We start from the raw sequence: 111,677 nt of genomic DNA, 5'->3' as shown, positions 1-111,677 counted from the left end.
CCGGCCTCGTCGCGCGCATCGCCCGACGCACGGGCCGGCTCTCCTACGGGAGCTGGGGCGCCCGCCGCCTCGCCCTGTTCCTGCGCCGGATCGGCATCGGCCTGCTGCGCGGAAAGCCCCTCGACGTCGAGCGCTACGGCGCCCGGATGCGGCTCTACCCGTACAACAACAATTGCGAGAAGAAGGTGCTCTTCACGCCGCAATTCTTCGATCCCGAGGAGCGTGCGCTTCTCAAAGCGCGCCTGGAACCCGGCTGCACCTTCCTCGACATCGGCGCGAACATCGGCGCGTACGCCCTGTTCGTGGCGGCCTTCGCCGGGCCGCGGGCCCGCATCCTCGCCGTCGAGCCGCAGCCCGACGTGTTCGACCGGCTGACCTACAACATCGGCCAGAACCCGTTCGGCACCGTCAAGGCCGTGGCCTGCGCGGTGGCCGACAAGGCGGGTGCCCTCACCCTGTTCGTCGATCCGCGCAACCGGGGCGAGTCGAGCCTGAAGATCGTCGGCACCAACGAGGGGGCGCAGATCCGCGTGCCGGCCGTCACCCTCCTCGACCTTGCGCAGGGCGAAGGCATCACCCGCATCGACGCGATCAAACTCGACGTCGAGGGCGCCGAGGATCTCATCCTCGAGCCGTTCTTCCGCACTGCCCCGGTCTCGCTCCATCCGCAGCTGCTCCTCGTGGAGAACGGCACCGACCAGTGGCAGATCGACCTGCCCGCCCTGCTGCAGGCCAACGGCTACCGCCTCCTGGCCCGGACCCGGCTGAACCTGATCTTCGAGCGGAGTGCCTGACACTGTTTTCCGGATGATCCATTCGGGGACAGTCTCGGGCAGCCCGCGCGGCGCCTGAGCGAAGCCCAAATCCGCATCGCGAGGCGATCGACCGGCATGAGGCGTCACCCGACCACGGGAATCGCGTCCGCGAGGGCGACGCCCTCGGGGTCGACCCGGCAGCGATGGGCGTGGACCGCGACGCCGGCCGCGCGGGCGGCCTGGAAGGCGGCGTCGAAGGCCGGATCGATGTCGCGGGCGACGTCGAAGCGGGTCGCCCACATCTGCACGACGACGATGAGCATGGCCCGGCCGCCGTTCGCCACCACGTTGGCGAGATCCGCCATGTGCCGGGCGCTGCGGGCGGCGACGCAATCGGGGAACTCGGCGAGGCCGGGCGTGCGCAGGAGGTGGCAGTTCTTGACCTCGACGTGGCAGGGCCCGAGCCCCTCCCCCTGCGCCAGAAAATCGACGCGGCTCGCCGCGGCGTAGCGGACCTCCGGCCTCAAGCCCGTATAGTCGGCGAGCTGCGGCAACGCCCCGGCGCGAAACGCTTCGGCCACGAGGGCGTTCGGGCGCTGGGTGTTGATGCCGACCCATTGCGGGCCGCCGGGGAGGTCGGCCTCCACGAGCTCCCACGAGAATCCGAGCTTCCGGGACGGCTTCGTCGATGCGGAGAGCAGGGTCCGGGCGCCGGGCGTCAGCAGGCCCAGCATCGCCCCGGGGTTGGCGCAGTGGGCCGTGACCAGGCTGCCGTCCGCGAGCTCCATATCGGCGAGGAAGCGTTTGTAGCGGCGCACGAGGCGCGCGGGGATGAGGGGCGCGGGAAACCGCATCGGGGCGCCTTGCTGAGGATGTTGGTGGCGAAAACGGGTGGCGCCGTATCGATTCAACGGGGAAACGCCGTCCGGAATCGGCATTCCGGGCCTCCCGCAGGGGGCATCGCCATCGGCGGGCTGGTAAGTCAACCGCCGATGCGACAGACTTGAACCCACGCACGCGAGTATACGACCCGGATCGGCGTCGCCCATCCGTTCACGAGGCCCAGTTCCATGTTCAACCTGTTCGATATCCTCCAGGCGCAGGCCGGTCCGGGCGCTCAGGGCTTCGGACAGCAGTTCGGCCTGTCGCAGGACCAGACCCGGCGGGCCATGGAGGCGCTGCTGCCCGCCCTCACCATGGGGCTCCAGCGCAACGCCGCCAACGACCCGACGGGCTTCGCCCACCTCTTCAGTCTGGCGGGTGCCGGTGCGACGGCGCCGCGCCCATCGGCTTCGCCGCAGATGGACATGCTGGTCCGCCAGCTCTTCGGCTCGCCGCATCTGAGCCAGGCGGTGCTGCAGCAGGCGGCGGGAACGAGCGGTATCGCCACGCCGGTGCTCAAGCAGATGCTGCCGGTGATGGCCGGGATGGTGGTGGCCGGCATCGTCCACGTGATGATCAACCAGACGCCGCAGGCGGCGCCCGCGCCGGCGCCGAACGCGTTCGGCATTCCGCCGAACCCCTACTGGACCGATATGGTGAACGCCTTCATGACGGCCGGGGGTGCCCTCGCGCCCGGAACGCCGGCGAAGGCGCCCCCGGTTCGCACGACTGCGAAGCCGACGCGGTTGGCGCCCCAGCCCGCCCCGGCGCGCGTCACGCCCGGGCAACCGGCCCCGGCCACCAACGACGCGGCGCCCTTCGAGCTGTTTCAGCAGATGTTCCAGTCCGGCCTCGACGTCCAGCAGGAGAACGCCAAGGCGATGCAGCGCCTGTTCGACACATTCTGGCAAGAGGGCCGTCAACAGGAGAGCGGTCGGAACGCGAACCCGCCGGGCGACGCCACCGCGCGCACCGGGTCGGGCAAGGCGGAGTCCGGCAAGTCGGGCGGGCGCTGACGTCGCGTTCCGCCGGTTCCCGGGGCGCCTTCAGGGTGTGGTGATCGCCGTGGCGAGGGTGTTGTAGACGATCACCATCTTGTCGGAATAGGCGCGCATCGCCCCGACCAGAGCAAGACCAATCAGGCCGACGAGGAGCGTGTATTCGACGGCCGTCGCGCCGCTCGCGTCGGCGGCGAACCGTGCCCGCCCGCGCTGGATGTCCTGTGCCGCATCGGGATCACCGCGATGCTCGAAACCGTTCGGAAACCCAGCCATCGTTCGAAAAAATCCCTGCCGGTTCCGAAGCAACGTAGCCGGTTCCGAAGCAACGTAACGGTAACCGGTCAGATACTTCCGGGGGCTTAACCCGAACGTAGAATTCGAGCCGGCCCCCGGTGTGGATCAGTTGCCCTTGGTCTCCTTGCGAAGGGCATCGATACGCTGCGAGGCCTCGGCCTTGTCGAGGTCGGGCGAGAAGGCTTCGGGGTCCTTAGCCTGTTCGGACAGGGTCTTGAGGTAGGAGGCCTGGGCGCCGGTCATCGGCTCGCCGCCGGTGGTCCACTCGCTCGGATCCTTGATCTGGTTCGACGTGTCCTTCGGGTCGATCTTCGGATTGGTCTCGTCGGCCGCGACGGCCTTCTCAGCAGCCTTGGTCATCATCGCCTCGCGTTCATGGAATGTTCCCTGTGAACGCATGGTCGGGCTCGCGGTTCCGCATCGCCCGGTCCAAGGTTACCGATCCAAGGCCTCCGGGGGGACCTTGGACCGGATGTCGCGGGCCTCAGGCCGCCTCGGCCTTGGGCTGCACCTCGGCGGTGTAGTCGTCCATAAGCGTCTTGGTCAGGCTGGCGGGCACGAACCGGTACGGACCGATCTCGGACACCGGCGTCACCTCGGCCGCCGAGCCGGTGATGAAGCACTCCGAGAAGCCTTCGAGCTCGGCCGGCAGGATGCGCCGCTCCACCACCTGGATGCCGCGGCGCTTGGCCAGCTCGATCACGGTCTGACGGGTGATGCCGTTGAGGAAGCGGTCGGCAAGCGGGGTGTGGATCACGCCGTCGGCCACGAAGAACACGTTGGCGCCGGTGCATTCGGCGACGTTGTCCTCCCAGTCGAGCATCAGGGCGTCGGCGTAGCCTTTGTTCTCGGCCCGATGCTTGGAGATCGTGCAGATCATGTACAGGCCCGCCGCCTTCGAGGTGGAGGGGGCGGTGCGGGGGTCCGGCCGGCGGTAATCGGCGATGTCGAGGCGGATGCCCTTCATCTTGGTCTCGGGATCGAAGTAGCTCGGCCATTCCCACGCGGCGATGGCGAGGTGGATGGTGTTGTTCTGGGCAGCCACGCCCATCATCTCGGAGCCGCGCCACGCCACCGGGCGCAGATACGCGTCGGCGAGGCCGCTGGTCCGCAGGACGAGCTCCTTGGCCGCCTCGATCTCGGCCGCGCTGTAGGGAATCTTGAAGTCGAGGAGTTCGGCCGAGCGGCGCAGGCGCTCCGCATGCTCGCGGCTCTTGAAGATGCGCCCGCCATAGGCCCGCTCGCCCTCGAACACCGACGACCCGTAATGCAGGCCGTGGGACAGCACGTGGATCTTGGCATCCTTCCACGGCACCATCGCGCCATCGTACCAGATGGTGCCCTCGCGCGCGTCGAACGGGATCAGGGACATGGTGGGCTTCCTCGGCACGCGGGCTTGCCCTCGAAGCCGGCGTCAGATGGGAGTCGGGGGTCGGGCGGCGGAACAGGCCAGAAGTTGAAACAGGCCACGGGGTCGTGACGCCCTACCGGAAGGCTTGACGGGTAGCAACGCACCTGAAATATGTCAATAACACTGACATAAAATCAGGCCGCCCCCGACGTGACCTTTCCCGCGACCCAGACGGCCGGCAGCGACGCACACGGTCCGGCGGAGACCGCCTCATCCCAAAGCCCCGGCGACGACCTCATCGAGCTGCTGTTCTTCGCCTATCGCGATTTCGTCGGTGACCCGGACCGCATCCTGGCGCAATACGGGTTCGGCCGGGCGCATCACCGGGTGCTGCACTTCGTCGATCGCTACCCGGGCCTCACCATCGCCGAACTCCTCGATATCCTGCGGATCACGAAGCAGAGTCTGAACCGGGTGCTCAAGGATCTCATCGAGCAGGACTACATCGTCCAGAAGACCGGAACGAGCGACCGGCGCCAGCGGCTGCTGTTCTGTACGGATCGCGGCACCGCGCTCGCGGGCGACCTCATCCGGGTCCAGACCCACCGGGTGACGCGGGCGCTCGCCGAGCCGGCGCAAGGCGCCGGGGAAGGCGGGGCGCTCTCGGCCCAGAACTTCCTGCTCGCCATGATCGAGCCCGAGGAGCGCGCCGCCGTGCGTCGCCTCATGGCCCGCCGGGCCCGGAGCGCCGCCTGATGTCCCTCCCCGGTCTGAAGGCCAGCGTCGAGCTGGCCGACAACGCGCCCCACATCCTCGTGGTGGACGACGACCGCCGCGTGCGCGAGCTCCTCACCCGCTTCCTCTACGAGCAGGGCTTCCGCGTCACCGCCGCCGCCAACGTCGCCGAGGCGCGCACCAAGGCGCAGTGCTTCGTGTTCGACGCCCTCGTCCTCGACGTGATGATGCCGGGCGAGAGCGGGTTCGACTACGCCCGCCACGTCCGAGAGACCTCGCGGGTGCCGATCCTCATGCTCACGGCCCGCTCCAACCCCAACGACCGGGTCATGGGCCTCGAGATCGGCGCCGACGATTATCTGCCGAAACCCTTCGAGCCGCGCGAACTGATCCTGCGTCTCAACAACATCATCAAGCGGCGCGCCGAGGGCGCCCCGGCGCGCGAGCCCGGCCTCGAGACCGTGACCTTCGGGCCGTTCTCCTACCGCATCGACCGGGGCGAGCTGCGCCGCGCCGACGAGACCATCCGCATCACCGAGCGCGAACGCGAGATCCTCACCGTGCTGGCCCAGGCCGGGGGCGCCAACGTGGAACGCGAGGCGCTCGCCGGGGCCGGCGGCCTCGCCGCCGAGCGCAGCATCGACGTGCAGATCAACCGCCTGCGCCGCAAGACCGAGGTCGACCCGGCGAACCCCCTGTTCCTGCAGACCGTCCGGGGCGTCGGTTACCGCCTCGCCGTCGATTGATCGCCGGGCCGTGCCGCGCACGCACGCGCCGAATCGGCTGCTGACGGCCCTCGCGCGGGTGCCGCCGCCGCGACGGATGTGGCGGCTCCTCAGCCGCGCCATCGGCGACCTCCTGCCGAAGGGCCTCTATGCACGGTCGCTGATCATCATCATCGCGCCCGTGGTGTTGCTGCAATCGGTGATCGCCTACACGTTCATGGAGAGGCACTGGCAGCTCGTGACCCGGCGCCTGTCGGCGGCGGTGACGGCGGATGTGGCCGCCCTCATCGACGTCTACGAGAGCTACCCCCAGGACAAGGACGCCGAGACCCTCACGCGCATCGCCGGCACCCGGCTCAACCTCGACCTCGACATCCTGAAGGGGGCGACGCTGCCCGTCGCCGGGCCGCGACCGTTCTTCTCGATCCTCGACGAAGTGCTGTCCGACGAGATCAAGCGCCAGATCCGCCGACCGTACTGGATCGACACGGTGGGCCGCTCCAGCCTCATCGAGATCCGCGTCGCCATTCCCGACGGGGTGCTGCGGGTCACGGCGCGGCGCAGCATGGCCTACGCCTCGAACTCGCACATCTTCCTCCTGTGGATGAGCGGATCGTCCCTGGTGCTCCTCGGCGTCGCGATCCTGTTCCTGCGCAACCAGATCAAGCCGATCCTGAGGCTCGCCGCCGTCGCCGAGAGTTTCGGCAAGGGCCGCGAGATCGAGTTCCGCCCACGCGGCGCCCGCGAGGTCCGCCAAGCCGGTCACGCCTTCATCGAGATGAAACGTCGCATTGAACGGGCGATGGAGCAGCGCACCACCATGCTCAACGGGGTGAGCCACGACCTGCGCACCATCATCACCCGGTTCAAGCTGACCCTGGCGCTCATCGACCAGACGGCCGACGTCGAGGACCTCCAGCGCGACGTCGACGAGATGAGCCGGATGCTGGAAGCCTACCTCGCCTTCGCGCGCGGGGATTCCGGCGAACTCGCCGTGCCCACCGACATGCGTGCGATGCTGGAGGACCTGCGCACGGACATGGAGCGCCTCGGCGCCCACGTGGAGGCCGTCGAGATCGAGGGCGAGGCCAGCGTCACCCTGCGGCCCGACGCCATCCGGCGCTGCCTGTTCAACCTCGCGGCCAATGCCGCCCGCTACGGCGACACCGTCGCGGTGGTCGGCCGGCGCGAGGTTCGCAGCTTTCTCGTCTCCATCGACGACGACGGACCGGGCATTCCCCTCGACCAGCGCGAGGAGGTGTTCAAGCCGTTCGTGCGCCTCGACGACGCACGCCAGGATGCCGGCGGTTCGGGACTCGGCCTCTCCATCGCCCGCGACATCGCCCGGTCGCATGGCGGCGACGTAAGCCTGCACGACTCGCCGCTCGGAGGCTTGCGCGCCACCGTGCGGATTCCGGCCTGACGCGACCCCTTGGCGCCGCGCGACCCTTGGCGCCGCATGGACCGGAGTGCTAAGGGGGTGAACGTAATCGCGATCATACGGGCCGGCACGTCGGGTCCGCGTCGAGGCTGAGTGACCCCATGAACCCGCTGACCCCGATCCTGGCCCTCCTGCTCCTGCCCATCGCCGCCATCGGCCTGCTGCTCTATACGGACGCGGGCATCGAGCCGGCTCTGTTCTATTCCACGGTGAAGACCTTCGTCGTTCTGTTCATCGTCGCCGGCGGCCTCTGCTACGGCGCCAGCCGCCTCGCCGAGCGCGCCTGAGCTTCTTTTCGGTTTTTTGCGACGCGATTTTGCGGCCCGGACCTCTCAGGTTCGGGCCGTTTTCGTTTGGGGGCGTCATTACCTGATCGGTTCGGGCATCGGCATGGACCGAGCGCGGGTCCCTCTCCTGGAAGGCAGCCGGATTTACACAACCTCGATCGAACCGCTTCCATGTGGAAACAGGGCACCGGACGGCATCCGGATGCGGGCGTAAGGCGCACCGGTGCTCACTCTCCTGTTTGGGAGAGGGTCGGGGTGAGGGTCGTGGATTTTTCCGGAGCGTTCGCACACCTCATCCTGTCCCTCTCCTTCCAGGAGAGGGGACCCGCGCTGTCCGCGAGATCCATGAATGTCGTCACCTGGAAGGAGAGCGAGCGCGTTACGGCTCACGCCGACCTTCCGTCCTTGCGAAAGGAACGCGAACCGAGAAGAAATCACTCCGCCGCGATGCGTGGCGGAAAGCCTTTCCGATCGTTGGCGGACGCGGCCGGCAGGGCGAAGGGGCCGTCCTCCGGTTCGTCCTTCTGGCCGATGAAGCGGGCGAACAGGCGCACGAACAGGCGCGAGAGGTCGTCAACCAGCACGAAGATCGCCGGCACGAAGATCAGCGACAGGCCCGTCGAGACGATGAGGCCGCCGATGACCGCGATGGCCATGGGCGCGCGGAACTCGCCGCCGATGCCGAGGGCCATGGCCGAGGGCACCATGCCGGCCGCCATCGCGATGGTGGTCATCACGATGGGCCGCGCGCGCTTGGCGCCGGCGTCGGTGATGGCGGTGGCCCGGTCGACGCCCTTGGCCATCTCCTCGAGGGCGAAATCCACCAGCATGATGGCGTTCTTCGTCACCACGCCCATGAGCATGAGGATGCCGATGACCACCGGCATGGAGATGGGCTTGTTGAAGATGAGCAGCCCGAGGATCGCCCCGCCGATGGAGAGCGGCAGGGAGAACAGGATGGTGAGCGGCTGCAGGAAGTTGCCGAACAGCAGCACGAGGACACCGAACACCATCATCAGGCCCGCACCCATGGCGAGCGCGAAGCCCTCGAACACCTCACCCATCACCTCGGCGTCGCCGGTCTGGCGGATGACCACGCCCGGCGGTAGGTTCTTGGCCGCCGGCAGGTCGAGGACCGCGGCGATGAGGGAGCCGAGTGCGTCCGAGCCCTCCATGTTGGCCTCGAGCGCCACCCGGATGGCGCGGTCGTAGCGGTCGATGGCCGTGGGCCCCCGCCCGAGGCTGAGATCGGCCACCGTCGAGAGCGGCACGGAGGCCCCGCCCTTCACCGGCACCTTCAGGGTCTCCAGCTGCGAGAGGTCGCCGCGCAGGCGCTCGGGCAGCATCACGCGGATCGGCACCTGCCGGTCGACGGCGTTGAACTTGGCGAGATTGGCGCCGATGTCCCCGATGGTGCCGACCCGCACGGTCTCGGCGATGAGGTCCGTGGAGACGCCGAGATCGGCCGCGACCCCGGCTTTCGGGCGGATGCGGATCTCGGTGCGGTCCAGCGGCGCGGTGGAGAGCACGTTGACGAGGTGGGGGACTTGCGCCGCCTCGCGCTGGAGTTGGGCCGCCACGTCGGCCACCACGGCCTTGTCCGGCCCCGAGACGATGAGGGTGAGGTCGCGCTGGCCGCTCTCGCGCAGGGCCCAGGAGCGGATGTCGGGCTCCTGGCGCAGGAGGGAGCCGATGGCGACATCGACTTCCTTCTGCGTGCGGTGCCGCGCGTTCTTCGGCGTCAGGTTGATGGTGAAGGTGGCGAGCCGCACCTCCTTCTTGCCCGGCAATTGGCGGCCGCCGTCGACGAAGACGCTGCGGACCTCCGGCAGGGTCTTGATCCGGTCGACGAGGCCGTCGCTGACCCGGGTGGTGTCGGCAAGCCGCGCCCCCGGGGGAAGCTCCACGACGAAGATCGTGCGCGCCGCGTCCTCGGCCGGCAGGAAGCCCGCCGGCAGGAGGCGGGTGGACATGATCGAGGCGGCAAAGCAGGCGAGCCCCACCACCAGGGTGATGAACTTGTGGCGTACGGACCAGGCCACTACGCGGGTGTAGGCCCGCATGACCGGACCCTCGCGCTCGTCCTCCGGCCCGTGATCGCGCAGGAAGTAGGCGGCGAGCAGGGGCGTGATCAGCCGCGCCACGAGCAGCGACATGAACACCGCCGCCGCGATGGTGAGGCCGAACTGCTTGAAGTACTGCCCGGCGATGCCGCTCATGAACGAGACGGGGGCGAAGATCGCCATGATGGTCGCCGTGATGGCGATGACGGCCAGCCCGATCTCGTCGGCCGCCTCGAGGGCCGCGCGGTAGGGCGATTTGCCCATGCGCATGTGCCGGACGATGTTCTCGATCTCCACGATGGCGTCGTCGACGAGGATGCCGGTCACCAGGGTGATGGCGAGGAGACTCACTGCGTTGAGCGAGAAGCCCAGCGTGTTCATGATCCAGAACGTCGGCAGCACCGACAGCGGCAGGGCGATGGAGGCGATGAGGGTCGCGCGCCAGTCCCGCAGGAACAGGAACACCACGATGACGGCCAGCGCCGCGCCCTCGACGAGGCTCAGCATCGCCGAGTGGTAGTTGCCCACCGTGTTGGTGACCGAGGTGTCGATGAGATCGAAGCGCACGCCCGGGTGCTTGCCCCGGAGTTCGTCGATCTTCCTCGCCACGGCGGTGGCGACCTCGGCGTCGCTCGCCCCCGTGGCGCGCGAGATGGCGAAGGCCACCACCGGCTCGCCGTTGAAGCGGGCGAAGGTGCGTGGCTCCTCCGCGCCGTCCACCAGGGTCGCGAGTTCGTCGAGGCGGACCTTGCGGTTGCCCGGGACGATGATGGAGGTCTGTGCCAGGGTGTCGAGGCTGGCCGCGCCCGCGAGCGTCCGGATCGACTGCTCCTGGCCGCCGAGTTCGCCGCGCCCGCCGGCCATGTCGGCGGAGGTCAGGCGCAGCTGCCGGTTCACGTCCGCCGCCGTGATGCCCAGCGCCAGCAGGCGGTCGGGCTTCAGGGTGACGCGAATCTCGCGGGCGACGCCGCCGAGGCGCTCGACGCCGCCCACCCCCTTCACGCCCTGGATCTGGCGGGCGATGACGTCGTCGATGAGCCAGGACAGGTCTTCGGGCGTCATCGCCGGGGCGGCGGCGCCGTAGATCATGATCGGCAGGCCGGCGATCTCGACGCGGTTGATGATCGGCTCGTCGATGGTGCGGGGCAGGTTCACCCGTACCTTCGAGATGGCGTCCTTGACGTCGTTGACCGCCCGGTCGGTGTTGGTCTCCAGGCGGAACTCGATGGTGGTGGTCGAGATGCCCTCGGTGATGGCCGAGATGGTATGCTTGACGCCCTTCACGCCGGCCACCGCGTCCTCCACCACCTTCGTCACCTGCGTCTGCAACTCGGAGGGGGCGGAACCCGCCTGCGTCACCGTGACGGCGACGATGGGGATGTCGATGTTGGGAAACCGGGTGATCGGCAGGGCGCGGAAGCTGACGAGGCCGAGCACCACCAGCACCAGGAACAGCACGATGGAGGGGATCGGCTTGCGGATGGCCCAGGCGGAGATGTTGAGGCGCATGGCGGCGGGTCCGATCTCAGCGCGCGGCGTCTTGCGGAGGCGTCGCGTCCGCGGCTTTCGCCCCTACGGCTTGCGCCCCTGCGGCCTGCCCGGCCGGCCGGACCGCCCGCACCAGGTCGCCGTGCCGCAGGAAGGAGCTGGCGCGTGCCACCACCGCCTCGCCGGCCTGGACGCCCGAACGGACCTCCATGATGCCGTCGGCGGCGAGCCCCGGGGCGATCCGGCGGGCCTCGACCCGGTCGTCCTTCACCACGAAGACCGAGGCGGCCCCATCGGTCGCGTAGAGCACCGCCGAGAGCGGCACGGCGACCCCGCGCCGGCGCGCGACCTCGACCTTGCCGCGTGCGAAGGCGCCGATGCGCAAGGAAGGGTCGGGTGCCAGGGCGATGCGGACGCGGCCGAGGCGGGTCATGCGGTCGACCTCCGGATCGATGCGGCGGACGCGTCCCGTGAGGATGCGGCCCTCCTCGCCCTCAAGGCTGACGGGATCGCCGAGCTTGAGCCGCGGCATCGACACCTCGGGAATCTCGCCTTCGAGTTCGATCTCGCCCCGGGCGATGAGGCGGAACATCGGCTCGCCGACGGCGCTCGCCGTGGCACCGACCCTTGCCGTGCGCCGGCTGACGATGCCGCCCTCGGGCGCGCGGATGTCCGTGCGGGCGCGCCGCAGGGCGATCTCGGAGCCTTGGGCGCGCGCGGTAGCGCGGTCGGCCTCCGCGAGCTGGAGCCCGCCGCGGGCGGCGGCGAGACGCCCCTCCCCGCCCTGCGCCGCCGAGACCCGCTGCTCCAGCACGGCCGCCGTGGCGTTGCCGGTCTTCACCAGGCTTCGCGCCCGCTCGAGGGCCAGGCTGGCCTCGACCTGCGCGGCTTCGGCCTGAACGATCTGGCTGCGGGCCTGGACGATCGCGGCGTCGGCCCGCGCCAGGGCGGCGGCGTTGGCGGCTTCCTGGGTGACGATCATCTCCAGGGACAGGCGGGCCAGCGGCTGGCCCTTCTCGACCCGCGCGCCCTCTTCCACCAGGAGTTCGGTGATGCGGGTGCCCTCGATCTCGGGGGCGACCAGGATCTCGTCGCGCGGCACCAGGGTGCCGGTGACCACCGCCCGCTCGACCACCTCGCGCTCTTCGGCCGGCACAACGGTGACGGCGGGCGCCAGAGCGGCGGCATCCGGGACGGCAGCGGTCTCGGCCGCCTTCGCTCCGCTCGTCCCCTCGGCGCCGATCGGGGTGAGGAGAAAGGCCGGCAGCAGGGCGAGGGCCGGAAGAAGGTCGCGCGCGCGCATGGGCTGTGGCATTCGCTCGAGGTGTGCCCACAGGGCCGAGGATGAGGCGCCGAGCCGTGACGCCCGACACCGGCCTTTTCAAGGCGTCGTTCCAGGCTTCGAGCATAGCCGAATCGTCGGCGGCGACGAAGGACCGAACCGCTCGACCTTGCCGCAACTGAGGCGCGCTTCGCGCGTTCTGACTTTCGAGATCCCTCGACAGCCTGGGCGAACGCATCATGAGCATCTTCCAGATCAAGCAGAAGACCAACGGCGCCGTGCTGTGGACCGGCAGCGCCGCCGATGCCGTGTCGGCCCTCGACGCCATGGCGCGCGAGGCCGGTTACGCCGATTTCGCCGCCCTGCCCGAAACCATCCGCGCGGCCTGTCCGGAGGCGTCTCAGCTCGACTGAGCCGCCTTCACCCGACGGTCGCAGCGGCGCCGGTGGCTTCGGGCCACCGGCGCCGTTCTCGTATCAGGGCGCCGTGAGGGCTTCCGTGAAGGGAAATTCGAGGACGATCTCCCCCGCCGCATCGGTCACGACAACGACGGCCTGCATCAGGCGCCGATCGCCGCTCGCTGCCCAGATCTCGCGCGCGAGCCGACCCGCCTCGCCCCAGGCCGCATCGGCGTCGCGCAGGTGCCGAAACACCGGCTCGTGCGGCACATCGCTGTCGATGGTGACGGTGAAACGGTAGGCGGGCATGAGGGAGCGTTCGGTCATTGACGGGAAACGGGTCGAAGCCGCTGCGTCCAGTTCCTAAGCCGGCCTTTGAACGTTGAAAAGCCCTGTCGCGTCGGGGCGTTGACAGGAAGTCTCCCGCGGCATTCCGTCTAGGATCGCCCGTTGGATACCGCCCCGCTGATCGGATTTCTACCCTCGGGCACCATCAAGCATGAGGATTTCCGGCCTTGTCGCGATCCAGCTGCATCATCAGCTCGGCAAGCCGTGGGTCGAGGGGCTCATCGATGACCGGTTCATACATCGCTTGAAGCTGACGCCCCAGGCGCAGGCGCGTCATTTCGCTGAGAACGATTCCGCCGGTCTCGCTGGATGCGACCGGCAGTTCCTCATGTTCGTCGCGCAGCATCACGGCTCCTGGGCAAGGACTGGAAACGACACGAGGCGGCGGAATGTTCATTCGTCGAGGCGCGATTGTTGGGTGCAACGCCCCCGCGCCGTGAACGCTCGCTCACCGGGCCACTCGCGTCCCGATGAAACGCCTTCCCGAACGCCTGCGTGTGATGCCCGACAAGCTAAGGTGTACGGGCCAGGTGAGTTATCAAATGAGTGATGACCGCTTGGAGGGTACGATAAGAAATCGTCGATGTGGATCGTGTCAAATATCGCGTAGTCTAGGTTTCGGAAAGCTGGGCTTGACGTACGGACTGCCTATGGGTGCCCCGAGATCGTGCTTTTCCAGGGCGCATCCCATGATGTCAGGATACCCCTGATGCATCGTCGTGGTTTCGCTCGCGCTCTGCTTGCGGCTACAGACACCTCTGGCCGTCACACGAACGGCGGTTGCCCAGCCGACGCCCGCAGGCGTGATTCCGACCCCGGCTTACCGCAACATGGCAACGAAGGGCAGGCTGTTCCTCGAGATCACGACGCGGGACGCCTTCGAGAAGACCTTGGATCCGCGTGAAGACGTTTATCCGGGCGGAGGTGGTCGAACAGATGAACCTTTCCGCAAACCGGGTCCCTATTCGGAGGGTCTGGCAGCGCCCGGTGGGGCCCTTGGCCCCGGCGGTTTGATCGGTGGCCTCGTCCCTGCGCCGCTCGCCGTTGCCGGCGGCATTCGGCCCACAGGCTCTCACGCTGAACGAGACCTTCGAACGGAACCGCCAACCCACCGAGGCGGGTCGGGACACGGACGTATACGCGACCCCGGCGACATCGCAGAATATCGGGACGGTGCACCGTTGGCTTCGCTCCCCACAGCCACGGTGACACAATAGTCTGCACGTGGGCCGGGATCGAGCGCTAAAATCCGTTGATCTGCGGTGGTTTAGTAGCAACTGGCGGAGGGAGCGGGATTCGAACCCGCGATACCGTTTCCGGTATACACACTTTCCAGGCGTGCGCCTTCAACCACTCGGCCACCCCTCCAGCCCCCTGCATCGCGACCGACGGCGTCCGGTTGGTAAATCCGGGGCCTGCAGGGTCGCCGCGACGCCGCGGGTGGCACGCTGTACAAGCCGTGTCGGCGGGGTGCAAGGCGCGATCATGTCGAACGTACCGCGAATGTGTCGATTTCCCGCGTCCCGGCGACACGGCCCCTGCCCCCGCTCCGTTGATACCCCGGACGGTGGTCCTCAGATTCGCCGCTTTCCCGGGCGAAACGCGGGACGCGCGGCCCGTTCTCCGGGCCCGAGCCTCCCGGAGCCACAAACCGACCGTGATCCGCTTCGACAATGTCACAAAGGTCTACCGGACGGATGGGCACCGCCGGACGATCCTCGAGCGCGTGTCGTTCACGCTCAAACCCAATGTCTCCTACGGCATCCTCGGCATCAACGGGGCCGGCAAGTCCACGATGATGCGCCTCATCGCCGGCACCGAGGCGCCGACGCGGGGGCGCGTCCAGCGCACCATGCGGGTGTCGTGGCCCCTCGGCTTCGGCGGCGGTTTCCATCCGCAGATGACGGGCCGGGACAACATCATCTTCGTGGCTCGCATCTATGGCGAGGATCCGAAGAAGGTGCTCGAATTCGTCGAGGATTTCTCCGAACTCGGCAGCTACCTCGACGTGCCGATCCGGACCTACTCGTCGGGCATGGGCTCGCGCCTGGCCTTCGGCATGAGCATGGCGATCCCGTTCGACTGCTACCTCATCGACGAGGTCACGGCGGTGGGCGATGCACGCTTCCAGAAGCGCTGCGAAGAGGCCTTCGCCGCCCGCCGCGTCAATTCCAACGTGATCATGGTCTCCCACGGCATGGAGGTGATCCGGACCTGGTGCCAGCAGGGCATCGTGCTCATCAACGGGCGCGCGATCCTGTACGAGGACGTCAACGACGCCATCGAGGTCTACCGCCGCCTGAACGCATGACCGCGGCACCGGCGAAGCGGGCGTTCGCCCGTGCCCTCATTCGAGCGTGCAGGGGCCCGGACATGCTTTCGCCGTCCCAATCGTGGAATAGGGTACGCGCGGCGAAGGATGGCCGCCCGAACGGAATGGATGGCTGAAGGCAGATGAGCGTCGAGATCCGCAACCCCACCGGGCAGCCCGTCACCACGGCCGACCGCTCGAATGCCGTGGCGGAGTCCCTGCGTCAGGTCGCCCGCGTCTCGCGCTTCGCCGACCGCAAGAAGGGTATCCGCTCCTACCAGAGCCACAACAAGTCCGACCCCGTCATCCCGATCCTGTTCGGGCTCTGCTTCGTGCTGCCGACGCTGCTGGGGGTGATCTATTTCGGGCTCATCGCCTCGGATCGCTACGTCACCGAGGCGCGCTTCGCCCTGCGGCCGGCGCTGGGCTCCGCCGACAAGGCCTCGTCCGACCAGGTCGGGACCACCAAGGGCGTCGTCTCCCAGATGGTGGCCCAGGACAGTCTCGTGGCCCTCAACTACATCCACAGCCGGCCGATGATCGAGGTCCTGGAGAAGGACCTGCCCCTGCGGGACATGTTCTCCCGGGATGGGATCGACTTCCTCTCGCGCTTCGACCGGGACAAGCCCATCGAGCGCTTCGTGCGATATTGGAGCGAGCGGGTCGCCACCAAGATCGAGAGCGGTTCGGGCATCATCAGCCTGACGGTCAGCGCCTTCGATCCCGCCGAATCCCTGGCCCTCACCCAGGCGATCCTGAAGGAGAGCGAGCGCATGGTGAACGCGCTCAGCGACCGCGCGCGCGCCGACGCCGTGGTCGAAAGCGCGCGCGAACTCAAGCTCGCCGAGGAGCGGATGACGAAGGTCCGCCTCGCCATGGCGACCCTGCGCAACCGCGAGGGCATTCTCGATGCCAAGAAGACCAACGACAGCAACCTCAAGGTGATCGGCGAGCTGCGCACCGCGCGCATCAACCTGGCCGTGCAGCTCAATCTCGGCCAGCGCGACCTCGGTCCGGAGTCGCGCCGCATCCAGGACATCAAGTCCCAGATCAAGGATCTCGACGACGCCATCACGCGCATCGAGAACCAGTCGGCGAGCGAGGACCCGGAACAGCGGCGCATCCTCGCCGACGCCCTCACCAAGTTCGAGGCCTTCGAGAACGACCGCGACGAGGCGGAGAAGTACTTTTCCAAGGTCCTGGCCGCCTACGAGCGCTCGCGCATCATCGCCAGCCGGCAGGTCGAGTTCTTCAGCATGATCGTCCAGCCGGTGCAGGCCGAATCCGCCCAGCAGCCCCGCCGGCTCCTGATGATCAGCCTCATCGCCGGGGGTGCGGCGCTCCTGTTCGCCGGGGCCGTGTTCGCCCGCAAGCAGACCAGCTGATCCGTCACGGGTCGCCGCGGGCCTGAAAACGCGTCATAAGCCGCGGACGCCGCCCGCCGAGGACCCCGTCTTGACCGTTACCCAGATCACCCATCACGACCTCGACGGCTACGGCGCCTCCACCATCGTGGGGCGCTTCGTTCCGGTCTCGCGGATCGTCCACGTGCCGCGCTACAGCGATGTCGGGCCCGTGGTCGAGGGCGAGCTGAAGCGCCTCGGGCGGACGCGGCAGCCCGAGACCCTGATCCTCACCGATCTCGGCCTCGAGCCCGTGGCGGTGACCTTCATCCGCAACTTCGCCGCGATGAACCGGGGCCGGGCCGAGGCCGAACGGCATCGGCTCATCGTCCTCGATCACCATGCCTCCTCCATCGACCGCTTGCGCGAGCAGACCCTCGAGCCTGTGCCGGAGGCAGACGATCCGGGCGTGATGCGGTTCGACCTCGACGATCCCGCCATCGTCGTGCTCATCGACGAGGGCCGCTGCGCCACGAAGCTCGCCTATCACCGCCGCACCCTGTACGCGCCCGACGCCATCGAGGGCGACGCCGACCTCCTCGCTCTCGTCGAGGCCGTGGATGCCGTCGACCTGTGGCGCAAGGACCGGCCCACCTTCGCGGGCGGCCATGCCCTCGACGAGGTGTTCTGGGACAACGTCTCCAACCTCGTGCCCATCGGGCATGCGTGGCACGACCGCTTCGTGAGCGACCTCCTCGTCGCCCTCGCCGGACGCCTGCGTGCCGGAGCCTCACCGGCCGAACTCGAAGCCGGGGTCGGCGCCATCCGCACGGGAATCGTCGACGGGTATCTGGCCGGCGACGCGACGGACGATCCCCGCCTCACCACCCGCATGCGGATCGCCCGCGTGCTCGCACGCTCCGACCTGTTCCAGCCGCTCTCGGACGGGACCTACCTGTCCTTCGGCCTCGATTCTGGCACCTTCCAGCGCGTCTCCGACCTGATCATGGATGCGGGCAAGGCCAAGCGCGTCCTCAACGTCCAGCGCACGGGCAACATGTCGTTCCGCTCCAACGACGAGACGGCGCTGGAGGGCGCGCGCCGGTTCCGCGGCGGCGGCCACAAGGATGCGGCCGGCGGCAAGTTGCCCACCGGCTCGGCCTTCTCGCTGGCCGACGCCGTCGCGCAAGTCGAGCCGATCCTGAATCCGCCCCCGCCCGACCCGTCGAGCAGCCCGTTTGCCGCCCTGAAGGGCTGGAAGGGGTAGTCTCTCGGCCCTGAGCTGCGTCCCGGACCCATCATCCGGGACGCTTCCATCAGGGGCGCGGCAGCATCCGGTCGCTGATGATCCGGCGCTGGATCTCGCTCGTACCCTCGAAGATCGTGGTGAGACGGGCGTCGCGCCAGTAGCGCTCCACCCGGCGTTCCGTGGTGTAGCCGTTGCCGCCGTGAAGCTGCATCGCCTGGTTGGTCACCCGCACGGCCATCTCGGTGGCGAGCAGCTTGACCATGGCGGATTCGCTCTCGGCCGCCTCTCCGGCATCGAGCAGATGCGCCACCTGCTGCCAGAACGCGCGGGCTTGTGCGACCTCCGCCGTCATGTCGGCCAGGGCGAAGCGCAGGGCCTGGAAATCGCCGATGGGGTGGCCGAACTGCTCGCGCTCCTGCAGGTAGAGCTGACAATCCTCCACCGCCGCCCGGGCGACGCCGACGGCGCGCGCCGCCGTGTGCACCCGTGCGATGTTGAGGCCGCGCTGCACGGACGCGAAACCGCCGGCATCGGCATCCGCCCCCTGGTCGCCGTAGAGGCCGGTGAGCCGGTCGCTCTCGGGCACGCGCACGCCGTCGAGGGCGAGCTCGAAGGTGAGGAAGCCGTGATAGCCGATCTTGTCGATCACCTGGCCGGTCATGCCGGCCGGGAAGGTGCCGGGCTCCTTGACCACCAGGAACGGCTCGAGGCCGGCCGAGCGCGACTCGCCGGGCTCCGGATCGCGGGTGCGGGCCAGAACCTCGACGAAATCGGCCGCCTGCGCGAAGCCGGCCCAGCGCTTGGTGCCGGTGAGCACCCAGGTGTCGCCCTCGCGCACCGCGCGGGTCTGCACCCCGGCCAGATCCGAGCCGGCGGTCGGCTCCGACAGGGCGATGCTGCCGATCCATTCGCCCCGGGCCGAGCGGGCCAGCAACTCGCCCCGGCGCCCCTCGTCGAGGACCTGGGTGCCGAGGCCCTGGCCCCGCGCGAGGATGCTGCCCACGGACAGCCAGGCCCGGGCGAGTTCTTCCGAGACGAGGCAATACTCGAACACCCCGAGGCCGAGGCCGCCATGCTCCGTCGGGATGGTGATGCCGAACCAGCCCTTCCGCGCCATGGCGTCGATGAGCGTGCGCGGCATCTCGGCTTTCTGCCGGTCGAGTTCGTCGGCGATGGGCATCACCACGTCGCGGGCGAAGGCTCGGGCCTCGGCCTGCAGGGCGGCGCGCGCCTCCGTGCGCCACGGCGTCACGAGTTCGGGCGGACGGGGCTCTTGTCTGCGACGGGGCTCTTGATCCGGCTTCGGCATGGGGTCTCCCGTGATGGTTCGGTGACGCCTTCGCGGCGCCTTGCCGTCCGTCCTAGCATGTCCGCGTTCCCGCCACCCACTGCCACCCGGACGGTCGCTTCCCCCAGGGAAACCGCCCGTTCGGTCCGCTACGGGCCTCGGATCGATTGACAGACGCCGTTCCGGCGGGCTGCAGTCCGACCCAGTCCCATGCTGTTCACCCGCCTGTCCGACGACCTGTTCCGGCCCCTCGCCTCCCCGAGCCGGGCCTTCAACGCCGCCCTGCTGCTGCACCTGCACGCGCGGGTGTTCGGCGACACGGCCGAGCCCCTGCGCAAGACCGAGCTGCTCGCCGCCATCGGCGACTTCTCCGCCGATTACGCCCAAGGCGAGATCGCCGACGACGAGACTACGCCCGTCGATCCCATCGAGCGGCGCTCGGCCGTCTACCGGCGCCTGCTGGACTCCGGCTGGCTGGTGGAGCGGCGCGAGCGCTACGTGCCGGTGGTGGATTTCGACCCCGAGGCCCGCATCCTCATCGAGGAACTCGCCCGCCTCGACCGGGGCGAGACCCGCTCCTACGGCGGCGCCGTGCTCGATGTGCTGGGCAGCCTGGAGAGCGCCATCGCCAACCCGGCCGAGCGTTCCGAGGCCCTGGTCAACGCCGCCAAGGCGTCGCGGGCCTTCCTCAGCCACCTGCGGACGCTCGCCGGCTCCATGCGCAAGATCGAGGCGCGCATCCTGGCGCAGGAGGACCAGCGCGCGGCCTTCCGGCTCTACTTCGACGAGTTCGTGGCCCGCCACATCGTCAGCGACTACCGCACCCTGCACACCCGCCTGAACCCGTTCCGCTTCCGCTCCGGTATCGTGCGCGAGGCGGGCCGCGCCTTGCGCGATCCCCTCACCCTGCGGGCCCTGGCGGAGGCCGGGATCCGCGAGGGCCGTGCGCCCGATGTCGAGGTGGCCGAGCGGGCCGTGCGGGCGGATCTCGCCGAGATCCTGGCGATCTTCGAGGGCCTCGACCGTCACCTCGACGCGGTGGCCGACATCGTCGCCCGCCTGGAGCGGCGAATCGCGGCGGCCCTGCGCTACATGGACCACCGGGATTCCGACCGCATCGAACGCACGGCCGCGGCGCTCCGCGCCGTGGCGGGCACCGATGCGCCGATGGAGGGCATGCCACCGGCCGGGATCTCGCTCCTGCGCCCGCCCATCGGCGCCGTCCACCTCTACGCGCCGCGCCTCAAGCGCCCGCCCATCGACTGCGAGCCCCTGCCGGAACTCTTCCTCGATCCGGCCGTGGAGGCCTTCATCGCGGCGAAGGACGCGTTCCGCCACCGCGTGGCGGTGACGCCCGACCGGATGGTGGACTTCCTCGAGGGCCGGCTCGGGCGCAAGGGCGCCGTGCGGGGTTCGCAGATGCCGATCGCCGACGTCGATGCCTTCGTGGTGTTCCAGCGCCTGCGCGAGATCGACGTGCTGTTCGACGGGAGCCTGAGCGGTCGCTACCGCCTCTCGCGGGTCGAGGGCCGGGTTGCCAACGGCTGGCTCGACTGCCCGGACTTCCTGCTGGAACGCACACGCTGAGTGCTGCGGCGCAATATTCGATCGCCGCGAGACTTCGGCGTCCCATACAACGACCACCCTTGGCATCTGCGAAGACAGGGTTCATCCTGGTCTCCGACGCGCAGCGCGGAAGAACGTCGCGTCTTCGGGAGATGGGCCATGGTATCCGGCAAATGCTTGATCAAATCCGCCTGGGTCGCCGTCGAGGTCGGGCGTGAGCGCTGCGAACGGGTGCTGGTGGTGGAGACGTACATCGCCGTGAGCCCCCTGGAGCAGAACTACGACGCGGCGCGCTACGACAGCATCGTCGCCGAGGTCCGCCGTGTGCTCGCCGCCAACCCGTCCCTCGACCGGGCCTCGATCCTCAGCATGCACCGGGACACCAAGTGCATTTCCCTGTTCCGGGCCGAAGCCGCCGCCGCCTGAGCGGATTGGCGCGACCGGCGGGAGGCGGATAGACACGCGGCCTCGCGAGTCCCATTCGCTCCCGGACCACCGCCATGCTCGAAGCCTTCCGCGCCATCGTCGACGGCGACGAGCCGCCGCCGCCCGGCGCCCGTGCGCCCTCCGACGAGGAGCTGACCCGCGCCCTGCAGGTGCTGCTCAAGAGCCAGTGCGTCTATTCCGGCACCCCCGGCATCGGGCGGACCTACGACCTCACCCGGCACTACGCGCCGTTCTTCCAGAGCTACTTCGCCTGCCTTGGGTACGGTTTCGAGGTCTCGCACCGGGACCAGATGGTGTTCCTGCGCGTGCCCCCGGAGGGCGTGCGCCACGACGGTCAGGCCGAGCGCCTGCGCAAGGACGAGACCCTGGTGCTGCTCGCCCTGCGGCTCGCCTACGAGGAAGGGCTTCGCGACCACCGCGTCACCACCGAGGGGGTGGTGGAATGCACCACCGACGACATCGCCGAATCGATCCGCACCGCCACCCGCAGCGACCCGCCGGAGGAGACCCGCTTGCTGGAGATCCTGCGGCTGTTCTCCCGGAAAGGCGCCCTGCGCCTGGGCGAGCGCGACAAGACCGAAAAGCTCACGCCCCTGATGGTGCTGCCCGGCATCGGCGTGCTCTCGCCCGACGCCTGGATGGAGCACGTCCGGGCCTGGGCTTCGGCCGGGGATGACGCCGCCTGATCGCCCCGGCCGGCTTGCCTCGCCGCCCCCGGCCATGCGAGCGAAGGCCCGACGATCCTTCGCAGCGTGCAAAAATCACCCGGCCTCAGTGTATCGCCTCACCGACATCGCCCTCTCGAACTGGTACCTGATCCGGCGCGAGCAGATTCGCATCCGCGGCGCGACGGCCCTCGTCGGACCGACGGGGGCCGGCAAGTCGACGATCTTCGACGCCGTCGGCACGGTGCTGGCCGGCAACAACGCCAGCCGTCTGGCGCTCAACGCCTCGGCGTCGGGCCGCTCGGCCCGCACGGTGCGCGACTATTGCCTCGGCTGGATCAGCGACCCGGCCGAGGGCGGCCGCCCGACCCGCGAGGCCTGCGAGACCCTCATCGTCCTCGTGTTCGAGAACCCGGTCTCGGGCCGCGTCGTCTCCGTTGGGCTGGCGCTGAGCGCCCGGGCCGAGGACAGCCGCGAGACCACCCTGTCGCGCTTCGTCTGCACAGGCCATCGCTTCGAGATCGCCGACTACGTCCGCGAGACGCCCGACGGCTCCTTCGTCGCGCCCTGGGCCGAGATCGCCAAGGATCTGCGCATCCGCTCCGAGACCTTCGAGGAGTTCCGCGCGTCCGGCGAGCGCTTCACCGCGGAGGTGCTCGGGCTCCTGCGCGAGGGCGCGCCGGTGCCCGAACCCCGCCACTTCCTGCGCACCTTCTCCAATGCGGTGGCCTTCAAGCCGATCTTCGATTCCTCCGCCTTCGTGCGCTCCTTCGTGCTGGAGCCCGAGCCCCTCGACGTCGCCCGCATCCGCCAGTCGGTGGAGAACTGGCGCCGTCTCCTCGAGACCATCGAGGAGTTGGAGCGGCGCCTGTCGCATCTCGGCCGCATCCTCGCCCGCTACGAGACCTGGGCGGAGGCGAGCCTGTCGGCGGCCCTCGACGACCTACGGGCCGCCGGCGCGGATCTGCGCCGCCGAGTCGTCGAATACACAACCGCCCGCACCGGCCTCGCCGATGTCGCCGAGCGCCTGCGCATCGCCCGCGAGAGCGTGACGACGAGCCAGGGCTTCGTGCGCGACATCGACGGCGAGATCGCGCAGAAGAAGGCCCTCATGGCCGGGACCCACGCGCAGGGGCGGCTCGCCGCCTCCGATGCGGGCCTCGCCGTGCTCACCCGCGACCGACGCGACCTCACCCTGCGGGTGACGGGCCTCGTCGGCCTGATCCAGGACGTCGCCCGCCTGACGGCGGTCATCGGCGAGGTCCGCCGCGTCGATCCGGGTGCAGCCCGCTTCGTCGAGGCCTGCGCCCGCGCGGGGCTCCGCCGCGAGGCCCCGCCGGAGGAAACGCTTCGCTCGGACGGGCCCCTGAATGCCCTGGTGACGGCGCTCGTCGACATGCCCGACATCGCCGGCCCCCTCGATACGGCGGCCGAGGACATGGCCCTGCGCGCCCGCGGCGCCGAGACGGAGGCGCAGGGCCTTTCGGCGCCCTTCGCCGGCGGCGGGGCGGCCAAGGGCGCGCGCCTGTCCTCGGACGTGGCGGCGTTCCGGGACGAACTCGCGCGGCTGGGCATCGACGCCGTGCCGGTCTGCGAACTCGCCGAGATCGTCGAGCCGAAATGGGGCATGGCCCTGGAGGGCCTTCTGGGGGGTGCTCGCGAAGCCCTGGTGGTGCAGCCCGACCGGCTGAACCAGGCGTTCGCCCATCTCGAAGCCCGGAAAGCACAGTTCTACCGCTGCCTTCTGGTCAAGACTACGGACACGGCCCGGCGCCGGGGCGGGCGCTACGACGACGGCCCCTTGGGCATGATCGAGACCCGCGATCCCCACGCCGAGGCGTTCCTCGCCGCGCGCCTCGGCGGCTACGACCTCGCCCCCGACGATGCGGCCCTCGCGCATATGAGCCGGGCCGTGGCGCCGAGCGGGCGCTCGACCTCCGGCATGGCCTATTCGGTGGTCCGTCCCGTGCAGCTCATGATGACGCGGGGCAGTCGCGGTCCGACCCAGGAGGGCCGCGAGGCCATGGAGCGGGCTGTGGCCGAGGCGCGGCGCCTGCGCGGCGAGGCCGGGGTGCTGCGCGAGGCCGCCCGCATCGCCGCGCAGCTCAAGGCACGTCTGGCCGAAGCGCCCATCGACCTGCCCGGCCTACGGGCCGAGTGCGACGCCATCGAGGGCCGCCGCCGCAGTCTCGCCACCGAGCGCGAGAGCGTCGAGAAGGCCGATACCGGCGCCCTCGAAGCCGAATTGAAGGAGCTCGCGAAGGAGCGTTCGGCCTACCTCACGGAACTCGTGCAGGTGCTCGAACCCAAGCGCGATGCCCTGCTGGGCGAGGAAGCGGGCCTGAAGGCCAAGGTCGCCTCCTCCCGCGAGGCGGCGCGCGCGGCGCTGGCCGCCCGGCGCTCGGCGCATGCGCGCTGGGTCGGCGGCGACACGGTCCGCATCCGCCTCGTGCGTCCGGAGGGCTTCGACCCGCGGGCCGTGGCCAAGGCCCGGGCGGACCTCGCCGGCCTCGACGCGAAGGAACTCGCCGCCGCCGCCGCCGCCGCCCGCAGCGCCGCCCGCGAGGCCCTCGAGACGGCCCGTACGCAGGGCCGCACCGCCGAGCGCGACTTGGCCGAGTATTGCGTGCAGTGGCGGATCGACAACCCTCTGGGGCGCGGCGACGCTCCGGCCTCGTTCGGCTACGGCTGGACCCGGCGCGCCTACGACGAGGTCGCGGGCCACGAGCTCAGGCGCTACCGCGATCAGGCCGTGCGGGCGGAAGGCGAGATGCGCCGCCTGATGACCGAGGACCTGCTGACGCGTCTCGCCGACAAGTTCGAGCGCGTCCGCGCCCGCCTCGACGCCCTCAACGAACGCCTGTCGAGCCAGACCTTCACCGGCCAGACCTACGCCTTCGAGGCCGCCGTCGACCGGCGCTACGCCGCCGTCCACGCGCTTGCCACCGAAGTCGCACGCTCGCCCGATGCGGCGCAGGCGGTCCTACCGGGCCAGGGCGAGACGCCGGCCGAAGGCCCGCTCTCGGCCGCCATCGAGGAGATCTCGGCCCTCATCGCCGGTGAGGAGAGCGCGGCGCGGCTGGCCGATTATCGCAACTATTTCGTCTACGAGATCGGCATGCGCGATGCCGCCGGCAACCGCACCACCATGTCGAACCGGGCTCTGCGCGGCTCCGGCGGCGAGGCGCAGGCGCCGTTCTACGTCGCCATCGCGGCCTCCCTGGCCTCGGCCTACTATCCCGGCGACCGACCGGGCGACGAGAATCCGGGGCTCGGCCTCTGCCTCCTCGACGAGGCGTTCTCGAAGCTCGACGTGCGCAACTCCCAAGCCCTCGTCGACCTCTACCAGGCGTGGGGCCTGCAGCTCCTCATCGCCGCGCCCGAGGACAAGCGCACCACGCTCACCGAGGTGATGGACACCATCGTCACCGTCTACAAGAGCCCGGACCTGAAGGGCGTCCGCATCGAATCCGAGCACCCCCTGGAAGCGGCCAAGCGTGCGCTCGCCGCCATCAACCCGGAACGCCAGGGGATCGAGGGGTTTCGCCTGCCCGGTGCGGCTGCGTGACATCGGTGCCGCGCGCCCAGGGCGCCGCCGAGAGCGTGCGGGCGAGGTAGTCGGCCAAGGCCGTGACCCGGGCCGGGCGCGGATCGCCCGGCGGCGTCATGAGGTGGAGCGCGATGGGCGGGGCCGACCACCCGGGCAGCACCCGCTCCAGCCGTCCGGCCGCGAGATCGTCCCACAGCATGAAGTCCGGCTGCACGGCGAGTCCGAGCCCGGCGCGCAGGGCCGGCGCCAGGGCGTCGGCGTTGTTCGCGCGCAGCGGCCCGCCAGGGATCACCACGGCCTCAATGCCGTCGGGCGCGAGGAAGCGCCAGCGGTCGGGGCTCGGCAGGTAGGCGTAACCGAGGCAGGCGTGACGGGCGAGGTCGCGCGGATGCTCCGGCCGCCCTTGCGCGGCGAGGTAGGCGGGGGCGGCCACGAGGGAGCGGTGGACCGTGCAGAGCCGGCGCGCCCGAAGGGACGAATCCGGCAGGGCCGCGATGCGCAGCGCGAGGTCGAACCCGCCGCCGACGAGGTCGACGAGGGCGTCGCCGAGATGCAGGTCGATGGTCAGGCCCGGATGAGCGGCGAGGAAGTCCGGCAGCAGGGGCGCGACGTGCATCACGCCGAACGACATCGGGGCCGCGAGCCGCACCCGCCCGCGCGGCGCGGCGGCTCCGTCGCGGGCCTGCGCCTCCGCCGCCTCGCCCTCGGCGAGCAGCCGGGCCGCCCCGTCCCGTGCCGCGAGGCCCGATTCGGTCAGCGCGAGCTTTCGCGAGGTGCGGTGGAACAGGCGCGCGCCGATGCGGGCCTCCAGGCGACCCACCGCCTTCGACACGGTGCCGGGCGCGACCCCGAGGTCGCGCGCCGCCTGCCCGAACGAGCCGGTCTCCGCCACCTTGGCGAAGACCGCCCAAGCTTCGAAATCGGGGAGTTTCATGCCTGCATTCCGGAAATGATGTGTTTCCATCGTTTCCGTTTTAGCGGGATGCGGCAAGGGCCATCTTGTCTCCAGCAGAAGGAGACAGCAGCATGACCCATCACGGACTCCACCACGTCACCGCGTTTTCCGGTTCGGCGTTGCGCAATCTCGATTTCTACACCGAGGTCCTCGGCCTGCGGCTGGTGAAGAAGACCGTCAACTTCGACGATCCGGGCACCTATCACCTCTATTACGGCGACGAGACCGGCCGGCCCGGCACGATCCTGACGTTCTTTCCCATCGCCGACGCGGCCCCCGGCCGGGTCGGCATCGGCGAGACCAGCGAGACTGCGTTCCGGGTGCCCCGCGCCTCCATCGGCTGGTGGCTGCAGCGCCTCGTCGAAGCCGGAATCGTCCACGACGTGCCGGTCGCGGTGATGGGCGAGCCGACCCTGCGCCTGCGCGATCCCGACGGGACGATGCTCGCCCTCGTGGGTGTCGCGGAGGCCGGTGAGGCGTCCGCCTGGACCGGTACCGTGCCGGCCGAGCATGCCATCCGGGGCCTGCACGGCGTCACCCTGCTGCTCGGCGAGGCCGGACCGACGGCGGCGATCCTGACCGACGTTCTCGGCTTCACCGAAGACACGCGGGAGGGGTCCTCGACCCGATACGCGAGCGGGGCCGCGGAGGGCGGCTTCGTCACCCTGCGGGCCGTGGGTGAATTCCTGCGGGGCCGCCAGGGGGCGGGCTCCGTCCACCACATCGCCTTCCGGGCGGCGGACGACGCCGCGCAGGCGGCGATGGTCGAGGCCCTCACCACCCGTCACGGGCTCGGGGTCACCGAGCAGCGCGACCGGGCCTACTTCCGCTCGGTCTACTTCCGCGAGCCCGGCGGAATCCTGTTCGAGATCGCTACCGATGTGCCCGGCTTCAGCGTGGACGAGCCCATTGCCGACCTCGGCACGGGGTTGAAGCTGCCCGCCGGCCTCGAGCCGCACCGCGCCCGGATCGAGGCGGCCCTGCCGCCCCTCGCCTGACCAGTCTTTCCCGGCCCGCATTCCCGCGGGCCGGGGCCGCTCGTGACACCCGGAGGTCCGCCATGACCGCGTCCACCCCGAAGACCCTCGCCTTCGTTCACCGCTTCGAGCCCGGTGCGAACCGTCCGCCCCTGCTCCTGCTGCACGGCACCGGCGGGGACGAATCCGATCTCCTGCCCCTCGGCCGCGCCGTGGCGCCGGGCGCGGCCCTGGTGTCGCCGCGCGGCCCTGTGCTGGAGAACGGGATGCCGCGCTTCTTCCGGCGCCTGTCCGAAGGCGTGTTCGACGAGGACGACGTGCGCCGCCGCGCGAAGGACCTGGCGGATTTCGTCGCCGACGCGCGGGCGGCCTACGGCCTCCCCGCCCCCGTCGCGCTCGGCTTCTCAAACGGCGCCAACATCGCCGCTGCCCTGCTCATGCTGCATCCGGGCGTCCTTGCCGGGGCCGTACTCCTGCGTCCGATGCTGCCGCTGGCCCAGCCGCCGGCGTTCGACCTCACGGGGGTGCCCCTGCTGATGCTCTCCGGCGCGCAGGACCCCATCGTTCCGGAGGCCAACGCGCGAGCGCTGGCCGAGCGCTTCCGCGGATCCGGCGCCCGGGTCGAGCACGGCGTACTCCCCGTCGGGCACGGACTGTCCCAGGCCGACGTGACGACGGCGGAGGCTTGGCTGGCGGGACTCGCGATCTGAAGGGGCGCCGGCCACGGGGCCGGCGCCCCTGCCCGGCTCAGAAGTTCGCCACCACCTGGAAGCGCACCAAGCGCGGTGCGCCGGGGGTGATGTTGTTGTTGCCGTCGGCGGTGGCGATGTAGCGCCGGTCGAACAGGTTCTCGATGTTCACCTGGGCCCGCACGAACTCGTTCACCCGGTAGAACAGTCCGAGGTCGAAGCGGGTGATCCCCGGCAGGCGGACGGTGTCGTCCGCCGAGGCGAAGGTGTGGCCGGTCTGGATGTAGCCGACGCCGAACGAGAATTGCGGCGTCACGTCGAACTTGTTCCACAGGGTGAAGGCGTTGAACGGCACGAGGCCGACCCGATTCCCCGGTCGCACACCCTGGGCGGCCGTGCCGAAGCCGCTGACGATGGTCGCGTCGGTGAAGGCGTAGCCGCCGGCCACCTGCCACCACTCGGTGACGTAGCCGTTGGCTCCGATCTCGGCGCCCTGCGTGTTGGTCTGGCCGGTGGCCAGGAAGAAGCCGGCCCGGTTCGGATCGGCGAGGCGCTGGTTGAACCGGTCGAGGTTGTACAGGGCTCCGGTGAGCTGGAGCACGGGCGAGACGTCGAGCTTCACGCCGATCTCCCCGTTCTCGAACCGCTCGGGCTGCGAAATCGCCAGCCCCGGGGCGAGGCTGCTGAACTGGTCGCCCGCGGAGGGCAGATAGGAGACGCTGTAGCTGCCGTAGAAGGCGAGGTTGTCCAACGGCTTCACCACGACGCCGGCCCGGGGGGAGAGCAGATTGTCGATGCGCGTGGTGCGGACGGGGGTCGAACCGGTCGCGTTGAGGTTGTCGGCCTTGAAGTCGAAGTGGTCGTAGCGCAGGCCGCCGATGAACTGCAGGTGCGGCCCGATCTCGATCTGGTCCTGCGCGTAGACGGCGGCCAACCCGAGGTCGTAGCGGGTGTTGGCGCCGGTCGTGTTCCGGAAGCTGACCGGCGCGCGGGTCGTCGGGAAGCGCGGGTTGACGGCCAGCGTCAGGCCGCCGTTGGCGAAGAACCCTTCCTCGCGGAAGGCACGGCCTTCCTGATAGCCGAGCTCGAACCCGGCGAGCAGGGTGTGCTTCAGGGGGCCGGTGTCGAACTTATAGGTGAAGTCGTTCTGCGAGAAGTAGTTCGTCCGGGGAGTGTCGTTGTTGTACGCGGTGATGTTCACGGACGTGCTGGCGGCGTTGACCGCCCCGCCCGGATAGACGTTCGAATAGAACTTCTGATAATCGGCGAAGCGCAGGGTGCTGTGCAGGTCGACACCGGAATCGAAGCGATGGTCCAGGGTCGCGGTGGCGATGTTGGCGTCTATGCGCGCGACGCTGAGATCCGGATTGCCGAAGTAGGTCGCGGTGTTGCGTCGGTAATTGTACGGTCGCCCGAATTGCGAGGGAATGCCCCGATCGGTGTTGCGCTCGTCGTGGAAGTATTCGTACGACAGCTTGAGCGTCGTCGCCGGGCCGAGCAGGAAGGTCATCGTCGGATTGAAGCCGTAGCGGCGGATGTCGACGAAATCGCGGTAGGTGCCGGTATCTTCGAACACGCCGTTCATCCGGAAGAACACGCTGTCGCTGACCCGGTCGCCGACATCGAGCGCCACGCGCTTGTTCCAGAACTGGCCGCCCTGGACCAGAACCTCGCGGATCGGGGTGCCGTCGGCTTCCTTCAGAACGCGATTGATGACGCCGCCGCCGCCGCCGCGACCGAAGACGAGGGCATTGGGGCCCTTGAGCACTTCGATGCGCTGGGTGTTGTACAGGTCACGGAAGTACTGAACGTCGTCGCGCACGCCGTTGACGTAGAAATCGGCGTTGGAGCGCTGACCGCGGATCACGAGATCGTCGCGGTTGCCCTCGCCCTGGTGCGGGATGATGCCGGGCACGTAGCGGATCGCCTCGTTGATGCTCTGGAAGCCCTGGTCGCGGATCTGCTGCTGGGTGACCACCGTCACGGATTGCGGCGTGTCGATGAGCGGCGTGTCGGTCTTCGTCGCCGAGCGGGTGCGCTTCGTGAGGTAGCCGACGGTGCCGCCCGCGCCCTCCACACTGAGCTGATCGAGGGTGACCGCGCTGCCGATCGCCGGCGTCGCGATCTGTGCCTGTGCCGTCCCGGCCGCGAACGTCCCCGCCAGCAGAAGCCCTACCGCCTGCCCATCCCGTCGCCGAAGCATGATCGTGAACTTTCGTCGTATCGCCCGAATCGAGGGCGCGTCGTCGCCGGCGCGAAACATTTCACGCGGCCGAAAGCTCCTGTATGTCCGGGCGTGAAAACGGCAAGCGATTTGAAGAGGTTAGGAGGGTTTCCAGTTTCGAGTGCTTCTAAGAGCCGGTCCAGTAAGGCGGTTAAGTTGCCCGCAATGGACAGGAAATCCGTCCTCCTTCGACATCGGAATGTTTCCAGATTGTAATCGAAACTCCAGCATCTTGATAAAAATATCACATTTGTTAGGGCCTCCCGGGCCGCCGGACTTCGGTTGAGGCAGCACCCCCGCCCATGCTAGGCGCCCCTCAGCACCCGTCTGCATCGCGAAAACCTCCGAGGCGCCCATGATCCCCCGTTACAGCCGCCCCGAGATGACCGCGATCTGGTCGCCCGAGACCCGCTTTAAGATCTGGTTCGAGATCGAGGCCCACGCCACGACGGCGCTGGCCGAGATCGGCGTGGTGCCGAAAGCCGCCGCCGACACGATCTGGGAGAAGGGCCGCGACGCCGTGTTCGATGTCGCGCGCATCGACGCCATCGAGGCGGTGACGAAGCACGACGTCATCGCCTTCCTCACGCATCTCGCCGAGATCGTCGGCCCCGAGGCCCGCTTCGTCCACCAGGGCATGACCTCGTCGGACGTTCTCGACACCTGCTTCAACGTGCAGCTCGTGCGCGCCGCCGATCTCCTCATCGCCGACGTCGACGCGTTGCTCGCCGCGATCAAGCGCCGGGCGTTCGAGCACAAGCTGACGCCGACCATCGGCCGCTCGCACGGCATCCACGCCGAACCCGTCACCTTCGGCCTCAAGCTCGCCCAGGCCTATGCCGAGTTCGAGCGCAATCGCGCCCGCCTCGTGGCGGCCCGCGAGGAAGTGGCGACCTGCGCCATCTCGGGGGCCGTCGGCACCTTCGCCAACATCGATCCGCGCGTGGAGGAGTACGTCGCGAAAGCCATGGGCCTGTCGCCGGAGCCGGTCTCGACCCAGGTGATCCCGCGCGACCGCCACGCCATGTTCTTCGCGACGCTGGGCGTGGTGGCGAGCTCGGTGGAGCGCCTCTCCATCGAGGTGCGCCACCTCCAGCGCACGGAAGTGCTGGAGGCCGAAGAGTTCTTCTCGGAAGGGCAGAAGGGCTCCTCGGCCATGCCGCACAAGCGCAACCCCGTGCTCACCGAGAACCTCACGGGCCTCGCCCGCATGGTGCGCTCCTACGCCCTCCCGGCCATGGAGAACGTCGCCCTCTGGCACGAGCGCGACATCTCGCATTCCTCCGTCGAGCGGATGATCGGCCCGGACAGCACCGTGACCCTGGATTTCGCCCTCGGCCGCCTCACCGGCGTCATCGACAAGCTGTTGATCTATCCCGAGCAGATGCAGCGCAACCTCGACAAGCTCGGCGGCCTCGTCCACTCGCAGCGCGTTCTCCTGGCCCTGACCCAGGCCGGCGTCTCGCGCGAGGATTCGTACCGCCTGGTCCAGCGCAACGCGATGCCGGTCTGGCGCGGCGAGGGCGACTTCCTCACCCTGCTCAAGGCCGACACCGACGTGACCGCCGCCCTGAGCCCGGCGGAGATCGAGGCCTGCTTCGACCTCGGCTACCACTTCAAGCACGTCGACACGATCTTTTCACGGGTGTTCGGGGCTTCCTGAGCCCCGTCGCACAAATCCTGCGTCGCGCCCTTCCCATCGGCGATTCAAAGGTCCCGCTCCGTGTCGAACCCCCGCATCGTCTACCTCAACGGCGACTTCCTCCCCTTCGAAGACGCGCGGGTGCCGATCATGGATCGCGGCTTCCTGTTCGCCGATGGGATCTACGAGGTCTCGGCGATCCTCGATCGCCGCCTCGTCGACAACGAAGCGCATCTCGCCCGCCTCGACCGGTCGCTCGGTGAGATCGACATCGCCAATCCGCACACGCTGGCCGAGTGGGTCGCCCTGCAGACGGAGCTCGTCGCCCGCAACCGGGTTACCGAGGGCCTCGTCTACATGCAGGTGACGCGCGGCGTGTACGAGCGTGACTTCGCCTATCCGCCGGCCGGCACCGCGCCGACCGTGATGATGTTCACCCAGGCGAAGACCGTGGCGGCCAACCCCCTGGCGGCCAAGGGCGCCCGGGTGATCACCGTGCCGGACCTCCGCTGGAAGCGCCGGGACATCAAGTCCATCGCGCTGCTGGCCCAGGTGCTCGCCAAGCAGCAGGCCGCCGCCGCGGGCGTCAGCGAGGCCTGGATGGTCGAGGACGATGCGGTGACGGAGGGCTCGTCGTCGACGGCCTTCATCGTCACGGGCGGCGGCACCCTGGTGACCCGTCCGCTCTCGACGGCGCTCCTGCCCGGCATCACCCGGCAGGCGGTGCTGCGTCTCGCCGCCGAATCCGGACTTGCCCTGGAGGAGCGCCTGTTCTCCGTGGCAGAGGCCCACGCGGCGGCGGAGGCGTTCTATACCAGCGCCTCGGCCTTTGTGATGCCGGTGGTGGAACTCGACGGGCAGCCCATCGGCACCGGCGCCCCCGGCCCCCACACCCTGCGCCTGCGCGAACTCTATCTCGAACTCGCCCGCGCGAGCGATTGAATCCCGCACGGCCGGAGGACATCCGTCTCACGCCAGGAACACACTCACGCCAGGAACACACTCACGCCAGGAACGCACTCACTCCAGGAACGCATCGGCCCCGGATCGGTTCTTCCGGCACGAACCCTGTCTTCCAGAAGGTGTCACGATGCGCATGATATGGCCCCTGGCCGCCGGCCTGAGCCTGCTGGCGACCGCCGCCTTCGCTCAGGTAACGGCGCCGAGCAGCCCGGTTCCCGACAAGATTCAGCCCGATGCCGGCCCGCCCGGCACCGGTGGCACCCTGAGCGACCGACTCGAGAAGAACGACGGCGTGATCAAGCCGCCGGGCAACACGGCCCCCGGCATGGTGGTGCGCCCGCCCGATCCGAACCCGGGCTCCATGCCGGTGATCAAGCCGGGCGACCTCCCCGGTCGCGAGCCGGGCACCGAGGCCAAGTAGCCGCCCTCGGGCGACCGCACGGTACGTATTCCCCCGGTGATTCGGAGCCGGATCGGCCAGTTGCTTGATTTCCGGCTACGGATCGCAGAAAGACCCGAGGAACGTGGGACGGTCCGGCCTCCATGGCCGGATCGTTTTCGCGCGGGTCCTCGGGACAGGTCTTGAGTGAATGGCAAACGTCGTCGTCGTAGGCGCCCAATGGGGTGACGAAGGCAAAGGCAAGATCGTCGACTGGCTCTCCGAGCAGGCCGACGTGGTGGTGCGCTTCCAGGGCGGCCACAATGCCGGCCACACCCTCGTGATCAACGGCGTGACCTATAAGCTGGCCCTGCTGCCCTCGGGCGTGGTGCGGGGCGGCAAGTTGTCGGTGATCGGCAACGGCGTCGTGGTCGATCCGTGGCACCTCGTCGACGAGATCGCCCGGCTTCAGGCCCAGGGCGTCGAGATCTCGCCGAAAACCCTGCGGATCGCCGATAACGCCACGCTGATCCTACCTCTGCACCGCGAGCTCGACCATTTTCGCGAGACCTCGAACGCGGGTCTCAAGATCGGTACGACGAAGCGCGGCATCGGACCGGCCTACGAGGACAAGGTCGGGCGCCGCGCCATCCGGGTCGTCGATCTCGCCGACGAGAGCACGCTGGCCGCCAAGATCGAGCGGGTCCTGACCCACCACAACGCCCTTCGGCGCGGCCTCGGAATCGAGGAGGTCGATGCCGACGCCCTGCTCGCCGAACTGAAGGCCATCGCGCCCACCATCCTGCCCTACGCCGACACCGTCTGGAAGCTCCTCGACGAGGAGCGCCGGGCCGGCAAGCGCATCCTGTTCGAGGGCGCGCAGGGCGCGCTCCTCGACGTCGACCACGGCACCTATCCGTTCGTGACCTCGTCCAACATCGTGGCGGCGCAGGCCGCGACGGGCTCCGGCATGGGGCCCTCGGCCATCGGCTACGTGTTGGGCATCGCGAAAGCGTACACCACCCGGGTCGGCGAAGGTCCGTTCCCCACGGAGCTGTTCGACGAGATCGGCGAGACCATCGGCGCGAAGGGCCGCGAGTTCGGCGTCAACACCGGGCGCAAGCGCCGCTGCGGCTGGTTCGACGCCGTTCTGGTGCGCCAGACCGTGAAGACCTCGGGCATCGACGGCATCGCGCTGACCAAGCTCGACATCCTCGACGGGTTCGAGACCATCCGGGTCTGTACCGGGTACCGCCTCGACGGACAGGTGATCGACCACCTGCCGGCGAACCAGGCGGCGCAGGCCAAGGTCGAACCCATCTACGAGGATATCGAGGGCTGGTCGGGCACGACGGCGGGGGCCCGCTCGTGGGCCGACCTCCCGGCTCAGGCGATCAAGTACGTGCGCCGCATCGAGGAACTCATCGGTGCGCCGGTGGCGCTGCTCTCGACTTCGCCGGAGCGCGACGACACCATTCTGATGCACAGCCCCTTCGAGGATTAACGCGTCTGAGAGGATGGGCGGCGCATCCGCTCTCGGGCGGGGTGCCGGCCCGCCCTGAGTTGAGCGGACCCCAGTCACGATGGCCGATTACTACCCCTTGCTGGCGCGCGCCCTCGAAGCGATGCCGGACCGTTCGCCGGCCCTTCGCAAGGCCGTGTACGAGCGCGCGCGCAGCGCCCTGATCGGCCAGCTTCGCTCCCTCGATCCCCCCCTGTCCGAGGCGGATATCGATATTGAGGCGCGGGCCCTCGAGACCGCCATCGATCGGCTCGAGACCGAGCACGGCCCTCCGGCCCCCGAGCCCTTGGCCGAGCCTCCGTCCGAGCCCGTGCCGGAACTCAAGCCCGAGCCCGAGCAGCCCGTCACAGCGGATGCGTTGCGGGATCTGCCGGAATCGCTGCCCGACGCCCCCGGGTCGGAGCCCCTGCGCCCCACCGCTCCGGCCCCGGAGCCGTTCCTGCCGCCGGCGCCCCCGCCGGACCTCGGCCGGACCCCGTTCATGCCGCCGGAGGAGCCGGCGAGCGCGCCGATCATCCCGATCCAGGCCCGCAAGGGTCGGTCGCCCGCCGCCGTGGCCGATCCCGCCGCCGAGGCGGTGTCGTCCTCGACGGACGCGTCCGCCCAGGAACCGGCGTCCGACGATTTCGTGGCCGATGCGGGCGGTGCCCGTCAGCGCCCGCGCATCGACGTGGTCGCGCCGCGGGCCGGACGGTCGCGCCTCCTGCGCAACGCCGTCGTGGGAGCCGTGCTGTTCACTGTCATCGGCCTGATCGCGGTGGCGGCGTTTCTGTTGCGCGACAAGCCGGCCGACCTTCAACCCCTGGCCGAGCAACAGGACACGGCGCAGGACAGCGCCGAGACCAAGTATGCCGACCGTATCGGTGGCGACCCCGTGGCGCCGCCGGCGCCGGCACGGCCTGCGCAGGCGCCTTCCTCGGCGGGCGCCGTGCAGCCGGACGTCTCCGTGGCGCAGCGCGCCGTCCTCTACGAGGAGAACACGTCCGCCACCAACGCCCAGCCGACCGTTGTGCAGGGGCGCGTCCTCTGGCGCCTCGAAACCGTGAACGGCGAGCGCGGTCAGGCCCTCGAAACGGCCGTTCGCGCGAACGTGGAGTTCCCCGAGGCGGGGATCACCCTGCAGATGACCATCAATCGCAATCTCGATGCGAGCTTGCCGGCATCGCACACCATCGAGCTCGCCTTCACCACGGACGGCACCAATGCCGCGCGCCGGACGGTGCAGGACATCGGGCTGCTTCAGGCCAAGGACGAGGAGAATGCCCGCGGGTCGCCGGTCTCGGGCCTGCCGGTACGGGTGCGGGAGAACCTGTTCCTCATCGGTCTGTCGTCCCTGCGCAACGACATCGACCGCAACACCGACCTGCTCCTTCACCGGAACTGGCTCGAACTCGCGGTGAAGTTCAACTCCGGTGCGCGCGCGATCATCAATTTCGAGAAGGGCGCGGCGGGCACGCAGGTGATGGAGAAAGCCTTCGCGCAGTGGCGCTGACGGGCCGGGACCGCTGACACGAAAAAGGCGGCCCGAGCGCTTCGGGCCGCCCTTGTCGTTTGAAGTCGTCGCTCCGCTCAGGCGTGGGCGGCTGCGCGCGGTGCCTCGCGGGACGCCAGGTTGCGCTTGACCGCCTCCTGGATCTTCTCGAAGGCACGCACCTCGATCTGCCGCACGCGCTCGCGCGAGACGCCGAACTCGCCCGACAGGTCCTCGAGGGTGATCGGATCGTCGGCCAGACGCCGCGCCTCGAAGATGCGGCGCTCGCGGGCATTGAGCACCGAGAGGGCATCGCGCAGGGCCGAGAGCCGGTTCTGGCCTTCTTCCTCACGGGCGAGCACCGTCTCCTGGCTCGGGCTGTTGTCGACCAGCCAATCCTGCCACTCGCCTTCGCCTTCCTCGCGCAACGGCGCATTGAGGGAGGTGTCGCCCGAGAGGCGACGGTTCATGTCGATCACCTCCTGCTCGGGCACGCCGAGCTTGACGGCGATCTGCGCCACCTGATCCGGCTTGAGGTCGCCCTCTTCCAGGGCCGAGATGCGGCCCTTGGCCTTGCGGAGGTTGAAGAACAGCTTCTTCTGGTTGGCGGTGGTTCCCATCTTCACGAGGGACCACGAGCGCAGGATGTATTCCTGGATCGCCGCCTTGATCCACCACATGGCGTAGGTGGCCAAGCGGAAGCCCTTGTCCGGCTCGAAGCGCTTGACCGCCTGCATCAGGCCGACATTGCCCTCGGACACGACTTCGCCGATGGGCAGGCCGTAGCCCCGATAGCCCATGGCGATCTTGGCCACGAGGCGCAGGTGCGAGGTGACGAGGCGATGGGCGGCGCCACGATCGCCCTTCTCCCGCCAATCCTTCGCGAGCGTGAACTCCTCGTTCGGCTCCAGCATCGGAAACTTGCGGATCTCATCGAGGTAGCGCGACAGGCCACCCTCGGTGGCGAGCACGGGCAATGCGCCGGCCATGGTCTTCCTCCTTGAATGGTCCCCGAATGGGCGGACCCGAACCGAACCGCCGCTCCCTTGAGCCGGCGTTTCGGCTCCCCATCTCTACCGGGAAACAGAAGACCCCGGAAGGCGGCTCGCCCAACGAACATCGCAGTCAACGCGCGATGTCGCCGATGGCTCAGGGGTGACACGAAACGCCGCGCCGGGCGGTGCCGTTCCGCACGCCCTTCGGGTCCGGGCTTGACCGTGACAGATGCGCCACGCGGGTACTGCGTTCCCTCAGGTCGTCGCCCCCTTCTTCCGCAGCGCCGACAGGAGCGCCTCCATCTCCGGCGGCAACGGCGACTCGAAGTGCAGGGTCTCGCCCGTGCGCGGATGGGCGAAGCCGAGCACGCTGGCGTGCAGGGCCTGACGCCCGAGGGCCAGGAGCGCGGCACGGGCCTCCTCGCCCAGCCGCGTGGCCTTGGTCTTGAACGCGCTGCCGTAGACGGCGTCGCCCAGGAGCGGGTGGCCGCGATGGCTCATGTGCACCCGGATCTGGTGCGTGCGTCCGGTCTCCAGCTCGCACCGGACCAGGGCGACCAGACCCATCGCGTCGAGGGCTTCCTCGACATGGTAGTGCGTGATGGCCTCCCGACCCGTCTCGGCCCGCACCACGGCGATCTTCTCACGATTTCGGATGCTGCGGGCGAGATAGGCGTCGATGGTGCCGACGCGCGGCTCGGGCACGCCCCAGACCAGGGCGCGGTAGACCCGCTCCAGGGGGCCGGTGCGGCCGTGATCGGCGAACTGCTCGGTCAGGCCTTTGTGCGCCCGGTCGTTCTTGGCCACTACGAGGAGCCCGCTCGTGTCCTTGTCGAGACGGTGGACGATTCCCGGCCGCCGCACGCCGCCGATCCCCGACAGGCTGTCGCCGCAATGGGCGATGAGGCCGTTGACCAGGGTGCCGGAATCATGTCCGGGCGCGGGGTGGACCACCAGACCCGCCGGCTTGTCGATGACGATCAGGTCGCTGTCCTCGTAGACCACGACGAGATCCTGGGTCTCGCCCTGCGGGGTCGCCGCCACGGCGGTCGGAATCGTCACGGCGAGTTCGGTGCCGGGCCCGACCTTCACCGACAGATCGAGCACCACCGCGCCGTTGCGTGTCACCTGGCCGGTCCGGATCAGATCCTGCAGGCGCGCCCGCGACACGTCCGGGAATGCCCGCGCCAGGGCGCGGTCGAGGCGCTCCGGCGTCACGTCGTCGGCGAGTGTCGCCCGACGGTCCTCTGGTTGCTGCAACGATCGTCCCTCCGCCCCGTTCACCGCGACCCGGACGGACCGCGCAAAATCACGCGCGGGGGCACTTGCTCCCTCGCCGGACCGTCGCTATACGATCGCCACACCGCCGGGAAGCTTCCTCCCGCCGGACGGTCCCACGGGATCGGAGTGAACGGGAAGCGGCGTCGGTGCCCCAAGGGTGCCGCGTTGGATTGAAGACCGCGCCCATCGTCTAGCGGTTAGGACAGGTCCCTCTCACGGATCAGACCGGGGTTCGATTCCCCGTGGGCGCGCCAATCCACTTTATCTCCAGTCTACTTGATTCGCTTCAAGTCGAGGCATTCGCCCGACGCGTTGTTTCCGCTGGTTGCAAAGATCGTCCAGGGCGTGACGCGCTGCGGAACTTGCGAAGCGCCGGTGGTCATTCCCCAAAATCCGTTCTGTCGACCTTATTCATGCCGCGGATGGTGCGTTGCCGCAACGAAAGTCTTGTGCGCGCGCCGGGCTCGGCCTTGCTGCGTCTTAAGTTTGGGTTACCATCTGCGACTTCACAGCGTTCGACGATTCCAGATCGAGACAAGGTGTTTGCCATGTCCCAGACCATTCGCGTCACGCCGACCCACGATGGCACCTATACTGTCTATCGTGGGACTGAAGTCCTGGTGAGCGGCCTCACTCGCACTCAGGCCGAGCGCTACGAGGCCGATCTCGGTCTCCTCGCCTCCCTCGGCCCGCCCAACCGCCCGACCGGCCTCTCCGCCTGACGAGCTATCCCGGCGTCGCCCGTCCGCGGGCGACGCACCTGCGCGCCGGTCAAGCTGGCGTCAATCGTAGCGGTCCGCGATCGTCGATGAGGCCGGTTTCCGTGAGTCCCCGCTCCCGCCCCGCGATGCCGTAGCCGGCGGGACCGCGCGTGATGGTGTACAGGTAGTAGCTCGCCCGCCGGTTCGGTCCGCCCTGGCGGGCCGAGGCCGAGGTGCATCCCACCACCGGCACCGGCCGTCCCCCAGGCCCCTTCGCGAAATGCACGCTGCCGACGTGGTTGTGGCCGTGCAGGATGAGGTCGGCTCCGGCCTGCGCGATCATCGCCATGAACGCTTCGGCATCCTTCAGTTCACGCCCCGACGAGGCACCGCCCGGATGGGGCGGATGGTGAATCATCACCACCCGGCACGGCGGTTCGGCCTCGGCGCCGAGGCGTTCCAAGATGCCGCGAGCCGCCACGATCTGCGGTGGGCCGAGGCGCCCGCTGGCCACGAACGGCTTCGTCGGGATCGCCGAAGACAGGCCGATGAGCGCCACGGGGCCGCGGCGGCGCAGGTAGGGGAACACGCCCGGCGTGCCGTCGTCGTCCGTGGTCCAGGCGCCGCAGGCGGCCAGCAGCCCGTCGAGGGAGCCGCGCACGTAGGCGTCGTGGTTGCCCGGCACGAAGCTCACCGCCTCGGGATCGCCCAAGGCCTCCAGGAACACCCGTGAGGTCGCCCACTCGCTCGGCAGGCCGATGTTGCAGAGGTCCCCCGTGCAGGCGATGTGGTCGTGCGGCTGCATCTGCAGGTCGGCCACCAGGGCGGCGAGCAGTTCCATGTCGTGGGCGTTCTTGCGCCCCCGCCGCCAGTTCACGTAGCCCGTGGCGCGCTTGCTTAAGAGCTGGCGCAGGCGCGGGCGCGGCAGCGGCCCGACATGCGGGTCGGTGATGTGGGCGAGGCGGAACATGCGTGTCCGTTGCGGATGGAAGTCACGCCCGGCATCGCCACTCGCGGCGGCGGGGTCAACCCGGTCGGCGCGCACCACACGCCACTCACGCGCTGCCGATGACGATGCCGGTCGCCAGCACGAGGGCGCCGCCCAGCACCACCTGAAGCGCGGCCCGCCAGAACGGTGTGGCCATGTAGCGCGTGCGGATGCCGGCAATGAGGAACAGCTCGACGACGACCACCAGGACGGCGAGACCCGTCGCCACGGCGAAGGCATTCGGCCACGCATCGGGGATCAGGTACGGCAGCGTATGCCCCAGGCCGCCCAGCGTCGTCATCACGCCGCAGACGAGACCGCGCATCCAGGGCGATCCACGTCCGGTGATCGACCCGTCATCCGACAGGGCCTCGGTGAAGCCCATGCTGATGCCGGCACCGAGGGAGGCGGCCAGCCCGACGAGGAAGGTCGCGCCGTTGCTGTGCGTCGCGAAGGCCGCGGCGAAGATCGGCGCCAGGGTCGAGACCGAGCCGTCGATGAGTCCGGCGAGCGCCGGCTGAACGTAGCGGAGGACGAAGGCCCGGTGCGCGTCGGCTGTTGCCGCACCCGGCGTCGGAGAAGGAATGCGCGTCTCGGCGCCCGCAGTCGCGATCATCGCCTGGTCTCCAGTTTTGATTCGTTCCAATCTATAATTTAGAACTGTTATGAACAAGCGAATTTGTCGGGTGTCGACGGGGATTTGCCGCGTTTCGCCGTGAGTCGGACCGGGGGTGCCCGGAGGCCGAGCGTTGCGCCCCAACGGGGAACGGCGCTAGACACCGCCCGGCGACGGCCAAGGCGGCCCTCCCCGGCCCTCGCGCCGGGTCGGTCCGCGTACCGCGCCGCGAAGGCGTTGCATCATGAGTGTCCTCAAGCGCATCGGCCGCGCCCCAGCGGTCCAGCAGGCCCTCGGCCGCGCCGCGGGCGGGTACCTGCGCCTCGTGCGCGCCACCAACCGCTTTTCCATGGAGCCGGCCGAGCCCGATCCCTGGCTCGACGGCCTCGGGCCGTTCATCGCCGGCATGTGGCACGGCCAGCACACGATGATCTCGTTCATGCGCCGGCCGCACGACCGCATCGCCACGATCATCTCGCGCTCGGCCGACGGCAACATCAACACCATCGCGTTGGAGCGCATGGGCGTGCGGGTGATCCGGGCGTCGGGTGCGCGCGGGCGGGCCGTGCGCGACGTGAAGGCCAAGGGCGGTGCCGAGGGCCTGCGCGCCATGCTGCGCGCCCTGAAGAACGGTGAATCCGTCGCCTTCAGCGCCGACGTGCCGAAGGTCTCGCGCCGCTGCGACGCAGGCATCCTCACCCTCAGCCGCTTTTCCGGTCGGCCCATCGTGCCCGTGGCCGTGGTCACCAGCCGGCACCTGCGGCTGAACAGCTGGGACCGGGCCTGCTTCGGCCTCCCGTTCGGGCGCGGCGCCATGGTGTTCGGCACGCCGATCCACGTACCCCGCGAGACCGAACCCGAGGCGTTCGAGGCGTTGCGCCTCGCGGTGGAGGCGGAGATGAACCGCGTTCACGACCGCGCCTATACCCTCGTCGGCCGCACCGACCGGGTGGGAAACCCCGCATGAGAGCGCCGGCTCAGCCCGCGTCGGTGAAGGCGATCCCCACCAAGGCCCCGCCCCTGACGGCGATCCTGAAGCTCTATCGCTACGGTCTGCTCGTCGGCGAGCCGGCGGTGGCCGGTCTGCTGGCGTGGCGCTCGCGCCAGGGCAAGGAGGACCCGGGGCGCCTGTCCGAGCGCCGCGGCCTGCCCGGCCGCGCCCGCCCCATCGGCCGCCTCGTCTGGATGCACGGCGCCAGCGTCGGCGAGATCCTCTCCCTCGTCGGCCTCGTCGACGGCATGATCGCGCGGGGGTTCTCCGTCCTCGTCACCACGGGCACCCGCAGCGCCGCCGATCTCATCGGCAGCCGCCTGCCGTCGGGAGCCGTGCACCAGTACATGCCCCTCGACGCACCGCGCTGGGTCGGGCGCTTCCTCGACCATTGGCGGCCGGACCTCGCCCTGGTGGCGGAATCCGAGATCTGGCCCAGCACCGTCGCCGGCCTCCACGCCCGCGCCATTCCCCTGATCCTCGTCAACGGCCGGATGTCCGAGCGCTCGTTCCGCGGCTGGGGCCGTACGCCCCGCACCGCCCGCGCGCTCCTGGCGCGCATCTCCGTCTGCCTCGCGCAGACGGAGGAGGATGCGGCGCGCTTCGCCAAGCTCGGCACACCCCGGGTCGTCGTCTCGGGCAACCTCAAATACGATTCGGACGTGCCGCCCGTGGACGAGCAGCAACTCGCGCACTTGCGCGACTGCATCGGCGACCGCCCCGTCTGGGTCGCGGCCAGCACCCATCCGGGCGAGGACGCCGTGGCGGCCCGCGTCCACGCGGTGCTGAAGCGCCGCTGGCCCGAAATCCTCACCATCGTGGTCCCGCGCCATCCCCATCGCGGCGGCGATGTCGCGGCCCGCGCCTCGGCCGAAGGATTGCGCAGCGCCCGGCGCTCCCAAGGCGGGCGCCCGCACGGGAGCATCGACCTGTACGTCGCCGACACGCTCGGCGAACTCGGCCTGTTCTATCGCCTGACGTCCCTGGTCTTTCTCGGTGGCTCCCTCGTGGAGCACGGCGGCCAGAACCCCATCGAGCCGACGCGCCTCGGCGCCGCGGTCCTGCACGGGCCGCACATCTTCAACTTCACGCAGGTCTACCGGGCCCTCGACGGTGCCGGTGGCGCCCGCTGCGTCGCCGACGCGGACGACCTTGCCGCGGCCCTCGCGGATTTTCTCGCCGAACCCGCCCGCATCGACGCCATCGCCCGCGCGGGAGCAGCGGCCCTCGCGCCGTTCGAGGGCGCCGTCGATCGCACCCTGGCGGTGCTCGATCCGTTCATCGCGCAGATGCGGCTCACCGCCATGACGGCGCAGTGAGCCGGGCCTGATGCGGCCCCCGGCCTTCTGGCATGCCGGGCCTGGGCACCCCGTCGCACGGGCTCTGGCGCCCCTCGCCGCCCTCTACGGCTGGCGCAGCGCCGCCAGGATGGACCGGCGGGGCACGCCCGGCCCCTGTCCCATCGTGTGCATCGGCAATTTCACCCTCGGCGGCGCCGGCAAGACGCCGACCGCCCTCGCGGTGGCCGGTCTCCTGCGCGACCTCGGCGCATCCCCGGCCTTCCTGACCCGTGGCTATGGCGGCCGCCTCGCCGGCCCGGTGCGCGTCGATCCCGACCGGCACGCCGCCGTGGACACCGGCGACGAACCCCTGCTGCTCGCCCGGTTCGCCCCCACCATCGTGGCGCGGGACCGGCTGGCGGGCGCGCCTCACTGCATCGAGGCGGGCGCCGACGTGATCGTCATGGACGACGGTCTGCAGAGCCCGGCGCTCGCCAAGGCTCTGTCCTTCGCGGTGGTGGATGCGGGGGTGGGCGTCGGCAACGGCCGCGTTTTCCCCGCCGGCCCCCTGCGGGTGCCCCTCGCCCGGCAATGGCGCCACATCCACGGCCTCGTTCTCATCGGCGCCGGCGCCCCCGGCGAGACCGTGGCCGAGGACGCCGCGCACCGTGGGTTGCCGGTGCACCGCGCCCGGCTCGTCCCGGAAGGCGACTGGGCCGGGCGCCGGGTCCTGGCGTTCGCCGGTATCGGCCGGCCCGACAAGATGTTCGCCACCCTGCGCGAAGCCGGCGCCGACGTGGTCGCGACCCGCGCCTTCGCCGACCACCATCCCTACGGACGGGCCGAACTCGGCGCCCTCGCGGCGGAGGCGGAGCGCCTCGGCGCCGACCTCGTCACCACCCGGAAGGACCACGTCCGGCTGCCGCCCGAATTCGCCACCCGCGTCACGGTCCTGCCCGTGACCCTCGCGTTCGTCGATGCCGGTGCCGTCGCGGCGCAACTGGCGGACATCCTGCCCCGCCCCTGAGTGTCCGGTCCGCCCTCGTTCAAGTGTCCTTGTGGTTGTGCGCGATGGGGGGTTAGCGTCGGATCATGCCCGAATCGACCAGCCTCCTCGCCTTCGCCCTCGTCTCCCTCGGCATGGTCCTGACGCCGGGGCCGAACATGATCTACCTCGTGTCGCGCTCCATCGCGCAGGGGCCGCGGGCCGGGCTGATCTCCCTCGGCGGCGTCGCGCTCGGGTTCGTCGTCTACATGCTGTGCGCGGCCTTCGGCATCACCGCCCTGCTGCTCGCCGTGCCGTTCGCCTATGATACCCTGCGCTGGGCGGGGGCCGCCTACCTGCTCTACCTCGCCTGGCAGGCCGTGCGGCCGGGCGGGCGCAGCCCGTTCGCGGCACGCGCCCTGCCCCATGACGGCCCGGGCCGGCTGTTCACCATGGGGTTCGTCACCAACCTGCTGAACCCGAAGATCGCGGTGATGTATCTGTCGCTGCTGCCGCAATTCATCGACCCGGCGCGGGGCAGCGTCCTCGTCCAGGCCCTGATCCTCGGCACGGTCCAGATCGTTGTGAGCGTCGGCGTGAACGCTTTCATCGCGGTGGGGGCCGGGTCGGTGTCCACCTTCCTCGGTGGCCGTCCGGCCTGGCAGGTGGCCCAGCGCTGGCTCATGGGCACGGTTCTGGCCGGCCTCGCCCTGCGCATGGCCGCCGAGTCGCGGCGCTGACGCGTCAGCGTGGGCCGAGCGCCCGCGCGAAGGCCGTCAGGTTGTTGCGCATCATCGCCACGTAGGTCGGTGCCGGGCCGTCGGGGCCCGACAGGGCATCGGAATAGACTTTGCCGCCGATGGCCGCACCGCTCTCGCGGGCGATCTGCTCCATGAGGCGCGGGTCGGCGATGGTTTCGAGGAACACCGCCGGGATCTTCTCCGCCCGGATCTGCCGGACGATCCGCGCCACGTCGCGCGGGCTCGCCTCGCTGTCCGTCGAGACCCCTTGCGGCGCGATGAAGGTCAGGCCGTAGGCGGCGGTGAAGTAGCCGAAGGCGTCGTGGGTGGTGATGATCCGCCGCTGTGCGGGGGGAATCTTCGCGATGGTGGCGCGGACCTCGCCTTCCAGGGCATCGAGTTCGCCGAGATAGGCCGTGGCCCGGGCCGCGTACGCCGCCGCATGGGCCGGATCGCGCTTGGCGAGCCCATCGCGGATGGTGGCGACGTAGACCTTGGCGTTGGCGATGCTCTGCCAGGCGTGCGGATCGGCGTGGTGGTCGTGGGCATGGCCGTGCCCATGGTCGTCGGCCTCCTCGATGGGCTTGATCCCCTTCGAGGCCACCACGACGGGTGCCTTGGCGCCGGACGCCTTGATGAGGCGGTCGATCCACCCCTCGAGTCCGAGACCGTTGACCACCACGAGGTCGGCCGCCGCGAGCGTGCGGGCGTCGCTCGGTGCCGGCGCGTAGCCGTGGGCATCGGCGTCGGGCTTGACCAGGGTGGTCACCGCCACCCGCTCGCCGCCGACCTGTGAGACGAGATCGCCGAGGATCGAGAACGTCGCCACCACACGGAGTCTTTCGGGGTCGGCCAGGGCCGGCGCCGCGCCGTAGAGAACGGCGAGCAGCAGGGCGAACGCCATCGGCAGTCCGGTCGGGAGGCGTCCACGCAACATCGGCAAAGGTCCTCGGTTCAGGCTTCCTCGGTTCAGTAGTGTAACATTATCACATTGCCAAGCCTGGATGCCTCGACTTGATCTCTCGTCCCCCCGGCCGCAAACACCGGCCGATCCGATTTCTCGGGGCGTTGAGAAAGTCATAAAAAACCATGGCGCGTCGGCCGCTCCTGAGGGGTGACACCCTCCCCCTCCTGGGCCGTGTCTGGCGCGAGTGGCTCAGCCCCCACCGGGCGACGCTGGCCGTGGTCCTCGTGCTCATCGCCATCGTGGGCGCGGCGACGGGGTTCTACCCGGCCCTCATCAAGGGCGCTTTCGACGCCTTCGACGCCAAGGACACGGCGGCCCTCGCCTACGGTCCCCTCATCGTCATCGCCATCACGTCGATCCGGGGCTTCGCCCTGTTCGGCCAGACGGTGCTGACCAACCGGGTGGTGACGCGGGTCGAGGCCGACATGCAGGCGGCCCTCTACGCCCACCTCATCGACTCGGATCTGGCCCAGCTCGGGCGCGAGAGCCCGGCCGCCTTCACCCAGCGCTTCACCACGGATTTCGCCTTCATCAAGGAGGCGCTCACCCGCATTTCCACGGTGCTCCTGCGCGACATCGCCATGCTCATCGCCCTGGTGGCGGCGCTGATCTGGATGGACCCGCTCCTGACCCTGGTGGCCGGCGTGACCGTGCCGTTCGTCGCCGGCCCCATCGGCCGGGTCGGCAAGAAGCTGCGCCGGGTCTCGACGACGACGCAGGAGCAGATGGGGCTCACCGCGAGCCTCATCTCCGAGAGCCTGCAGGGCGCGCGCATCGCCAAGACCTACGCGCTGGAAGGCTACCTCAAGGGCCGGGCGCAGGGGGCCTTCGACGAGGTACGCCGCCTCAAGATGAAGGCGGCCAACGCCCGCGGGCGCCTCGATCCGCTCCTCGAGATCGGCGGCGGCTTCGCCGTGGCCGCCGTGCTGGTGCTGGTCGGCCAGCGGGTGATGTCGGGCGAGCGCACGGTGGGGGATTTCACCGGCTACGTCGCAGCCCTGCTGCTCGCCGCTCAGCCGGCCCGGGCGCTCGGCACCCTCAACGCCATCCTGCAGGAGGCGGGCGCGGCCCTGCAGCGCTACTTCGCCCTCATGGACGAGGCCCCGCTGATCCGCGAGGCGGCGGACGCCAAGGAACTGCTGGTGGGCGGCGGCGCGATCCGCTTTTCCGACGTGCGCTTCCGCTACCGCGCCGACGCGCCGGCCCTGGAGGGGATCGACCTCGCCGTGCCGGCCGGCGCCACCGTGGCCCTCGTGGGGCGCTCGGGGTCGGGAAAATCCTCGCTGCTCAACCTCGTGCCGCGCCTCTACGACGTCGATGCCGGAGCCGTGTCCATCGACGGTCAGGACATCCGGCACGTGACCTTCGCGTCGCTCCGCCGGGCCGTTGCGGTGGTGTCCCAGGAGGTGGTGCTGTTCGACGACACGGTGGCAGCCAACATCGGCTTTGGCCGCCCCGGCGCCTCCCGAGCCGAGATCGAGGCGGCGGCGGAGGCGGCGGCCGCCCACGGCTTCGTTTCGCGCCTGCCCGAGGGTTACGAATTTCGCGTCGGCCCCGCCGGTGGGCGGCTGTCGGGGGGGGAGCGCCAGCGCATCTCGCTCGCCCGCGCCTTCCTGAAGGACGCGCCGATCCTGCTCCTCGACGAGGCGACGAGTGCGCTCGATTCCGAGTCCGAGCGCCTCGTCCAGGCCGCGCTCCTGCGCCTCATGCGCGGGCGCACCACCCTCGTCATCGCCCACCGCCTCTCGACGGTGCGCGACGCCGATCTCATCGTGGTGATGGAGGCCGGCCGCGTCGCCGAGACCGGCACCCACACCGACCTCATGGGCCGTGGCGGAGCCTATGCCCGCCTGCACCGGATGCAGCTCTCGGGCGACGCCCCCGACGAGACCCTGGCGCCTTGAGGCGACGGCGTGCCGCGCACGTCGACCGCCCGTGACCCCCGCGGAGATACGCCGCCGATGACACCCGAGCCCTACGGCCGCACCAAGAACGGGCAACCCGTCGCCCGCCACACCCTCGCGCGCGGGCGGCTTACCGTGCGGATCCTCGATTACGGCGGAATCGTCTCCGCCATCGAGACACCCGACCGGACGGGACGGAGAACCAACGTGGTCCTGGGCGCCATGGACCTCGCCGGCTACGAGGCCAGCGACGCGCATTTCGGCGCCCTCATCGGCCGCTACGCCAATCGCATCGCGCACGGCCGGTTCAGCCTCGACGGACAGGTCCATGATCTGCCCCGCAACGAGGGGGACAACACCATGCATGGCGGCCCGGCGGGGTTCGACCGCAAGGTCTGGCGGGTTGAATCGGCGACTGGTACCGACCTCACCCTCGCCCATCGCTCGCCCGACGGTGACCAGGGCTTCCCCGGCACCCTCGACGTGCGGGTGACCTACGCCCTTCCCGACGACGAGACCCTGTCCATCACCTACGCGGCCGAGACCGACCGGCCGACGGTTCTGAACCTGACCAACCACAGCTATTTCAACCTCGCCGGCGAGGGCGCGGGCGATGCGCTCGACCACGTGGTGGGAATCGCCGCCGACGCATACCTGGCGGTCGACGCGGATCAGATCCCCACCGGCGAGCGGTGCGCGGTCTCCGGCACGCCCTTCGATTTTCGCACCCCCACGGCCCTCGGCGCCCGCATCCGCGCGGCCGATCGCCAACTGATCCGGGGCCATGGCTACGACCACACCTTCGTGCTGCGCGGAGCCGGCGGCCTGCGTACGGTCGCCACCGCGCACGATCCCGCGAGCGGCCGGCACCTGACCGTGGCCACCACCCAACCCGGCCTGCAACTCTACACCGCCAACATGCTCGACGGCACGGCGACGGGCTCGGGTGGTGGGCTGTACCGCGCCGGGGATGCCGTGTGCTTCGAGGCGCAAGGGTTTCCCGACGCGCCGAACCATCCCGACTTCCCGAGCACCGTCCTGCGTCCGGGCGAATCGTTCTCGGCGGTCACCACGTACCGATTCACCGTCGTATGACCGTTGTCGTGTACGCCGCCGCCGCCCTGTTCGAGATCGGCGGGTGCTTCTCGGTCTGGGCCTGGCTGCGGCTCGGGCGCTCGGCCTGGTGGCTGGTGCCGGGCGCCGTGGCCCTGGGGCTGTTCGCCTGGCTGCTGACGCGCGTCGAGAGCGAGGCGGCCGGCCGCGCCTATGCGGCCTATGGCGGGCTCTACATCGGCGCGTCCCTCCTGTGGATGTGGGGCGCGGAAGGCCAGCGGCCGGACCGCTTCGATGTCACCGGCGCCGCCCTGTGCCTCGCCGGGGCGGGCCTCATCCTCTATGGTCCGCGCACCTGAAAGGTCCGCCGTGGGACTGGATGCGGCAAAGCTGCAGGCCGATTAATTGCACTGCAGCATGGCTGTTTTGCAGTGCGGCATCTTGCGTTTTCGAATGCGAATAGGTCAAAACCGTCGCCTGTCGTACCCGACGCGCGAGATTTATAGTTCACATGTCAAGCCACAACCAGCAGACCAACGGTCGAGAGACGACGCTCAATCGCAGGAAGCTGCTGGAATTCCTGTCCGCCAGCCCGATCCTCGCACCGGGCGCCATCAGCGCGGTCGCCGGAATGCTCGCTGCCGGCACTTCCGGGGCGATGGCTCAGAGCTACGACGTCCTCCGGCAGGCGCCCGTCATGGACGGCGACCTCATCGCCAATCCCGCCCAGGCCCTGAACGTCTTCGATTTCGAGGCGGTGGCGAAGAAGACCCTGCCCCCGGCCCATTACGGCTACCTCGCCAGCGGCGTCGACGGCGACGAGACCCTGAAGGCCAACCGCGAGGGCTTCGAGAAGATCGCCATCCGCGCCCGCCGCCTCATCGACGTGCGCAAGATCGACACCACGGTGAAGATCTTCGGCGAGACCTGGGGCAGCCCCATCGCACTGGCGCCCATCTCCAGCCAGGGTGCGTTCCACCCCGAGGCCGAGGGTGCCGTTGCTCGCGCCTGCAAGGCGAAGAACCATCAGATGATCCTGTCCACCGTGGGCAGCACCTCCATCGAGGACGTGATCAAGGAGCGCGGTTCCCCGGTCTGGTACATGCTGTACCCCACCGACGACTGGGCCGTGACCGAGGCCCTGGTGAAGCGCGCCGAGAAGGCCGGCGCCCCGGCCATCGTGCTCACCGTCGACCGGCAGGGCGGTCGCAACACCGAGACCCTGTTCCGTGAGCGCCGCAGCGATACCCGTACCTGCACCGATTGCCATACGCCCGGCTTCAAGAACGAGGTGAGCCGCAAGCCAATGTTCGACGACCTCGACGTGTCGAAGGTGACGAACCTCTACGGCACCGGCATGACCTGGGACTACGTCAAGCGCCTGCGCGGCATCGTGAAGGGCAAGCTCGTCCTCAAGGGCATCGTCACCCACGAGGACGCCAAGAAGGCCCTGGAATACGGCGTCGACGCCCTCATCGTGTCGAACCACGGCGGCCGCGCCGAGGAGAGCCTGCAATCGACCATCGGCGTCCTGCCGGAGATCGTGGGCGCCGTGAACGGCAAGGTGCCGATCCTCATCGACGGCGGGTTCCGGCGCGGCACCGACGTGATCAAGGCCCTGGCGCTCGGCGCCACCGCCGTCTGCGTCGGCCGCCCCTACGCCTGGGGGCTCGCCGCCTTCGGCCAGCCCGGCGTCGAGATGGTGCTCACCCTCATGCAGCGCGAGTTCGAGACGATCATGCGTCAGGTCGGTGCGACGAAGATCGCCGAGATCAACGCCGCGAGCGTCAGCCGGGCCTGATCCCGCCGGGAGAGCGGGATTTCGTTTCCGCTCTCCCGAGACACCGCGACGCGAAACAGAACCGCCCCGAGGGTTTCCCTTCGGGGCGGTTCTGTTTTCATCGAGAACGCTTTCGGATCAGCTCTTGCGGATCAGCTTACGTGAGCGTCCGCCTCGACCAGGATCTCGCGCTTCCCGGCGTGGTTGGCCGGTCCGACGATGCCCTCCATCTCCATCTTCTCCATGAGGGAGGCGGCGCGGTTGTAGCCGATCTGCAGGCGGCGCTGGATGTAGGACGTGGACGCTTTCTTGTCCCGAAGCACCACCTGCATGGCCTGGGCGTAGAGGTCGCCGCCGGTCTCGCCGAAGCTGCCCTGGTCGAACACCGCACCGTCCATCTCGACCTCGTCGGAGGCCGACCCCTTAGCCCCCTCGCCCTCGTCGGCGGTGACCGCCTCTAGGTAGGATGGCCGGCCCTGGCGCTTGAGATGAGCGACGACGCTCTCGACTTCCGAATCCGAGCAGAACGGCCCGTGCACGCGGGTGGTGCGCCCGCCGCCGGCCATGAACAGCATGTCGCCCTGGCCGAGCAGCTGCTCGGCGCCCATCTCGCCGAGGATCGTGCGGCTGTCGATCTTGCTCGTCCTTGATGGTGCCGGTGATGACGTCGACCGACGGGCGCTGCGTCGCCATGATGAGGTGGATGCCGGCTGCGCGTGCCATCTGGGCGAGGCGCTGGATCGCGCCCTCGATGTCTTTCCCCGCCACCATCATCAGGTCGGCCATCTCGTCGACGACGATGACGATGTAGGGCAGCGGGGTGAGGTCCATCTCCTCGTTCTCGTAGACGGCCTCGCCGGTCTCGCGGTCGAAACCGGTCTGCACGGTCCGGGTCAGGATCTCGCCGCGCCCCCGCGCCTCGGCGAGTCGGGCGTTGAATCCGTCGATGTTGCGCACACCGACCTTGGACATCTTCTTGTAGCGCTCCTCCATCTCGCGCACGGCCCACCTTCTTCGGGTCCGTGACCACGGGCGAGAGCAGGTGCGGGATGCCGTCGTAGACCGACAGTTCGAGCATCTTCGGATCGACCATGATCAGGCGGCACTGCTCCGGGGTCATCCGGTAGAGCAGGCTGAGGATCATGGTGTTGATGGCGACCGACTTGCCGGAGCCGGTGGTGCCGGCCACGAGTAGGTGCGGCATCCGGGCGAGATCGGCGATGATCGGCTCSCCGCCGATGTTCTTGCCGAGGCACAGGGCAAGGCTCTGTTTCGTCTCGGCGAAATCGACGGAGGCCAGGAGCTCGCGCAGGTACACGGTCTCGCGCCGCGCATTGGGTAGCTCGATGCCGATGGCGTTCCGGCCCGGGACCACGGCGACGCGGGCCGAGACGGCGGACATGGACCGGGCGATGTCGTCGGCCAGCGAGATCACGCGGCTCGACTTGGTGCCGGGGGCCGGCTCCAATTCGTAGAGGGTCACGACGGGGCCGGGGCGCACGGCCAGGATGTCACCACGCACGCCGAAATCGCTCAGGGTGGCTTCGAGCAGGGTCGCGTTCTGCTCGAGGGCTTCCGAGGACACCTGGGCTGAGGGTGAGACCAGGGGCGGCTCGGCCAGGAGACCCAGTGCCGGAACCGCGTAGGCACCCGGATTGTGCACAGGAGCCGGGGCCGGACGCCGCTGGGGCACGGGGGGCGACGGCGGCGCGGCGACGCGCGAGCGCGCATCCGGGGGCGCGGGCTGGGGATCTTGCGCGAAGACCGGCTCCTCGCCGCCATCGTCGGGCTCGTCGTCGTGCAGCACGGGAGCGGCCCGTCGCACGGGCGCGGGCGCAGCTTCGGTGTCGAACACCGGTTCGCGGCGCGGATCGCGCGGGCTGGGTGCCTCCCAGGGGGTGTCGTCGTCGGAGAAGGCGCGCCGTGCCGCCAGGGCCGGCGAGGCGCCGTCATGGGCGACAACCGCCTGTGCGGCGCGGCCCTCGCGCCAGGTCTCGACACGCGAGGCCAGGGCGGCGCGGCCACCCATGAGCATCTGCGCCAGGGCGCCGAGGGACACGACTCCGAGGCTCGGTTCGTCGTCCTCGTAGCGGTCGTCGTTGCGGGCGCGGGCGGGCGGCCGCACGGGATGCAGCGGCTCGTCCTCCTCCTCCGGGATCTCGCCCACCCGGCAGGCACCGGTCAGGCTCAGGATGGCGATGGCGGCGAAGAGGAAGCCCACCAACGCCGCGGCTGGCGAGGCGACGATGCCCACGATGGTGCGGGCCGCGTGGATCAGGGCATCGCCGGTGACGCCGCCGAGCCCCGTGGGCAGGGGCCAGCGCGCCGTGGACGGCAGGGCGCTGGCCACCGCGCTCGCGGAGAAGAAGCCGATGATCCACAGGGTGATGCGCAGGCCCCCGCGCGGCAGGGCACGGGAGCGCATGAGCTGCACCCCCCACAGGGCCGGCGGCAGGACGAAAGCAAGGGAGCCGAGGCCGAGGAGCTGCATGGCGAGGTCGGACATCACCGCCCCGCTGGTGCCGAGCACGTTGTGGGCGGCGTGGTCGGTGGCGTGGTTCAGGCTCGGGTCGTCGATGGACCACGTCGCCAGGGCGACGGTCAGGGCCGTCGCGCCGGCAAACAGGATGAGACCGCCCAACTCCGTCATCCGCTTGGCCAGGAACGGCCGAAAGCTGTCGACGAACGTGTCGTAGGGCGATGCGGAACGGCGAAGCGAGCGCATTCGGAACCAGACGCGATGGGGAAACGATCCGGTAACGCTAACGCCCGCGCGGTTAACGGGGGTTTAAGTGTGCTCCTGAGCTCCCGAATGCGACGGATGTCCAAGATGACGTGCAGACGAAAGAAGGCCCCGGATCGTGCGATCCGGGGCCTTCTTTCGTGTTGCCTCGGGCCGCCCCGGAAGTCGGCCCTGGGATCGATCCTAGTAGTTGTAGGCGCGCTCGCCGTGATCGGCGATGTCGAGGCCTTCGCGCTCCTCGTCCTGGGTGACGCGCAGGCCGATGGTGAGATCGACGAGCTTGTACAGGATGGCGGAGCCGATGCCGGACCACAGGATGGTGAAGCCGACGGCCTTGAGCTGGCTCATCAGGGCCGCCGCCGTCTCGTAGGTGCCCACCGCGAGTTCACCGGGCTTCGAGGCGTAGTCCGGCAGGCCGACGCCGCCGAAATCCGGGTTCACCAGGATGCCGGTCGCCACGGCGCCGAGGATGCCGCCGATGCAGTGCACGCCGAAGACGTCGAGGGAATCGTCGTAGCCGAGCGCGTTCTTCACCGTGGAGCACATGATGAAGCACACGGCGCCCGCGACGAGGCCCAGCACGATCGAACCCATGGGACCGGCGAAACCGGCGGCCGGGGTGACGGCGACGAGGCCCGCGATGGCACCCGACAGCATGCCCAGCAGGGAGGGCTTGCCCTTCAGCATCCACTCCACGAACAGCCAGGAGAGGGCGGCGGCGGCGGTGGCCACGAAGGTGTTGAGCATCGCCATGGCGGCGGTGCCGTTGGACTCGAGGTTCGAGCCGGCGTTGAAGCCGAACCAGCCGACCCAGAGCAGCGAGGCGCCGATGGCGGTCATGGTCAGGGAGTGCGGAGCGAGCAGGTCACGGCCGTAGCCGATGCGCTTGCCAAGCATGAGGCAGCCGACGAAGCCGGCGATGCCCGCGTTGATATGCACCACGGTGCCGCCTGCGAAGTCGAGGGCGCCCCATTTGAACAGCAGGCCGGCATCGGCGTTCACCGCGTCGAGGGCCGCCTGTGCGGTCGCCTTCGAGGCGTCGTCGGTGGCGGCGGCCAGCGCCTTGGCGGCGTTGCCGACGGCGTCCGGGCCGCCCCAATACCAGACCATGTGGGCCATCGGGAAGTAGATGAGGGTGGTCCAGAGGATCATGAACACGACGAGCGCCGAGAACTTCATCCGCTCGGCGAAGGCGCCGACGATGAGGGCCGGGGTGATCATCGCGAACGTCATCTGGAAGCAGATGTAGACGTACTCGGGGATCACGACGCCGTTCGAAAAGGTTGCGACGGTGGAGTTGGCGTCGATGCCCTTCAGGAAGGCCTTCGAGAACCCGCCGACGAAGTCGTTCAGGCCGCCGCCGTTGGTGAAGGCGAGGCTGTAGCCGAAGATCACGAACAGCAGCGAGGAAATGCACGCGATGGCGAAGACCTGCGTCAGCACCGAGAGCATGTTCTTCGTGCGCACGAGGCCGCCGTAGAACAGGGCCAGGCCCGGCACAACCATCAGCAGCACGAGGGCGCTGGAGATCAGCATCCAGGCGGTGTCGCCCTTGTTCGGGACGGGCGCGGCCACTGCGGCGGCCGGTGCGGCCTCCGTGGTCGGCGACTGCGCGAGGGATGGCTCGATGAACAGGAGCGCCAGGGCGGCGCCTCCCATTCCGAGCGCCAGGGCATTGCGAAGTTTCATGGAAACAGGACTCCCGGTCACTGTGCGATGCTGAAGGGGGACGATCGTGGGGCGGGGACCGGCGGGCGGCCCGACTCTCCCGGGGGCCGGCGCGCGGACCCGAAGTACGGCTGTGGACTGCGAGGGGCTGCCTCAGAGGGCGTCGACGTCGGTCTCGCCGGTGCGGATGCGGACGGCCTTCTCGAGGGGAAGAACGAAGATCTTGCCGTCGCCGATCTGGCCCGTGCGGGCGGCGGCCGCGATGGCGTCGATGACGCTGCCGGTGAGGTCGGAGGCCACCGCCACCTCGATCTTCAGCTTGGGCAGGAAGCTCACGGCGTACTCGGCGCCGCGGTAGATCTCGGTGTGGCCCTTCTGGCGGCCGTAACCCTTCACCTCGGTGACGGTGAGCCCGTGCACGCCGATGCCGGTCAGGGCGTCCCGGACCTCCTCCAGCTTGAACGGCTTGATGATAGCCATCACGATCTTCATGGGCGGCGCCCCCTTGTCCCGATTGGTTGCCCGGCCGGCGCGCTCTCGCGTCGCGACCCGACGGGTCCGGATGTTCGGCGTGGATCGGACTGACCCAGACGCTCGCCCTTCGTTATTCAAGGACTATGCCAACGGGAACTTTTCGCGTTCGGCCCTATCTGCTTAGAAACTGTCCGTGCCGTGCCCTGGATACGGGCGAAATTCCCGCCAAGTTTGCGCTGTTCGCAAGCATTATGGCGCATCGATAGGCAGATTGAGAGGTGTCCGGGCACCTCGCGAGATGCCTGGACATCGGCGCCGCGCCGCCGCTTAAAGTCAGCCTTCGGCGCGTCGCGGCCGAATCATGCCTTCCTGGGCGACGGACGCCACGAGGGTGCCGTCCCGCGAAAAGATCTGCCCCCGGGCGAAGCCGCGCGCTCCCCCGGCGCTCGGACTGTCCTGGGCATAGAGCAGCCACTCGTCGGCGCGGAACGGGCGATGCAGCCACAGGGCATGGTCGAGGCTCGCCGACTGGATCTCGCCGTCGAACACCGTCTGCCCGTGCGGGATCAGGGTGGCATCGAGCAGCGTCATGTCGGAGGCGTAGGCCAGCACCGCCCGGTGGATGGCGGGATCGTCGGGCAGCCGGTCGACGGCGCGCATCCAGACGTGGAAGCGCGGGTCGCGCGGCGCGCGTCTGAGGTAGCGCTCGATCTCTACGGGGCGCAGCTCGATGGGGCGGCGGCGCCCGAAATAGGACAGGATCGGCGCCGGAATCGCCGCGCCCTCGCGGGCTGCCTGCGCGGCGGCGGCCGGCGCCTCGGCCACCCCTTCGGGGGGCGGCACGTCGGGCATCGTCGCCTGGTGGACGGCGCCCTCCTCCGCGTCGTGATAGGAGACCGACATGGCGAAGATCGCCCGCTCGTGCTGGCTCGCCACCACCCGGCGGGTCGCGAAGCTGCGCCCGTCGCGGATGCGCTCGACGGCGTAGTCGATGGGCGCCTTCGGATCTCCGCCGAGCAGAAAATACGCGTGCAGGGAATGCGGCGGACGCGTCTCCGGCACCGTGCGCGAGGCCGCCACCAGGGCCTGGGCCACCACCTGCCCGCCGAACACCCGGAACCAGCCGGTCTGCAGACTCTCGCCCCGGAAGCGGTCCTGTCCCAGGGGGGCGAGATCGAGGATGTCGAGGAGTTCGGCGACGATGCCGGCCATGGGGACCCCCGGTGGTGGAACGGACGATGCCGCCGCCATAGCAAGCTTGGGGGGCGCGATCCATGCGGCCGGCGACGATGCCGCTGCCGCGGAGGCGGCCCGCGCGTTGCCCTCGACCCCGGGGAGTGGCACTCCGGGCGGATCGGGACGGGGACGCGAGATGACGGGATCGGGGCAGCGCAGGGTGGTGGTGGCCGGGGCCGGAATCCCGGGGCTGAGCCTCGCCCTGGCGTTGAAGCGGGCGCACGGCCCGGCGCTCGCCGTCACCGTCTGCGATCCGGCCCTGGCGTCCGGCGCGGCGCGCCACCGCGGCCGGGCCTTCGCCGTGGCGGCGGGGGGGCGACGGATGTTCGCCCAACTCGGGATCTGGGAGGCCGTGTCCGCGGCGGCCGAGCCGATCCGCGACATGGTGGTGAGCGACAGCCGCCTCACCGACCCGGTGCGACCGGTCTTCCTCACCTTCGCTCAGGAGCCTTCCCCCCAGGATGCGGTGGCGGGCGAGCCCTTCGCCCATATGGTCGAGGCCGAACCCCTGGTCGCCGCGCTGCTGGCGGCCTGCGCGGCGGCGGGGGTGGTCCTCGATCCCGTCGGGATCGCGTCCGCCGATCCGGGGCCCGAGGCCATCGAACTCCATCGCACCGATGGACGAGCCGAGACAGCGAGCCTCCTCGTGGCGGCGGACGGAGCGCGCTCGCGCCTGCGCGAAGGGGCCGGCATCGGCTGGGTCGGCTGGTCCTATCCGCAATCGGGCATCGTCGCGACCATCGGGCATGAGCGTCCCCATGGGGGCCGGGCCTACGAGCATTTCCTGCCGAGCGGCCCGTTCGCGATCCTGCCCCTCGTCGAGGGCGGCGCATTGGGGCACCGCTCGTCCATCGTCTGGACCGAGCGGGCGGCGGACGTGCCGGCTCTTCTCGGTGGCGGACCCGACGAGACTTTGGTGGAGATCGAACGCCGGTTCGGCCACGGCCTCGGCCGGATCGTGCTGGAGGCCGGCCCGAGCGCGCACCCCCTCGCCTTCGGGATCGCCCGCCGGTTCCGGGCCGACAGGATGGCGCTGCTCGGCGACGCGGCCCACGTCATCCACCCCATCGCGGGACAGGGGCTGAACCTCGGGCTCGCGGGCGCGGCCTCCCTGGCGCAGGCCGTCACCGACGCCCTGCGGCTCGGCCTCGATCCCGGCGCCCCCGACGTGCTGCAGACCTACGAGCGCGAACGCCGGTTCGAGACCCTCGCCATGGGGGCGATGACGGACGGGCTCAACCGCCTGTTCTCCACGGACGCCCTGCCGGTGCGCCTGGCGCGCGATCTCGGCCTCGGCCTCGTCGATCGCCTGCCGGGCCTCAAGCGCCTGTTCATTGGGCAAGCCGCCGCGGCACGCGGCACCCTGCCGAAACTTTTGCGCGGGCAGGCGCTCTAGGCCGCCCGCGCAACGGGTCCTACTTGTCCTTGTTGGCCTTCGCGCGCGCGATGCCTTCGTGGATGAGGCGGTGGGCCTCGGCCTTGTCGCCCCAGCGCACGATCTTGACCCACTTGCCGGGCTCCAGATCCTTGTAGTGCTCGAAGAAGTGCTGGATCTGATGGATCGTGATGTCGGGCAAGTCGGTGTAATTTTCCACGCGGTCGTACCGCATGGTGAGGTGACGCGACGGCACGGCGATGATCTTCTCGTCCTCGCCGGCATTGTCCTCCATCACCAGCACGCCGACGGGGCGCACGCTCATGACGGCGCCCGGCGCGATGGCGCGCGTGTTGGCGACGAGCACGTCGCACGGATCGCCGTCACCCGAGAGTGTGTGCGGGATGAAGCCGTAATTGCCCGGGTAATGCATCGCCGTGTAGAGGAAACGATCGACCACGAGGGCGCCCGATTCCTTGTCCATCTCGTACTTGATCGGGTCGCCGCCGATGGGAACCTCGATGATGACGTTCACATCATCGGGCGCGTTCTTCCCGATCGAGACATTGTCGATGATCATGGGCTGTTTCTCCCGTGCACTTCGGGCCGCAGAGGCCTCTCCGGGCGTCTCTTAAAGCCGTTGCCGCCTCAAGGAAATCTCCGGCCCGGTCGCCCGGCTACGTTTGGCGGGGATTATCACGTCTCCGCCCGGGCGCGCGGGCTTAGCGCCGGAAGGACGCCCTCACCCGCGCCCACGTCGCCACGATCCAGCGTGCGCTGCGCTCCAGGGGAACCTTGAGTCCGGGAATGTCTTCGCTGAGCAGCGCGAGGCCGACGGGCAGCATCCACAGGCCGAGTACCGGCAGGATCGAGAACACACCGCCGAGGATGAACAGAAGAGCGGCGATGATCCGGACGATGCGCCGCGACGGTTCGCGCAGCCAATCGAGGGCCTCCCCCAGGCGCGTGGGCAGCTTCTCCGTCAGGCGCGCGACCCGGTCGTCCCAGTCCTTCGCGGTGACGGTCTCGTGTCCGCTGGCGGTCATCGGCTCTCCCCTCGGCCGGTCGGCCACAGGGATGAGATGGGGAGGCCGTGACGATTCGGCGAGCCGGCCTCAGGCGAAGCGGTAGCCGACCTTGGGCAGCACCGAGCCGGCGATGCTGTCGCTGGCGTGCCCGACGATCGTGGCGCCGAGGCCGAGGTAGAACGCCTCCGCCCGGTCGTTGCCCGCAAGGGCCCAGACCCCGAGGGTGTGGAGGCCGTGATCCATCATGTCGTTGCGCACGGCCCGAAACAGCCGCCGGCCGAGGCCGAGCCCCTGATGCTCGGGCAGGATGTAGAGTTCGTCGATCTCGCCCGCGGTGCCGAGACCCCGGCCCCTGGCCTGCCCGTAGACCGCGTAGCCGACCACACCCTCGCGGGTCTCCACCACCACGAGGGGACGCCGGCGCTGGGCCGCGCCGAGCCACCATTGCGCGCTGCGCCGGGCGATCATGCGCTCGAGGGAAACACCCGGGATGATGCCCCGATAGGCCTCGCGCCAGGTTTCGTCGAACACGTCCGACAGGCGGTCGGCGTCGGTGGGGCGGGCGCGGCGAATGCTGGTGGTGCTCGTGCTCATGACGGGTCCCCGCGCTCGAAGTCGATCGATCAGGCATCGGTATCGGAGATGACGATCCGGGCGAACACAAGGCAAGGGCGATGCCGGGTCGCGCCGACCTCGTTTGTCCCGAGGGGCCCGCCGTTTGCCGGGCCAGGGCGCGCCTGTTAGATGCCGGGGCTCCTCCCCCGTAGAGCCGCGACGTTCCCCGCCCCGTGTTCAAGCGCTTCCTCAAGCCCGAGACCCGCTACGCGCGGCGCATGGCGCGCATCGCCCGGTTCGAGAAGCCCATCGCCGGGCCGGTCTCGCGGGCGAAGGCGTGGGCCAACATGCTCCTCGTCGATCACGGCGTGTTCCGGTTGGCCTACCTCAACCGGCACCGGGTGGGACAGGGCAAGCTGTGGCGCTCGGCCCAGCCGACGCCGCACCAGCTCGCCTGGTTCAAGCGCCAGGGCGTCCGCACGGTGATTTCCCTGCGCGGCGGGCGCGAGCACGGGTCCTGGCCGCTCCAGCGCGAGGCCTGTGCCCGCCAGGGCCTGACCCTCGTGGAGTTCGTCCTGCGCTCGCGCGAGGCGCCGTCCCGCGAGACGATCCTGGCCGCCAAGGATTTCTTCGCCGGCGTCGAATATCCGGCGATGATGCACTGCAAGTCGGGCGCCGACCGGGCCGGCATGGGGGCGGTGCTCTACCTCATCCTGCACGAGGGCCGGCCCGTCGCGGAGGCCATGGGCCAGCTCTCGGCCCGCTACGGCCATTTCCGCTTCGCCAAGACCGGCATCCTCGATGCATTCTTCGACCTCTACCTTCGCGAGGGCGAGGCCCGCGGCCTCGACTTCCTCACGTGGGTCGAGACGGTCTACGACCCGGAGGCCCTGAAGCGTGAGTTTCGGCCTGGGTTCTGGTCGGATTTCGTGGTCGACCGGCTGATCAAGCGGGAATAGCCGCCCGGCCCGGTAACCCCCCGTTAACCAAACCGGGCCGAACTGATGCTTCCGCACAGTGACGAGACCCGCGATGGCAGCCTCTCCCCTCCGGCCGACCACGCCGACCCTGGCGAAGTACCCGATCCCCGTCGAACTCATCACGACCCTGTATCGGGCGCGTGGGGCGGAGCTCGATGCGCTCATCGCCGGCATGCCCGAATATGCCCGCGCCCGGGTGGCGGCCTATTGCGTCGAGCGCGAACGCCTCCTCGACCTCGGTCAGCGCATGGCCGGCACCTGCGGCGAGGCCACCCTGATCAAGGCTGCCGGACCCAAGGCGGGGGCGGCTTTGTTCGCCCAATCGCGCCCGGCGCCCGTGCCTCAGTCCGAGATCGTGGCGGCTGAGACCGAGGCCGGCGAGATCGCGTCGAAGCCCGCGGTTTCGGCGGATGCGACCCCCGCCCCACTCCTGCGCGTCCTCGAATTCCCCGCCGTCCCCGCCCCCGTCGCGGTCGCGGGTGAGGCCGATACGGCACAGTCCCCGGCGATGGCGAACGCGGCCCGTCCGAAAGCTGCCTGAGTCCGGGTCCTGCCCGAAAAAGACCCGAATGGCGGCCAAGCCTGGCCGTCGCGGATCGTCAGGGGCCTGCGCCCCGGCGAAGGAAATCACGATGGAGCGAGACGGCATGCAGGGTTCGTGGGCGACGAAAACGGGTTCTCTCCTCGGCTTGATCCTGGTGATTCCCGCCCTCGCGGCCTGCAATTCCACCCTGATCCCGGGCCAGAACACGGGCAGCCTCGCCATGGCCCAGCCCGTCGCCGCCACGGACGAGGAGCGCGACTGCCTCGGGCGCGCCATGTACTTCGAATCGAACCGCAGCGACCGCGACGGCCTCCTGGCCGTCGGCACCGTGGTGATGAACCGGGTGCAGTCGGCGCCTCAGGGCAGCGGCATCTGCTCGGTGGTCGGTCAGCCCCGGCAATTCGCCCCGGGCGTGCTCACCAAGTCGATGGAGGCCAAGGATCTCCAGCGCGTCGCCGACGTGACCGACGCGGTGCTGGCCGGGCAGCGCCACCCCAAGGTCGGCCGGGCCATGCATTTCCACACGGCTGGCCTGCGCTTCCCCTACAACAACATGCATTACGTGGCGGTGGCCGGCGGCAACGCGTTCTACGAGAAGCGCAAGCCGGGCGCCCCGGCACCCACGGGCCCGAGCATGCCCACCACCGCCATGGCGTACGCCGCTGCGGCCCCCGCGGCCCCCGCGGCTTCGCCGATCCAGGCGCGCGTGGCCGATGCCGAGCGCGATGTGCCGGCGGCTCAGACCATCCTCAACGAACCCGCCAAGGACATCTGTCGGACCGCGGGGCTGAGCAGCGCGAGCCGGGGCGGCTAGGGCCTGACCCGACCCTGTCGGGTCGGATCAGTCGTTCGGTTCCCTTGTCTGCAGCACATCCATCCGACCCTGCTCCCGCGCCGCATGCACCAGGGCGACGATCTGCTGCGCGCTCGCGCGATAATCCGCGGTGCCGTCGACCGGCCGGAAGCCGTGGAACAGGGCGGCCTCGACCGTAAGGTTCTCGGCCTCGCTGCCGGGCGTCGGTGCCGTCGGGACCGTATGCCCGACGTCGCGGGATCGCCGCGCTTCGCGCAGGCCGTTGTAGATCCGCTCGATCAGAACGTGCCCGCTCCAATCGTCGGCGACCCGAAGCACGGTCGATCCATGATGGATTTCGAACAGGCAGGGGGTCGTGTCGTCAGTCTCGGGTATCCCGCTCACGATCCGGCTCGCTGCGTCGCGTTCGCTCAAGGCCCTATTCCGCCGCCAGGCGGCTGACCTCGCGATAGGGATCGGCCGGATAGGTGCCGATGATCCGCACTTCTCGCGAGAAGTAGGCAAGTTCTTCAAGGGCCCGGGCGAGGCCGGGCTCGTCGGGGTGGCCGTCGACCTCGGCGTAGAACTGGGTCGCCGAGAACTGGCCCTCGACCATGTAGCTCTCGAGCTTCGACATGTTGACGCCGTTGGTGGCGAAGCCCCCGAGTGCCTTGTAGAGGGCGGCCGGGATGTTGCGCACCCGGAAGATGAAGCTCGTCACCGCCGGACCGGCCTCCGCCGCGAGGGGCTCGGCCTCGGGGGCGAACACCACGAAGCGGGTGGTGTTGTGGCTCTCGTCCTCGACATCGCGGGCGACGATCTCGAGGCCGTAGACTTCGGCCGCCAGCGCCGGCGCCAGGGCACCCCGGCTCGCGTCGCGGGCCTCCGCCACCTCACGGGCGGCGCCCGCCGTGTCGCCCGCCACCACGGCGCGGAGCCCGAGGCGCCGGATGATCTTGCGGCACTGGCCGAGCGCATGGACGTGGCTGTGGACGGATTTGAGCGTCCCCACCTCGGTCCCCGGCAGCACCATCAGTTGGAAGTGGATCGGCAGGAAGTGCTCGGCGACGATGTGGAGGCGCGCCGTCGGGATGAGGTGGTGGATGTCGGCGACCCGGCCCGCGATGGAGTTCTCGATGGGGATCATCGCCCGGGCGGCCCGGCCCTCGTTCACCGCCGCGAAGGCGTCCTCGAAGGTCGGGCACGGCAGCGGCGTCCAGTCCGGGTAGGCCTGGGCGCAGAGGATGTGCGAGTTGGCGCCGGGCTCGCCCTGGTATGAGATGGTGCGGTGGGGCATCGGAATCTTTTCGCGTCCAACGGTTCAGTTCAGGCGCCGGGCCGAGAGGACGGCGCGCGCCCGCTCCAGGTCGGCGGGGGTATCGACGCCGAGAGGCAGGTCGTCGACGATCATGGCGTCGATGCGCAGGCCGGCTTCCAGGGCGCGCAGCTGCTCCAGCTTCTCGCGGGTTTCGAGGGTGCCGGGCGGCAGGGCCATGAAACGCGCCAGCGCCCGGCGGCGATACGCGTAGAGGCCGATGTGGTGGTAATGCGGCCCCTCCCCCCACGGCGCCCGCGCCCGGGTGAAATAGAGCGCGCGCAGGCGGTTCTCGCCGACGGGATGGCCGACGAGCTTGACCACGTTGGGATCGTCGCGCTCCGCCGCGTCGGTGATCACGGCGCACAGGGTGGCGATGTCGACGGCCTTGTCGGCGAGCGGCAGGATCGCGGCACCGATGATGGCGGGATCGATGGTCGGCAGGTCGCCCTGGACGTTGACGACGATGGTGTGGTTGCCCTGCGGATCGATGATCTCCAGGGCCTCGGCGAGGCGGTCCGAGCCCGTGGGGTGGTCGGCTCGGGTCATCACCGCGATGCCCCCCTCCGCCTCGATCACGTCGCGGATGGCCGTGGTATCGGTCGCCACCACCACGGGGCCGATTCCGGCCTCGACGGCCCGGCGCCAGACGTGGACGATCATCGGTGCGCCGCAGAGATCCAGGAGCGGTTTGTCCGGAAGGCGGGTCGCGGCGAGGCGGGCGGGGATGAGCACGAGGGGATCGGACATTCTTTTCGCCCATCGCTTCGGCTGGCTGCCGAGGATCTCTGACTTCGAAAACGTCCGTTCCCGGCGCGTTCGAAGCCCGTCGCTTATCAGCGGGGTGGGGTGTTGTCATGCACCGGGGGCGATCCCCGGGGGCCACACCGGTGACGGATCGGCCTCTGCGACTACGCGGCGTCGCCGCGCGCCATTGTCAAGATCGGGCTCCAGCGGCTAAGCACCCTCGACTGTTTCCAAAGTCCGACACATCCCCGTGTCCGGACCCGCCCGCAAGCGCGCCCAGCCGGACGCATCGGAGTTGTCGAGAATGGACTCTTTCGAGCTGAACAAGGTCGCGGGTGCTGCGCTCGGCGCACTCCTGTTCGCCGTAGGGTCCGGGTTCGTCGCCGAGCTGATCTACCACCCCAAGCCCGCCGGGGCCGCGGGTTACGCCCTGCCGGAGCCCCAGGCGAAGGCCGCCGGTGGCGCCCCCGAGGCGAAGGCCGAGCCCCTGCCGATCCGGCTCGCCAGCGCCAGCGCCGACAAGGGCCAGTCGGCGGCCAAGAAGTGCGCCTCGTGCCACAGCTTCGACAAGGGCGGCCCCAACAAGGTCGGCCCGCACCTCTGGGGCGTCGTCGAGCGCCAGAAGGCCCATGAGAGCGGGTTCGAGTATTCGGCCGCCCTCAAGGAGAAGGGCGGCACCTGGACCTACGACGACCTCGACCACTTCCTGACGAGCCCGAAGGGCTACGCCGCCGGCACCAAGATGGCGTTCGCCGGCATCACCTCGCCCGCCGAGCGCGCCGACGTCATCGCGTATCTGCGTACCCTCGCCGATACCCCGGCGCCCCTGCCGGCGGCGGAGAAGAAGGCCGAGGCCAAGCCGGCGGAAGCCAAGCCCGATGCGGCGAAGCCCGCCGAAGCCAAGCCTGACGCTGCCAAGCCTGACGCTGCCAAGCCGGCGGATAAGCCGGCGGAGGCCAAGCCGGCCCCGGCCGCAGCTCCGGCCGAGAAGCCGCCCGCCCCTCCTGCTCCCCCGGCCGAAGCGCCGCCTGCCCCCCCGGCGGCGCCCGAGAAGCCGCCCACTCCGCCCGCGCCTCCGGCTCCCGCCGAGAAGCCGGCCGAGTAGGTCGCGCCAGCATCGTCACGATCGTGAAGGCCGGGCTCAGTCCCGGCCTCTTTTTGTTTGAAGGCCCGCGACGACGCCCGCGCCAGGACGCGTCGGGCGTCCCGCGCGCATGCGGACCCTTCGTCCTGCGCGAATGGGGCCGCTTGGCGTGTCCCCTCCGTCCGTCCTAGAACGGCCCTTGCGGTCGTCGTGCGGACGGCCCGCGAGGATGCCGTCGAAATCGGAAAGAGCGCCCCATCGTGATGCGACAAGCCCTGATCGGACGTTGTTTCGCCGCCGCCGTGTCGGTCTGCGCCATGACCCTCTGCGCCATCACTTCGGCCTCTGCCGATCCCGTCGCCGGCATGCCGGTCGCCAATGCGCCGTCGGGCGACTGGCGCCACGCCGTTACCCTCATGGGTGAGCCGAAGTACCCGGCCGACTTCAAGCATTTCGACTACGCCGACCCGGCCGCGCCCAAGGGCGGCCTCGTGCGCCTTGGGGCGCAGGGCGGCTTCGACAACTTCAACATCGTCGTGGCGGGCCGCAAGGGCGACCTCGAGAACGGCATCGCCCAGCTCTACGATACCCTGACGACGGAATCGGCCGACGAGCCGTTCTCGTCCTACGGACTCCTCGCCGAGGGGCTCAGGCTGGCCGACGACCTCTCTGCCGTGACCTATCGCCTGCGCGAGGGCGCGCGCTGGCACGACGGCCGGCCGATCACCCCCGAGGACGTGTTGTGGTCCTTCACCGTGCAGAAGGAGAACAGCCCCTCGCTCGCGGCCTACTACCACAACGTCACCAAGGCCGAGGTCACGGGACCGCGCGAGGTGACGTTCAGCTTCGCCGAGGCCGGCAACCGCGAACTGCCCCAGGTGATCGGGCAGCTGCGCGTCCTGCCGAAGCACTGGTGGACGGGAACGGACACGCAGGGCAGAGCCCGCGACGTGACGCAGACGACCCTGGAGATACCGCTGGGGTCCGGCCCTTATCGGCTCGCGAAGTTCGAGCCGGGCCGCAGCGCCACCTACGAGCGCGTGGCCGATTACTGGGGCAAGGATCTGCCCGTGAACGCCGGGCGCAACAATTTCGGCACCATGCGGTTCGAGTACTTTCGCGATGCCACCGTGCAGATCGAAGCCCTGAAGGGCGACCTCTACGACTTCCGCGCCGAGAACATCGCCCGCAACTGGGCCACCGCCTATGACGATTTCCCGGCCGTGAAGGACGGCCGCCTCGTCAAGGAGGAGTTCCCGGATCGCGGCAACGGCAACATGCAGGCTTTCGCCTTCAACACGCGGCGCGCCAAGTTCGCCGATCCGCGGGTGCGCCGGGCCTTCAACCTCGCCATGAACTTCGAGGAGATGAACCGGTCGCTGTTCTTCGGCCTCTACAAGCGCATCGACTCGTATTTCTACGGCTCGGAACTGGCGTCCTCCGGCCTGCCGCAGGGCGAGGAACTGGCGATCCTGGAGAGCGTGCGCGACAAGGTCCCGGCCTCCGTCTTCACCACCCCCTACACCAACCCCGTGGCCGGCACGCCGGATTCCGTGCGCGCCAACCTTCGCGAGGCCGTGCGCCTCCTCAAGGAGGCCGGCTACGAACTGCGCGGCGGCCAGATGGTCGACGCCAAGACGGGCGAGCCGCTGACCGTCGAGTTCCTCGAGTTCCAGAGCGTGTTCGAGCGCGTGGTGCTGCCCTTCGCGGCCCAGCTCAAGCTCATCGGGATCCAGAGCAACCTGCGGGTCATCGACCAGGCGCAGTACCAGAACCGACTGCGCGCCTTCGACTTCGACATCACCACTTCGTCGTGGCCGGAATCCCTCTCGCCCGGCAACGAGCAACGCGAGTACTGGGGTTCCGCCGCCGCCGGCAAGGAAGGCTCGCGCAACCTCATCGGCATCAAGGATGCGGGCATCGACGCCCTCATCGACCGGGTGATCTACGCAAAGGACCGGCCGGGCGTGCTGGCCGCCACCCACGCCCTCGACCGGGTGCTGCTCGCCCACGATTACGTGGTGCCGCAATGGGCCTCCAACGTCTCACGGACGATCCGCTGGAACCGCTTCGCCCGGCCCAAGGTCCTGCCGACCTACGGCAGCTCGGGTTTTCCGACCACCTGGTGGTACGACGAGGCCCTGGCCGCCAAGACCGGGGCGCCGCGTTGAGGGGCCCGAGCCGGCGCACCCTCGTCCTTGGTGCCGGGGCGGTCGCGGGTGCTTGCGTCCTGCCCGGATCCGGCCGGGCGCAAGGGGCGGCGCGCCACGGTCTGTCGAGCTTCGGCGAACTGAAATACCCGGCCGCGTTCAAGAATTTCGATTACGTGAACCCGGAGGCGCCGCGCGGCGGCCGCTTCTCGGCCCAGCTCGCCTCGACCCTGGGCAACCAAGCGAGCGACACCTTCAACACCCTCAACATCTATGTCCTGCGCGGCGATGGCGCCGCCGGCATGAACCTCACCTTCGATTCCCTGATGGTGCGGGCGCTCGACGAACCCGATGCCCTCTACGGATTGCTGGCCCGGTCCGTCGAGGTCTCCGAGGACGGGCTGACCTACCGCTTCGCCCTGCGGCCGCAGGCGCGATTCCACGACGGCACTCGGCTCACCGCCCGCGACGTCGCTTTCTCCCTGATGATCCTCAAGGCCAAGGGTCATCCCGGTATCGCCCAGATGCTCCGGGACATGAGCGAGGCGACGGCCGACGGCGACGACACCGTGGTGGTGCGCTTCGTGCCCGGCCGCAGCCGCGACCTGCCCCTGTTCGTGGCGGGCCTGCCGGTGTTCTCGGCGGCCTATTACGAAAAGCGTGATTTCGAGGCCTCGTCCCTGGAAGCGCCGCTCGGCTCCGGCCCGTATCAGGTCGGGCGCCTGGAGCCGGGCCGCTTCATCGAACTGCAGCGGGTGGCCGATTACTGGGCGGCCGATCTGCCGGTGAATGTCGGCCAGAACAACTTCGAGGCCATCCGGTACGAGTATTTTCGCGATCGGCAGGTGGGCTTCGAGGCGTTCAAGAGCGGCGCCTTCACGTTTCGCGAGGAGTTCACGTCGCGGGTCTGGGCGACGCTCTACGACTTTCCCGCCGTGACGGAGGGCCGCGTGCGCAAGGAGATCGTGCCCGATGCGCGTCCCTCCGGGACGCAGGGCTGGTTCCTCAACACCCGCCGGGAGGCGTTTCGCGATGCCCGGGTGCGCGAAGCCATCGGCCTGTGCTTCGACTTCGCCTGGTCGAACAAGAACCTGTTCTACGGGGCCTACATCCGCACGGCCTCGTTCTTCGAGAATTCCGACCTGAAGGCCACGGGCACCCCCGATGCGGCCGAACTCGCCCTGCTCGATCCCCTGCGCGCCGATCTTCCGGCGGAGGTGTTCGGCGAAGCCTGGAGCCCGCCCGAATCCGACGGATCGGGCCAGGACCGGGCCAATCTCAGCCGCGCCGTGGCCCTGTTGCGCGAAGCCGGCTGCACCCGCGACGGCGGTGTCGTGCGCCTGCCCGGCGGCAAGCCCCTGGAACTCGAATTCCTCGACAGCGATCCGGTGTTCGAGCCGGTGACGCACCCGTTCATCCGCAACCTCGGCCTCATCGGCATCAAGGCGCGCATGCGGGTGGTCGATGCCTCGCAGTACCAGTCCCGCCTCAAGGATTTCGATTTCGACGTGACCTCCCGGCGCTACGCCAGCGGGATGACGCCCGGCGCCGAGCTGCGCGAGGCCTACGGCTCGGGGAGTGCGGCCACGCCCGGTTCCAACAACCCTGCGGGGATCGCCAGCCCGGCCGTCGACCGGCTCATCGACCGGGTCGCGATTGCGGCCACCCGGGCCGAACTCGTCACCGCCTGCCGCGCCCTCGACCGGACCCTGCGCGCCGGACGCTACTGGGTGCCGATGTGGTACAAGGCCGACCATCGCCTCGCCCTGTGGGACGTCTACGGCCGCCCGGCCAAGGGGCCGGCCTACGACCTCGGCGCGCCCGCCCTGTGGTGGTACGATGCGGCACAAGCCCGGCGCATCGGCCGGAATTGAGGACGCTTTCTTGCTCGGCTACATCCTGCGCCGCCTCGCCCTCATGGTGCCGACCATCCTCGGCATCATGCTCATCACCTTCGTCATCGTGCAGTTCGCCCCCGGTGGACCCGTCGAGCGGGTGCTGGCCCAGCTCCAGGGTCAGAACGAGGGCAGCCTGTCGCGGGTCACCGGTGGGGCCGGCGATCTCGGAGGGGCCGCTCGGTCGAGTGGCGGCGGGGGCGAAGCCAACGCGCGCTATCGCGGGGCGCAAGGGCTCGACCCGGCCTTCATCAAGAAGCTCGAACAGCAATTCGGCTTCGACAAGCCGGCCCCCGAACGATTCCTGAAGATGATCTGGGACTACGCCCGGTTCGATTTCGGCAACAGCTATTTTCGCGATGTGTCGGTGCTGCAGTTGATCCGCGAGCGCCTGCCGGTGTCGATCTCGCTCGGCCTATGGATGACGCTGATCTCCTACGCGATCTCGATTCCGTTGGGGATTCGCAAGGCCGTACACGACGGCTCGCGCTTCGACCTCTGGACTTCGGGCGTGGTCATCGTCGGCTACGCGATCCCGAGCTTCCTGTTCGGCATCGCCCTCATCATCCTGTTCGCCGGCGGCTCGTTCTTCCAGATCTTCCCCTTGCGCGGCCTCACGAGCGAGAACTTCGACACGTTGAGCCTGTGGGGCAAGGCGGTGGATTACGCCTGGCACATGGCCCTGCCGCTGGCCGCCCTGGTGCTCGGGGCCTTCGCCACCTCGACCCTGCTGACCAAGAACTCGTTCCTCGACGAGATCCGCAAGCAGTACGTGCTCACCGCGCGGATGAAGGGCCTGTCCGAGCGCCGGGTGCTGTATGGGCACGTGTTTCGCAACGCCATGCTGATCGTCATCGCGGGCTTCCCGGCGGCGTTCATCTCGGCCTTCTTCACCGGCTCGCTTCTCATCGAGACGATCTTCTCCCTCGACGGTCTCGGGCTCCTGTCCTTCACCTCCATCGTCGGGCGCGATTATCCGGTGGTGTTCGCGACTCTGTACATCTTCTCCCTCGTGGGGCTCGCGGTGAACCTCCTGTCGGACCTGATCTACACCTGGATCGACCCGCGCATCGACTTCTCGGCCCGGGCGACGTGACCTCCCTGCCCCTGGTCCTGCGGATGGAGCATCCCGGGGACGCCGAGGCTATCGAGCGCCTGCACGCCCGCGCCTTCGGGCCGGGACGCTTCGCCCGCACCGCCTACCGCCTGCGTGAGGGCACCGCGCCGCTGGCCGACCTGTGCTTCACGGCCCTGGTCGGCACCTACCTCGTCGGCTCCGTGCGCCTCGGGCCGGCGGAGGCGCAAGCACCGCTCCTGGTGCTGGGGCCGCTGACCGTCGATCCGAGCTTCGAGGGGCGCGGCATCGGCGGCGCCCTGATGCGGGCGAGCCTGGACGCGGCCCGCGGCGCCGGCCACGGCCTCGTCGTGCTGGTGGGCGACGCCCCCTTTTACCGGCGCTTCGGCTTCACCCAGGTGCCGTCCGGCCGGCTGATCCCGCCCGGCCCTGTCGATCCCACCCGCTTCCTGTGGTGCGAACTCGTGTCCGGTGCCGCCGGGACGGTTTCGGGGAACGTGAGCGCGGTGCGCCGGCGTTGATCCTCCGCGCGGCAACCGCGCGGGAGTGAACGATGACACCCATCCACCACGAGACCGTGCGGGCCAACAGCATCGCTCTCCACGTCGCCCGCGCCGGGCGCGGTAAGCCCCTGGTCCTGCTCCACGGGTGGCCGGAATTCTGGCTGACTTGGGAGCCGGTGATGGCCCGGCTCGCCGACCGGTTCGAGCTCATCGTCCCCGACCTGCGCGGCTTCGGTGCCAGCGAGAAGCCCGATCCCGGCCCCTCGGACAAGGCGGGCGCCGATGTCCACGCCACCGACATTCTGGGGCTCTTCGATGCCCTCGGGATCGAGCGCGCCGGCGTCGTCGGCCACGACGTCGGCGCTTATGTGGGCCAAGCGCTGGGCCGCGCTGCGCCCGACCGCCTCACCGGCCTGTTCTTCTTCGACTGTCCGTATCCGGGCATCGGCCCGCGTCTGGCCGCGCCCGGGATGCTGGCCGAGATCTGGTACCAGTCGTTTCACGTGAAGCCGTTCGCCGCGGACCTCGTGGGTTCGTCGCGCGAGGCCTGCCGGCTCTACATCGGCCATTTCCTGCGCCACTGGGCCGGTGGCAACCCGGCCGCCTTCGACGCGGTACTCGACGCCTTCACCGACAATTTCATGGCACCGGGCAACCTGCAGGGCGGCTTCAACTGGTACGTCAGCGCGCAGGCCGGCCGCCTCGCCATGATCGAGGGCACGGCCCCGCCGCAGGATCCCATCACCGTGCCGACCTGCATCCGCTGGGGCACCGCCGACCCGCTGTTCCCCTACGCCTGGACCGACCGCCTCGGCGAGACGTTTTCGGACCTCGACCTCGCGCCGCTCGACGGCGTCGGGCATTTTCCGCATCGGGAAGCCCCGGACCGGGCCGCGGCGGAGATCGCGCGGTTCTTTGCCGGCCGGGGGGCGTGAGTCGGTCCGGCCGGTACGGTCAAGCCGCGTTTGCGAGGGCGTCGAGCTTCGACAGCGCCCGCTCCAGGGCCGCGAAGCAGTTCGGGTCGAACGAGGCCCCGACCTCGGCCCGCATGATCCCCAGGGCCTTCGGAATCGGCATCGCCGCCCGATAGGGGCGATTGGCCGTGAGGGCATCGAACACGTCGGAGACGGAGACGATGCGGGTCTCGATGCAGATGGCCTCAGCCGCGAGGCCCCTGGGATAACCTTTGCCGTCGAGGCGCTCGTGGTGCCCGCCGCCGATGCGCGCCATGTCCCGGAAGGCGATGACCCGACCGAGAATGTTCTCGGAGAGCGCAGCGTGGTTGCGCATCGCCACCCATTCCACGTCGTCGAGCTTGCCGTTCTTGTCGAGGATCGCGTTGGAGACCCCGAGCTTGCCGATGTCGTGCAGGAGGGCGGCGCGCTTGAGCCAGCGACGGCGCTCGGCCTCGAAGCCGAGTTCCTCCGCGATGAGATCGGCATAGACCGCGACGCGCTCGGAGTGGCCGGAGGTGAACGGACTCTTCGAATCGATGATCTGCGCGAACGCCCGGGCGATGTCGTCGAGGTAATCCGCATCGACCACGATCTGGCGCTGGGCCGGTTCGAGGGCGAACACCGCATCCTCGACGTTGTCCGACGCCAGGACCGTCCAGAACGCGTCCGATCCGGCGACGCGCTCGAAGGCCGCCACCACCTGCGGATCGAACCACGTACCCGTGCGCGAGCGGATTTCCGCCATGGCCGCGTCGCGCCCGGCCGAACGGTGGAACACGTCCACGATCTGCGCCAATAGGGCGATGCGGGCGTAGAGCGGGATTGCAGGACCTTCGAGCTTGTTCGGCTTGCCCTGTCCGTTCCAGTGCTCGTCCAAGGCCAGGATGCCGCCGCAGACGGCCTCGGGAAAGCGCATCTGCCGGGCGATCTCGGCGCCGCGCTGGCAGCGCGTCTCGATGAGTTCCTGGGCGATCTCGCCGCCGTTCTGCAGGATGTTGAGGATGGCGCGGAAGCGGTCGGCCAAGCCCGCCTTGAGCCCCGTATGCGAGAACACGAAGCCGAGCACCTGGGGCAGGCGGTCGCTCACGGTCTTGAAGTCGTGCTTGAACGTGAGATCGTCGGCCAGATAGAGCTGGCAGATCCGGGCGGCGTTGGACGAGCAGCCGAGATCCTTCAGCAGGATCGCATAGTACAGCTCCCAGAGCTGCAGATCGGGCAGCCCCATGGTCCGGCCGACATGCACGCCGATCCAGCAGGCGCGCACGCAGTGGCCCACCGGCTGGCCCTCGGTGAGGTCGAGGGCATGGCTCAGGGCGCCCAGAAGCTCCGAAAGCCGCATGCTGCCCGGGTCGACCACGGGGGGAGCGGCGGGGTCGATGACGGTCAGGGGCATGGGTTCGGTTCGGGGCGTGTTGAGCGATGGTCTGCCGTATGCCACGCCCGCCCCTCTCCGGACCTTAACCGCAGTGCCCCGGGGCGGAACGTGGTTTCCCGTCCCTCACCACCGACGTCACGGCGTCCGGCCGCGTCGGCCCTCCACCAGCCACATGGCGAGCACCGCCGCCGCCAGCGCCGCCAGTGCCCACAGGCCGAGCGCCAGGGGATAGACCGCCACACCCCGGATGTTGGCGCTGTCGCTCGGGCGGAACCCGATCCAGTCGGCCCCGGCCAAGCGCCCGCCGCGCACCGCCTGCAGGCGCGGCACCACGGTGCCGCCGGCTTCGGCGACCCGGCGGATCGAGCCGCCCGTGGCTTCGGCGAGGGCCTTGAGACGCTCGGTGTCGCTGAACACGTCGGCGAGTTCACGCGGGTTCGGCGGGCCGACGCTGACGAAGGCGACCAGGCTCCCCGAGCGCAGGGTATGCAGCCCGAGCTGCTCCGCCTCGAAGGTGGATGAGAACAGGCCGGGCTCGGCCTGCGCCAGGGTCAGGGTGCGCTCGACGCCCGTGGGACCCGTGACGGTCACGGGCTCGACGGTGTCCGCCATGGTCTGGCGCTCGACGCGGACTTCGCGTCCGCGCCCCGTGGTCTGGGCGCGCAGGGCCTCCTCCTCGAGGGCGGGTTCCTTCATCAGCCAGTGACCGAGGCGGCGCAGCAGGTCGAGGTAGGGGCCGCCCTCCTGATAGCCACGCGCCCACAGCCAGGCGTGGTCCGAGAGCAGGAGCGCCACGCGACCCTTGTCCTCGCGCGACAGGGCCAGCAGCGGCAGGGCGTTCGGCCCCTGGAGGATCGGCTGGATGCCGGGCTTCACCTGGGCCGAGACGATGCGCAGCCAGTCGCCCCAGGCCGGCGGAGAGGCCTCGGATCCGGGCAGGGCCCGGGTGACGGGATGGCGCGTGCCGATGCCGGTGAGCCCGGCCTTGTAGGGCTGCTCGACCACGCGGCCGTTGGGCTCGCCCGGCAGGATCGCCGAGAGCCGGGTGCGCGACAGGCTCGCCTGGCCGGCGAATTCCGGTCCCGCCGCCACGAGGAGCGCTCCGCCCTCGCGGACGTAGCGGACGATGTTGTCGAAATACGCTGAGGGCAGCACGCTCTGGTTGGCGTAGCGGTCGAAGATGATCAGGTCGAAATCCTTGATCTTCTGGACGAACAGCTCACGCGTCGGGAAGGCGATGAGCGACAGCTCCGAGATCGGCGTACCGTCCTGCTTCTCCGGCGGCCGCAGGATGGTGAAGTGCACGAGATCGACGTTGGCGTCGGACTTGAGCAGGTTTCGCCACGTGCGCTCGCCCTGGTGCGGCTCGCCCGAGACCAGCAGCACCCGGAGCTTTTCGCGGATGCCCTCGATGGGGAGCACCGCGCGGTTGTTCACGACGGTGAGCTCGCCCGGCAGCGGCTCGACCTCGATCTCGACCACGTTGGGGCCGCCGTGCTCGATCCGCATGGTCAGCGAGAAGGGCCGTCCCGTCGGGAAGGCGCGCCGGCCCACCTCCTCGCCGTCCCGCCGCACGGTGACGACGGCGTTGCCGGTGCCGCCGCGTTCCATCACCTCGGCGCGGATCGTGAGGTCCCGCCCGACGATGCCGAAACGCGGCGCTTCGATGAGCTTGATCTGCCGGTCACGCTCGTCCGGATGCCCCGTGACGAGGACGTGCAGCGGCCCCTTGATGCCGAGCGCCGACGCCGAGGCCGGGATGTCGTGCACCACGCCGTCGGTGAGCATCACGACGCCGGCCAGCCGCTCGGGCGGCACATCGGCCAAAGCCTGAGACAGCGCGGTGAACAGCTTCGTGCCGTCGTCGCTCTCCTTGGCGTCCGGCACGTCGACGAAGCGCGGCTCGATCCCCGTCAGGGCCCCGAAGCGGCGCTGCAGTTCGGCCCGCACGGCGTCGGTCATGGCCGGACGGTCGCCGAGACCCTGGGACCCCGATCGGTCCACCACCACGGCGACGATATCCTTGACGGGCTCCCGGTCCTCCCGGACCAGGGCGGGGTTGGCGAGGGCGAGCAGCACCAGGGCGAGGGCCACGGCGCGCAGGATGGCCGTGCCGCCGCGCGCCAGGATCGCCAGCACGGCGAACAGCGCGACCAGGATCCCGAAACCGGCCAGCACCGGCCATGGGACGAGGGGGGTGAAGCTGAGGCTCAGCATCGGCGCATGGCCTCCCGCATTCCGGATCCGGCTCCGCTCACTGGCCCAACCGTTCGAGCAGGGCGGGCACGTGGACCTGATCCGCCTTGTAGTTGCCGGTCAGGGTGTAGATCACGAAGTTCACCCCGCCACGGAATGCCATTTCGCGCTGGCGCTCCTCACCGCCGACCACGGGGTAGAGCGGCTCGCCGCGCTTGCCCACGGCCCAGGCGGCGGCCAGATCGTTGCCCGTGATGACGATGGGCGACACCCCGTCCCCGGCCCGCGCCGGGCGGCGCTCGGTGCCGTCCGCCGCCGGCGGCAGGGCTTCGACCCAGGTCTGGCCCGTGGCGTACCGGCCGGGGAACGTGTCGACGAGGTAGAACGCCTTGGTCAGCACGTGGTCGGCCGGGATCGGTTCGAGTTCGGGCACTTCGAGAGTGGACAGCATGGTGCGCAGGTAGAGGGCTTCCGGCGTCGGCGGTCCACCCGGGCGGGCCGTCAGCGCATCGCGGGTGTCGAACAGGACGGTGCCGCCGTTGCGCATGAACGCGTCGATGCGCCGGATCGCGACGGCGCTCGGCTGGGGTCGGCCGGCGACGATGGGCCAGTAGATCAGGGGATAGAACGCGAGTTCGTCCTTGGCCGGATCGATGCCGATGGGATCGCCGGGCTCAAGGGCGGTGCGGTTGGACAGCACCTGCGTCAGGCCGGCGAGGCCCGCGCGGCTCGCCGTATCGGCCGCTTCGTCGCCGGTGACGACGAAGGCGAGACGGGTCGCGAGCGCCGAGTCGATGCCGTTCGGCCGACCGGTCGCTTGGGCCTGGGCCCAAGCCGGCGCCGGGGCGAAGTCGGGGGCCGCGAGGCAGAGGAGCACGAACGCGGCCGCTGCGGCCCGTCCGCCCGTCCGGCGAAGGAAGCCACCGAGCCAGAGCCCCGCAAGGGTGTCGAGGAGGAGGAGCATGAGGGCCAGGGTGAAGAGCGTGGCGCGCAGATCGAGGGTCTCGGCACCGGCGAGCGATCCCGTTCGGGCGCTGGCGAGGGGCGCGAAGTCGATGGGCTTGAGACGGTCGGCCACCGTCAGCGCATTGACGGCGACGCCGCCATCGGCGGGACCGTAGAAGCCGGGCGGATGCTCGAACGAGCCGCGCTCGGCGTAATCCGCCGGCACGGCGGTGGCGCCGGCCGGCGGCGCGCCGAGGGCCCCGAACCCATCGAGGGTCAGGCGTGGGGCGAGCACCGCCGCCGGGGGACGTGCGACGTCGCCGGCAGGTGCCGCTCCGGTGCCGGCCAGGGCCACGACCCGGCGCAGCATGTCGATGAACAAGCCCGACAGGGGCAGGTTCGACCATGTGGTGTCGGCGGTGACATGGAAGAGCACCACCAGCCCTTGGCCCCGCTTCTGCGCAGTCACGATGGGGGTGCCGTCCTGGAGCGACGCCCAGGTCCGTCCCGGGAGCTCGCCGTCGGGCTCGGCGAGGATCTGCCGGCGCACGCCGATATCCGCCGGTGGAACGAGTCCGGCGAACGGGCTCTCCGGCGCGAAGGTCGCGAAGGTCTTCGGGCTGTCCCACGATAGCGTCCCGCCGAGGGTCCGACCGCCCCGGCGCAGGCGCACGGGCACGAGGGGGTCGTTGCCCGCCGCCAGGCGCGGCCCGGCGAAGCGCAGGAGGAGGCCGCCGGCATCGACGAAGGCTTCGACCCGCTCCAGGGTGGCGGCGTCGAGGGCACCGACATCGGCCAGCACGAGCACAGAAACCTGCGCATCGAGCATCTGCGCAACGGATTCGGCGACGCCCTTGGCGCCGCGCGGCTCCTGCACGTCGGCGAAAGGCACCAGGGCGCGGGAAAGGTAGTGAGTCGGGGCCAACAGCGGCTGGGCTTGATCGCTGGTTCCGCCGAAGACGAGCCCGACGCGGCGGCGCTTGCCGCGCTCGTCCACCAGGGTCACGGCGCCGGCCGAGCGTTCGCCAAGGATCTCGAGGCGGCTGATGCCGTTGCGCAGTTCCACCGGCAGATCGAAGGCGACCGCCGCTTCGGTTGCACCGTCCGGGAAGGTGAAGTCGTGCTCGGCCAGCGGCAGGCCCTTCGCGTCGAGGGCACGCACGGTGCCGCCGTCGCGACCGTTGGGCGAGGCGCGCAGGGCACGGGCCGTGAGCGGGCCGCCGGATTCCGCGGCCGAAAGCGCAAGGGCCGGCGGCCGATCGGTGCGCAGGATGGTGAGACCGGTGCCGTGCTTGCCGACGAGGTCTGCGAGGCCCTTGGCGAACGTGTCCTCGCCCGGTCCCGCGACGCCGTCGCTGATCCACAGCGCAGCGGCGCCCGGTGTCCGCTCGAAGAAGGCGGCCAGGACGGACAGATGTGTCGCACGCTCCGCGAGGTGCGGCCGGGGCGCGATGGCGCGCAGGCGCTCTAGGGCATCGGCGGGCACGCGGGCCTCGATGGGCGCGGCCGGCTCGGCCAACGCCATCAGGGCCACGGGACGCCCGTCGCGGGCGGCGGTCTCCACGGCATCGGTGGCGACCCGCTGGCGCTCGCGCCAATCGTGGGCGGCGGAAAATCCGTTGTCGATCATCACCACGAGGGGCGTGCGTCCCGTCTCCCCGCCGAGGCCCGACGGGTTCCAGACCGGCCCGGACACCGCCAGGATCAGAAAGGCCGCCACGAGCAGGCGCAGGATCAGGAGCCATGGCGGCGTGCGGGCCGGCGTCTCGCGCCTGGGCAGCAGGTCGGCCATGATCCGCAGCGGCGGAAAGTCGATGCGGCGCGGACGCGGCGGCGTCACCCGCAGGAGGAACCACAGGGCCGGCAGCGCAACGAGCGCGGCGAGCGCCAGGGGGGCGGCAAAGGTCAGGGGCAATCCGAGCACGGTAACGATCCTCAGCCGGTCCCGCGCGCGGCGGCGACGAGGGTGAGCAGGCGAAGGGCGGCTTCGCTGGCCGGTCGGTCGGTGCGGTGGATGGTCAGGGTCCAGCCCTGAGCGCGGGCGATCTCGGAGAGGCCGGCCCGATGCTCGGCGATGCGGGCACGGTAGGCCTCACCCCAGGCTCCGGCGTCGCCGATGGCCAGAGTCCGGTCCGTTTCCGGATCGTGCAGGACGGCTTGGCCCGAGAACGGGAAGGTCTCCTCGACGGGATCGACGATCATCACGAGGTGGCCGTGGGTGCCGTGCGCCGCGATGGCCTCCACGGCTTGGCGCACCTCGGCGAGCGGCGACAGGAAATCGCTGATCAGGATCGCCTCGTCGAAGCGACCCGGCGAGGCGCGGGGCGGCATGTCGCGTGCGAGACCGGCTTGGTCGCCGACGAGCGCCTGCGCCAGGGTCTCGACGATGCGACGCGAAGTGACGGCGCGGGTCAGTCCCAGAAGTCCCGTACGCTCACCCCCGTCCACCAGGGTGTCGGCCAGCGCGAAGGCCAGGACCAGGGCGCGCTCGACCTTCGGCGCCTGGGCGAGGTGCGAGGCGAAGCCCATGGAGGCCGATCGGTCGATCCAGAACCAGATGTTGTGCGCGGCCTCCCACTCACGCTCGCGGACGTAGAGCCGGTCGTCGCGGGCGGAGCGGCGCCAGTCGATCCGTGCGGCGGCCTCTCCGGCGACGAAGGGCCGGAACTGCCAGAAGCTCTCCCCCGGTCCCGCCCGGCGGCGGCCGTGCAGGCCGTGGGCCAGGGTGGTCGAGACGCGTCGCGCTTCGAGGATCAGGCGCGGCATCCGCTCGGCGAGGCCGAGGGCGCTCTCGGTCTCGCGCCGCCCGGGAACGCGGGCCTCGGCGGGGAGGACCCGCGTGGGGGCCGTCCGCGTGGGGGCTATGGCCATGCGCTAGAGCTTGGCCGCGAGCTGGGCGATGAGACCCGGGACGGTCTCCCCGTCCGCACGCGCGGCGAAGCTCAGGGCCATGCGGTGCTTGAGCACCGGTTCGGCGAGGGCCTTCACGTCGGCGATGGACGGCGCGACGCGGCCTTCGATGAGGGCACGGGCGCGGACCGCCAGGGTCAGGGCCTGGCTGGCGCGGGGGCCGGGCCCCCACAGGAGCTTGCCCTTGAGGGACGGGGCGCCCCCCTCGGGCCGGGCGGAACGCACGAGGTCGAGGATCGCGTCGACCACGGCATCGCCCACGGGCAGGCGGCGCACCAGGCGCTGGGCCGTGAGAAGCTGCTCGGTGGACATCACCGCCTGAGGCTTGTGGTCGTCGACGCCCGTGGTCTCGATGAGGATGCGGCGCTCGGCGGCCCGATCCGGATAGCCGACGTCGATCTCGAGCAGGAAACGGTCGAGCTGGGCCTCGGGCAACGGGTAGGTGCCCTCCTGCTCGATGGGATTCTGGGTCGCCAGCACGTGGAAGGGCCGCGGCAGATCGTGTCGTTCGCCCGCCACGGAAACGAAATGCTCCTGCATCGCCTGCAGCAGGGCCGACTGGGTGCGCGGGCTGGCGCGGTTGATCTCGTCGGCCATCAGCAACTGGGTGAAGACCGGCCCCTTCACGAACCGGAACGAGCGGTGCCGGTTGGCATCCTCGTCGAGGATTTCCGTGCCGAGGATGTCCGAGGGCATCAGGTCCGGGGTGAACTGGACCCGGCGGCCGTCGAGGCCGAGGACGGTGCCGAGGGTCTCGACCAGCTTGGTCTTGGCGAGGCCGGGAAGACCGACCAACAGCCCATGGCCGCCCGCCAGGATGGTGATGAGCGTGAGATCGACCACCTGCTCCTGGCCGAAAATGACCTTGTGAACCGCTTCACGCGCCGCGCCGACGGCTCCGAGACACGCTTCCGCCGTGGCGACGATGCCGTCGTCGAGGGAGGTGGCCGACTGGGAGCCTTGCGTCATGCGGTGTCGGTCCTCGCGTTCCGCCTCGACTTCTGGGGGTCGATGGCAGCAGTCAGGGAACGGCCATGGGGTGGCCGTGCAGGTCGAGTGTGGCGCCGTTTGCGCCGCCCTGGCAAGGTCGGCGCGACGCCGCAGGCGTTCGCCTTCGGTTCGACAGTGCCTTTCCGGTCGCGAATCAGACGCATGCGGGCAACGAAACAGGCCTGCCTCCAGGCGTTCCAAAGGCGGCTTCGAGCGCTATCTTTCCGTCATGGCACCAAACGAATCCGACCCGACCATCGACCGCTTGAGCGCCGCCCTCGGTGATCTGCCCCGACGCGGTCCCCCGCCCGTCGACCAGTGGAACCCGCCCTATTGCGGCGCCATCGACATGCGCATCGCCGCCGACGGGACGTGGTTCCACGATGGTGCGCCGATCCGGCGCCCGGCCCTGGTGAAGCTGTTCGCTTCCATCCTCCGGTGCGAGCCGGACGGCAGCATCGTGCTGGTGACGCCGGTCGAAAGCGTTGGAATCACCGTCGAGGATGCCGCCTTCGTCGCCGTCGAGATGGCGGTGGAGGGCGACGGCGACGGTCGCCGCATCGCGCTGCGCACCAACGTCGACGACCTCGTGGCGGTGGGTTCCGACCATGCCCTGCGGTTCGAGGAGGACGAGGCCGGCGGCCTGCGCCCCTACGTGCACGTCCGGCGCGGCCTGTGGGCGCTTGTGACCCGGGCGCTGACCTACGATCTCGTGGCTTTGGCCGAGGAACGCGACGGCTGGCTCGGCATCGCCGCGGGCGGCACGTTCCACCGGATCGCACCCACCGCCACCGCATGAGACTCGACGCCGTCGCCGAGCTCATCGACCGCGCCGCCCGGTATCTCGACGCGGAACCACCCGGGCCGGGTGACCCGACGGCCAATCCGCGGGGCGACCACGATCTCGACGGCATCGACGTCGTGCCGCCCGGGCCACACCGGAATGCGGCGGTGCTGGTACCGGTGGTGCCGCGTCCCGACGGCCTCGGCGTGGTGTTCACCGTGCGCTCCGCGCACCTGCGCGATCATTCCGGCCAGATCGCCTTTCCGGGCGGCAAGATCGATCCCACCGACGCGACGCCCGCCGACGCGGCCCTGCGCGAGGCCCGCGAGGAGATCGGCCTCGAGGCCGGCGCCATCCGGACCCTCGGCTACCTCGACCCCTACCTCTCGGCCACGGGCTTCTTGGTGATGCCGGTGCTCGGACTCGTCGATCCGGCCGCCACCCTGCGCCTCAACCCCGACGAGGTCGCCGACACGTTCGAGGCGCCCCTATCCTACCTGCTCGATCCGGGTCGACGCCGAATCGAGACCGCGACTTGGCAAGGGCGCACCCGGCGCTACTACGTGATCGCCTACGGTAATCATCGGATCTGGGGCGTGACCGCCGGCATCGTGAACAACCTCCACGAACGCCTGTATCCCCCATCCGGCACGTCGCCGCGAATGAGAGTGTCATGATCCGCAAGCTCGTCGAGGAAGTGCTGATCTTCCTCCTGCCGTTCCTGCTGTTCGCGGGCTATCTCGCCCTCAGCGGCCGGCATCCGCGCCATCATGCCCATTGGGAGGGCAAGGTCTTTCGCCTGACCATGGCGGGAATCGTCCTGGTGATCCTCTCCCTCGTCGCCACCGGACTGTTCGGTGAGCGCCATCGCGGCGGCTACGTACCGCCGCACCTAGAGAACGGCGTGGTCGTGCCGGGTCGTTTCCAGTGACGGCGCACCGCCTCGACCCGGATGGGCCGGGCACCCTGCTGGCGACTCCCGGCCTCGCACGCGTCCTGGCCGCGCTGCGCGTTCCGGGGGAACACACCCGCCTCGTCGGAGGCTGCGTCCGCGACGCGCTCCTCGGGCATCCGTCCAACGACATCGATCTCGCCACCACGCTCCTGCCGGAGGCTGTGGTGGCGCGCGCCAGGACGGCGGGCCTGCGCAGCATCCCCACGGGTATCGAGCACGGAACCATGACGCTGATGGCCGGGACTGCGACGTTCGAGGTCACGACGTTGCGCGAGGACATCGAGACGGACGGACGTCACGCCGTGGTCCGGTTCGGCCGCGACTTCGGCCTCGATGCGCAGCGGCGAGATTTCACCATCAACGCCCTCTCGGTGGATGCCGAGGGTCACCTCCACGACACGACCGGCGGCCTCGCCGATCTTCGTGCCGGCCGTGTGCGCTTCATCGGCGAAGCCGCGACCCGCATCCGTGAGGATGCGTTGCGGATCCTCCGATTCTTCCGCTTCCACGCCCGCTACGGCGCCGAAGCACCCGATGCGGAAGGGCTTGCGGCCTGCATCGGCGCCCGGGCCGCCCTCGACGGCCTGTCGCGGGAGCGCGTGCGCGGTGAACTACTGAAACTTCTCCTCGCCCCTGGGGCGGTTCCGGCCGTGACCGTTCTGAGCGAGACCGGCCTCCTCGGCCGGCTCGTCGGCGGGATCGGTGACCTGCGACGGTTCGAACGGACGACCCGGCACCCCTGGGACGCGCCGGCGCGGCTGGCGGCCCTTTCGGTGTTCTCGGCGGACGATGCCGAACGCCTGACCGCTCGCCTGAGGCTGTCGAAGGCGGAACAGAATCGGCTCGGGCGCTATGCCCGTGCGCTGGTGGCTCTGCGGAGCAGAACCGTGATCGACGTGATGGAGATGCGCAGGCTGGCGGCCGCTCACGGCGCCGAGCCCATCGCCCTGGCCAGCGACGCCCTTGGGGCGTGTCCATCACAAATCACGGCGGAGGCCGGTGATCTACTCGGGCTGATGGTACGGGGCGAAGTGTCGGTTCCGGTCTTCCCCTTGACCGGGTCCGACCTCGTCGCACGGGGTATCCCGGCTGGACCGGAGATCGGGCGCCGCCTCGGACGGGCGCGGACGCAGTGGCTCGCGGCCGGCTGCCCGGCTGACGAAGCCGCACGCGCGGCCTTGCTCGAGCGCGCGGCTTCGTAGATTTCGGGCCGGTTCGACCTCAGAGCGCGAGGGCGACCTTTGCATCCTGAAGCTGGACGATCTGACCGTTGAGCTCGTCCTTCTTGGCGAAATCCGTGGTCGCGTCGCGCAGGAGTTCGACGGCGGCGATATCGCGGTCGAGGGATTCCGGTGTGATCTCCTCGAAAGGATTGGCCCGTTCGGCGATGACTGTGACGGAGGTCGGCCCGATATCGGCGAAACCGCCGCGTACGAGGACGCGCTTGCCGGAGTGGCCGGCCTCGTTGATCACGATGACGCCGACCTTCAGGGCGGTCAGCACCGGAGCATGGCCCGGCAGAACGGTCATCTCCCCCTCGATGCCGGGAAGCTGCACGGCCTCGATCGGGCCGGAATACACCGTCCGCTCGGGACCGACGAAATCGAACTGGAAGGTGGCCATGACGTCGCGAATCCCGGTTCGGGTGTGTCTGTCGTGCGGTACGGCGCGCGGCCCGGGGGCGTGCGCCGCAGAGGGTGTCAGGCCCGGCCGCGGCCGGCGACGAAGCCGACCCCGAGGCCGAGGGCCGCGCCGATCACCGCGAAGATGCCGATATGCTGCATCTGGCCGGTGGTCAGGGTGCCGCCGGACGTACCCGCTGGCTTGTCACCCTGAACTTCGAGGCTGAAATCCCCGATCTTGATTTCGGCGGCCTGGGGCCGGGTGAGGTACCCGGCCAGGGCGCCGACGACGAGACCGACGAGGAGAAGACCGATCTTGCTGTTCAAGATCAGGCCGCCGCCGCGATCTTCTTGGCCTTCTCCTTGGCGTCCTCGATGGTGCCGACCATGTAGAACGCCGCCTCCGGCAGATCGTCGTAGTCGCCGTTCACGAGGCCCTTGAAGCCCTTGATGGTGTCGGCCAGCGGGACCTGGATGCCGGGCGAGCCGGTGAAGATCTCGGCGACCGAGAAGGGTTGGGAGAAGAAGCGCTCGATCTTGCGGGCGCGGGCGACGGTGAGCTTGTCCTCTTCCGAGAGCTCGTCCATGCCCAGGATCGCGATGATGTCCTGCAGGGCCTTGTAGCGCTGCAGGGTCTGCTGGACCTGACGCGCTACCGCGTAATGCTCCTCGCCGAGAACGGCGGGGTTGAGCATGCGCGAGGTCGAGTCGAGCGGATCCACGGCCGGATAGATGCCCTTCTCGGCGATGGAGCGGGACAGCACGGTCGTCGCGTCCAGGTGGGCGAACGAGGCGGCGGGCGCCGGATCGGTCAGATCGTCGGCCGGCACGTAGATGGCCTGCACCGAGGTGATCGAGCCCTTGGTGGTGGTGGTGATGCGCTCCTGCAGGGCGCCCATGTCGGTGGCGAGCGTCGGCTGGTAGCCCACGGCGGACGGGATGCGGCCGAGAAGCGCAGACACTTCCGAGCCGGCCTGGGTGAAGCGGAAGATGTTGTCCACGAAGAACAGCACGTCCTGGCCCTGGTCGCGGAAGTCTTCGGCGATGGTCAGACCCGTGAGGGCGACGCGCGAGCGGGCGCCGGGGGACTCGTTCATCTGGCCGTACACGAGGGCGCACTTGGAGCCTTCGGCCGAGCCGTTGTTCTCCTTCGGGTCCATGTTGACCTTGGACTCGATCATCTCGTGGTAGAGATCGTTGCCCTCGCGAGTGCGCTCGCCGACGCCGGCGAACACCGAATAGCCCGAGTGCACCTTGGCGATGTTGTTGATCAGCTCCATGATCAGCACGGTCTTGCCGACGCCGGCGCCGCCGAACAGGCCGATCTTGCCGCCCTTGGCGTAGGGAGCAAGAAGATCGACCACCTTGATGCCGGTGACGAGGATCTGCGACTCGGTGGACTGCTCGGCGTAGGACGGCGCGGGCTGGTGGATGGCGCGCAGGGTCTCGGAGACGATCGGGCCGGCCTCGTCGATGGGCTCGCCGATGACGTTCATGATTCGGCCGAGGGTATTGAAGCCCACGGGCACCTTGATGGCCTCGCCGGTGTCGGTGACTTCCTGACCGCGCACGAGGCCTTCCGACGTGTCCATGGCGACGCAGCGCACGGTGCTCTCACCGAGCTGCATGGCGACTTCGAGGACGAGACGGTTGCCGTTGTTCTTGGTCTCGAGGGCGTTCAGGATCTCGGGCAGATGGCCGTCGAAATGCACGTCGACCACGGGGCCGATGACCTGGGTGATCTTGCCGACCTTGTTGGAGCCGGCGCCGGGGGTAGCGGTGTTCGCCATGATACGGGTCCTTCGACGATGTTGCGGTCAGGGTGCCGGAGCGGCCTAGAGGGCCTCGGCGCCCGAGATGATTTCGATGAGTTCCTTGGTGATCATGGCCTGACGCGTACGGTTGTAGATCTGCGTCTGCTTCTTGATCATCTCGCCGGCGTTGCGCGTGGCCGAATCCATGGCACCCGTGCGGGCTCCTTGCTCGGAGGCGGCGTTCTCGAGGAGCGCCCGGAACACCTGCACCGTGAGGTTGCGCGGCAGCAGGGTGTCCAGGATGGCCTCCTCGCTCGGCTCGAACTGCAGGGCGGCGTCCGGGGCCGTGGCACCGGTCTCGGGCAGTTCCGCCGGGATCAGCTTCTGGGCGGTCGGAACCTGGGCGATCACCGAGCGGAAGCGCGAGTAGAACAGCGTCGCGACATCGAACTCGCCGGCCTCGAAACGGGCGATGACGCTGTCGGCGATTTCGGCAGCGAATTCGTAATCCACCGGCTTGTTGCCGCGCAGATCGCGGTTCTCGATGATCTGGTCGCGGTACTGGCGGCGCAGGAGGTCGTAGCCCTTCTTGCCGACGGTGACGATCTTCACCGTTTTGCCCTCGGCGGTGAGCCGGCGGATATGCTCGCGGGCCAGACGCACGATCGACGAGTTGAAGCCGCCGCACAGGCCTCGATCGGCCGTGCAGACGATGAGGAGGTGGGTCTTCTCCGAGCCGGTGCCCGACAGCAGCTTCGGACCCTGGACGCCGCCGACGAGGTTGGCGGCCAAGTTGCCGAGCACCTGGGACATCTTCTCTGCGTAGGGACGCGCGCTCTCGGCGGCCATTTGGGCGCGCCGCAGCTTGGCGGCGGCGACCATCTGCATGGCCTTGGTGATCTTCTGCGTCCCCTTCACCGAAGCGATGCGGTTACGCAGATCCTTCAAACTCGCCATGGGGTGACTTCCAGATCCATCCGCTGCGGCTCAAGGCGAGGTATCCGGCCTTCCGGGGCCCTCGCGTACACTGACGTTCGGCCGATCCTTGGCGGATCGGCCGAGGGTCCTTCAGGCTAACGACTTGGCCACGGCCTCGACGACGCCCTTCAGCGTCTTGGCGCTGTCGTCGGACAGATCCTTCGAGTCGCGGATCTTGGCGAGTAGATCGGCGTGCTTGGTGCGCAGGGTCGAGAGCAAGGCGTCCTCGAACGGACGGACCTTCGAGACCGGCAGGGCGTCGAGGTAGCCGTTGACGCCGGCATAGATCACAGCGACCTGCTCTTCCATCTTCAGCGGGGAGAACTGCGGCTGCTTCAGGAGCTCGGTGAGGCGCGAGCCGCGATTCAGGAGCTTCTGGGTCGAGGCGTCCAGATCCGAGCCGAACTGCGCGAAGGCGGCCATCTCGCGGTACTGCGCGAGCTCGCCCTTGATCTTGCCGGCGACCTTCTTCATCGCCTTCGTCTGGGCCGAGGAGCCCACGCGCGAGACCGAGAGGCCGACGTTCACCGCCGGGCGGATGCCCTGGTAGAACAGGTCGGTCTCGAGGAAGATCTGGCCGTCGGTGATCGAGATGACGTTGGTGGGGATGTAGGCCGAGACGTCGTTGGCCTGGGTCTCGATGACTGGCAGCGCGGTCAGCGAACCGTTGCCGGCGGCGTCGCCCATCTTGGCGGCGCGCTCGAGAAGCCGCGAGTGCAGGTAGAACACGTCGCCGGGATAGGCCTCGCGGCCCGGCGGGCGGCGCAGCAGAAGGGACATCTGACGGTAGGCCACGGCCTGCTTGGAGAGATCGTCGTACACGATCACGGCGTGCATGCCGTTGTCGCGGAAGTACTCGCCCATGGCGCAGCCGGCGAAGGGCGCGATGAACTGCATCGGTGCCGCGTCCGACGCAGTTGCGGCGATGACGATGGAGTATTCGAGCGCGCCGTTGTCCTCGAGGGACTTCACGAACTGAGCGACGGTGGAGCGCTTCTGGCCGATGGCGACGTAGACGCAGTAGAGCTTGGCGTTCTCGTCGGTGCCCGCGTGGGCCGGCTTCTGGTTCAGGATGGTGTCGAGGGCGATGGCGGTCTTGCCGGTCTGGCGATCGCCGATGATCAGCTCGCGCTGGCCGCGGCCGACGGGGATCAGCGCGTCGATGGCCTTGAGGCCGGTGGCCATCGGCTCGTGCACGGATTTCCGCGGGATGATGCCCGGGGCCTTCACGTCGACGCGGCGACGCTCGGTGGTGGCGATGGGGCCCTTGCCGTCGATGGGGTTGCCCAGCGCGTCGACGACGCGGCCGAGCAGCGCCTTGCCGACGGGGACGTCCACGATGGCGCCCGTGCGCTTGACGGTCTGGCCTTCCTTGATGTCGCGATCGGACCCGAAGATCACGATGCCGACGTTGTCCTGCTCGAGGTTGAGGGCCATGCCGCGCACGCCCGACTCGAACTCGACCATCTCGCCGGCCTGGACGCTGTCGAGGCCGTAGGCGCGGGCGATGCCGTCACCCACGGACAGGACCTGACCCACCTCGGAAACTTCGGCTTCCTGGCCGAAATTCTTGATCTGATCCTTCAGGATCGCGGAGATCTCGGCGGCGCGGATATCCATCGTCGGGCCTCTTGTCGTTGATTGATTGAATGGGGTGGAGAACGGGAGCGGGGGAACCCTGACGGGTTCTTACCGGGCTTCCCGCATCGCGAGGCGAATACCGTTGAGCTTGGTCCGCAGGGAAGCGTCCACCATGCGGCTGCCGATCTTGACCACGAGGCCGCCGATCAGGCTGGGGTCGATCCTGAGGTCGAGGTCGATCTCGGCGCGGGCGACATCGCGCAAGCTGGCCTTGATCTCCTCGACGACGGCGTCGGAGGGGCGCTCGGCGACGGTGACCTCGGCGCGGACGATGCCCTTGGATTCACGGACCAGCACGCGGAACGCGCGAATCATGTCCGGCAGGGCGAACAGGCGGCGGTTGGCGGCGGCGAGGCGGATGAAGTTCGCACCGAGACCGGTGATGCCCGCCTTGTCGAGCACGGCGCCGATGGCGGCCTCCTGCTCGGCTCCGGAGAAAACCGGGCTGCGCACGAGACGGCGCAGATCCGCGCTCTCGTTGAGCAGGCCGCCGAAGCGCTCCAGGCTCTCCGCCACGCCATCGACATCGCGCTCGTCGCGCGCCAGCTCGAACAGGGCCGACGCATAGCGCGCCGCCACGCCTGCAACCGGGGAAGCCGCCTCGGAACCGTTCTGCGCCACGCGCCGCTCTCTCTTCAATCCGGCCCTAGGGTTTCGGCCACCGCGTGCCGTGTCCGGCGCAGGTTTGCGAAACCGTCAGGATTGGGAACGTGCCGGTCTGCGCGGGTCATGGAAAAACCCGCCCTTCCGGCGCGGCGAGGGCCTAGCATGCGGGTTCTAGGGGCGCAAGACGATCGGCCACGCCGACACGGGACAGCCCGTCGAGGGGGTTGCGCGCCCAATCGGGGCACGGCCGCTCGTGCGACGCAGCAGCGTCTCGAACACGCGGTCGCGCCGAACGGTGGCGAAGGTGAGGCGGGCGTCAGCAGGCGATCCGGTCGCAACGCCGCGTGGCCGCGATCATCCGGGCCAGGGACTTGGCGCCGGGATGCCCGAGGAGGCCCGTGTTGCCGAGCACGTAGGACGGTGTGGCGGCAAGTCCGAGATCGGCCGCCATCCGCATCTGGGCCTTCAGGGCGAGGCGGACTTCCTCGCTGTCGCCGATGGTCTCCAGCTCGGCGGACGGCACGCCGAGCTTGGCCGCGGCCCTGAGGGCGCCGGTACCGTCGATGGTGCCGCGTCCGGCGAGAAGGGTTCGGTACAGGCTCCATGCGGCGGCCGAGCCGAGCCGGCGTTGCACGGCCAGCACCACCTTGGCGGCCTGGGCCGATTGGGGCGCGAGGATCGGATTGTTGACGAGGCCGATGCGCAAGGTGGGATCGCTCTCCGCCAGCGAAACCATGTCGGAGGCGGCCTTTCGGCAGTACGGGCAATTGTAGTCGAAGAACTCGTACAGGGTCGTCTCGGCCTCGGCGGGCCCGATATAGGTCACCCCCTTCAGGCCCGGAATCTCGCCGACGATCTCGCCGGGCAGGCGCATGTTGGCGACGGGGCGGCCCTCGTCGCTGTCGACCTTGTAGGTCTGGCCGTAGCCCTGGGCGAACGCCCGGCCGGCGCCCGCGAGGCCGATGGCGGCGGTGGAGGCGAGAAAATGCCGACGGTCGAAGCGCATGGGGCGGCCCGGGATCGAGGAGAGGTCGGGCCCGGTTCTAATCCCGATCGGCTCGGGGCGAAACGCCTACTCCCGCATGGCCCCGGGCCGGTCGCCCGCCGCCCAGGCGAGCGCCTGCTCGAGGCGGTCGTTGCCCCAGAACAATTCGCCGTCGCCGGTGAGGAAGGTTGGTGCGCCGAAGATCCCGCGTGAGCGCGCCTCCTCGCCGTTGACGCGCAGGCGCCCCTTGTTCGTTTCCGACGCCGCCTGCTTGAGGATGATCGTCCCGTCGAGGCCGAGGCCGTTGAGCAGGGCGACCACGGCGGGTGGTTCGGCGATGGACTGTCCGCGCGCGAATTCGGCCTCGTAGACCGCCTTCGAGAACGGCACGAGCCAGTCGTGGTCCATGCCGTAGGTGGCGGCCCGCGTGGCGCTGAGGCTGTTCTGCGGGAACGGATCGGGACGCGTCACCGGCGGCAGGCCGATCCGGGCGGCCTCGCGCTCCACGTCGCGCCACATGTTCCGACCCTTGGCCGGGTAGAGGTTGAACGGTGATGAGTTCCAGCCCTGGGCGGCGAAGATCGGCCCGACGAGGAAGGGCCGCCAGCGCACCTCGACGCCGGCCGCGTCCGCGAGGGCGTCGATCCGCATGGCCGAGAGATAGGAATAGGTGGATGCGAACTCGTACCAGAATTCGAGGGTCGGCCGGCGCGGCATACGTCGAATCTCCGGATTCTCTGGAAGCGGCCAGATTGGCCCCTGGAAGCGACGGGGGCAAGGTCGCCAGGGCCACTGTCACGCTGACGAACGCGTCGGCGGCACGGCGGTTGCACCGTCCATCGCTCCGCTGATAAGCCGCGCCAGACGCCCGATGTCCGAACCCGAAGCGAGTCCGATGCCAGACGCGAACCCGAAGCCCGTCAACAAGGTCGTGCTAGCCTATTCGGGCGGTCTCGACACCTCGATCATCCTGAAGTGGCTGCAGACCACCTATGGCTGCGAGGTCATCACCTTCACGGCCGATCTCGGCCAGGGCGAGGAACTGGAGCCGGCGCGCAAGAAGGCCGAGCTCCTCGGCATCAAGCCCGAGAACATCTTCATCGAGGATCTGCGCGAGGAGTTCGTGCGGGACTACGTCTTCCCGATGTTTCGCGCCAACGCGGTCTACGAGGGGGTCTATCTCCTCGGCACCTCCATCGCCCGGCCGCTGATCGCGAAGAAGCAGATCGAGATCGCCGAGCGCCTCGGCGCGGATGCCGTCTGTCACGGCGCCACCGGAAAGGGCAACGATCAGGTGCGGTTCGAGCTCGGCTATTATGCGCTCAAGCCCGACGTGACCGTCATCGCCCCGTGGCGTGAGTGGGACCTGAAGAGCCGCGAGCAGCTCATCGCCTTCGCCGAACAGCACCAGATCCCGATCTCGAAGGACAAGCGCGGCGAGAGCCCGTTCTCGGTGGACGCCAACCTCCTGCACGCCTCCTCCGAGGGCAAGGTGCTCGAGGATCCCGCCGACGAGGTGCCAGACTACGTCTATTCCCGCACGCTGTCGCCGGAAGAGGCGCCCGATACCCCCACCATCGTCACCATCGGCTTCGAGAAGGGCGACGCCGTCTCCATCGACGGCGAGGCGCTGTCGCCAGCCTCGCTGCTCGCCAAGCTCAACCAGCTCGGCCACGACAACGGCATCGGCCGCCTCGATCTCGTGGAGAACCGCTTCGTCGGCATGAAGAGCCGCGGCATGTACGAGACGCCAGGCGGCACCATCCTGCTGCCGGCCCACCGCGCCATCGAGTCGATCACCCTCGACCGGGGTGCGGCGCACCTCAAGGACCAGATCATGCCGCAATATGCGGAGCTGATCTACAACGGCTTCTGGTTCTCACCGGAGCGGGAAATGCTCCAGGCCCTCATCGACAAGAGCCAGGAGATGGTCACCGGCGAGGTCCGGCTGAAGCTCTACAAGGGCGGCATCCACGTGATCGGCCGCACCAGCCCGAACTCCCTCTACGATCAGGACCTCGTCACCTTCGAGGAAGGGGCCGTGGCCTACGATCACCGCGACGCGGCGGGCTTCATCAAGCTCAATGCCCTGCGCCTGCGCACCCTCGCCCAGCGCAAGAAGAAGCTCGGCGCCTGATCCTCCGCACCCTCCCCCGTCCCGGGGGAGGGCTTTTCGGACCGATCGTCAGGCCGAGACCCAGCCGGTCGCGCCCCGCCGGAACATCCCCGGTCCGAGATCGGCGTACCGCAAAAAGATCTGCAGGGCCGGCTGCATCTCGTGGTGCAGGACCGGCGACTCCGACGCCGTACCGTACGGGTGGGTCACGTCGATGGCCGGCACGTCGCGGGTCGTGTCCCACACCACGTTCAGGGCCTGCACCAGGGCGATATGCTCGGCTGTGATGTCGAAGGTGACGTGCTCCGGCGTCTCGCCGGTGTTCTCGTCACGGAACACGTCGCCGACATCGGCCGAATCGAGCTTGGCCAGGGTGTTGTGATAGGCGTAGCGCCCCGGTTTGAGGACTGCGTTCGCGCAGAACACCGCCAGCCCGTCGCCGAGGGTCCGGTGCTCCTCGTCCGCGCCGTCGTCGTCGCCGGTGACATTGAAGATGTCGCCGTCCCGATCCGTGCTGCCGTAGGGCGCGTCCGGATGGACGATGGGGGCGCCGCTCCCCTCCCGGTTCCAGGCCACCACCATCCGGCGGATCAGCGCGATGCGCTCCAGGGTGAGTTCGAAGGTCGGCTCGGTCATCGCGTGTCTCTCTGGAAGCGTTCCGGCCTCCTCTAACGGATGCCGAGCGCCTCCGCATCCGGCGAGACGTAGAGCACCCTCAGATCGGCATCGGGTACGAAGTCGGTGGCGGTGAAGGCGAAGGTCGTGGGGCCGGTCTTGACGAGGCCGTTTCGGCACAGGCTCACCAGGGTCTTGGGATGCCCCTTGTCGACGGTGAGCGCGAAGGTCCCGATGGTGCCGGCCCAGTTGCGTGCCGTGGTGACGATGTAGGGAACCACCACGGCGCGGACGACGGCGTTCGGGCCTCCGCCCGCATCGACCGGCTTCGCCCCCGCGGCGGCGATGATCCGGCGCAGCCCCGCCGCCCCCGCATCGTCGAGGCAGTAGCGGGCGCGGAAAGCCTGGTCCTTGAGGTCGCTCTCGCCGATCAGCAGACTGCCGTTGACCGGCCGGTAGACGTGCTCGACGACGAGGTCGCGCCCGGGCGGAAACGTCTGGTCCCAATGGAATTTCGCTTCGCTGCGCCAGAGGCCCTCGCCCATCTCGGCTTCCTCCGGAATCAGCTTCGCGGCGACGAGTTCGGCCCGTGCGGGCAGCGACAGCTTGGCCAGCGCCTTGGCGAGGTCGTCGCGCCGCATGGGGTTGAGGGGAATGGCGTGCTTGCGCAGGAGATCGCCGACCTCGCGGTCCCCGAGGAAGGCGCGCTCCTCGAGTTGCGGGGTCAGGGGTATGCCGTCCACCGCCACCGTGAAGCCGACGAAGTTGGCGCTCGATTCGTCGGGCAGATCCTGGGCCGAAAAAGAAAGTTCGGCGCCATCGATGGGGGGCAGCGGGAAGGCCACCCGCACGGTGCGGGGGCTCGCCGAGCGATTGCGGAAGACGTAGCGCACGGTGATTCGTTCGAGGCCGATGCGCAGATCCTCGCGAACGAGACCGATGTCTCGGTCCTTCACCAGGACGAGACCGCCGGCGTCGAGTTCCGCCGCGCTGTCGTTCGCCCGGGCGGGCGAGACCGAGACCGATGTGAACAGGTTCGCCGACAGGAGGACGGCCGCAACGCGGAGGGATGGGCGTGGGAGCATGCGGAGCATGGCGTGCGATCGTCCGGAATCGAGGCCGGCGCCGAATCGCCGGGCGGATCGCGATATCACGTCGGCCGCATCGAGAAATCCTCAAACGCGGGTCACGAACCGCGACGGCGTTTCCCGCCGCCGCGTCCGCGCCCCGGGTGTCGAGGTGGGGCTATCGTTTGAGGCAGCCCATCAGCCCGCCCACCCCGTTCATTCGGGCCTGGATGCGAGCGGCCGCCGCGCGAACGCCGCGCGACGGCAGGGCCGGGTTTCGCAGGATCGGATTGGGCAGCACCGCCGCGAGCAGGGCCGCCTCCGCGCGCGTCAGGTCGCGCGCGGGTTTGCCGAACCAGCGCTGCGCCGCGGCTTCGGCTCCGAATACCCCCTCGCCCCACTCGGCGACGTTGAGGTAGACCTCGAGCATCCGGCGCTTGCCCCACAGGGCATCCGTCGCCAGGGCCAGGGGAATCTCGAGGCCCTTGCGCAGGACTGACCGCCCCGGCCACAGGAACACGTTCTTCACGGTCTGCATCGAGATCGTCGAGGCGCCGCGGCTCGGGCCTTCCTCGTCGTCGACCACGTCCCGAAGGGCGTTCCAATCGACGCCGCCATGCAGGCAGAACCGCTGGTCCTCCGAGGCGATCACCGCCTGGACGAGGTGGGGCGAGATCGCCGACAGGGCCACGGCCTGCCGGTTGACGGCCTTGAGGGCCGCCCATCGCCCGAGCATCAGGGTTGAGGGCGGGGTCACCGCGCTATAGACGAGCGCCATGACGAGCAGGAAACCCACCGCGAGGGCGGGCACCAGCAGCACGAGGCCGACGAGCCTGCGCAGGCCGCGGCCACGGGCCGGGCGTGCGGCTGCCTGGGGCGGCCTGCGACGCAGGGGCCGCTCGGCACTCTCGGCCTCGTCCTGAATTCGAACCTCCTCCGCTCGCGCCACGCTCACACTTCCGAAGGCCCGCCCGACCATGACGTCAACGCAAGGATCTCACGCTTCGGTCAAGGCGGATGCCCCGGTCGACGCGTTTTCCCACAGGCTCGCCACGGTGGCCGACACCGTCGAGGCCTGGCTCGCCGACCGCCTGACCGCCGAGACGCAAGCCGGCGAGATCACCCGCCCCGTGCGCCTGATGGAGGCCATGCGCCACGCCGTGCTCGGCGGCGGCAAGCGCCTGCGCCCGTTCCTCGCCGTCGAGACCGCCCGCATGCTCGGCGGCCCCGAGGCCGGGGCGCTCGCCGCCGGCTCGGCCATCGAACTCGTGCATTGCTACTCCCTCGTCCACGACGACATGCCGGCCATGGACGACGACGACCTGCGGCGCGGCAAGCCGACCGTGCACAAGGCCTACGACGAGGCCACCGCGATCCTGGTCGGCGACGCGCTTCAAACTCTGGCCTTCGAAGTCCTGGCCGATTCGGCCTGGCAGCCCGATCCTGCCATCCGGGCCGATCTCGTACTCGGCCTCGCCAAGGCCTCGGGGCTCGGCGGCATGGTCGGCGGCCAACTCCTCGATCTCGGGGCGGAAGGGCGCTTCGGAGCCGTCTCGCTCACCGTCGACGATACCTTGCAGCTCCAGGCCATGAAGACCGGCGCGATCCTGGCCTTCTCGGTGGAGGCCGGCGCCATCGTGGGTGGCGCGACGCCGGACCAGCGTCGCGCGCTCCTGCGCTACGGCCACGCCCTGGGTCAGGCCTTCCAGATCGCCGACGACATCCTCGACCGCGAAGCCTCGGCGGAAGCCATGGGCAAGGCGACGGGCAAGGACAAGGACGCCGGCAAGGCCACCCTCGTCGACCGCCTCGGCCTCGACGGCGCACGCGCGGAGTGCGACCGTCTCGTGGGCGTCTGCGAGGATGCGGTCTCGGCCTGGGGCGACAGGGCCCAGATCCTGCGGGACGCGGCGCGGTTCACCGTGGCGCGGAAGGTCTGAACACCCGCAACCCCAAATGCTGCGGCTCCGCCGCAGCCCATCGTACAGCGTCCGACGGGACGATGAACCCAGGCGAGTTGATCCCATGACCACCTACAAGCTCCTCCTCCTGCCCGGCGACGGCATCGGCCCCGAGGTGATGGCACAGGTCGAGACGGTGATCGGCTTCCTGGGGCAGGCCGGCATCGCGGCGTTCGAGACCGAGCACGACCTCGTCGGCGGCCGCGCCATCGACGCCCATGGCGTGGCGCTCACCGACGCGGCCCTCGCCCGGGCGGATGCGGCCGATGCGGTGCTGCTCGGCGCCGTCGGCGGTCCGAAATGGGCCGACGTCGCCTACGAGATCCGCCCCGAATCGGGCCTTCTCCGCCTGCGCAAGGATCTGGGCTTGTTCGCGAATCTGCGTCCGGCGATCTGCTACCCGGCGCTCGCCGACGCCTCCGCCCTCAAGCGCGAGCTCGTCGAGGGCCTCGACATCATGATCGTACGCGAGCTCACCGGCGGCGTGTACTTCGGGGAGCCGAAGGAGATCACCACCCTGCCCGACGGGTCGAAGCGCGCCGTCGACACCCAGGTCTACACCACGGGCGAGATCGAGCGCATCGCCCACGTCGCCTTCGATCTGGCGCGCAAGCGTTCGGGCCGGGTCGCCTCGGCCGAGAAGCACAACGTGATGAAGTCCGGCGTCCTGTGGAAGGAGGTCGTCACCCGGGTCCATGCCGAGTACACGGACGTGGCCCTGGAGCACGTGCTCGCCGACAATTGCGCCATGCAGCTCGTGCGCCGCCCGAAGCAGTACGACGTGCTCGTGACCGACAACCTGTTCGGCGACGTGCTCTCCGACGTGGCCGCCATGCTCACCGGGTCCCTGGGCATGCTGCCCTCGGCGTCGCTGGGCGCCGTCGATGACAAGGGCTCGCGAAAAGCCCTCTACGAGCCCGTGCACGGCTCGGCACCGGACATCGCCGGGCGCGACATCGCCAACCCCCTCGCGATGATCGGGTCGCTGGCCATGGCACTGCGCTACTCGTTCGGCCTCGGCGAGGCGGCGGATCTCCTCGACGGCGCGATCACGGACGCCCTCGCCAGTGGCGCCCGCACCCGGGACATCGCCGCCGAGGGCGCACAGGCGCTCGGCACCGCCGGGATGGGCGATGCCGTCGTGGCCGCCCTCAAGGCGCGCATCGGCTGAGGAAAACTCGGCTGCCACGGCTTCGCCACGAGCGGAGCCGTGTTGTCGCCACATCTGTCAAGTTAATCTCTCCCCGTAGTTACCAGCCGCGGGGACGAAGAGAGCACATGCAGGGTCGCACGGTCGGATCGTCACGGACTGCCCTCGCCAACGGTCCCGTCAAGGGTCCCCTCCGCGGTCGTTCCGCCGCGATCGTTTCGTCCCCCACTTCCGACGCCCTGACCCTCGGCGGCCGCGTCGGCCGCGAACACGGCAGCCGGGCGGCGCTGACGCGCTCCGTCCTCCTGGTGACGCTCCTGGTCGGTGGGCTCAGCGTGGCCCTCCTCAACGGGGTCGGTCCGGCCGGGTCCGGCCTCGGTGGCGTGGTTCAGTCGGCTCAGGCCATGACCACCGTGGCGATGCCCCGCCCGCGCGTTCAGATCGCCCCGCCCGCCATTCTCGGGACTCCTGCGAGCGTCCTCTCCGCGTCGGCCGCCTTCGCGCCGATCCACGACCTCGATACCGAACTCGGCTCCAACGCCGTCGACCGGGTCTCGTACGACTTCCTCATCACCGAAAGCGCGGTGGGCGATCCCAACGACGTCCTCGAATTCGGCCCGATGAAGATCCGCCGCCACCTCGTGCAGAAGATCGTCCGCGCGGCCCAGGCCGTGCAGACCGACCCGGTGCTGCTCATGGCGGTGGCCGATAAGGAATCGAGCTTCAAGACCGAGGTGCAGGCCCAGACCTCCTCGGCCACCGGCCTGTTCCAGTTCATCGAGCGGACCTGGCTCGGCGTGGTGCGTGATTTCGGACCCAAGCACGGGCTGACGCAGGACGCCGCCCTCGTGACGACGGGCGACAACGGCCGCCCCGCCGTCGCCGATCCGGCCGAGCGCACCCGCATCCTCGAACTGCGCCGCGACCCCTACCTCTCCGCCCTCATGGCCGGTGAGATGCTCAAGCGCGACGCCGCCCGCATCGCCCTGCGCATCGGCCGCGACCTGTCGCTGGGGGAGGTCTATCTCGCCCACTTCCTCGGACCGGACGACGCCGAGGAGTTCCTCGCCACCGTTGCCGACAAGCCCAAGGCCGCCGCCGCCCAGATGCTGCCGGGGCCCGCGCGCGCCAACAAGACGATCTTCTTCGCGGCTCAGCGCGGACGCCGCAAGGCGACGAGCCTGTCCGTGGCCCAGGTTCACGAGAAGTTCGAGGCGATGATGAGCGCGCGCGGCGCCCGTTACCGGGATGTCCGCTCCGTGGCCGGCGTCATGGCCTATGCGGACGCCTCCGCGGACTGATCCGCGCCCGCATCGCGAACGCACGATGGATTTTCGGCAACCCAGCGTGCCCTCCCGGCTTTAATGTAGGTGTGTCCGACACTCGGCCCACCACGAGACCGTAACGCTGGAGGCTCCGCTTGGCCGATTTCGAGGCCGATACGAACGGCACGCCGCACCGTCGCGTGCCAGAGGGAGGTGTGTTCGGTCCCGCCGACACCCTGAGCCCGAGCCTGTCCCTCGACCGAATCGGTCAGGCCCTGGCCTCGTTCTACGACGATCTCATCGCCGAAGGGGTGCCCGAGCACTTGGCCGCCCTCGTGCGCCAGGTTCGCCAACCCGAGCCCGCACCCGCCGTCGCCAGCCCCATCGCCGGCAAGCCCACCTCCAAATCGGGCAAACTCGCCCTCGTGGTCGAGGATGACGCGACCACCCGGGCCCTGGCGGAGGCCTTGCTCGAAGAGACCGAACTCGGTGTCGTGGGGTGCGACAGCGCCGAGGCGGCCATCGAGATCATGCGCACGCGTGGCGGCGACGTGTCCCTGGTGTTTGCCGACGTGCATCTGTCGGGCGTCATGGATGGGGTTCAGCTCGCGTCCGCGATCGCCCTGCTGTGGCCGATGACCCGGCTCGTCGTCACCTCGGGCCAGCGCACGCAGCGACCGGGCAGCCTCGCCCCTCAGGCTGTGTTCATCCCGAAGCCGTGGCGTCCGATGGACCTTCTTGGCGAGGCGGAGCGGGCCTGCTCCGAGCCGCAGCCGATCCTGCCCTGAGGGCAACCCCGCCTTTTGCATCGCACCATCTCGCTTGGGCGCACCTCTTGCATTAATCGAGGACGAGACCGCGTCGCCCGGCGCGGTGGAGCCGATTCGTGCCGATTCTGTCCGTCCGCCACATCACCACGTATCGCTATCGTCAGCCGGTGGCGTTCGGCGAGCACCGGATCATGTTCCGGCCGCGCGACAGTTACGATCAGCGGCTCCTCTCCGCCGCCCTGAAGATCACGCCCGAGCCGGTGTCGTTGCGCTGGCTGCACGACGTGTTCGGCAATTGCGTCGCCGTGGCGTCCTTCCAGGGGCGGGCCTCTACCCTGACCTTCGACTGCACCATCACCCTCGATCACACGCCCGAACTCGCGCCGATCTTCCCGCTCGCCCCGCACGCGGCCTTCTACCCGTTCGGCTACGGCGCCGATGACATCCCCGACCTCAGCCGCTCGATGGAGCGGCAGCATCCCGATCCGCGCAACGAGGTCGACGCCTGGGCCCGCGGCTTCGTCCCGCCCAACGGCCGGATCGCGACCCAGGATCTCCTCGCCGAGATGACCCGCAGCGTTCGGCGCAACTTCGCCTACCTCGCTCGCTCGGAGAAGGGCGTCCAGGACCCGGTCACCACCCTGCGCTTGAAGCGCGGGAGCTGTCGCGACTTCGCCGTGCTGATGATCGAGGCCGTGCGGGCGCTTGGCATGGCCGCACGGTTCGTCTCCGGCTACCTCTACAACCCGCGTGGCGACCGTGAACGCCATGTCGGCGGCGGCTCCACCCATGCCTGGGTGCAGGTCTACCTGCCGGGTGCCGGCTGGATCGAATTCGATCCGACCAACGGGATCGTGGGCAACCGCGACCTGATCCGCGTCGCCGTTGCCCGCGATCCGCGCCAAGCCGTGCCCCTGCACGGCTCCTTCTTCGGGTTTCCCGCGGACGACCTCGGCATGACCGTGAGCGTCGCCGTGGATGAAGTCGAGCCGGGTGCTGGCGATGCACGGGTTCCGGACCCTATGATCGCGCGTTGACGGTCCAATTACTGCATTGCCCGGATCTTCCCGCGGGACACGACATTTCAAATTCGAGAGATTGGGTAAGCGTCATGAAGATCAGGACTGGGTTCGACATCGCCTTCGAATCGGCTCAGCCGACCCCCATGATCCTGGCGCTGAGCGTCCATCCCTCCCGGATGCCCGACCTGCTCACGCCGCATATGATCACCTTCGATCCGCCGATCCCGTCGCAGGAATACCGTGACGTCTTCGACAACATCCTCACGCGCATCGTCACGCCGACGGGGCGGCTGACCATCTCGGCCGATTTCATCGTGCAGGATTCCGGGCAGCCCGACGTGTACGCCCCCTGGGCACAGCAGATCGAGGTCCAGAACCTCCCGTCGGACGTGCTCGTCTACCTCCTCGGCAGCCGCTACTGCGACACGGACAAGCTGTCCGAGACGGCCTGGTCCCTGTTCGGCGGCACGCCCATGGGCTGGGGCCGGGTTCAGGCCATCGTCGACTACGTCCACGAGCGGATCCGCTTCGACTACATGTGTGCGGACGCCACCCGCACGGCCTGGGATGGGTTCATGCAGCGCCAGGGCGTGTGCCGGGACTTCGCGCACCTTGCGGTCGCCTTCTGTCGCTGCATGAACATCCCGGCACGCTACTGCACCGGCTATCTCGGCGACATCGGGATTCCGCCCGTGCCCGATCCGATGGATTTCTCGGCCTGGTTCGAGGTCTATCTCGACGGAGGCTGGTACACCTTCGACGCCCGCCACAACACGCCGCGCATCGGCCGCATCGTCATGGCCCGGGGCCGGGATGCCACGGACGTGGCGATCACCACCAACTTCGGCTACGCGCACCTCGCCCGCTTCGACGTGCACACCGACGAGGTGTTCTGATCGCGCGCGATCGGCGGAGAAACGAAATCTTCAGGGCCTCGTGGAACCGGCACCCTACGCTTACGCTTGTATAGCAAAGGTTACGCTTCAGGTAAGGCATCAACGATGAAGACCTTGGCCTCCGCCCTCGCGGGCATTCTCAGCGTCTGTGTCCTGTCCAGCAGCCCGGTGCTGGCGAACCCCTACGATCCCTTCGGCGGCGATGCCGGCGAAGACTATTACGCCGACCCCGCTTACGGGCAGACCGGCGCGAGCCCCTATGGCTACCAGGGCACGGTCGGCCAGGGTGTCCAGGCCGCTCCCCAGGCGCAGGTGGCTCCGATCCCACGTGAACTCGTCGCCTTCCGGGGCGACTACAAGCCCGGGACCGTCGTGGTTTCTACCTCCGAGCGCCGGCTGTACTTCGTCCTGCCGGGTGGCGAGGCGATCCGCTACGGCGTCGGCGTCGGTCGCCCGGGCTTCACGTGGTCTGGCACGAAGACCGTGACGGCCAAGAAGGAATGGCCGTCGTGGACTCCGCCCGCCGCCATGATTGCCCGCCGTCCCGATCTGCCGCGTTACATGGCCGGCGGAGTCGAGAACCCCCTCGGCGCACGGGCCATGTACATCGGCAACACCGAGTACCGCATCCACGGCTCCAACGAGCCGGACACCATCGGGCAGGCGGTCTCCTCGGGCTGCATCCGTATGACCAACGAGGACGTCACCGACCTCTACGAGCGTGTCCGGGTCGGCGCCAAGGTCGTCGTTCTGAACTGATCCTTTCGGGCGCCGGCCAGAAACCGACGTAAATCGAAAGCGCCGCCCCTTCGTTCGAGGGGGCGGCGATTTCGTGTCCGTAGGCGGGGTGCAGGAGATGGGGGCCAGGCCGGTCCGTTACGGGACCACCCGGCCGACGGCGGTCTGCGGCGTGCTGAACGAGGCGATGGGCATGTCGCAGAAGCAGCGCACACCGAGGGGGCGCGGCCCCGGCAAGGGACAGGAATAGGGCTTGAAGCCCGTGAGACCGGACTGCACGGCATCGCAATTGAGGCCCGTCGCGACCCGGCGCGGCGGCGGACGCCCGTAGGGATCGTCATAGGCGCGGCGCGGCGGCGGCCCACGGTCGTCGTAGTAGCGGCGCGGCGGCGGACGGTCGTAGCCGTCGTCGTAGTATTGTGCGCTGGCGCCTTGGGACCCGAGCACGGCGGTCAGGGCCGCGACCATCACGCTGATTCGGTAGGCAGGTCGCATCGGGATACGCAGCTCCTCGATTCATCCGGTCCGCTCGTGGCGGGACGCCCGGCGGGGCGCAACCGTTAAGGCATCGCGGCGCGGAGGGGAATCGGGTTTTCGAGCATGGCGCCTAGGAATATGGCGACGACGAAAACGGCCCGCCCCGCTGGGATGCGGGACGAGCCGTCGGGCGTCGATCGGTGGCTTGACCGAACCGGGATCTCGGACGAGCCGGATCTCAGTTGTTGGTGGCGTTGCGCAGGGCCTGCTCGGTGTCGGCGCCGGCCTTACGCGCGGCTTCGGCACCCTGCTCCATGGCCTTGCGGGCCTGCTCGGCCGATTCCTGCATGACGCCCTTGGCCTTCTCTGCGCTCTGCTGCATCGCCGTCTGAGCGAGACCGCCGAACTCCTTGGCCTGCGCCTGGATCGCCGCGAACTGGCTGCGGACGAACTCGGCCTGATGCTGCATGGCCTCCTGGAGGTCGCGCGAGCGGACCAGCTTCTGGGCGAGGTCGAAGGCCGCCGTCACGTTCTGCTCGGCGAACTCGAAGCCGCGGGCGGACACGTCGTGCGCGCTGGTGCGGGCGGTCTCGGCCGAACCCTGGACCGTATCGGCTGTGCGACGGGCAGCGCTGATGAATGAATCGAACGCCTTGCGGGCCTGATCGACACTCTTCTCGGCGAAGTCGCGCATCTCGGCGGGGACTTCATAATTCGGGGTGCTGGTCATCATCCTCTCCTTCTTGGACTGCTTGTTGATTCGTTCGTTGTGCGCTGCACAATAACACACCGTCCGCCCTATGCCACCCTGTGCGGCTGCATTAAGATTGACAACAGGTAAACGTGTGGCGCCACCGATTGATGTCCACTCTCCGGCCCGGCTGGGGTTAAGAGAAAACATCCTCTCCATAAGCTCGCCACGTGAAACGGGTGCGAATGTTCGATAACGGGGTCGAAGGGCTTGTCCCGGACGATGCGGCGCTGGGAGCCCTGGTGCGGAGTCTCGGGGGCGAACCGCGCCTCGGGCCGCTCCTGAGCATGCCCGGCTGCGCCCTGCTGATCTTCGACGAGGCCGGTACCCGCCTCGTCCACGCATCCAGTGCGGCACGTCCTTTGGCGCATGCCATCGCGGACGCGAACGGGGTCGTCCTGCTGAGCCTTCGTCTCGCTGCGCAGATCCAGGCGACGCCCCGGCCCGCCCTGACCCGAATCCGGTTCGACCGGCGCGGCCTTGCCCCGCCGACGACCTGTCTCGTGGTTCTGGGGACGGTGTCCGACGGTCGCGTCGTGCGGGTTCTCGTCCTGACGGAGGCCGTTCCCCGACTGCGCCCCGTCGTGCCGGCTGCTCCGAGCGGGCGTCCCGAGACGGTCCCGCCCGCCGCGTCCTCCCTGCCTGCGGCGGAGGCGGATGTGCCCGCGGATGTGCCAGCCGAGCCGAGCGCCGTTCCGCGCTTCACCTGGACGACCGATGCGGCCGGCACCCTCGTGCGTGTGGACGGTCCGGCCGGCGCACTCCTTCGCGGCGCGATCGTCGGGCGATCCTGGACCGCGTTGTCGCAAGGCGGCATCGCCCGGGATGCCGAAGGTCTGCTCGCCGTCCTCGCCGCCAACCGCACGTTCCGGGCGATCCCCTTGGGCATCCACCTCGCCGGCCCGAGCCGTGTCGTCGAACTCGACCTGTCCGGGGCGCCGCTGGCGCGCACCGGACAGCCGCCACGCGGGTTCGCGGGCTTCGGCATCGTGCGCGGCGTCGAGGCCGCTGCTGTATCCGAACCCGAAGCGGTCGTCCCGACCCCCCCCACCCCGGTACCACTCTCCGAGGCCGCACCACAGGAGGACCCGACGCAACGACTCGAGACCGCGCCGGACGAGCTGATCTCGGAACCCTCGCCGTCGGAAGCCGCATCCGGCACGCCGGCCCCGGACGTCGATCTATCCCCGACGACCCAAGAAACACCGGTGACCCAAGAAACACCGGTGACCCAAGAAACACCGGTGACCCAAGAAACACCGGTGACCCAAGAAACACCGGTGACCCACGAGTCCCTGACGACTCACGAGCATGCGGCGTTCCGCGAGATCGCCCGCGCCCTGGGTGCGCGTTTCGCCGGCGACGATCTGGCGGAGGCTTCGCGCGACGAGGGACGTGCCAACCCGAGCGGCGCCGTGATGGCATTTCCCGGACCGCCGCCCCGGGCGCCTGAGCCGGAGGAGCCGGCGCCGGACGCGGCCGTGGTCGCCACGCTCGAACGCCTGCCCACGGGCGTACTCGTCTATCGGGGCGACGACGTCCTGTTCGCCAACCGCACGCTCCTCGATCTCGCCGGGTTTCCCGATTTCCCGGCCCTCGTGGCGGCCGGCGGCATTGCTCACCTGTTCCGCGGCCTGCCCCCGCACGAACGCCCGACGAGCGACGCGCCCGCGATCCTGACGGCGCGCGACGGCGCCCATCGCGGCGTCGAACTCCAGCGCTCGGCCATCGATTGGTGCGGCCGCCCGGCCGAAATTCTTCTCGCGCGCGACGCTGTGAAGGACGAACCGGCCCGCGCACGAACGGCTGAGCGGATCGCGCAGGATTTCGCCGCGCGCCGTGCCCAGGACGCCCTCGGCATCCTCGACGCCCTCGACGAGGGGGTCGTCACCCTGGACGACAGCGCCCGCATCCTCGCCCTCAACCGTGCGGCCGCCGCTCTGTTCGGTGCCGATCCCCGCGAGGTCGTGGGTGAGAGTTTCCTCAGTCTGTTCGCGCCTGAAAGCGCCGTCGACGTGCTGGCCGCCACGCATGGCGTTCCCGAACCGGGATCGTCCCCCGGCGAAGCGGCCTGCGAAGTGATCGCCCGCGGGCCGGACGGCCCCCTCCCCCTCCGGCTGACCATCCGCACGGTCCCGCGCGACGCCGAGACCCGGCTCTGCGCGATCCTTCGTCCGCAGCGCGGGCCGGATGTGCGGCTCACCCAGGATGCAGCGTCCTCCTCCTCGGAGGCCCTGCGTCTCGCCGAGACGGCGAACGTTCGGAAATCGGCGTTCCTGGCGCGCGTCAGCCACGCCATCCGGACGCCGATGAGCGGCATCCTCGGGTTCACGGATCTGATGCTCACCGAGCCCTTCGGTCCCCTGGGCAACGAGCGCTACCGCAACTACCTCGACGACATTCGCAAATCCGGTTCGGAGGTTCTGGGCCTCGTCGACGATCTCAACGACCTCGCCCGGATCGAGGCCGGGCATCTCGATCTCGACTTCACCGAGATTCCCCTGAACGATCTCGTCTCGCGCTGCGTCGCTCAGATGCAGCCGGAGGCCGCGCGCGAGCGCATCGTGGTGCGGACGAGTTTCTCCGCCGATCTCGCGCCGCTGCTCGCCGACGAACGCTCCCTGCGTCAGGCGGCCTTGACGGTCATCGCCAATGCGATCCGCTTCACCGAGGCCGGCGGTCAGGTCATCGTCTCCACCACCATGGCCGACCGGGGCGAGATCGCCCTCAGGGTCCGCGACACCGGCATCGGCCTCACGCCCGACGAGATCGAGACCCTGCTGGAGCCTTACCGCGCCGCGCCGGTGCAGGGCCCGCGCCCGGGTGGAGACACCGGCCTCGGCCTGCCGATCACCAAGGCCCTGGTGGAGGCCAACCGCGGCGAGTTCCGGATCACCAGCCGCAAGGACGAGGGCACCCTGGTGGAGATGCTGTTCCCCGCAGCCCAGGCGAGCCGGCGCGCGGAAGGCTAGAACCTCGCGCAGGCTCCGCGCGTTGTCTGAAAAAGCAGGAGGTTCCCATGCTCAGGATCGTATGGAGCCGTGTGTTCCTGGTCGCAGGTCTGATGGCCTTGGCCGCCACCCCCGCCCCGGCGCAGGGGACGGACGCGGCGCCCCTGAAGAACCTCGAATCCGCCGGCGAATTTCGCAACATCACCTCCACCGGGGTGACCAAGCCGCCGGGCCGGGCCCTCGACGGCGCGAGCCCCCGGGAATCCGCCGAGCCGACCCGACGGGAGCGCACCCTCGACCGCAAGATCGGGTCGGGAATCTGCACCGGCTGCAACTGACTGCGCCACCGCCCGATCTTCGGGCAACCTGTCCAGAAGTCTCGCCGGTAAGGTGCTTGCAGCGACTATCCCCCTAAGCATAAGAAGGTTTTGGGAAGCCCCGGCTGCGCGGATCATCGCGATACGATCGGGCACCGCTCAGGGAAAACGTCATGGACGAGAAGGTGGTGGCAGTCCGCACCGAGTGGGTCGAAGGTGCCCATGTGGACGATGCGAAGTATCAGGCCATGTACAGGGCCTCCGTCGACGACCCTGCCGCATTCTGGGGCGAGCACGGCAAGCGGATCGACTGGTCCACACCGTTCACCAAGGTGAAGCAGACGAGCTTCGAGCCGGGCAATATCGACATCAAGTGGTTCGAGGACGGACGCACCAACGTCGCCTACAACTGCATCGATCGCCACCTCGAGACACGCGGCGATCAGGTCGCGATCATCTGGGAGGGCGACGACCCGACGGAATCCAAGCACATCACCTACCGTCAGCTTCACGCCGAAGTCTGCCGGATGGCGAACGTGCTGCGCAATCGCGGCGTCTCGAAGGGTGACCGCGTCACCCTCTACCTGCCGATGATTCCCGAGGCCGCCTACGCCATGCTCGCCTGCGCGCGGCTCGGGGCGATCCATTCCATCGTGTTCGGCGGGTTCTCGCCGGATTCCCTCGCCGGCCGCATCGAGGGCTGCGCCTCCAAGCTCGTCATCACGGCCGACGAGGGCCTGCGCGGCGGCCGCAAGGTTCCGCTGAAGGCCAATGTCGATGCGGCCATCGCGCGTCTCGGCAAGGACGCCGTGGACCACGTGGTGGTGGTGCGCCGCACGGGCTCCGACGTCGCCATGGAGCCGGGCCGCGACGTCTATTACGACGAGGCCGCCGCTCAGGTCACCGACGAGTGCCCGGCCGAGGCCGTGGAGGCCGAGCACCCGCTCTTCATCCTCTACACCTCCGGCTCCACCGGCCAGCCTAAGGGCGTGGTCCACACCACCGGCGGCTACCTTGTCTACGCATCGATGACGCACCAATACGTCTTCGATTATCGCGAGGGCGAGGTCTACTGGTGCACCGCCGATGTCGGCTGGGTGACGGGGCACAGCTACATCGTCTACGGGCCGCTCGCCAACGGCGCCACGACGCTGATGTTCGAGGGCATCCCGACCTATCCGTCGAACTCCCGCTTCTGGGATGTCGTCGACAAGCACAAGGTCAACATCTTCTACACCGCGCCCACCGCCATCCGCTCCCTCATGGGCGGCGGCGAAGCCCCGGTGAAGCGGACCTCGCGGTCGTCCCTGCGGGTCCTCGGCTCCGTCGGCGAACCGATCAACCCCGAGGCCTGGGAGTGGTACTTCAAGGTGGTGGGCGATTCCCGGTGCCCCATCGTCGACACCTGGTGGCAGACCGAGACCGGCGGCATCCTCATCACCCCCCTGCCGGGCGCCACCAAGCTCAAGCCCGGCTCGGCCACCCGGCCGTTCTTCGGCGTGCAGCCGATCATCGTCGATGCCGAAGGCAAGGTCCTCGACGGTCCGTGCGAGGGCAATCTGTGTATCGCCGATTCCTGGCCCGGCCAGATGCGCACGGTCTACGGCGACCACGAGCGCTTCGAGCAGACCTACTTCGCGACCTATCCCGGCACCTACTTCACGGGTGACGGCTGCCGGCGCGACGCCGACGGCTATTACTGGATCACGGGGCGTGTCGACGACGTGATCAACGTCTCGGGGCACCGGATGGGAACGGCGGAGGTGGAATCCTCCCTCGTGGCCCACGCTAAGGTCTCCGAGGCGGCGGTGGTCGGGTATCCCCATGCCATGAAGGGACAGGGCATCTACGCCTACGTCACCCTGATGGAGGGCGAGGAGGGCTCGGATGACCTGCGCAAGCAGCTCGTGGCCTGGGTCCGCAAGGATATCGGCCCGATCGCGTCTCCGGACCTGATCCAGTTCGCGCCCGGTCTGCCGAAGACCCGCTCGGGCAAGATCATGCGTCGCATCCTGCGCAAGATCGCGGAGGACGAGTTCTCGTCCCTCGGCGATACCTCGACCCTCGCCGAGCCGGCGGTCGTCGACGACCTCATCGAGAATCGCCAGAACCGGACTCACTGAGCGACACCGGTCCGATCATCCGCGCGGGCATTCCGATGCCCGCGCACCTGCGTTCGCACACACGCTTCGTCACAACGGGATGCTGGTCCGTCAAGAGACAGCGCCCGGGGAGGATCATGTCATGTCGGATCTCAAGACTGCGCGCGTCGCGCAGAATCCGCGTTTCCAAGAGCTCGTCCACGAGCGCACGCGGTTCGGCTGGACGCTCACCGCCATCATGCTGTTGATCTACTTCGGCTTCATCGGCCTCATCGCGTTCGACAAGGCGCTGCTGGCCGTGAAGATCGGCGGCGGCACCGCCTCCCTCGGCCTCGTCCTAGGCGTCACCGTGATCGTGCTCGCCTTCATCCTCACGGGCATCTACGTCCAGCGCGCCAACGGCCGCTACGATGACCTGACCGCCGCGCTGAAGCGGGATCTCGGCCGATGATCCGCCTCCGGCACCCCATCGTCCTCGGCACCACCCTCGCGGGCCTCGCCGCCAGCGTCGCCTACGCGGCCGGCCCGGACCTCGGCAACGTCACGAAATCGGCGACGAACTGGCCGGCCATCGGCATGTTCGCGTTCTTCGTGATCTTCACCCTCGGCATCACCTACAAGGCCGCCAAGGGCACCAAGTCGGCCGCCGACTTCTACGCCGCCGGCGGCGGCATCTCGGCCGGGACCAACTCGCTCGCCATCGCGGGCGACTACATGTCGGCCGCCTCGTTCCTCGGAATCTCCGGCCTCGTCTACACCTCGGGCTTCGACGGGCTGATCTACTCCACCGGCTTCCTCGTCGGCTGGCCGATCGTGCTGTTCCTCATCGCCGAGCGCCTGCGCAATCTCGGGAAGTTCACGTTCGCGGACGTGGCGAGCTTCCGCCTCGACCAGACCTCGATCCGCATCATCTCGGCCACCGGCACGCTGGTGGTGGTGGCGTTCTATCTGATCGCCCAGATGGTCGGCGCGGGGAAACTGATCCAGCTCCTGTTCGGCCTGCCCTATCTCTACGCCGTCATCATCGTCGGCGTGCTGATGATCGTCTACGTCGCCTTCGGCGGCATGAAGGCGACCACCTGGGTGCAGGTGATCAAGGCCTGCCTGCTGCTGGGCGGGGCCACCTTCATGGCCGGCGCGGTGCTCTACCGCTACGGCTTCAACCCCGAGACCCTGTTCGCCGCCGCCGTCGCCACGCACCCGAAGGGTGACGCGATCATGGCGCCGGGCGGCCTCGTCAACAACCCGATCGAGGCGATCTCGCTCGGCGTCGGCCTGATGTTCGGCACCGCCGGCCTGCCGCATATCCTGATGCGCTTCTTCACGGTGTCGGACGCCCAGGCCGCCCGCAAGTCGGTGTTCTATGCGACCGGTCTGATCGGCTACTTCTATATCCTCACGTTCATCATCGGGTTCGGTGGCATCTCCCTGCTGATGTCCGATCCGGCCTACTTCAACCTCGATGCGGCCGGCGCCTTCGACAAGCTGAAAGGCATGATCGGCGGCACCAACATGGTGGCGGTGAACCTCGCCAACGCGGTGGGCGGTCCGTACTTCCTCGGCTTCATCTCGGCCGTGGCCTTCGCGACCATCCTGGCGGTGGTGGCGGGCCTGACCCTGGCGGGTGCCTCTGCGGTCAGCCACGACCTCTACGCCCAGGTGATCGCCCGCGGGCGCACCAACGAGGCGGCGGAAGTGCGTCTCTCGAAGATCGCCGCCGTCGTCATCGGCATCGTGGCGATCTACCTCGGGTACGTCTTCGAGAACCAGAACGTCGCCTTCATGGTGGGCCTCGCCTTCTCGGTGGCGGCGAGCTGCAACTTCCCGGTCCTGGCCATGTCCATCCTGTGGAAGGGCACGACGACCTGGGGGGCGCTCATCGGCGGTCTCGTCGGCCTCGTCGCAGCCGTCGGTATGGTGGTGCTGTCGAAGGCCGTCTGGGTGACCACATTCGGCAACCCGGTCGCCATCTTTCCCTACGACAACCCGGCCCTGTTCTCGATGCCGCTCGCCTTCCTGACGATCTTTGTCGTCTCGAAGCTCGACAACACCCGTCGGGCCCAGGCCGAACGGGCGTCGTTCGAGGCACAGTTCATCCGCTCGGAGACCGGAATCGGTGCCGACGGAGCGCACGCACACTGAGGCTGCGAGGACGGAAAAGCTCGAGATCTGAAGGGGCGCGGCGCAATCCGCGCCCCTTTACGCATGGGTGGACGCTTTAATCCTCGCCCAGAACAAAAAATAATTGTCATTTCACGGAATTCGTTTCGAATTCGGTACTCTCCGTTGCTGCGGCGCTATTGGGCGAAATCGAGGCGTCGCTTAGCATTCGGCCCGACGCATTCAGGAACGTCGCTCGCGGACCTGGGGCCGGTTCATGCCGCCCCGGGCCACGACAACTTGGATACGCACAAGGGTCCAACAGCTACGGGCGGACAACGTTCGGGCGATCGAAATACTGGAGAAACGTCGTTATGGTTGCGTCAAGCGCAATGCCCGTCAGCGATTCGGCCACGCGGCCGATGAGTGCTGGCGAGAAGAAGGTCATCCTGGCGTCCTCACTCGGCACCGTGTTCGAGTGGTATGATTTCTACCTCTATGGTTCGCTCGCAGCGATCATCGGGGCGCAGTTCTTCTCCGCCTACCCGGAAGCCACGCGCAACGTCTTCGCCCTGCTGGCCTTCGCCGCCGGCTTCCTCGTGCGTCCGTTCGGTGCCCTGGTGTTCGGCCGTCTCGGCGACATGGTCGGCCGCAAGTACACCTTCCTCATCACCATCCTGATCATGGGCATCTCGACCTTCGTCGTCGGCCTGCTGCCCTCCTACGCGACCATGAACGAGTACGGCGTCGGCTGGGTCGCCCCCGTCGCGCTGCTGGCTTTGCGGATGCTGCAGGGCCTGGCGCTCGGCGGCGAGTATGGCGGTGCGGCGGTCTACGTGGCCGAGCACGCCCCCCGCGGCCGGCGCGGCTTCTACACCGCCTTCATCCAGACCACGGCGACCCTGGGGCTGCTGCTGTCGCTGATGGTGATCCTGTTCACCCAGATCTACGTGAACGCCAACTACGCCCCCGTGGCCACCACCCTGGCCGACGGCACGGCCGGCACCATCACGCCGTTCGCCGCCTGGGGCTGGCGCATCCCGTTCCTGGTCTCCATCGTGCTGCTCGGCGTCTCCGTCTGGATCCGCCTGCAGATGCAGGAGAGCCCGGCCTTCAAGAAGATGAAGGAAGAAGGCACCGGCTCGAAGGCGCCGCTCTCCGAGGCGTTCGGCCAGTGGCGTAACGCCAAGTGGGCCCTCCTCGCCCTGCTCGGTCTCACCGCCGGCCAGGCCGTGGTCTGGTACACCGGTCAGTTCTACGCGCTGTTCTTCCTGCAGACGATCCTGAAGGTCGACCAGTTCACCGCCAACGTGCTCATCGCCTGGTCGCTCATCCTCGGCACCGGCGGGTTCCTGTTCTTCGGCGCGCTCTCCGACAAGATCGGCCGCAAGCCGATCATCCTCGGCGGTTGCGTGATCGCGGCACTGACCTTCTTCCCGCTGTTCAAGGCGCTGACCGCTGCGGCCAATCCGGCCCTGCACGCGGCCCAGCAGAACACCCAGGTGGTGGTGAAGGCCGATCCGGCGGATTGCTCGTTCCAGTTCAATCCCGTCGGCACCGCCAAGTTCACCAACTCCTGCGACATTGCCAAGGCGCTGCTCGCCCGGTCCGCGGTGAACTACACCACAGAGCCGGTCGCCGCCGGCACCAAGGCCACCGTCACCGTCGCCGGCAAGGAGTTCGCCGCCGCCGATCCGGCCTTCGCCAAGGATGTCGGCGCCGCCCTCACCGCCTCCGGCTACCCGACCGCCAACAACCCCAGCATCGTGAAGATCGTCATCGACCCGAAGGACGGCCTGTCGAACTTCGCCAAGATGATCGACATTTTCTCGGCCCAGAAGCTGACCATCATCGGCATCCTGACGATCCTCGTCCTCTACGTGACGATGGTCTACGGCCCGATCGCGGCTGCCCTGGTCGAGCTGTTCCCGACGCGTATCCGCTA

Annotated in this window: 100 protein-coding genes, 2 tRNA genes and 3 pseudogenes (2 of these 105 only partly in view); 60 read left to right on the top strand and 45 right to left on the bottom strand. The window is 69.4% G+C overall.

What is annotated here, in order from left to right; genetic code table 11:
- Positions 1-794, top strand: the 3' portion of a protein-coding gene (locus ASF27_RS17390) for an FkbM family methyltransferase (protein ID WP_056173858.1). Its footprint begins 37 nt before the window's first position; 794 of the gene's 831 nt are visible here — the last part of the coding sequence; its start codon lies off the left edge, out of view; the stop codon is at positions 792-794.
- A gap of 104 nt (positions 795-898) precedes the next feature.
- On the opposite strand, the gene sfsA is transcribed toward ASF27_RS17390, so the two are convergent.
- On the bottom strand, positions 899-1,609 hold the full coding sequence (gene sfsA, locus ASF27_RS17385; protein WP_056362034.1) for a DNA/RNA nuclease SfsA: 711 nt from the start codon (positions 1,607-1,609) through the stop codon (positions 899-901).
- Positions 1,610-1,825: 216 nt separating this feature from the next.
- Here sfsA and ASF27_RS17380 point away from each other — a divergent pair, with 216 nt between their 5' ends.
- The gene (locus ASF27_RS17380; protein WP_056362030.1) at positions 1,826-2,653 is read left to right on the top strand and encodes a DUF937 domain-containing protein; all 828 of its coding nucleotides are present in this window, start codon (positions 1,826-1,828) and stop codon (positions 2,651-2,653) included.
- A gap of 30 nt (positions 2,654-2,683) precedes the next feature.
- Here the strand turns inward: ASF27_RS17380 and ASF27_RS17375 are convergent, their stop codons facing one another.
- The 3 genes from ASF27_RS17375 to ASF27_RS17365 all read right to left on the bottom strand — a co-directional run bounded on the left by ASF27_RS17375 (position 2,684) and on the right by ASF27_RS17365 (position 4,304).
- Positions 2,684-2,911, bottom strand: coding sequence for a Flp family type IVb pilin (locus tag ASF27_RS17375; RefSeq protein WP_056173845.1), 228 nt, complete (start codon positions 2,909-2,911; stop codon positions 2,684-2,686).
- A 126-nt stretch (positions 2,912-3,037) separates the two neighbouring features.
- On the bottom strand, positions 3,038-3,292 hold the full coding sequence (locus ASF27_RS17370; protein ID WP_056303330.1) for a DUF3072 domain-containing protein: 255 nt from the start codon (positions 3,290-3,292) through the stop codon (positions 3,038-3,040).
- Between the two features lie 124 nt (positions 3,293-3,416).
- Positions 3,417-4,304: a branched-chain amino acid aminotransferase gene (locus tag ASF27_RS17365; RefSeq protein ID WP_056362027.1), complete on the bottom strand. Its 888-nt coding sequence runs from the start codon at positions 4,302-4,304 to the stop codon at positions 3,417-3,419.
- Positions 4,305-4,580: 276 nt separating this feature from the next.
- Between ASF27_RS17365 and ASF27_RS17360 the strand changes: the two genes are divergently transcribed.
- The 4 genes from ASF27_RS17360 to ASF27_RS17345 all read left to right on the top strand — a co-directional run bounded on the left by ASF27_RS17360 (position 4,581) and on the right by ASF27_RS17345 (position 7,471).
- On the top strand, positions 4,581-5,039 hold the full coding sequence (locus ASF27_RS17360) for a MarR family transcriptional regulator (protein WP_244476660.1): 459 nt from the start codon (positions 4,581-4,583) through the stop codon (positions 5,037-5,039).
- Positions 5,039-5,764 (top strand): response regulator, encoded by a 726-nt coding sequence (locus ASF27_RS17355; RefSeq protein WP_056173838.1) that lies wholly within the window; start codon positions 5,039-5,041, stop codon positions 5,762-5,764. The genes ASF27_RS17360 and ASF27_RS17355 overlap by 1 nt, the downstream gene beginning before the upstream one ends.
- Positions 5,765-5,840: 76 nt before the next feature.
- Positions 5,841-7,166 carry an ATP-binding protein gene (locus ASF27_RS17350; RefSeq protein ID WP_082479300.1) on the top strand — a complete coding sequence of 442 codons (1,326 nt, stop codon included), beginning with the start codon at positions 5,841-5,843 and terminating at the stop codon, positions 7,164-7,166.
- Positions 7,167-7,285: 119 nt separating this feature from the next.
- Positions 7,286-7,471, top strand: coding sequence for a hypothetical protein (locus ASF27_RS17345; protein ID WP_056173834.1), 186 nt, complete (start codon positions 7,286-7,288; stop codon positions 7,469-7,471).
- Between the two features lie 434 nt (positions 7,472-7,905).
- Here ASF27_RS17345 and ASF27_RS17340 read toward each other — a convergent pair whose 3' ends face one another.
- Complete coding sequence (locus ASF27_RS17340) at positions 7,906-11,043, bottom strand: efflux RND transporter permease subunit (protein WP_056362021.1); 3,138 nt, start codon at positions 11,041-11,043, stop codon at positions 7,906-7,908.
- Between the two features lie 16 nt (positions 11,044-11,059).
- Positions 11,060-12,325, bottom strand: coding sequence for an efflux RND transporter periplasmic adaptor subunit (locus tag ASF27_RS17335; protein WP_156368849.1), 1,266 nt, complete (start codon positions 12,323-12,325; stop codon positions 11,060-11,062).
- Positions 12,326-12,543: 218 nt separating this feature from the next.
- On the opposite strand from ASF27_RS17335, the gene ASF27_RS22760 reads away from it, so the two are divergent.
- A complete protein-coding gene (locus ASF27_RS22760; protein WP_200918877.1) occupies positions 12,544-12,717 on the top strand; it encodes a hypothetical protein in 174 nt (57 codons plus the stop codon).
- A 63-nt stretch (positions 12,718-12,780) separates the two neighbouring features.
- Here ASF27_RS22760 and ASF27_RS17330 read toward each other — a convergent pair whose 3' ends face one another.
- Together ASF27_RS17330 and ASF27_RS17325 are read right to left on the bottom strand one after the other, a co-directional pair.
- Positions 12,781-13,011 carry a hypothetical protein gene (locus ASF27_RS17330; RefSeq protein WP_056362211.1) on the bottom strand — a complete coding sequence of 77 codons (231 nt, stop codon included), beginning with the start codon at positions 13,009-13,011 and terminating at the stop codon, positions 12,781-12,783.
- 184 nt (positions 13,012-13,195) lie between these two features.
- The gene (locus ASF27_RS17325) at positions 13,196-13,396 is read right to left on the bottom strand and encodes a hypothetical protein (RefSeq protein ID WP_056173826.1); all 201 of its coding nucleotides are present in this window, start codon (positions 13,394-13,396) and stop codon (positions 13,196-13,198) included.
- 363 nt (positions 13,397-13,759) lie between these two features.
- Between ASF27_RS17325 and ASF27_RS23245 the strand changes: the two are divergent.
- A pseudogene (locus tag ASF27_RS23245) lies at positions 13,760-14,108 on the top strand (hypothetical protein); the annotation flags it as partial.
- Between the two features lie 220 nt (positions 14,109-14,328).
- Here ASF27_RS23245 and ASF27_RS17320 read toward each other — a convergent pair.
- Positions 14,329-14,418: transfer RNA gene (locus ASF27_RS17320), tRNA-Ser, on the bottom strand.
- A gap of 289 nt (positions 14,419-14,707) precedes the next feature.
- On the opposite strand from ASF27_RS17320, the gene ASF27_RS17315 reads away from it, so the two are divergent.
- From ASF27_RS17315 to ASF27_RS17305, 3 genes are all read left to right on the top strand, one after another.
- Positions 14,708-15,361, top strand: coding sequence for an ABC transporter ATP-binding protein (locus ASF27_RS17315; RefSeq protein WP_056174155.1), 654 nt, complete (start codon positions 14,708-14,710; stop codon positions 15,359-15,361).
- 143 nt (positions 15,362-15,504) lie between these two features.
- The gene (locus ASF27_RS17310) at positions 15,505-16,746 is read left to right on the top strand and encodes a hypothetical protein (RefSeq protein WP_056362018.1); all 1,242 of its coding nucleotides are present in this window, start codon (positions 15,505-15,507) and stop codon (positions 16,744-16,746) included.
- 70 nt (positions 16,747-16,816) lie between these two features.
- Complete coding sequence (locus tag ASF27_RS17305) at positions 16,817-17,971, top strand: dimethylmenaquinone methyltransferase (protein WP_056303291.1); 1,155 nt, start codon at positions 16,817-16,819, stop codon at positions 17,969-17,971.
- A 49-nt stretch (positions 17,972-18,020) separates the two neighbouring features.
- Here ASF27_RS17305 and ASF27_RS17300 read toward each other — a convergent pair whose 3' ends face one another.
- Positions 18,021-19,262, bottom strand: coding sequence for an acyl-CoA dehydrogenase family protein (locus ASF27_RS17300; protein WP_056362015.1), 1,242 nt, complete (start codon positions 19,260-19,262; stop codon positions 18,021-18,023).
- Positions 19,263-19,451: 189 nt separating this feature from the next.
- Between ASF27_RS17300 and ASF27_RS17295 the strand changes: the two genes are divergently transcribed.
- The 4 genes from ASF27_RS17295 (at position 19,452) to ASF27_RS17280 (ending at position 25,487) form a co-directional block, all read left to right on the top strand.
- Positions 19,452-20,828: a Wadjet anti-phage system protein JetA family protein gene (locus tag ASF27_RS17295; protein ID WP_056303295.1), complete on the top strand. Its 1,377-nt coding sequence runs from the start codon at positions 19,452-19,454 to the stop codon at positions 20,826-20,828.
- 138 nt (positions 20,829-20,966) lie between these two features.
- A complete protein-coding gene (locus ASF27_RS17290; RefSeq protein ID WP_056173812.1) occupies positions 20,967-21,233 on the top strand; it encodes a hypothetical protein in 267 nt (88 codons plus the stop codon).
- A 74-nt stretch (positions 21,234-21,307) separates the two neighbouring features.
- Entirely contained in the window at positions 21,308-21,940 is a 633-nt protein-coding gene (locus ASF27_RS17285) for a DUF4194 domain-containing protein (protein ID WP_056362012.1), read from the top strand.
- A gap of 88 nt (positions 21,941-22,028) precedes the next feature.
- Positions 22,029-25,487, top strand: coding sequence for an SbcC/MukB-like Walker B domain-containing protein (locus tag ASF27_RS17280; protein ID WP_056362009.1), 3,459 nt, complete (start codon positions 22,029-22,031; stop codon positions 25,485-25,487).
- On the opposite strand, the gene ASF27_RS17275 is transcribed toward ASF27_RS17280, so the two are convergent.
- Positions 25,432-26,403, bottom strand: a complete 972-nt coding sequence (locus tag ASF27_RS17275) for a LysR family transcriptional regulator (RefSeq protein ID WP_056362006.1) — start codon at positions 26,401-26,403, stop codon at positions 25,432-25,434. The genes ASF27_RS17280 and ASF27_RS17275 overlap by 56 nt on opposite strands.
- Before the next feature lie 92 nt (positions 26,404-26,495).
- On the opposite strand from ASF27_RS17275, the gene ASF27_RS17270 reads away from it, so the two are divergent.
- The gene (locus ASF27_RS17270) at positions 26,496-27,422 is read left to right on the top strand and encodes a ring-cleaving dioxygenase (RefSeq protein WP_056362004.1); all 927 of its coding nucleotides are present in this window, start codon (positions 26,496-26,498) and stop codon (positions 27,420-27,422) included.
- Positions 27,423-27,484: 62 nt separating this feature from the next.
- A complete protein-coding gene (locus tag ASF27_RS17265) occupies positions 27,485-28,111 on the top strand; it encodes an alpha/beta hydrolase (protein ID WP_056303302.1) in 627 nt (208 codons plus the stop codon).
- 37 nt (positions 28,112-28,148) lie between these two features.
- Here the strand turns inward: ASF27_RS17265 and ASF27_RS17260 are convergent, their stop codons facing one another.
- A complete protein-coding gene (locus ASF27_RS17260; RefSeq protein WP_056362209.1) occupies positions 28,149-30,293 on the bottom strand; it encodes a TonB-dependent siderophore receptor in 2,145 nt (714 codons plus the stop codon).
- A gap of 376 nt (positions 30,294-30,669) precedes the next feature.
- Here ASF27_RS17260 and purB point away from each other — a divergent pair, with 376 nt between their 5' ends.
- From purB to ASF27_RS17235, 5 genes are all read left to right on the top strand, one after another.
- The gene (gene purB / locus ASF27_RS17255; protein ID WP_056173791.1) at positions 30,670-31,977 is read left to right on the top strand and encodes an adenylosuccinate lyase; all 1,308 of its coding nucleotides are present in this window, start codon (positions 30,670-30,672) and stop codon (positions 31,975-31,977) included.
- Positions 31,978-32,037: 60 nt separating this feature from the next.
- A complete protein-coding gene (locus ASF27_RS17250) occupies positions 32,038-32,898 on the top strand; it encodes a D-amino-acid transaminase (RefSeq protein ID WP_056362001.1) in 861 nt (286 codons plus the stop codon).
- Positions 32,899-33,046: 148 nt separating this feature from the next.
- Positions 33,047-33,340, top strand: a complete 294-nt coding sequence (locus tag ASF27_RS17245; protein WP_056173783.1) for a hypothetical protein — start codon at positions 33,047-33,049, stop codon at positions 33,338-33,340.
- 169 nt (positions 33,341-33,509) lie between these two features.
- A complete protein-coding gene (locus ASF27_RS17240; protein ID WP_056173780.1) occupies positions 33,510-34,802 on the top strand; it encodes an adenylosuccinate synthase in 1,293 nt (430 codons plus the stop codon).
- A gap of 79 nt (positions 34,803-34,881) precedes the next feature.
- Complete coding sequence (locus ASF27_RS17235) at positions 34,882-36,312, top strand: hypothetical protein (protein WP_056361997.1); 1,431 nt, start codon at positions 34,882-34,884, stop codon at positions 36,310-36,312.
- 77 nt (positions 36,313-36,389) lie between these two features.
- Here ASF27_RS17235 and rpoH read toward each other — a convergent pair whose 3' ends face one another.
- Together rpoH and ASF27_RS17225 are read right to left on the bottom strand one after the other, a co-directional pair.
- Entirely contained in the window at positions 36,390-37,280 is an 891-nt protein-coding gene (gene rpoH, locus ASF27_RS17230) for an RNA polymerase sigma factor RpoH (protein WP_056173774.1), read from the bottom strand.
- A gap of 261 nt (positions 37,281-37,541) precedes the next feature.
- Positions 37,542-38,546 carry an RluA family pseudouridine synthase gene (locus tag ASF27_RS17225; protein ID WP_056361993.1) on the bottom strand — a complete coding sequence of 335 codons (1,005 nt, stop codon included), beginning with the start codon at positions 38,544-38,546 and terminating at the stop codon, positions 37,542-37,544.
- Between the two features lie 200 nt (positions 38,547-38,746).
- Here ASF27_RS17225 and ASF27_RS17220 point away from each other — a divergent pair.
- Both ASF27_RS17220 and ASF27_RS22755 read left to right on the top strand, forming a co-directional pair.
- Positions 38,747-38,821 (top strand) — tRNA-Glu (locus ASF27_RS17220).
- Positions 38,822-39,115: 294 nt separating this feature from the next.
- Complete coding sequence (locus tag ASF27_RS22755) at positions 39,116-39,289, top strand: hypothetical protein (protein ID WP_200918875.1); 174 nt, start codon at positions 39,116-39,118, stop codon at positions 39,287-39,289.
- 49 nt (positions 39,290-39,338) lie between these two features.
- Here ASF27_RS22755 and ASF27_RS17215 read toward each other — a convergent pair whose 3' ends face one another.
- Entirely contained in the window at positions 39,339-40,238 is a 900-nt protein-coding gene (locus tag ASF27_RS17215; protein WP_056361990.1) for a metallophosphoesterase, read from the bottom strand.
- A gap of 85 nt (positions 40,239-40,323) precedes the next feature.
- Positions 40,324-40,803 (bottom strand): annotated as a pseudogene (locus ASF27_RS17210) (VIT1/CCC1 transporter family protein); the annotation flags it as partial.
- 313 nt (positions 40,804-41,116) lie between these two features.
- Between ASF27_RS17210 and ASF27_RS17205 the strand changes: the two are divergent.
- The 4 genes from ASF27_RS17205 (at position 41,117) to ASF27_RS17190 (ending at position 44,868) form a co-directional block, all read left to right on the top strand.
- A complete protein-coding gene (locus ASF27_RS17205) occupies positions 41,117-41,839 on the top strand; it encodes a lysophospholipid acyltransferase family protein (protein ID WP_056305469.1) in 723 nt (240 codons plus the stop codon).
- Positions 41,836-43,182 carry a 3-deoxy-D-manno-octulosonic acid transferase gene (locus tag ASF27_RS17200; RefSeq protein ID WP_082479259.1) on the top strand — a complete coding sequence of 449 codons (1,347 nt, stop codon included), beginning with the start codon at positions 41,836-41,838 and terminating at the stop codon, positions 43,180-43,182. The genes ASF27_RS17205 and ASF27_RS17200 overlap by 4 nt, the downstream gene beginning before the upstream one ends.
- Before the next feature lie 10 nt (positions 43,183-43,192).
- A complete protein-coding gene (gene lpxK / locus ASF27_RS17195; RefSeq protein WP_056361987.1) occupies positions 43,193-44,170 on the top strand; it encodes a tetraacyldisaccharide 4'-kinase in 978 nt (325 codons plus the stop codon).
- Between the two features lie 65 nt (positions 44,171-44,235).
- Positions 44,236-44,868 carry a LysE family translocator gene (locus ASF27_RS17190; protein ID WP_056173753.1) on the top strand — a complete coding sequence of 211 codons (633 nt, stop codon included), beginning with the start codon at positions 44,236-44,238 and terminating at the stop codon, positions 44,866-44,868.
- A gap of 4 nt (positions 44,869-44,872) precedes the next feature.
- Here the strand turns inward: ASF27_RS17190 and ASF27_RS17185 are convergent, their stop codons facing one another.
- Positions 44,873-45,772 (bottom strand): zinc ABC transporter substrate-binding protein, encoded by a 900-nt coding sequence (locus tag ASF27_RS17185; RefSeq protein WP_156467574.1) that lies wholly within the window; start codon positions 45,770-45,772, stop codon positions 44,873-44,875.
- Positions 45,773-45,957: 185 nt separating this feature from the next.
- On the opposite strand from ASF27_RS17185, the gene ASF27_RS17180 reads away from it, so the two are divergent.
- The 4 genes from ASF27_RS17180 to ASF27_RS17165 all read left to right on the top strand — a co-directional run bounded on the left by ASF27_RS17180 (position 45,958) and on the right by ASF27_RS17165 (position 50,593).
- Positions 45,958-47,739 (top strand): ABC transporter transmembrane domain-containing protein, encoded by a 1,782-nt coding sequence (locus ASF27_RS17180; RefSeq protein ID WP_056361982.1) that lies wholly within the window; start codon positions 45,958-45,960, stop codon positions 47,737-47,739.
- Positions 47,740-47,796: 57 nt separating this feature from the next.
- Positions 47,797-48,834, top strand: coding sequence for an aldose epimerase family protein (locus ASF27_RS17175; protein WP_056361980.1), 1,038 nt, complete (start codon positions 47,797-47,799; stop codon positions 48,832-48,834).
- Entirely contained in the window at positions 48,831-49,151 is a 321-nt protein-coding gene (locus tag ASF27_RS17170; protein ID WP_056361977.1) for a YnfA family protein, read from the top strand. The genes ASF27_RS17175 and ASF27_RS17170 overlap by 4 nt, the downstream gene beginning before the upstream one ends.
- A gap of 152 nt (positions 49,152-49,303) precedes the next feature.
- Positions 49,304-50,593 carry an alpha-hydroxy acid oxidase gene (locus ASF27_RS17165; protein ID WP_056361973.1) on the top strand — a complete coding sequence of 430 codons (1,290 nt, stop codon included), beginning with the start codon at positions 49,304-49,306 and terminating at the stop codon, positions 50,591-50,593.
- Positions 50,594-50,724: 131 nt separating this feature from the next.
- Here ASF27_RS17165 and ASF27_RS17160 read toward each other — a convergent pair.
- From ASF27_RS17160 to tesB, 4 genes and pseudogenes are all read right to left on the bottom strand, one after another.
- Positions 50,725-53,297: pseudogene (locus ASF27_RS17160) on the bottom strand (DNA translocase FtsK).
- A gap of 201 nt (positions 53,298-53,498) precedes the next feature.
- On the bottom strand, positions 53,499-55,004 hold the full coding sequence (locus ASF27_RS17155; RefSeq protein ID WP_056173726.1) for an ammonium transporter: 1,506 nt from the start codon (positions 55,002-55,004) through the stop codon (positions 53,499-53,501).
- A gap of 132 nt (positions 55,005-55,136) precedes the next feature.
- A complete protein-coding gene (locus ASF27_RS17150) occupies positions 55,137-55,475 on the bottom strand; it encodes a P-II family nitrogen regulator (RefSeq protein WP_056094106.1) in 339 nt (112 codons plus the stop codon).
- Positions 55,476-55,790: 315 nt separating this feature from the next.
- Positions 55,791-56,669, bottom strand: a complete 879-nt coding sequence (gene tesB, locus ASF27_RS17145; RefSeq protein WP_056262031.1) for an acyl-CoA thioesterase II — start codon at positions 56,667-56,669, stop codon at positions 55,791-55,793.
- Between the two features lie 160 nt (positions 56,670-56,829).
- Between tesB and ASF27_RS17140 the strand changes: the two genes are divergently transcribed.
- Positions 56,830-58,089 (top strand): FAD-dependent monooxygenase, encoded by a 1,260-nt coding sequence (locus ASF27_RS17140; RefSeq protein WP_056361970.1) that lies wholly within the window; start codon positions 56,830-56,832, stop codon positions 58,087-58,089.
- Positions 58,090-58,108: 19 nt separating this feature from the next.
- Here ASF27_RS17140 and ppa read toward each other — a convergent pair whose 3' ends face one another.
- From ppa to ASF27_RS17125, 3 genes are all read right to left on the bottom strand, one after another.
- On the bottom strand, positions 58,109-58,648 hold the full coding sequence (gene ppa / locus ASF27_RS17135; protein ID WP_056173721.1) for an inorganic diphosphatase: 540 nt from the start codon (positions 58,646-58,648) through the stop codon (positions 58,109-58,111).
- Between the two features lie 142 nt (positions 58,649-58,790).
- Positions 58,791-59,114, bottom strand: coding sequence for a DUF2892 domain-containing protein (locus ASF27_RS17130; RefSeq protein ID WP_056173718.1), 324 nt, complete (start codon positions 59,112-59,114; stop codon positions 58,791-58,793).
- Positions 59,115-59,183: 69 nt separating this feature from the next.
- Complete coding sequence (locus ASF27_RS17125) at positions 59,184-59,690, bottom strand: GNAT family N-acetyltransferase (protein ID WP_056361967.1); 507 nt, start codon at positions 59,688-59,690, stop codon at positions 59,184-59,186.
- Between the two features lie 194 nt (positions 59,691-59,884).
- Between ASF27_RS17125 and ASF27_RS17120 the strand changes: the two genes are divergently transcribed.
- The 3 genes from ASF27_RS17120 to ASF27_RS17110 all read left to right on the top strand — a co-directional run bounded on the left by ASF27_RS17120 (position 59,885) and on the right by ASF27_RS17110 (position 61,989).
- Positions 59,885-60,610, top strand: a complete 726-nt coding sequence (locus ASF27_RS17120) for a tyrosine-protein phosphatase (protein WP_056361964.1) — start codon at positions 59,885-59,887, stop codon at positions 60,608-60,610.
- 73 nt (positions 60,611-60,683) lie between these two features.
- Positions 60,684-61,172 (top strand): hypothetical protein, encoded by a 489-nt coding sequence (locus ASF27_RS23240; protein WP_244481033.1) that lies wholly within the window; start codon positions 60,684-60,686, stop codon positions 61,170-61,172.
- Between the two features lie 91 nt (positions 61,173-61,263).
- Complete coding sequence (locus ASF27_RS17110; protein ID WP_244481032.1) at positions 61,264-61,989, top strand: cell wall hydrolase; 726 nt, start codon at positions 61,264-61,266, stop codon at positions 61,987-61,989.
- Between the two features lie 27 nt (positions 61,990-62,016).
- Here the strand turns inward: ASF27_RS17110 and ASF27_RS17105 are convergent, their stop codons facing one another.
- The 3 genes from ASF27_RS17105 to ASF27_RS17095 form a co-directional block, all read right to left on the bottom strand.
- On the bottom strand, positions 62,017-62,307 hold the full coding sequence (locus ASF27_RS17105; RefSeq protein WP_210166282.1) for a hypothetical protein: 291 nt from the start codon (positions 62,305-62,307) through the stop codon (positions 62,017-62,019).
- Positions 62,308-62,407: 100 nt separating this feature from the next.
- Positions 62,408-63,265 (bottom strand): prephenate dehydratase, encoded by an 858-nt coding sequence (locus ASF27_RS17100; protein WP_056361959.1) that lies wholly within the window; start codon positions 63,263-63,265, stop codon positions 62,408-62,410.
- A gap of 24 nt (positions 63,266-63,289) precedes the next feature.
- Positions 63,290-64,033, bottom strand: coding sequence for a 3-deoxy-manno-octulosonate cytidylyltransferase (locus ASF27_RS17095; protein ID WP_056173705.1), 744 nt, complete (start codon positions 64,031-64,033; stop codon positions 63,290-63,292).
- Positions 64,034-64,334: 301 nt separating this feature from the next.
- On the opposite strand from ASF27_RS17095, the gene ASF27_RS17090 reads away from it, so the two are divergent.
- From ASF27_RS17090 to ASF27_RS17065, 6 genes are all read left to right on the top strand, one after another.
- Entirely contained in the window at positions 64,335-65,135 is an 801-nt protein-coding gene (locus ASF27_RS17090; RefSeq protein WP_056361956.1) for a cytochrome c family protein, read from the top strand.
- Between the two features lie 242 nt (positions 65,136-65,377).
- Positions 65,378-67,285, top strand: a complete 1,908-nt coding sequence (locus tag ASF27_RS17085; protein WP_056361953.1) for an extracellular solute-binding protein — start codon at positions 65,378-65,380, stop codon at positions 67,283-67,285.
- Positions 67,282-69,138, top strand: coding sequence for an extracellular solute-binding protein (locus ASF27_RS17080; protein WP_056361952.1), 1,857 nt, complete (start codon positions 67,282-67,284; stop codon positions 69,136-69,138). The genes ASF27_RS17085 and ASF27_RS17080 overlap by 4 nt, the downstream gene beginning before the upstream one ends.
- Positions 69,139-69,148: 10 nt before the next feature.
- Positions 69,149-70,255, top strand: coding sequence for a microcin C ABC transporter permease YejB (locus ASF27_RS17075; RefSeq protein WP_056362203.1), 1,107 nt, complete (start codon positions 69,149-69,151; stop codon positions 70,253-70,255).
- Positions 70,252-70,755, top strand: a complete 504-nt coding sequence (locus ASF27_RS17070; protein ID WP_056361948.1) for an N-acetyltransferase — start codon at positions 70,252-70,254, stop codon at positions 70,753-70,755. The genes ASF27_RS17075 and ASF27_RS17070 overlap by 4 nt, the downstream gene beginning before the upstream one ends.
- A gap of 32 nt (positions 70,756-70,787) precedes the next feature.
- Positions 70,788-71,672: an alpha/beta hydrolase gene (locus ASF27_RS17065; protein ID WP_056361945.1), complete on the top strand. Its 885-nt coding sequence runs from the start codon at positions 70,788-70,790 to the stop codon at positions 71,670-71,672.
- Between the two features lie 19 nt (positions 71,673-71,691).
- On the opposite strand, the gene ASF27_RS17060 is transcribed toward ASF27_RS17065, so the two are convergent.
- The 5 genes from ASF27_RS17060 to ASF27_RS17040 all read right to left on the bottom strand — a co-directional run bounded on the left by ASF27_RS17060 (position 71,692) and on the right by ASF27_RS17040 (position 80,088).
- Positions 71,692-73,086: an HD-GYP domain-containing protein gene (locus ASF27_RS17060; protein ID WP_244481031.1), complete on the bottom strand. Its 1,395-nt coding sequence runs from the start codon at positions 73,084-73,086 to the stop codon at positions 71,692-71,694.
- A gap of 117 nt (positions 73,087-73,203) precedes the next feature.
- A complete protein-coding gene (locus ASF27_RS17055; protein ID WP_056361942.1) occupies positions 73,204-75,285 on the bottom strand; it encodes a hypothetical protein in 2,082 nt (693 codons plus the stop codon).
- Between the two features lie 37 nt (positions 75,286-75,322).
- The gene (locus tag ASF27_RS17050; RefSeq protein WP_056361939.1) at positions 75,323-78,133 is read right to left on the bottom strand and encodes a DUF4159 domain-containing protein; all 2,811 of its coding nucleotides are present in this window, start codon (positions 78,131-78,133) and stop codon (positions 75,323-75,325) included.
- An 11-nt stretch (positions 78,134-78,144) separates the two neighbouring features.
- Complete coding sequence (locus tag ASF27_RS17045) at positions 78,145-79,080, bottom strand: DUF58 domain-containing protein (RefSeq protein ID WP_056305887.1); 936 nt, start codon at positions 79,078-79,080, stop codon at positions 78,145-78,147.
- A gap of 3 nt (positions 79,081-79,083) precedes the next feature.
- The gene (locus tag ASF27_RS17040) at positions 79,084-80,088 is read right to left on the bottom strand and encodes a MoxR family ATPase (protein ID WP_056361935.1); all 1,005 of its coding nucleotides are present in this window, start codon (positions 80,086-80,088) and stop codon (positions 79,084-79,086) included.
- A 250-nt stretch (positions 80,089-80,338) separates the two neighbouring features.
- Here ASF27_RS17040 and ASF27_RS17035 point away from each other — a divergent pair, with 250 nt between their 5' ends.
- The 4 genes from ASF27_RS17035 to ASF27_RS17020 are packed head-to-tail and all read left to right on the top strand — an operon-like array spanning position 80,339 to position 83,050.
- A complete protein-coding gene (locus tag ASF27_RS17035) occupies positions 80,339-80,908 on the top strand; it encodes a DUF1285 domain-containing protein (protein WP_056173671.1) in 570 nt (189 codons plus the stop codon).
- Complete coding sequence (locus ASF27_RS17030) at positions 80,905-81,570, top strand: CoA pyrophosphatase (RefSeq protein ID WP_056262070.1); 666 nt, start codon at positions 80,905-80,907, stop codon at positions 81,568-81,570. The genes ASF27_RS17035 and ASF27_RS17030 overlap by 4 nt, the downstream gene beginning before the upstream one ends.
- Positions 81,567-81,824 carry a DUF6111 family protein gene (locus ASF27_RS17025; protein ID WP_056361931.1) on the top strand — a complete coding sequence of 86 codons (258 nt, stop codon included), beginning with the start codon at positions 81,567-81,569 and terminating at the stop codon, positions 81,822-81,824. Before ASF27_RS17030 ends, ASF27_RS17025 begins: the two co-directional genes overlap by 4 nt.
- Positions 81,821-83,050 (top strand): CCA tRNA nucleotidyltransferase, encoded by a 1,230-nt coding sequence (locus ASF27_RS17020; RefSeq protein WP_056361929.1) that lies wholly within the window; start codon positions 81,821-81,823, stop codon positions 83,048-83,050. Before ASF27_RS17025 ends, ASF27_RS17020 begins: the two co-directional genes overlap by 4 nt.
- Positions 83,051-83,069: 19 nt before the next feature.
- Here the strand turns inward: ASF27_RS17020 and atpC are convergent, their stop codons facing one another.
- The 8 genes from atpC to ASF27_RS16980 all read right to left on the bottom strand — a co-directional run bounded on the left by atpC (position 83,070) and on the right by ASF27_RS16980 (position 90,151).
- On the bottom strand, positions 83,070-83,471 hold the full coding sequence (atpC, locus tag ASF27_RS17015) for an ATP synthase F1 subunit epsilon (protein ID WP_056361925.1): 402 nt from the start codon (positions 83,469-83,471) through the stop codon (positions 83,070-83,072).
- Between the two features lie 77 nt (positions 83,472-83,548).
- Positions 83,549-83,797 carry a hypothetical protein gene (locus ASF27_RS17010; protein ID WP_056305893.1) on the bottom strand — a complete coding sequence of 83 codons (249 nt, stop codon included), beginning with the start codon at positions 83,795-83,797 and terminating at the stop codon, positions 83,549-83,551.
- A 2-nt stretch (positions 83,798-83,799) separates the two neighbouring features.
- On the bottom strand, positions 83,800-85,260 hold the full coding sequence (atpD, locus tag ASF27_RS17005) for a F0F1 ATP synthase subunit beta (RefSeq protein ID WP_056173653.1): 1,461 nt from the start codon (positions 85,258-85,260) through the stop codon (positions 83,800-83,802).
- A 45-nt stretch (positions 85,261-85,305) separates the two neighbouring features.
- Entirely contained in the window at positions 85,306-86,181 is an 876-nt protein-coding gene (locus ASF27_RS17000) for a F0F1 ATP synthase subunit gamma (protein WP_056173650.1), read from the bottom strand.
- A gap of 111 nt (positions 86,182-86,292) precedes the next feature.
- The gene (atpA, locus tag ASF27_RS16995; protein ID WP_056173645.1) at positions 86,293-87,822 is read right to left on the bottom strand and encodes a F0F1 ATP synthase subunit alpha; all 1,530 of its coding nucleotides are present in this window, start codon (positions 87,820-87,822) and stop codon (positions 86,293-86,295) included.
- Positions 87,823-87,891: 69 nt separating this feature from the next.
- Positions 87,892-88,464, bottom strand: a complete 573-nt coding sequence (locus tag ASF27_RS16990; protein ID WP_056173643.1) for a F0F1 ATP synthase subunit delta — start codon at positions 88,462-88,464, stop codon at positions 87,892-87,894.
- A gap of 301 nt (positions 88,465-88,765) precedes the next feature.
- Positions 88,766-89,455 carry a DsbA family protein gene (locus ASF27_RS16985; RefSeq protein ID WP_056262084.1) on the bottom strand — a complete coding sequence of 230 codons (690 nt, stop codon included), beginning with the start codon at positions 89,453-89,455 and terminating at the stop codon, positions 88,766-88,768.
- Positions 89,456-89,521: 66 nt separating this feature from the next.
- Complete coding sequence (locus tag ASF27_RS16980; protein WP_056262085.1) at positions 89,522-90,151, bottom strand: 2-hydroxychromene-2-carboxylate isomerase; 630 nt, start codon at positions 90,149-90,151, stop codon at positions 89,522-89,524.
- A 178-nt stretch (positions 90,152-90,329) separates the two neighbouring features.
- On the opposite strand from ASF27_RS16980, the gene ASF27_RS16975 reads away from it, so the two are divergent.
- The gene (locus ASF27_RS16975; protein ID WP_056174143.1) at positions 90,330-91,571 is read left to right on the top strand and encodes an argininosuccinate synthase; all 1,242 of its coding nucleotides are present in this window, start codon (positions 90,330-90,332) and stop codon (positions 91,569-91,571) included.
- 48 nt (positions 91,572-91,619) lie between these two features.
- On the opposite strand, the gene ASF27_RS16970 is transcribed toward ASF27_RS16975, so the two are convergent.
- From ASF27_RS16970 to mtgA, 3 genes are all read right to left on the bottom strand, one after another.
- The gene (locus ASF27_RS16970; protein WP_056361922.1) at positions 91,620-92,186 is read right to left on the bottom strand and encodes a hypothetical protein; all 567 of its coding nucleotides are present in this window, start codon (positions 92,184-92,186) and stop codon (positions 91,620-91,622) included.
- A 32-nt stretch (positions 92,187-92,218) separates the two neighbouring features.
- Complete coding sequence (locus tag ASF27_RS16965) at positions 92,219-93,259, bottom strand: DUF4424 family protein (protein WP_244481030.1); 1,041 nt, start codon at positions 93,257-93,259, stop codon at positions 92,219-92,221.
- A 151-nt stretch (positions 93,260-93,410) separates the two neighbouring features.
- Positions 93,411-94,181, bottom strand: coding sequence for a monofunctional biosynthetic peptidoglycan transglycosylase (gene mtgA / locus ASF27_RS16960; RefSeq protein WP_244481029.1), 771 nt, complete (start codon positions 94,179-94,181; stop codon positions 93,411-93,413).
- 28 nt (positions 94,182-94,209) lie between these two features.
- Between mtgA and ASF27_RS16955 the strand changes: the two genes are divergently transcribed.
- The 7 genes from ASF27_RS16955 (at position 94,210) to ASF27_RS16925 (ending at position 101,055) form a co-directional block, all read left to right on the top strand.
- Positions 94,210-95,172, top strand: a complete 963-nt coding sequence (locus ASF27_RS16955) for a polyprenyl synthetase family protein (RefSeq protein WP_056173627.1) — start codon at positions 94,210-94,212, stop codon at positions 95,170-95,172.
- Positions 95,173-95,257: 85 nt separating this feature from the next.
- Positions 95,258-96,364: a 3-isopropylmalate dehydrogenase gene (gene leuB / locus ASF27_RS16950; protein WP_056361917.1), complete on the top strand. Its 1,107-nt coding sequence runs from the start codon at positions 95,258-95,260 to the stop codon at positions 96,362-96,364.
- A gap of 107 nt (positions 96,365-96,471) precedes the next feature.
- A complete protein-coding gene (locus ASF27_RS16945; RefSeq protein ID WP_056173621.1) occupies positions 96,472-97,644 on the top strand; it encodes a transglycosylase SLT domain-containing protein in 1,173 nt (390 codons plus the stop codon).
- Positions 97,645-97,856: 212 nt separating this feature from the next.
- The gene (locus ASF27_RS16940) at positions 97,857-98,396 is read left to right on the top strand and encodes a response regulator (protein ID WP_056362194.1); all 540 of its coding nucleotides are present in this window, start codon (positions 97,857-97,859) and stop codon (positions 98,394-98,396) included.
- Positions 98,397-98,494: 98 nt separating this feature from the next.
- Entirely contained in the window at positions 98,495-99,415 is a 921-nt protein-coding gene (locus ASF27_RS16935; protein WP_056262094.1) for a transglutaminase family protein, read from the top strand.
- A 74-nt stretch (positions 99,416-99,489) separates the two neighbouring features.
- A complete protein-coding gene (locus ASF27_RS16930) occupies positions 99,490-100,296 on the top strand; it encodes a transglutaminase family protein (RefSeq protein ID WP_056305909.1) in 807 nt (268 codons plus the stop codon).
- A gap of 105 nt (positions 100,297-100,401) precedes the next feature.
- A complete protein-coding gene (locus tag ASF27_RS16925) occupies positions 100,402-101,055 on the top strand; it encodes a L,D-transpeptidase (RefSeq protein WP_056262098.1) in 654 nt (217 codons plus the stop codon).
- 117 nt (positions 101,056-101,172) lie between these two features.
- Here ASF27_RS16925 and ASF27_RS16920 read toward each other — a convergent pair whose 3' ends face one another.
- Both ASF27_RS16920 and ASF27_RS16915 read right to left on the bottom strand, forming a co-directional pair.
- The gene (locus ASF27_RS16920) at positions 101,173-101,502 is read right to left on the bottom strand and encodes a hypothetical protein (RefSeq protein ID WP_244481044.1); all 330 of its coding nucleotides are present in this window, start codon (positions 101,500-101,502) and stop codon (positions 101,173-101,175) included.
- Between the two features lie 247 nt (positions 101,503-101,749).
- Positions 101,750-102,241 carry a phasin gene (locus tag ASF27_RS16915; protein WP_056174137.1) on the bottom strand — a complete coding sequence of 164 codons (492 nt, stop codon included), beginning with the start codon at positions 102,239-102,241 and terminating at the stop codon, positions 101,750-101,752.
- Positions 102,242-102,447: 206 nt separating this feature from the next.
- Between ASF27_RS16915 and ASF27_RS16910 the strand changes: the two genes are divergently transcribed.
- From ASF27_RS16910 to ASF27_RS16885, 6 genes are all read left to right on the top strand, one after another.
- Entirely contained in the window at positions 102,448-105,234 is a 2,787-nt protein-coding gene (locus ASF27_RS16910; protein ID WP_056361911.1) for an ATP-binding protein, read from the top strand.
- A 47-nt stretch (positions 105,235-105,281) separates the two neighbouring features.
- Complete coding sequence (locus ASF27_RS16905) at positions 105,282-105,551, top strand: hypothetical protein (protein WP_082479258.1); 270 nt, start codon at positions 105,282-105,284, stop codon at positions 105,549-105,551.
- A gap of 152 nt (positions 105,552-105,703) precedes the next feature.
- The gene (gene acs, locus ASF27_RS16900) at positions 105,704-107,653 is read left to right on the top strand and encodes an acetate--CoA ligase (RefSeq protein WP_056173597.1); all 1,950 of its coding nucleotides are present in this window, start codon (positions 105,704-105,706) and stop codon (positions 107,651-107,653) included.
- Positions 107,654-107,774: 121 nt separating this feature from the next.
- On the top strand, positions 107,775-108,083 hold the full coding sequence (locus ASF27_RS16895) for a DUF485 domain-containing protein (protein ID WP_056361909.1): 309 nt from the start codon (positions 107,775-107,777) through the stop codon (positions 108,081-108,083).
- Entirely contained in the window at positions 108,080-109,774 is a 1,695-nt protein-coding gene (locus tag ASF27_RS16890) for a cation acetate symporter (protein WP_056173592.1), read from the top strand. The genes ASF27_RS16895 and ASF27_RS16890 overlap by 4 nt, the downstream gene beginning before the upstream one ends.
- Before the next feature lie 380 nt (positions 109,775-110,154).
- A protein-coding gene (locus ASF27_RS16885; RefSeq protein WP_082479296.1) for an MFS transporter crosses the window boundary here: on the top strand, positions 110,155-111,677 show its 5' portion. Its footprint extends 223 nt past the window's final position; the window shows 1,523 of its 1,746 coding nt (coding positions 1-1,523); it begins with the start codon at positions 110,155-110,157; its stop codon lies off the right edge, out of view.

Origin of the sequence: Methylobacterium sp. Leaf102, from assembly GCF_001422425.1 — a bacterium.
GTDB lineage: Bacteria > Pseudomonadota > Alphaproteobacteria > Rhizobiales > Beijerinckiaceae > Methylobacterium.
Note: the sequence above shows the minus strand (reverse complement) of the source record. Positions and strands in the feature narration are given on the sequence as shown.

What these genes read in the sequence shown, in the direction of transcription:
- sfsA (WP_056362034.1), bottom strand. Translation starts at nt 1,609, where the DNA reads ATGCGGTTTCCCGCGCCCCTCATCCCCGCGCGCCTCGTGCGCCGCTAC.
- ASF27_RS17380 (WP_056362030.1), top strand. Translation starts at nt 1,826, where the DNA reads ATGTTCAACCTGTTCGATATCCTCCAGGCGCAGGCCGGTCCGGGCGCT.
- ASF27_RS17375 (WP_056173845.1), bottom strand. Translation starts at nt 2,911, where the DNA reads ATGGCTGGGTTTCCGAACGGTTTCGAGCATCGCGGTGATCCCGATGCG.
- ASF27_RS17370 (WP_056303330.1), bottom strand. Translation starts at nt 3,292, where the DNA reads ATGACCAAGGCTGCTGAGAAGGCCGTCGCGGCCGACGAGACCAATCCG.
- ASF27_RS17365 (WP_056362027.1), bottom strand. Translation starts at nt 4,304, where the DNA reads ATGTCCCTGATCCCGTTCGACGCGCGCGAGGGCACCATCTGGTACGAT.
- ASF27_RS17355 (WP_056173838.1), top strand. Translation starts at nt 5,039, where the DNA reads ATGTCCCTCCCCGGTCTGAAGGCCAGCGTCGAGCTGGCCGACAACGCG.
- ASF27_RS17350 (WP_082479300.1), top strand. Translation starts at nt 5,841, where the DNA reads ATGTGGCGGCTCCTCAGCCGCGCCATCGGCGACCTCCTGCCGAAGGGC.
- ASF27_RS17345 (WP_056173834.1), top strand. Translation starts at nt 7,286, where the DNA reads ATGAACCCGCTGACCCCGATCCTGGCCCTCCTGCTCCTGCCCATCGCC.
- ASF27_RS17340 (WP_056362021.1), bottom strand. Translation starts at nt 11,043, where the DNA reads ATGCGCCTCAACATCTCCGCCTGGGCCATCCGCAAGCCGATCCCCTCC.
- ASF27_RS17335 (WP_156368849.1), bottom strand. Translation starts at nt 12,325, where the DNA reads ATGCGCGCGCGCGACCTTCTTCCGGCCCTCGCCCTGCTGCCGGCCTTT.
- ASF27_RS22760 (WP_200918877.1), top strand. Translation starts at nt 12,544, where the DNA reads ATGAGCATCTTCCAGATCAAGCAGAAGACCAACGGCGCCGTGCTGTGG.
- ASF27_RS17330 (WP_056362211.1), bottom strand. Translation starts at nt 13,011, where the DNA reads ATGCCCGCCTACCGTTTCACCGTCACCATCGACAGCGATGTGCCGCAC.
- ASF27_RS17325 (WP_056173826.1), bottom strand. Translation starts at nt 13,396, where the DNA reads ATGCTGCGCGACGAACATGAGGAACTGCCGGTCGCATCCAGCGAGACC.
- ASF27_RS17310 (WP_056362018.1), top strand. Translation starts at nt 15,505, where the DNA reads ATGAGCGTCGAGATCCGCAACCCCACCGGGCAGCCCGTCACCACGGCC.
- ASF27_RS17300 (WP_056362015.1), bottom strand. Translation starts at nt 19,262, where the DNA reads ATGCCGAAGCCGGATCAAGAGCCCCGTCGCAGACAAGAGCCCCGTCCG.
- ASF27_RS17295 (WP_056303295.1), top strand. Translation starts at nt 19,452, where the DNA reads ATGCTGTTCACCCGCCTGTCCGACGACCTGTTCCGGCCCCTCGCCTCC.
- ASF27_RS17290 (WP_056173812.1), top strand. Translation starts at nt 20,967, where the DNA reads ATGGTATCCGGCAAATGCTTGATCAAATCCGCCTGGGTCGCCGTCGAG.
- ASF27_RS17285 (WP_056362012.1), top strand. Translation starts at nt 21,308, where the DNA reads ATGCTCGAAGCCTTCCGCGCCATCGTCGACGGCGACGAGCCGCCGCCG.
- ASF27_RS17275 (WP_056362006.1), bottom strand. Translation starts at nt 26,403, where the DNA reads ATGAAACTCCCCGATTTCGAAGCTTGGGCGGTCTTCGCCAAGGTGGCG.
- ASF27_RS17270 (WP_056362004.1), top strand. Translation starts at nt 26,496, where the DNA reads ATGACCCATCACGGACTCCACCACGTCACCGCGTTTTCCGGTTCGGCG.
- ASF27_RS17265 (WP_056303302.1), top strand. Translation starts at nt 27,485, where the DNA reads ATGACCGCGTCCACCCCGAAGACCCTCGCCTTCGTTCACCGCTTCGAG.
- ASF27_RS17260 (WP_056362209.1), bottom strand. Translation starts at nt 30,293, where the DNA reads ATGCTTCGGCGACGGGATGGGCAGGCGGTAGGGCTTCTGCTGGCGGGG.
- purB (WP_056173791.1), top strand. Translation starts at nt 30,670, where the DNA reads ATGATCCCCCGTTACAGCCGCCCCGAGATGACCGCGATCTGGTCGCCC.
- ASF27_RS17245 (WP_056173783.1), top strand. Translation starts at nt 33,047, where the DNA reads ATGCGCATGATATGGCCCCTGGCCGCCGGCCTGAGCCTGCTGGCGACC.
- ASF27_RS17240 (WP_056173780.1), top strand. Translation starts at nt 33,510, where the DNA reads ATGGCAAACGTCGTCGTCGTAGGCGCCCAATGGGGTGACGAAGGCAAA.
- ASF27_RS17235 (WP_056361997.1), top strand. Translation starts at nt 34,882, where the DNA reads ATGGCCGATTACTACCCCTTGCTGGCGCGCGCCCTCGAAGCGATGCCG.
- rpoH (WP_056173774.1), bottom strand. Translation starts at nt 37,280, where the DNA reads ATGGCCGGCGCATTGCCCGTGCTCGCCACCGAGGGTGGCCTGTCGCGC.
- ASF27_RS22755 (WP_200918875.1), top strand. Translation starts at nt 39,116, where the DNA reads ATGTCCCAGACCATTCGCGTCACGCCGACCCACGATGGCACCTATACT.
- ASF27_RS17215 (WP_056361990.1), bottom strand. Translation starts at nt 40,238, where the DNA reads ATGTTCCGCCTCGCCCACATCACCGACCCGCATGTCGGGCCGCTGCCG.
- ASF27_RS17205 (WP_056305469.1), top strand. Translation starts at nt 41,117, where the DNA reads ATGAGTGTCCTCAAGCGCATCGGCCGCGCCCCAGCGGTCCAGCAGGCC.
- ASF27_RS17200 (WP_082479259.1), top strand. Translation starts at nt 41,836, where the DNA reads ATGAGAGCGCCGGCTCAGCCCGCGTCGGTGAAGGCGATCCCCACCAAG.
- lpxK (WP_056361987.1), top strand. Translation starts at nt 43,193, where the DNA reads ATGCGGCCCCCGGCCTTCTGGCATGCCGGGCCTGGGCACCCCGTCGCA.
- ASF27_RS17190 (WP_056173753.1), top strand. Translation starts at nt 44,236, where the DNA reads ATGCCCGAATCGACCAGCCTCCTCGCCTTCGCCCTCGTCTCCCTCGGC.
- ASF27_RS17185 (WP_156467574.1), bottom strand. Translation starts at nt 45,772, where the DNA reads ATGGCGTTCGCCCTGCTGCTCGCCGTTCTCTACGGCGCGGCGCCGGCC.
- ASF27_RS17180 (WP_056361982.1), top strand. Translation starts at nt 45,958, where the DNA reads ATGGCGCGTCGGCCGCTCCTGAGGGGTGACACCCTCCCCCTCCTGGGC.
- ASF27_RS17175 (WP_056361980.1), top strand. Translation starts at nt 47,797, where the DNA reads ATGACACCCGAGCCCTACGGCCGCACCAAGAACGGGCAACCCGTCGCC.
- ASF27_RS17170 (WP_056361977.1), top strand. Translation starts at nt 48,831, where the DNA reads ATGACCGTTGTCGTGTACGCCGCCGCCGCCCTGTTCGAGATCGGCGGG.
- ASF27_RS17165 (WP_056361973.1), top strand. Translation starts at nt 49,304, where the DNA reads ATGTCAAGCCACAACCAGCAGACCAACGGTCGAGAGACGACGCTCAAT.
- ASF27_RS17155 (WP_056173726.1), bottom strand. Translation starts at nt 55,004, where the DNA reads ATGAAACTTCGCAATGCCCTGGCGCTCGGAATGGGAGGCGCCGCCCTG.
- ASF27_RS17150 (WP_056094106.1), bottom strand. Translation starts at nt 55,475, where the DNA reads ATGAAGATCGTGATGGCTATCATCAAGCCGTTCAAGCTGGAGGAGGTC.
- tesB (WP_056262031.1), bottom strand. Translation starts at nt 56,669, where the DNA reads ATGGCCGGCATCGTCGCCGAACTCCTCGACATCCTCGATCTCGCCCCC.
- ASF27_RS17140 (WP_056361970.1), top strand. Translation starts at nt 56,830, where the DNA reads ATGACGGGATCGGGGCAGCGCAGGGTGGTGGTGGCCGGGGCCGGAATC.
- ppa (WP_056173721.1), bottom strand. Translation starts at nt 58,648, where the DNA reads ATGATCATCGACAATGTCTCGATCGGGAAGAACGCGCCCGATGATGTG.
- ASF27_RS17130 (WP_056173718.1), bottom strand. Translation starts at nt 59,114, where the DNA reads ATGACCGCCAGCGGACACGAGACCGTCACCGCGAAGGACTGGGACGAC.
- ASF27_RS17125 (WP_056361967.1), bottom strand. Translation starts at nt 59,690, where the DNA reads ATGAGCACGAGCACCACCAGCATTCGCCGCGCCCGCCCCACCGACGCC.
- ASF27_RS23240 (WP_244481033.1), top strand. Translation starts at nt 60,684, where the DNA reads ATGGCAGCCTCTCCCCTCCGGCCGACCACGCCGACCCTGGCGAAGTAC.
- ASF27_RS17110 (WP_244481032.1), top strand. Translation starts at nt 61,264, where the DNA reads ATGGAGCGAGACGGCATGCAGGGTTCGTGGGCGACGAAAACGGGTTCT.
- ASF27_RS17100 (WP_056361959.1), bottom strand. Translation starts at nt 63,265, where the DNA reads ATGCCCCACCGCACCATCTCATACCAGGGCGAGCCCGGCGCCAACTCG.
- ASF27_RS17095 (WP_056173705.1), bottom strand. Translation starts at nt 64,033, where the DNA reads ATGTCCGATCCCCTCGTGCTCATCCCCGCCCGCCTCGCCGCGACCCGC.
- ASF27_RS17090 (WP_056361956.1), top strand. Translation starts at nt 64,335, where the DNA reads ATGGACTCTTTCGAGCTGAACAAGGTCGCGGGTGCTGCGCTCGGCGCA.
- ASF27_RS17085 (WP_056361953.1), top strand. Translation starts at nt 65,378, where the DNA reads ATGCGACAAGCCCTGATCGGACGTTGTTTCGCCGCCGCCGTGTCGGTC.
- ASF27_RS17065 (WP_056361945.1), top strand. Translation starts at nt 70,788, where the DNA reads ATGACACCCATCCACCACGAGACCGTGCGGGCCAACAGCATCGCTCTC.
- ASF27_RS17060 (WP_244481031.1), bottom strand. Translation starts at nt 73,086, where the DNA reads ATGCCCCTGACCGTCATCGACCCCGCCGCTCCCCCCGTGGTCGACCCG.
- ASF27_RS17055 (WP_056361942.1), bottom strand. Translation starts at nt 75,285, where the DNA reads ATGCTGAGCCTCAGCTTCACCCCCCTCGTCCCATGGCCGGTGCTGGCC.
- ASF27_RS17045 (WP_056305887.1), bottom strand. Translation starts at nt 79,080, where the DNA reads ATGGCCATAGCCCCCACGCGGACGGCCCCCACGCGGGTCCTCCCCGCC.
- ASF27_RS17040 (WP_056361935.1), bottom strand. Translation starts at nt 80,088, where the DNA reads ATGACGCAAGGCTCCCAGTCGGCCACCTCCCTCGACGACGGCATCGTC.
- ASF27_RS17035 (WP_056173671.1), top strand. Translation starts at nt 80,339, where the DNA reads ATGGCACCAAACGAATCCGACCCGACCATCGACCGCTTGAGCGCCGCC.
- ASF27_RS17030 (WP_056262070.1), top strand. Translation starts at nt 80,905, where the DNA reads ATGAGACTCGACGCCGTCGCCGAGCTCATCGACCGCGCCGCCCGGTAT.
- ASF27_RS17025 (WP_056361931.1), top strand. Translation starts at nt 81,567, where the DNA reads ATGATCCGCAAGCTCGTCGAGGAAGTGCTGATCTTCCTCCTGCCGTTC.
- atpC (WP_056361925.1), bottom strand. Translation starts at nt 83,471, where the DNA reads ATGGCCACCTTCCAGTTCGATTTCGTCGGTCCCGAGCGGACGGTGTAT.
- atpD (WP_056173653.1), bottom strand. Translation starts at nt 85,260, where the DNA reads ATGGCGAACACCGCTACCCCCGGCGCCGGCTCCAACAAGGTCGGCAAG.
- ASF27_RS17000 (WP_056173650.1), bottom strand. Translation starts at nt 86,181, where the DNA reads ATGGCGAGTTTGAAGGATCTGCGTAACCGCATCGCTTCGGTGAAGGGG.
- atpA (WP_056173645.1), bottom strand. Translation starts at nt 87,822, where the DNA reads ATGGATATCCGCGCCGCCGAGATCTCCGCGATCCTGAAGGATCAGATC.
- ASF27_RS16985 (WP_056262084.1), bottom strand. Translation starts at nt 89,455, where the DNA reads ATGCGCTTCGACCGTCGGCATTTTCTCGCCTCCACCGCCGCCATCGGC.
- ASF27_RS16980 (WP_056262085.1), bottom strand. Translation starts at nt 90,151, where the DNA reads ATGCCGCGCCGGCCGACCCTCGAATTCTGGTACGAGTTCGCATCCACC.
- ASF27_RS16975 (WP_056174143.1), top strand. Translation starts at nt 90,330, where the DNA reads ATGCCAGACGCGAACCCGAAGCCCGTCAACAAGGTCGTGCTAGCCTAT.
- ASF27_RS16970 (WP_056361922.1), bottom strand. Translation starts at nt 92,186, where the DNA reads ATGACCGAGCCGACCTTCGAACTCACCCTGGAGCGCATCGCGCTGATC.
- ASF27_RS16965 (WP_244481030.1), bottom strand. Translation starts at nt 93,259, where the DNA reads ATGCTCCGCATGCTCCCACGCCCATCCCTCCGCGTTGCGGCCGTCCTC.
- ASF27_RS16955 (WP_056173627.1), top strand. Translation starts at nt 94,210, where the DNA reads ATGACGTCAACGCAAGGATCTCACGCTTCGGTCAAGGCGGATGCCCCG.
- leuB (WP_056361917.1), top strand. Translation starts at nt 95,258, where the DNA reads ATGACCACCTACAAGCTCCTCCTCCTGCCCGGCGACGGCATCGGCCCC.
- ASF27_RS16945 (WP_056173621.1), top strand. Translation starts at nt 96,472, where the DNA reads ATGCAGGGTCGCACGGTCGGATCGTCACGGACTGCCCTCGCCAACGGT.
- ASF27_RS16930 (WP_056305909.1), top strand. Translation starts at nt 99,490, where the DNA reads ATGAAGATCAGGACTGGGTTCGACATCGCCTTCGAATCGGCTCAGCCG.
- ASF27_RS16925 (WP_056262098.1), top strand. Translation starts at nt 100,402, where the DNA reads ATGAAGACCTTGGCCTCCGCCCTCGCGGGCATTCTCAGCGTCTGTGTC.
- ASF27_RS16920 (WP_244481044.1), bottom strand. Translation starts at nt 101,502, where the DNA reads ATGGTCGCGGCCCTGACCGCCGTGCTCGGGTCCCAAGGCGCCAGCGCA.
- ASF27_RS16915 (WP_056174137.1), bottom strand. Translation starts at nt 102,241, where the DNA reads ATGACCAGCACCCCGAATTATGAAGTCCCCGCCGAGATGCGCGACTTC.
- ASF27_RS16910 (WP_056361911.1), top strand. Translation starts at nt 102,448, where the DNA reads ATGTTCGATAACGGGGTCGAAGGGCTTGTCCCGGACGATGCGGCGCTG.
- ASF27_RS16905 (WP_082479258.1), top strand. Translation starts at nt 105,282, where the DNA reads ATGCTCAGGATCGTATGGAGCCGTGTGTTCCTGGTCGCAGGTCTGATG.
- acs (WP_056173597.1), top strand. Translation starts at nt 105,704, where the DNA reads ATGGACGAGAAGGTGGTGGCAGTCCGCACCGAGTGGGTCGAAGGTGCC.
- ASF27_RS16895 (WP_056361909.1), top strand. Translation starts at nt 107,775, where the DNA reads ATGTCGGATCTCAAGACTGCGCGCGTCGCGCAGAATCCGCGTTTCCAA.
- ASF27_RS16890 (WP_056173592.1), top strand. Translation starts at nt 108,080, where the DNA reads ATGATCCGCCTCCGGCACCCCATCGTCCTCGGCACCACCCTCGCGGGC.